This window comes from Nostoc sp. (genome assembly GCF_036916975.1).
In the GTDB taxonomy this organism is placed as follows: domain Bacteria; phylum Cyanobacteriota; class Cyanobacteriia; order Cyanobacteriales; family Nostocaceae; genus Nostoc.
Genome location: NZ_JBALFF010000079.1, coordinates 1 through 115,343, shown reverse-complemented (window position 1 = coordinate 115,343; position 115,343 = coordinate 1). Strand labels below are relative to the sequence as shown.

98 protein-coding genes and 4 pseudogenes (1 of these 102 running past the window's edge) are annotated in these 115,343 nt (G+C 41.4%); 45 read left to right on the top strand and 57 right to left on the bottom strand.

Annotated features, from left to right (window positions below; translation table 11 throughout):
• Together V7K73_RS19620 and V7K73_RS19615 are read right to left on the bottom strand one after the other, a co-directional pair.
• Positions 1 to 398, bottom strand: partial view of an ABC transporter ATP-binding protein gene (locus V7K73_RS19620; protein WP_334882233.1) — the beginning only. It extends 1,486 nt beyond the left edge of the window; only the first 398 of its 1,884 coding nucleotides appear in the window; its start codon is at positions 396 to 398; the stop codon falls past the left edge of the window.
• 29 nt (positions 399 to 427) lie between these two features.
• The gene (locus tag V7K73_RS19615; RefSeq protein ID WP_334882232.1) at positions 428 to 565 is read right to left on the bottom strand and encodes a hypothetical protein; all 138 of its coding nucleotides are present in this window, start codon (positions 563 to 565) and stop codon (positions 428 to 430) included.
• Between the two features lie 507 nt (positions 566 to 1,072).
• Between V7K73_RS19615 and V7K73_RS19610 the strand changes: the two genes are divergently transcribed.
• Positions 1,073 to 1,534: a hypothetical protein gene (locus tag V7K73_RS19610; protein ID WP_334882231.1), complete on the top strand. Its 462-nt coding sequence runs from the start codon at positions 1,073 to 1,075 to the stop codon at positions 1,532 to 1,534.
• Between the two features lie 226 nt (positions 1,535 to 1,760).
• Here V7K73_RS19610 and V7K73_RS19605 read toward each other — a convergent pair whose 3' ends face one another.
• Both V7K73_RS19605 and V7K73_RS19600 read right to left on the bottom strand, forming a co-directional pair.
• Positions 1,761 to 2,333, bottom strand: coding sequence for a single-stranded DNA-binding protein (locus tag V7K73_RS19605; protein ID WP_334882230.1), 573 nt, complete (start codon positions 2,331 to 2,333; stop codon positions 1,761 to 1,763).
• 281 nt (positions 2,334 to 2,614) lie between these two features.
• Positions 2,615 to 3,871, bottom strand: coding sequence for an FAD-dependent oxidoreductase (locus V7K73_RS19600; RefSeq protein ID WP_334882229.1), 1,257 nt, complete (start codon positions 3,869 to 3,871; stop codon positions 2,615 to 2,617).
• A gap of 218 nt (positions 3,872 to 4,089) precedes the next feature.
• On the opposite strand from V7K73_RS19600, the gene V7K73_RS19595 reads away from it, so the two are divergent.
• Both V7K73_RS19595 and V7K73_RS19590 read left to right on the top strand, forming a co-directional pair.
• Positions 4,090 to 5,403, top strand: a complete 1,314-nt coding sequence (locus V7K73_RS19595) for an ABC transporter ATP-binding protein (protein ID WP_334882228.1) — start codon at positions 4,090 to 4,092, stop codon at positions 5,401 to 5,403.
• 393 nt (positions 5,404 to 5,796) lie between these two features.
• Positions 5,797 to 6,189 (top strand): hypothetical protein, encoded by a 393-nt coding sequence (locus V7K73_RS19590; protein WP_334882227.1) that lies wholly within the window; start codon positions 5,797 to 5,799, stop codon positions 6,187 to 6,189.
• A 69-nt stretch (positions 6,190 to 6,258) separates the two neighbouring features.
• Here the strand turns inward: V7K73_RS19590 and guaA are convergent, their stop codons facing one another.
• The 11 genes and pseudogenes from guaA to V7K73_RS19535 form a co-directional block, all read right to left on the bottom strand.
• The gene (guaA, locus tag V7K73_RS19585; protein WP_334882226.1) at positions 6,259 to 7,878 is read right to left on the bottom strand and encodes a glutamine-hydrolyzing GMP synthase; all 1,620 of its coding nucleotides are present in this window, start codon (positions 7,876 to 7,878) and stop codon (positions 6,259 to 6,261) included.
• Between the two features lie 224 nt (positions 7,879 to 8,102).
• The gene (gene cbiD, locus V7K73_RS19580) at positions 8,103 to 9,218 is read right to left on the bottom strand and encodes a cobalt-precorrin-5B (C(1))-methyltransferase CbiD (protein ID WP_334882225.1); all 1,116 of its coding nucleotides are present in this window, start codon (positions 9,216 to 9,218) and stop codon (positions 8,103 to 8,105) included.
• A 168-nt stretch (positions 9,219 to 9,386) separates the two neighbouring features.
• Positions 9,387 to 9,632 (bottom strand): hypothetical protein, encoded by a 246-nt coding sequence (locus V7K73_RS19575; protein WP_334882224.1) that lies wholly within the window; start codon positions 9,630 to 9,632, stop codon positions 9,387 to 9,389.
• Positions 9,613 to 9,891: a BrnT family toxin gene (locus tag V7K73_RS19570; RefSeq protein WP_334882238.1), complete on the bottom strand. Its 279-nt coding sequence runs from the start codon at positions 9,889 to 9,891 to the stop codon at positions 9,613 to 9,615. Before V7K73_RS19570 ends, V7K73_RS19575 begins: the two co-directional genes overlap by 20 nt.
• 292 nt (positions 9,892 to 10,183) lie before the next feature.
• On the bottom strand, positions 10,184 to 10,516 hold the full coding sequence (locus tag V7K73_RS19565) for a DUF5615 family PIN-like protein (protein ID WP_334882223.1): 333 nt from the start codon (positions 10,514 to 10,516) through the stop codon (positions 10,184 to 10,186).
• Positions 10,513 to 10,737, bottom strand: coding sequence for a DUF433 domain-containing protein (locus V7K73_RS19560; RefSeq protein ID WP_334882222.1), 225 nt, complete (start codon positions 10,735 to 10,737; stop codon positions 10,513 to 10,515). The genes V7K73_RS19565 and V7K73_RS19560 overlap by 4 nt, the downstream gene beginning before the upstream one ends.
• Positions 10,738 to 10,795: 58 nt before the next feature.
• Positions 10,796 to 11,047, bottom strand: a complete 252-nt coding sequence (locus tag V7K73_RS19555; protein WP_334882221.1) for a DUF6887 family protein — start codon at positions 11,045 to 11,047, stop codon at positions 10,796 to 10,798.
• Positions 11,034 to 11,204: pseudogene (locus tag V7K73_RS19550) on the bottom strand (DUF6888 family protein); the annotation flags it as partial. The pseudogene V7K73_RS19550 and the gene V7K73_RS19555, both read right to left, overlap by 14 nt.
• 192 nt (positions 11,205 to 11,396) lie before the next feature.
• Positions 11,397 to 11,693: a DUF7734 family protein gene (locus V7K73_RS19545; RefSeq protein ID WP_334882219.1), complete on the bottom strand. Its 297-nt coding sequence runs from the start codon at positions 11,691 to 11,693 to the stop codon at positions 11,397 to 11,399.
• Between the two features lie 17 nt (positions 11,694 to 11,710).
• Complete coding sequence (locus V7K73_RS19540) at positions 11,711 to 12,307, bottom strand: DUF3177 family protein (protein WP_334882218.1); 597 nt, start codon at positions 12,305 to 12,307, stop codon at positions 11,711 to 11,713.
• 982 nt (positions 12,308 to 13,289) lie between these two features.
• Positions 13,290 to 13,535 carry a Calvin cycle protein CP12 gene (locus V7K73_RS19535; protein WP_334882217.1) on the bottom strand — a complete coding sequence of 82 codons (246 nt, stop codon included), beginning with the start codon at positions 13,533 to 13,535 and terminating at the stop codon, positions 13,290 to 13,292.
• Positions 13,536 to 13,906: 371 nt separating this feature from the next.
• Here V7K73_RS19535 and V7K73_RS19530 point away from each other — a divergent pair, with 371 nt between their 5' ends.
• The 10 genes from V7K73_RS19530 (at position 13,907) to V7K73_RS19485 (ending at position 25,301) form a co-directional block, all read left to right on the top strand.
• Entirely contained in the window at positions 13,907 to 15,139 is a 1,233-nt protein-coding gene (locus V7K73_RS19530) for an FIST signal transduction protein (protein ID WP_334882216.1), read from the top strand.
• Positions 15,140 to 16,096: 957 nt separating this feature from the next.
• Positions 16,097 to 17,842 carry a potassium-transporting ATPase subunit KdpA gene (gene kdpA, locus V7K73_RS19525; RefSeq protein WP_334882215.1) on the top strand — a complete coding sequence of 582 codons (1,746 nt, stop codon included), beginning with the start codon at positions 16,097 to 16,099 and terminating at the stop codon, positions 17,840 to 17,842.
• Positions 17,843 to 18,208: 366 nt separating this feature from the next.
• On the top strand, positions 18,209 to 20,350 hold the full coding sequence (gene kdpB / locus V7K73_RS19520) for a potassium-transporting ATPase subunit KdpB (RefSeq protein WP_334882214.1): 2,142 nt from the start codon (positions 18,209 to 18,211) through the stop codon (positions 20,348 to 20,350).
• Positions 20,351 to 20,356: 6 nt separating this feature from the next.
• Entirely contained in the window at positions 20,357 to 20,626 is a 270-nt protein-coding gene (locus tag V7K73_RS19515) for a potassium-transporting ATPase subunit F (protein ID WP_334882213.1), read from the top strand.
• On the top strand, positions 20,626 to 21,264 hold the full coding sequence (gene kdpC, locus V7K73_RS19510) for a K(+)-transporting ATPase subunit C (RefSeq protein WP_334882212.1): 639 nt from the start codon (positions 20,626 to 20,628) through the stop codon (positions 21,262 to 21,264). Before V7K73_RS19515 ends, kdpC begins: the two co-directional genes overlap by 1 nt.
• A gap of 809 nt (positions 21,265 to 22,073) precedes the next feature.
• Positions 22,074 to 22,439 (top strand): TrkA C-terminal domain-containing protein, encoded by a 366-nt coding sequence (locus tag V7K73_RS19505; RefSeq protein WP_334882211.1) that lies wholly within the window; start codon positions 22,074 to 22,076, stop codon positions 22,437 to 22,439.
• Entirely contained in the window at positions 22,405 to 22,743 is a 339-nt protein-coding gene (locus tag V7K73_RS19500; RefSeq protein WP_334882210.1) for a hypothetical protein, read from the top strand. The genes V7K73_RS19505 and V7K73_RS19500 overlap by 35 nt, the downstream gene beginning before the upstream one ends.
• A 51-nt stretch (positions 22,744 to 22,794) precedes the next feature.
• Positions 22,795 to 24,495 carry a potassium-transporting ATPase subunit KdpA gene (gene kdpA, locus V7K73_RS19495; protein WP_334882209.1) on the top strand — a complete coding sequence of 567 codons (1,701 nt, stop codon included), beginning with the start codon at positions 22,795 to 22,797 and terminating at the stop codon, positions 24,493 to 24,495.
• Between the two features lie 47 nt (positions 24,496 to 24,542).
• On the top strand, positions 24,543 to 25,064 hold the full coding sequence (locus tag V7K73_RS19490; RefSeq protein ID WP_334882208.1) for a pentapeptide repeat-containing protein: 522 nt from the start codon (positions 24,543 to 24,545) through the stop codon (positions 25,062 to 25,064).
• Positions 25,065 to 25,091: 27 nt separating this feature from the next.
• On the top strand, positions 25,092 to 25,301 hold the full coding sequence (locus tag V7K73_RS19485) for a DUF7219 family protein (RefSeq protein ID WP_334882207.1): 210 nt from the start codon (positions 25,092 to 25,094) through the stop codon (positions 25,299 to 25,301).
• 308 nt (positions 25,302 to 25,609) lie between these two features.
• Here the strand turns inward: V7K73_RS19485 and V7K73_RS19480 are convergent, their stop codons facing one another.
• The gene (locus V7K73_RS19480; protein ID WP_334882206.1) at positions 25,610 to 26,635 is read right to left on the bottom strand and encodes a phosphatase PAP2 family protein; all 1,026 of its coding nucleotides are present in this window, start codon (positions 26,633 to 26,635) and stop codon (positions 25,610 to 25,612) included.
• A gap of 655 nt (positions 26,636 to 27,290) precedes the next feature.
• On the opposite strand from V7K73_RS19480, the gene V7K73_RS19475 reads away from it, so the two are divergent.
• The gene (locus V7K73_RS19475) at positions 27,291 to 29,657 is read left to right on the top strand and encodes a WD40 repeat domain-containing protein (protein ID WP_334882205.1); all 2,367 of its coding nucleotides are present in this window, start codon (positions 27,291 to 27,293) and stop codon (positions 29,655 to 29,657) included.
• A 9-nt stretch (positions 29,658 to 29,666) separates the two neighbouring features.
• On the opposite strand, the gene V7K73_RS19470 is transcribed toward V7K73_RS19475, so the two are convergent.
• The 4 genes from V7K73_RS19470 to V7K73_RS19455 all read right to left on the bottom strand — a co-directional run bounded on the left by V7K73_RS19470 (position 29,667) and on the right by V7K73_RS19455 (position 34,912).
• Positions 29,667 to 30,212 (bottom strand): HMA2 domain-containing protein, encoded by a 546-nt coding sequence (locus tag V7K73_RS19470; protein ID WP_334882204.1) that lies wholly within the window; start codon positions 30,210 to 30,212, stop codon positions 29,667 to 29,669.
• Between the two features lie 729 nt (positions 30,213 to 30,941).
• Complete coding sequence (locus tag V7K73_RS19465; protein WP_334882203.1) at positions 30,942 to 31,250, bottom strand: DUF5132 domain-containing protein; 309 nt, start codon at positions 31,248 to 31,250, stop codon at positions 30,942 to 30,944.
• Between the two features lie 70 nt (positions 31,251 to 31,320).
• Positions 31,321 to 33,573: a heavy metal translocating P-type ATPase gene (locus V7K73_RS19460; RefSeq protein ID WP_334882202.1), complete on the bottom strand. Its 2,253-nt coding sequence runs from the start codon at positions 33,571 to 33,573 to the stop codon at positions 31,321 to 31,323.
• A 199-nt stretch (positions 33,574 to 33,772) separates the two neighbouring features.
• Positions 33,773 to 34,912, bottom strand: coding sequence for an HMA2 domain-containing protein (locus V7K73_RS19455; RefSeq protein WP_334882201.1), 1,140 nt, complete (start codon positions 34,910 to 34,912; stop codon positions 33,773 to 33,775).
• Between the two features lie 931 nt (positions 34,913 to 35,843).
• On the opposite strand from V7K73_RS19455, the gene V7K73_RS19450 reads away from it, so the two are divergent.
• The 4 genes from V7K73_RS19450 (at position 35,844) to pip (ending at position 41,134) form a co-directional block, all read left to right on the top strand.
• The gene (locus V7K73_RS19450; protein WP_334882200.1) at positions 35,844 to 36,242 is read left to right on the top strand and encodes a hypothetical protein; all 399 of its coding nucleotides are present in this window, start codon (positions 35,844 to 35,846) and stop codon (positions 36,240 to 36,242) included.
• 349 nt (positions 36,243 to 36,591) lie between these two features.
• Complete coding sequence (locus V7K73_RS19445) at positions 36,592 to 38,052, top strand: hypothetical protein (RefSeq protein WP_334882199.1); 1,461 nt, start codon at positions 36,592 to 36,594, stop codon at positions 38,050 to 38,052.
• Between the two features lie 191 nt (positions 38,053 to 38,243).
• The gene (locus tag V7K73_RS19440; RefSeq protein ID WP_334882198.1) at positions 38,244 to 39,977 is read left to right on the top strand and encodes an iron uptake porin; all 1,734 of its coding nucleotides are present in this window, start codon (positions 38,244 to 38,246) and stop codon (positions 39,975 to 39,977) included.
• A 209-nt stretch (positions 39,978 to 40,186) separates the two neighbouring features.
• The gene (gene pip, locus V7K73_RS19435) at positions 40,187 to 41,134 is read left to right on the top strand and encodes a prolyl aminopeptidase (RefSeq protein ID WP_334882197.1); all 948 of its coding nucleotides are present in this window, start codon (positions 40,187 to 40,189) and stop codon (positions 41,132 to 41,134) included.
• Between the two features lie 373 nt (positions 41,135 to 41,507).
• Here the strand turns inward: pip and V7K73_RS19430 are convergent, their stop codons facing one another.
• The gene (locus V7K73_RS19430; protein WP_334882196.1) at positions 41,508 to 41,798 is read right to left on the bottom strand and encodes a pentapeptide repeat-containing protein; all 291 of its coding nucleotides are present in this window, start codon (positions 41,796 to 41,798) and stop codon (positions 41,508 to 41,510) included.
• A 380-nt stretch (positions 41,799 to 42,178) separates the two neighbouring features.
• On the opposite strand from V7K73_RS19430, the gene V7K73_RS19425 reads away from it, so the two are divergent.
• A complete protein-coding gene (locus V7K73_RS19425; protein WP_334882195.1) occupies positions 42,179 to 42,820 on the top strand; it encodes a DUF4232 domain-containing protein in 642 nt (213 codons plus the stop codon).
• Between the two features lie 19 nt (positions 42,821 to 42,839).
• Here the strand turns inward: V7K73_RS19425 and V7K73_RS19420 are convergent, their stop codons facing one another.
• The gene (locus tag V7K73_RS19420) at positions 42,840 to 43,211 is read right to left on the bottom strand and encodes an NUDIX hydrolase (protein ID WP_334882194.1); all 372 of its coding nucleotides are present in this window, start codon (positions 43,209 to 43,211) and stop codon (positions 42,840 to 42,842) included.
• A gap of 215 nt (positions 43,212 to 43,426) precedes the next feature.
• On the bottom strand, positions 43,427 to 44,392 hold the full coding sequence (locus tag V7K73_RS19415; RefSeq protein WP_334882193.1) for an RsmB/NOP family class I SAM-dependent RNA methyltransferase: 966 nt from the start codon (positions 44,390 to 44,392) through the stop codon (positions 43,427 to 43,429).
• Between the two features lie 175 nt (positions 44,393 to 44,567).
• Between V7K73_RS19415 and V7K73_RS19410 the strand changes: the two genes are divergently transcribed.
• From V7K73_RS19410 to V7K73_RS19390, 5 genes are all read left to right on the top strand, one after another.
• The gene (locus V7K73_RS19410; protein WP_334882237.1) at positions 44,568 to 45,986 is read left to right on the top strand and encodes a DUF2157 domain-containing protein; all 1,419 of its coding nucleotides are present in this window, start codon (positions 44,568 to 44,570) and stop codon (positions 45,984 to 45,986) included.
• A gap of 281 nt (positions 45,987 to 46,267) precedes the next feature.
• Positions 46,268 to 46,978: a GDYXXLXY domain-containing protein gene (locus V7K73_RS19405; protein WP_334882192.1), complete on the top strand. Its 711-nt coding sequence runs from the start codon at positions 46,268 to 46,270 to the stop codon at positions 46,976 to 46,978.
• 661 nt (positions 46,979 to 47,639) lie between these two features.
• Positions 47,640 to 49,130 (top strand): beta strand repeat-containing protein, encoded by a 1,491-nt coding sequence (locus V7K73_RS19400; protein WP_334882191.1) that lies wholly within the window; start codon positions 47,640 to 47,642, stop codon positions 49,128 to 49,130.
• A gap of 155 nt (positions 49,131 to 49,285) precedes the next feature.
• Positions 49,286 to 50,662 carry a cytochrome P450 gene (locus V7K73_RS19395; RefSeq protein WP_334882190.1) on the top strand — a complete coding sequence of 459 codons (1,377 nt, stop codon included), beginning with the start codon at positions 49,286 to 49,288 and terminating at the stop codon, positions 50,660 to 50,662.
• Positions 50,663 to 51,097: 435 nt separating this feature from the next.
• Complete coding sequence (locus V7K73_RS19390; protein ID WP_334882189.1) at positions 51,098 to 51,553, top strand: DUF1392 domain-containing protein; 456 nt, start codon at positions 51,098 to 51,100, stop codon at positions 51,551 to 51,553.
• Positions 51,554 to 52,187: 634 nt separating this feature from the next.
• On the opposite strand, the gene V7K73_RS19385 is transcribed toward V7K73_RS19390, so the two are convergent.
• Complete coding sequence (locus V7K73_RS19385; protein ID WP_334882236.1) at positions 52,188 to 52,598, bottom strand: universal stress protein; 411 nt, start codon at positions 52,596 to 52,598, stop codon at positions 52,188 to 52,190.
• 89 nt (positions 52,599 to 52,687) lie between these two features.
• Here V7K73_RS19385 and V7K73_RS19380 point away from each other — a divergent pair, with 89 nt between their 5' ends.
• Complete coding sequence (locus V7K73_RS19380) at positions 52,688 to 53,890, top strand: phosphoglycerate kinase (protein ID WP_334882188.1); 1,203 nt, start codon at positions 52,688 to 52,690, stop codon at positions 53,888 to 53,890.
• 267 nt (positions 53,891 to 54,157) lie between these two features.
• On the opposite strand, the gene V7K73_RS19375 is transcribed toward V7K73_RS19380, so the two are convergent.
• The 5 genes from V7K73_RS19375 to V7K73_RS19355 all read right to left on the bottom strand — a co-directional run bounded on the left by V7K73_RS19375 (position 54,158) and on the right by V7K73_RS19355 (position 59,866).
• Complete coding sequence (locus V7K73_RS19375; protein ID WP_334882187.1) at positions 54,158 to 55,534, bottom strand: calcium-binding protein; 1,377 nt, start codon at positions 55,532 to 55,534, stop codon at positions 54,158 to 54,160.
• 799 nt (positions 55,535 to 56,333) lie between these two features.
• Complete coding sequence (locus V7K73_RS19370) at positions 56,334 to 57,005, bottom strand: hypothetical protein (RefSeq protein ID WP_334882186.1); 672 nt, start codon at positions 57,003 to 57,005, stop codon at positions 56,334 to 56,336.
• A 58-nt stretch (positions 57,006 to 57,063) separates the two neighbouring features.
• Entirely contained in the window at positions 57,064 to 57,741 is a 678-nt protein-coding gene (locus V7K73_RS19365; RefSeq protein WP_334882185.1) for a DUF2834 domain-containing protein, read from the bottom strand.
• 105 nt (positions 57,742 to 57,846) lie between these two features.
• Positions 57,847 to 58,935 carry a heat-inducible transcriptional repressor HrcA gene (hrcA, locus tag V7K73_RS19360; protein ID WP_334882184.1) on the bottom strand — a complete coding sequence of 363 codons (1,089 nt, stop codon included), beginning with the start codon at positions 58,933 to 58,935 and terminating at the stop codon, positions 57,847 to 57,849.
• 598 nt (positions 58,936 to 59,533) lie between these two features.
• On the bottom strand, positions 59,534 to 59,866 hold the full coding sequence (locus V7K73_RS19355; RefSeq protein WP_334882183.1) for a rhodanese-like domain-containing protein: 333 nt from the start codon (positions 59,864 to 59,866) through the stop codon (positions 59,534 to 59,536).
• 285 nt (positions 59,867 to 60,151) lie between these two features.
• Here V7K73_RS19355 and V7K73_RS19350 point away from each other — a divergent pair, with 285 nt between their 5' ends.
• Entirely contained in the window at positions 60,152 to 61,846 is a 1,695-nt protein-coding gene (locus tag V7K73_RS19350) for a DUF3352 domain-containing protein (protein WP_334882182.1), read from the top strand.
• A gap of 58 nt (positions 61,847 to 61,904) precedes the next feature.
• Here V7K73_RS19350 and V7K73_RS19345 read toward each other — a convergent pair whose 3' ends face one another.
• Positions 61,905 to 63,026, bottom strand: coding sequence for an NAD(P)/FAD-dependent oxidoreductase (locus V7K73_RS19345; protein WP_334882181.1), 1,122 nt, complete (start codon positions 63,024 to 63,026; stop codon positions 61,905 to 61,907).
• 17 nt (positions 63,027 to 63,043) lie between these two features.
• Positions 63,044 to 63,934, bottom strand: coding sequence for an isopenicillin N synthase family dioxygenase (locus V7K73_RS19340; RefSeq protein ID WP_334882180.1), 891 nt, complete (start codon positions 63,932 to 63,934; stop codon positions 63,044 to 63,046).
• Between the two features lie 265 nt (positions 63,935 to 64,199).
• Here V7K73_RS19340 and V7K73_RS19335 point away from each other — a divergent pair, with 265 nt between their 5' ends.
• A complete protein-coding gene (locus V7K73_RS19335; RefSeq protein ID WP_334882179.1) occupies positions 64,200 to 64,784 on the top strand; it encodes an Npun_F5749 family FMN-dependent PPOX-type flavoprotein in 585 nt (194 codons plus the stop codon).
• A gap of 137 nt (positions 64,785 to 64,921) precedes the next feature.
• Here the strand turns inward: V7K73_RS19335 and cysE are convergent, their stop codons facing one another.
• The gene (cysE, locus tag V7K73_RS19330; protein ID WP_334882178.1) at positions 64,922 to 65,686 is read right to left on the bottom strand and encodes a serine O-acetyltransferase; all 765 of its coding nucleotides are present in this window, start codon (positions 65,684 to 65,686) and stop codon (positions 64,922 to 64,924) included.
• A gap of 382 nt (positions 65,687 to 66,068) precedes the next feature.
• Positions 66,069 to 66,560, bottom strand: coding sequence for a hypothetical protein (locus V7K73_RS19325; RefSeq protein WP_334882177.1), 492 nt, complete (start codon positions 66,558 to 66,560; stop codon positions 66,069 to 66,071).
• Between the two features lie 328 nt (positions 66,561 to 66,888).
• Here V7K73_RS19325 and V7K73_RS19320 point away from each other — a divergent pair.
• A pseudogene (locus tag V7K73_RS19320) lies at positions 66,889 to 66,978 on the top strand (ABC transporter ATP-binding protein); the annotation flags it as partial.
• On the opposite strand, the gene V7K73_RS19315 reads toward V7K73_RS19320, so the two are convergent.
• The gene (locus V7K73_RS19315) at positions 66,941 to 67,681 is read right to left on the bottom strand and encodes a hypothetical protein (protein WP_334882176.1); all 741 of its coding nucleotides are present in this window, start codon (positions 67,679 to 67,681) and stop codon (positions 66,941 to 66,943) included. The pseudogene V7K73_RS19320 and the gene V7K73_RS19315 overlap by 38 nt on opposite strands.
• Positions 67,682 to 68,251: 570 nt before the next feature.
• Entirely contained in the window at positions 68,252 to 70,894 is a 2,643-nt protein-coding gene (gene alaS, locus V7K73_RS19310; protein ID WP_334882175.1) for an alanine--tRNA ligase, read from the bottom strand.
• 479 nt (positions 70,895 to 71,373) lie between these two features.
• Between alaS and V7K73_RS19305 the strand changes: the two are divergent.
• Both V7K73_RS19305 and V7K73_RS19300 read left to right on the top strand, forming a co-directional pair.
• Positions 71,374 to 71,568, top strand: a pseudogene (locus tag V7K73_RS19305) (heavy-metal-associated domain-containing protein); the annotation flags it as partial.
• 734 nt (positions 71,569 to 72,302) lie between these two features.
• A complete protein-coding gene (locus tag V7K73_RS19300) occupies positions 72,303 to 73,325 on the top strand; it encodes a GGDEF domain-containing protein (protein WP_334882174.1) in 1,023 nt (340 codons plus the stop codon).
• A gap of 65 nt (positions 73,326 to 73,390) precedes the next feature.
• Here the strand turns inward: V7K73_RS19300 and V7K73_RS19295 are convergent, their stop codons facing one another.
• Positions 73,391 to 74,071: an ATP-dependent Zn protease gene (locus tag V7K73_RS19295; RefSeq protein ID WP_334882173.1), complete on the bottom strand. Its 681-nt coding sequence runs from the start codon at positions 74,069 to 74,071 to the stop codon at positions 73,391 to 73,393.
• 306 nt (positions 74,072 to 74,377) lie between these two features.
• Here V7K73_RS19295 and V7K73_RS19290 point away from each other — a divergent pair, with 306 nt between their 5' ends.
• On the top strand, positions 74,378 to 74,593 hold the full coding sequence (locus V7K73_RS19290) for a DUF2945 domain-containing protein (protein WP_334882172.1): 216 nt from the start codon (positions 74,378 to 74,380) through the stop codon (positions 74,591 to 74,593).
• A gap of 225 nt (positions 74,594 to 74,818) precedes the next feature.
• Here the strand turns inward: V7K73_RS19290 and V7K73_RS19285 are convergent, their stop codons facing one another.
• On the bottom strand, positions 74,819 to 75,661 hold the full coding sequence (locus tag V7K73_RS19285) for a CheR family methyltransferase (protein ID WP_334882171.1): 843 nt from the start codon (positions 75,659 to 75,661) through the stop codon (positions 74,819 to 74,821).
• Positions 75,662 to 75,672: 11 nt separating this feature from the next.
• Positions 75,673 to 76,734 carry a protein-glutamate methylesterase/protein-glutamine glutaminase gene (locus tag V7K73_RS19280; protein ID WP_334882170.1) on the bottom strand — a complete coding sequence of 354 codons (1,062 nt, stop codon included), beginning with the start codon at positions 76,732 to 76,734 and terminating at the stop codon, positions 75,673 to 75,675.
• A 34-nt stretch (positions 76,735 to 76,768) separates the two neighbouring features.
• On the opposite strand from V7K73_RS19280, the gene V7K73_RS19275 reads away from it, so the two are divergent.
• Entirely contained in the window at positions 76,769 to 77,104 is a 336-nt protein-coding gene (locus V7K73_RS19275) for a hypothetical protein (protein WP_334882169.1), read from the top strand.
• A 360-nt stretch (positions 77,105 to 77,464) separates the two neighbouring features.
• Here V7K73_RS19275 and V7K73_RS19270 read toward each other — a convergent pair whose 3' ends face one another.
• From V7K73_RS19270 to V7K73_RS19260, 3 genes are read right to left on the bottom strand one after another with little or no spacing between them, the layout of a single operon-like run.
• Positions 77,465 to 78,769: a methyl-accepting chemotaxis protein gene (locus tag V7K73_RS19270; RefSeq protein WP_334882168.1), complete on the bottom strand. Its 1,305-nt coding sequence runs from the start codon at positions 78,767 to 78,769 to the stop codon at positions 77,465 to 77,467.
• 17 nt (positions 78,770 to 78,786) lie between these two features.
• On the bottom strand, positions 78,787 to 79,257 hold the full coding sequence (locus V7K73_RS19265) for a chemotaxis protein CheW (RefSeq protein ID WP_334882167.1): 471 nt from the start codon (positions 79,255 to 79,257) through the stop codon (positions 78,787 to 78,789).
• Complete coding sequence (locus tag V7K73_RS19260; protein WP_334882166.1) at positions 79,250 to 81,448, bottom strand: chemotaxis protein CheA; 2,199 nt, start codon at positions 81,446 to 81,448, stop codon at positions 79,250 to 79,252. The genes V7K73_RS19265 and V7K73_RS19260 overlap by 8 nt, the downstream gene beginning before the upstream one ends.
• An 802-nt stretch (positions 81,449 to 82,250) precedes the next feature.
• Between V7K73_RS19260 and V7K73_RS19255 the strand changes: the two genes are divergently transcribed.
• Genes V7K73_RS19255 through V7K73_RS19245 form a run of 3 tightly spaced genes read left to right on the top strand, consistent with a single transcriptional unit; the run spans position 82,251 to position 84,895 of the window.
• On the top strand, positions 82,251 to 82,616 hold the full coding sequence (locus V7K73_RS19255) for a response regulator (RefSeq protein ID WP_334882165.1): 366 nt from the start codon (positions 82,251 to 82,253) through the stop codon (positions 82,614 to 82,616).
• Between the two features lie 6 nt (positions 82,617 to 82,622).
• Complete coding sequence (locus V7K73_RS19250; protein ID WP_334882164.1) at positions 82,623 to 83,231, top strand: chemotaxis protein CheC; 609 nt, start codon at positions 82,623 to 82,625, stop codon at positions 83,229 to 83,231.
• 50 nt (positions 83,232 to 83,281) lie between these two features.
• On the top strand, positions 83,282 to 84,895 hold the full coding sequence (locus V7K73_RS19245) for a hybrid sensor histidine kinase/response regulator (RefSeq protein WP_334882163.1): 1,614 nt from the start codon (positions 83,282 to 83,284) through the stop codon (positions 84,893 to 84,895).
• Positions 84,896 to 84,997: 102 nt separating this feature from the next.
• On the opposite strand, the gene V7K73_RS19240 is transcribed toward V7K73_RS19245, so the two are convergent.
• Complete coding sequence (locus tag V7K73_RS19240) at positions 84,998 to 85,843, bottom strand: GNAT family N-acetyltransferase (RefSeq protein WP_334882162.1); 846 nt, start codon at positions 85,841 to 85,843, stop codon at positions 84,998 to 85,000.
• Between the two features lie 739 nt (positions 85,844 to 86,582).
• Between V7K73_RS19240 and V7K73_RS19235 the strand changes: the two genes are divergently transcribed.
• A complete protein-coding gene (locus tag V7K73_RS19235; protein ID WP_334882161.1) occupies positions 86,583 to 86,981 on the top strand; it encodes a peptidoglycan-binding domain-containing protein in 399 nt (132 codons plus the stop codon).
• 126 nt (positions 86,982 to 87,107) lie between these two features.
• Here V7K73_RS19235 and V7K73_RS19230 read toward each other — a convergent pair whose 3' ends face one another.
• From V7K73_RS19230 to V7K73_RS19220, 3 genes are all read right to left on the bottom strand, one after another.
• Positions 87,108 to 89,396 carry an FUSC family protein gene (locus tag V7K73_RS19230; RefSeq protein WP_334882160.1) on the bottom strand — a complete coding sequence of 763 codons (2,289 nt, stop codon included), beginning with the start codon at positions 89,394 to 89,396 and terminating at the stop codon, positions 87,108 to 87,110.
• A gap of 92 nt (positions 89,397 to 89,488) precedes the next feature.
• Entirely contained in the window at positions 89,489 to 89,737 is a 249-nt protein-coding gene (locus V7K73_RS19225; protein ID WP_334882159.1) for a hypothetical protein, read from the bottom strand.
• A gap of 180 nt (positions 89,738 to 89,917) precedes the next feature.
• The gene (locus V7K73_RS19220; protein ID WP_334882158.1) at positions 89,918 to 91,006 is read right to left on the bottom strand and encodes a HoxN/HupN/NixA family nickel/cobalt transporter; all 1,089 of its coding nucleotides are present in this window, start codon (positions 91,004 to 91,006) and stop codon (positions 89,918 to 89,920) included.
• Positions 91,007 to 91,554: 548 nt separating this feature from the next.
• On the opposite strand from V7K73_RS19220, the gene V7K73_RS19215 reads away from it, so the two are divergent.
• Together V7K73_RS19215 and V7K73_RS19210 are read left to right on the top strand one after the other, a co-directional pair.
• Positions 91,555 to 91,899 (top strand): hypothetical protein, encoded by a 345-nt coding sequence (locus V7K73_RS19215; RefSeq protein WP_334882157.1) that lies wholly within the window; start codon positions 91,555 to 91,557, stop codon positions 91,897 to 91,899.
• Positions 91,896 to 92,192, top strand: a complete 297-nt coding sequence (locus V7K73_RS19210; RefSeq protein WP_334882156.1) for a PIN domain-containing protein — start codon at positions 91,896 to 91,898, stop codon at positions 92,190 to 92,192. The genes V7K73_RS19215 and V7K73_RS19210 overlap by 4 nt, the downstream gene beginning before the upstream one ends.
• 113 nt (positions 92,193 to 92,305) lie before the next feature.
• Here the strand turns inward: V7K73_RS19210 and purU are convergent, their stop codons facing one another.
• From purU to V7K73_RS19170, 8 genes are all read right to left on the bottom strand, one after another.
• Complete coding sequence (purU, locus tag V7K73_RS19205; protein ID WP_334882155.1) at positions 92,306 to 93,160, bottom strand: formyltetrahydrofolate deformylase; 855 nt, start codon at positions 93,158 to 93,160, stop codon at positions 92,306 to 92,308.
• Positions 93,161 to 93,186: 26 nt separating this feature from the next.
• Complete coding sequence (locus V7K73_RS19200) at positions 93,187 to 93,813, bottom strand: DUF4340 domain-containing protein (RefSeq protein WP_334882154.1); 627 nt, start codon at positions 93,811 to 93,813, stop codon at positions 93,187 to 93,189.
• Between the two features lie 171 nt (positions 93,814 to 93,984).
• Positions 93,985 to 95,718: a GldG family protein gene (locus V7K73_RS19195; protein ID WP_334882153.1), complete on the bottom strand. Its 1,734-nt coding sequence runs from the start codon at positions 95,716 to 95,718 to the stop codon at positions 93,985 to 93,987.
• 534 nt (positions 95,719 to 96,252) lie between these two features.
• Entirely contained in the window at positions 96,253 to 97,065 is an 813-nt protein-coding gene (locus tag V7K73_RS19190) for an ABC transporter permease (RefSeq protein ID WP_334882152.1), read from the bottom strand.
• Entirely contained in the window at positions 97,066 to 98,070 is a 1,005-nt protein-coding gene (locus tag V7K73_RS19185) for an ABC transporter ATP-binding protein (RefSeq protein ID WP_334882151.1), read from the bottom strand.
• Positions 98,071 to 98,531: 461 nt separating this feature from the next.
• Positions 98,532 to 100,268 carry a diflavin flavoprotein gene (locus V7K73_RS19180; RefSeq protein ID WP_334882235.1) on the bottom strand — a complete coding sequence of 579 codons (1,737 nt, stop codon included), beginning with the start codon at positions 100,266 to 100,268 and terminating at the stop codon, positions 98,532 to 98,534.
• A 175-nt stretch (positions 100,269 to 100,443) separates the two neighbouring features.
• Positions 100,444 to 100,956: a phosphate-starvation-inducible PsiE family protein gene (locus tag V7K73_RS19175; protein ID WP_334882150.1), complete on the bottom strand. Its 513-nt coding sequence runs from the start codon at positions 100,954 to 100,956 to the stop codon at positions 100,444 to 100,446.
• A 79-nt stretch (positions 100,957 to 101,035) separates the two neighbouring features.
• Positions 101,036 to 102,766 (bottom strand): diflavin flavoprotein, encoded by a 1,731-nt coding sequence (locus V7K73_RS19170; protein ID WP_334882149.1) that lies wholly within the window; start codon positions 102,764 to 102,766, stop codon positions 101,036 to 101,038.
• A 217-nt stretch (positions 102,767 to 102,983) separates the two neighbouring features.
• Here V7K73_RS19170 and V7K73_RS19165 point away from each other — a divergent pair, with 217 nt between their 5' ends.
• Both V7K73_RS19165 and V7K73_RS19160 read left to right on the top strand, forming a co-directional pair.
• On the top strand, positions 102,984 to 103,943 hold the full coding sequence (locus V7K73_RS19165; RefSeq protein WP_334882148.1) for a 1-aminocyclopropane-1-carboxylate deaminase/D-cysteine desulfhydrase: 960 nt from the start codon (positions 102,984 to 102,986) through the stop codon (positions 103,941 to 103,943).
• 108 nt (positions 103,944 to 104,051) lie between these two features.
• Positions 104,052 to 105,833, top strand: coding sequence for a GmrSD restriction endonuclease domain-containing protein (locus V7K73_RS19160; RefSeq protein WP_334882147.1), 1,782 nt, complete (start codon positions 104,052 to 104,054; stop codon positions 105,831 to 105,833).
• A 101-nt stretch (positions 105,834 to 105,934) separates the two neighbouring features.
• On the opposite strand, the gene V7K73_RS19155 is transcribed toward V7K73_RS19160, so the two are convergent.
• Complete coding sequence (locus tag V7K73_RS19155; protein WP_334882146.1) at positions 105,935 to 106,195, bottom strand: hypothetical protein; 261 nt, start codon at positions 106,193 to 106,195, stop codon at positions 105,935 to 105,937.
• A 435-nt stretch (positions 106,196 to 106,630) separates the two neighbouring features.
• Here V7K73_RS19155 and V7K73_RS19150 point away from each other — a divergent pair, with 435 nt between their 5' ends.
• Positions 106,631 to 108,754 (top strand): tetratricopeptide repeat protein, encoded by a 2,124-nt coding sequence (locus V7K73_RS19150; RefSeq protein WP_334882145.1) that lies wholly within the window; start codon positions 106,631 to 106,633, stop codon positions 108,752 to 108,754.
• 73 nt (positions 108,755 to 108,827) lie between these two features.
• Here the strand turns inward: V7K73_RS19150 and V7K73_RS19145 are convergent, their stop codons facing one another.
• Together V7K73_RS19145 and V7K73_RS19140 are read right to left on the bottom strand one after the other, a co-directional pair.
• On the bottom strand, positions 108,828 to 109,592 hold the full coding sequence (locus V7K73_RS19145; protein WP_334882144.1) for a hypothetical protein: 765 nt from the start codon (positions 109,590 to 109,592) through the stop codon (positions 108,828 to 108,830).
• Positions 109,593 to 110,050: 458 nt separating this feature from the next.
• Positions 110,051 to 110,581, bottom strand: coding sequence for a pentapeptide repeat-containing protein (locus V7K73_RS19140; protein ID WP_334882143.1), 531 nt, complete (start codon positions 110,579 to 110,581; stop codon positions 110,051 to 110,053).
• Between the two features lie 279 nt (positions 110,582 to 110,860).
• Between V7K73_RS19140 and V7K73_RS19135 the strand changes: the two genes are divergently transcribed.
• On the top strand, positions 110,861 to 111,751 hold the full coding sequence (locus tag V7K73_RS19135; RefSeq protein WP_334882142.1) for a hypothetical protein: 891 nt from the start codon (positions 110,861 to 110,863) through the stop codon (positions 111,749 to 111,751).
• 294 nt (positions 111,752 to 112,045) lie between these two features.
• Here V7K73_RS19135 and V7K73_RS19130 read toward each other — a convergent pair whose 3' ends face one another.
• Positions 112,046 to 113,440 (bottom strand): TldD/PmbA family protein, encoded by a 1,395-nt coding sequence (locus V7K73_RS19130; protein ID WP_334882141.1) that lies wholly within the window; start codon positions 113,438 to 113,440, stop codon positions 112,046 to 112,048.
• Between the two features lie 352 nt (positions 113,441 to 113,792).
• Here V7K73_RS19130 and V7K73_RS19125 point away from each other — a divergent pair, with 352 nt between their 5' ends.
• The 3 genes and pseudogenes from V7K73_RS19125 to V7K73_RS29915 all read left to right on the top strand — a co-directional run.
• Positions 113,793 to 114,116, top strand: coding sequence for an RNA recognition motif domain-containing protein (locus tag V7K73_RS19125; protein WP_334882140.1), 324 nt, complete (start codon positions 113,793 to 113,795; stop codon positions 114,114 to 114,116).
• A 120-nt stretch (positions 114,117 to 114,236) separates the two neighbouring features.
• Positions 114,237 to 114,428 (top strand): 30S ribosomal protein S21, encoded by a 192-nt coding sequence (gene rpsU / locus V7K73_RS19120; RefSeq protein WP_229457305.1) that lies wholly within the window; start codon positions 114,237 to 114,239, stop codon positions 114,426 to 114,428.
• Between the two features lie 451 nt (positions 114,429 to 114,879).
• Positions 114,880 to 114,985, top strand: a pseudogene (locus tag V7K73_RS29915) (ISKra4 family transposase); the annotation flags it as partial.
• Positions 114,986 to 115,343: the final 358 nt, after the last annotated feature.

Genomic DNA, 115,343 nt, shown 5'->3' with positions numbered 1-115,343 from the left:
GCTGCTGAGACATTTTGATGCCGCATAATCGCTTCTGTTAGCTGAAACCCGATGTTATAAACCGGATTAAGCGAACTCATCGGTTCTTGAAAAATCATGGCGATGTCGCCACCCCGGTGTAGCTGCATTTGCTCAGGAGGCAATTTTACCAAATCGATGGCATTGGCATTCTCTTGAGGACGAAACCAGATTTCACCGCCAGTCACTATCCCAGGACTTTGCAACAAACCCATCACAGCTAGGGCTGTCACTGATTTACCACTCCCCGATTCTCCTACTATTCCTAGAGTTTCACCTCGATGCAACCCAAAGGAAATACCATCCAAAGCTCTGACAGTATTGCCATCACCGGGAAATTCAACTTGGAGATTGCGAACCTCTAGGACAGTTTCTCTCATAGGAGTTGGGTAGAAATATTAACTTAAAATTATTTGGATTTTAACAGTTTTGATATATTATGTGGATAAATTCGGTTTTTACCCTCTTTGGCAATTTTTCTGACATCGCATACTTCCACAATATACATAGAACTGCTTGTGATTTGTGCAAATTGCGATCGGCTCATGGTATCCTCGCTTTTCAAAGTTCCAGTCTTTACATAACAGCATTACCCACAGAAAGTTGCCACCACGAACAAAACAAAGAAAATTTTCCCTCCCTGAAACCCTGTTTTATCGTTAAGCGGTTACTTGGCAAAAATCCTTATTTAATAAGACTTTTAAGCTAAACCCTGTTTTTTATTCCAATAATTCTTATACCCCGGCTTATAACTGCACTAATAAAAAAGATCGGGAGATTTGCATAAAAATACTTCATTCCGATGATGGAAATAAGGAGCAGTTCTAAAGATATTGGACTGCGTGACAAAAGTATTTTTAGAGAAGCAACTTTTCATGCAAACACGTAATTTCTTTGTTTCTATCACAATTGCTCTGCTTTCGGGCGTAATTTGTTTCAGAGCTACCTCTGAGTCAGCAGTTGCTAAACTAAACCACATCTATTTTGCATAATTTGAAATTGTACATTTCTTGTGGGGTGGGCGACACGAGCGCCCAGTATATGCAAGTTAAATGTGGAACAGCTTACCACTGCTCCAACTGTCAGCACCATTGCTCAAGCTATCGGCAACAATAATGCCAATAACTTAGACGGGACGTGGGATTACCAAGTCAGTCTTCCTGAGAGTCAATGCAGTGTACAAGGTGCTTGCTCGATTAAGATTGTAGGCAGTATCGGGCATTATGTGTTGCCTACTAACACCGATAATAAGAATGGTGTTTTTCTGGTCAATGTTTATCCAACTACTATCAACCGAGGACAGCCCGTCGTCACTATTACAGGAATTGGTTCAGGACTTACGCAAAAACTCTCTCAAACTCTTATTCCTCTGTGTCGCGCCAGTTGCTTCAAGTCGGGGAACCCGCCCAACGCACTGGCTTCTCTGCGTCCTCTGCGGTTCGTTTTTTGGTCATTTTGCGTAAGTCCTATGCTTTTTGCTAAGTATGTAAGCAAATTGAATACACACCAACTTTAGAGGATGAATGAACAAGTTTTGGGCGAATAAAATAGAGCCTCTGGCACGCTGACGCGGTAAGCGAAGCTATGCCGAAGGCTTTACGCTACTACACAAACTCTCGTCCACCTCCGTGGACTAATACACTCATCAAGGGTTTTTAACCTGGGTCGGCAGGTTTTGTCTGTGTAGCCGCGGTTTCTAACCGCCAAGGCTAGTAATAAATTAGACTTGTTCATTCAACCTCTTAGAACGGAATATCATCTGGATCTGGTTCTTCCGCTTTCACTGCTGGATAAGTGGTTCGCTCATAATTTGTGGGTTGGGGTACGGGTTCGTAACTTGTCGCTTGGGGAGCAACACCAACAGGATTTGTAGCCGGGGTAGGCGCTGGACGCGGTGACTCGTAACTAGGAACGTCTTTCTGTGGAGGACGAGATGCTGATGGCTGTCGTGGAGCAGTTTCAGTGAATGATGGAGTTACGATCGCAGATGGTAATGGATCGGTATTAAAACTACCTCCAACAGATTGAATTTGTTGGACTGTCAATTCAGCGCGTTTTTCTTTAAAACCTTCTTGACGTTCAACAGTATTCATGCTTAAACGTCCTACTATGATGACGCGATCGCCTTGGTGGTAGTTTTGCTGAATTTCTGTCGCTAAATTCCCCCAGCCGACAACCTTCAGCGTGGCTGGCGGATCTTCTGGTTTCTGGGAATTGGGAAACTGCACCAGCATTTCCGTAACTCCCAGATTATCGGCTGTATAGCGCAGTTGCGGCTCGTTAATAATTTCCGCCATCAAAACGCAGTTGTTCATTAAAATTACTCCTGACTGCAAAAAGTACTGATTCCAAAAGAAAAGGTTTTTCTATGTAGTGCCAATTAATATCTAGATAGGTTTAATCGGGGAGCATTTTTTAATAATGTTTGAACAAATTTTCTGCATCCATTTTTAATTTTTAGTTATTTCTAGCATAAAAGCCAAGCGATCGCTTTGAACAGCATTAAATATGCCGCCCGCCACCCTCGCCTGACTAAATGAGCATTGAATTCTGTCTGGAGTAGTATAATTGTACTACTAATTGATTAAATAGAAAATTAAGTCTTGACGTGAACTGGAAAAACACCCAAGGCGATCAACCTGGCTGGAAGGTCGCCCAAGATGGGTAAGCGCAAAAATGCAGGTGGTACAAAGGTGCGATTGGATGTGAGAACTGGGGCAAATACCCGCTTTTGGATAAAAGTTTGAAACGCCTGAATGATGCGTGTGGGTAACTCGCGTTGACGCTGTACTTTTGCTAGATGGCTAAGTTGTACTTGTCCGTTTTTAAGTGGTTTGCTGAGTACATTCGCTGCGACTACAGCATCTTGAATTGCGTAGTTAATGCCAACTCCACCGACGGGGGACATTATATGGGCAGCATCACCAATGAGTAACAAACCTTGACGATACCAGCGTTTGACGCGGCTGGACTCCACTGAGAGAAAAGCTATTTGTGACCAATCATGTAAATTTTGGATGCGTTGTTGGAATTCTGGCACTACTTCCACAACAGATTTTTTAAATTCCTCCAAACCAGCAGCCCGCAGTTGTTGATAGCCTCCCTTGGGGATGACATAGGCAACTTGCCACTCATCACCACGGTCAAGCATGGCAATGATTTTACCTTGACCAAAACGCGCCATTCCCCCTTCAGAGTCTTCTGGCTGACGCGGTAGGCGCAGCCAGAGGACATCCATTGGCGGCGAGGTTTCGATGGATTCAAACTCACCCAGGTGGCGTAAACGTGAGTGGCGACCATCTGCACCTACTGTCACTATTGCCCGGATTTCATGCCAACCACCGCCTCCCCGATAGCGGACACCTTGAATCACGCCATTTTCCGTAATTAATTCCTGCACATTCGCACCCATTACCAGATGGAAATTAGGATATTTTTGTGCTTCTTGGGTGATGAACTCCAGGAATTTTACCTGGGGAAGCATCGTAATGTAGGGGTAATGGGTTTTCAAATGACTAAAATCTGCCAACGTGACAGTATCTTGAGCAGTTTTAAACCTAATTTGGCGCATTTTGGCATGGGGGAGTTTTAGCAAGCGATCGCTAAGTCCCAATTCTTCCATAATTTCCATCACCGACGGATGAATTGTATCGCCACGAAAGTCGCGATCAAAGTCTTTGTGCGCTTCCAACAGCATCACCGAAATGCCTTGACGCGCTAACAACAGCGCCAAAACTGCTCCTGCTGGCCCCCCACCCACAATGCAACAATCTGTAGTTTGTTCGTCTACAATGTCATGGACAGGGTTAACGCTTGGATCTTGGGAAAGATTTTTAGGTACATCGGTAGTCATAACAATACCTCTTGATAATTCGTAATTCGTAATTCGTAATTCGTAATTATTTGTTGGCAGTCCTAAAATTTAGTGTAGTTTGCTTTTTATACTGCAAGCTGTTTTTTTAACTTTTCGTATTTAGATAGAACCTGTATTATGATGAGCGCTAAACTATCATTTGTCACTTGTCCCTTTTTCAATCCAATTCCCAATTCCCAATTCCCAAATAATTAATTGTGTCCCAAGTTATTTTAGAAAACGTTTATAAAAGTTTTTCCGCGCGGAAAGGGGAGGGTGTAAATTCACAAACCCAATCTTCCCTCATGTCTGAGGATAAAACTGATGTAGCGCAAGAACGTGCGGGAAGTGTTAATGTCTTGCGACGGATTAACCTGACGATCGCAGATGGCGAGTTTATGGTGCTGGTTGGCCCTTCTGGTTGTGGTAAAAGTACCCTGCTACGCTTAATCGCTGGTTTAGAAGTGATGACTGGCGGTAATATCTGGATAGGCGATCGCTTAATCAATGACCTACCACCCAAAGAACGCGACATCGCAATGGTATTTCAAAATTACGCCCTCTATCCCCACATGACGGTGTACGACAACATCGCCTTTGGGCTACGCCGCCGCTTTGGGAAAGCAGAGGAAAAAATTACTCCCTCATCCCCCTCATCCCCTCATCTTCCGACGTGGGCAGAAAATCTCTTCGTGGGTGCGACCAGAAATTTACCTAAAGGACTGCGCTACATTTCTGAGAAAGAACGCGCGGTGGATGAACAGGTGCGTAGTGTTGCCCAATTGTTGCAAATCGAAACATTGCTGAATCGCTTACCTAAACAGCTATCTGGAGGACAAAGACAACGGGTTGCATTGGGACGAGCGATCGCGCGTGACCCCCAAGTATTCTTAATGGATGAGCCGCTTTCTAACTTAGATGCCAAACTGCGGGCAGAAACCCGCGCTCAAATTGTCAAATTGCAGCGCCAACTGGGGACAACGACAATTTACGTTACTCACGATCAAACAGAAGCGATGACAATGGGCGATCGCATTGCGATTATGTCTGAGGGTAAAATTCAGCAAGTTGCTTCTCCCTTAGAACTTTACAACCGCCCTGCTAACCTTTTTGTCGCAGAGTTCATTGGTTCACCACCGATGAATTTTATTCCTGTAGAATTTCATGCCCCACAGTTGATTACTCATTCCCAGTTTCGTTTCACCCTCCCAGAAGTTTGGGGAAAAGCTCTACAAAAATACGATCGGAAAACTCTAATTTTAGGCATTCGCCCAGAACACTTGAATTTAAGTATGCCTGCTACGAAAAATCTACCAGTGCAAGTAGATTTGGTAGAAAATCTCGGCAACGATTCCTTTCTCGCTGTTAAAATTGCCGAACCGGAATCTCAAAAAGTCACTACCAATTACTTACAAGTGCGAATACCACCAGACCGATTTGTACAAGTTGGGGAGCAACTATGGTTATCTCTGACTACAGAGAAAATTCACTTTTTTGACCCCGAAACTGAGCTAGCAATATTTCCCTTTTGACCTCTCCCCGGCTTGCGTAGGTTGGGTTTAGTTCCTCAAACCGACCTACGATTCTCCTTAACCCAAGGGTATTGCAAACTGAATCATAATTGCGATCTCAAGCCAGAGATCACAGGTTTTATAATAAATTTAATTTATCCTTTTAACAAATAAGACTATTTGCTTTTATTGCATAAGCCGCTTTATGCTGAAATCAGCAGATATCTGTACTTTGAACAAATATCAACTTGGCTTGGGATTAATATAAGCCTTTGGCTGAGTAATTAACTTTGCAAATCTCTAGTAGAGCGATCGCTTAAATAAACATACCATTTTAAATGGCGCAAGAAGCAAACTAATGCTAACTAAATTACCCAAAGAAACTTTGATAAAACCAAGGAGAATAATAATTAAATGCTAGAACAGCAGATTGATTATCCTACCAGACCGAAGACAAGTGCAATGATCATGAAACTTTTTCAAATCAGTTTAGTGGTCTTAGTACTTTTGATCAACTTAGCAATTGCTTTCCCCTCTTGGGCAGAAAAAGCGCCTTCTTTAACTAGTAATGCTGACTACTTTCAAGTAGGGCAAAAAGTCATTTGGCTTTACAAGCCTCGTGCGGATTCTAGCGATGTCCAAAGAATTCCCGCCGAAGTAGTCAAGTTAAGTTCCAAGCAAGTGCAAATCAAGGTTTACAAACATAATCACGAATTTGTTAATCGTTGGGTGAATCCAAACAAGCTTGAGAATTCCCAAAAAGTTAAAGAGTCAATACTAGGACTTACGCAAAAAAAAAAGCACTGAAAGCCTTGATTTATCTTAGGGGCAATTCATGAATTGCCCCTACATTTCGTAAGTCAACTCAAAACTTGGTTACTCCCATTCAATGGTTCCAGGCGGCTTAGAGGTGATGTCATAAACCACCCGATTCACCCCTTTCACCTCATTCACAATCCGAGTAGAAATCACTTCCAGTACATCGTAAGGGACTCTTGCCCAATCAGCAGTCATGCCATCTTCACTAGTAACAATCCGCAAAACAATTGGGTAAGCGTAAGTGCGTTGATCCCCCATAACGCCAACACTACGAATTGGCAGCAATACAGCAAACGCTTGCCAAAAATCATGATACATGCCGCGTTGGTTAATTTCTTGCCGGACAATCAAATCTGCATCGCGCAAAATGTTTAACCGCTCAGATGTGACTTCTCCCAGAATGCGAATTGCCAAACCAGGACCAGGAAAAGGTTGTCGTTGGACAATTTCTTCTGGTAAACCAATAGAACGCCCTACTTTGCGGACTTCATCTTTAAATAGTTTCCGCAGTGGTTCCACCAATTTAAATCTTAGGTCTTTGGGCAAACCGCCAACATTGTGATGACTTTTAATTTTCACCGCTACCCGTTCACCAGTTTGGGTATCAACGTTGGTGTCAGCAGATTCGATCACATCTGGATAAAGAGTTCCTTGAGCCAGGTAGTCAAAGTGACCAAGGCGCTTGGATGTTTCCTCAAATACAGCAATAAATTCGTGTCCGATGCGGCGGCGTTTTTCTTCAGGATCTGTGATATCGGCAACTCTAGCTAAAAAGCGATCGCGGGCATTAACATACTCTACAGGAATGTGAAATTGCTCTTGAAACAGCTTTACTAATCGCTCTGGCTCATACTTTCGCATAAAGCCTTGATCAATAAATACACAAGTTAATTGGTCACCAATCGCTTTATACAGCAAGAAGGCCAAGGTAGAAGAATCCACCCCACCAGACAACGCCAACAGCACCCGCTTTTCACCAACTCTGGCGCGAATTTCCCGAATTGCCTCTTCGACAAAAGCTGCTGTTGTCCAAGTGGGTTCGCAATCGCAGATGTGGTAGACAAAATTACGGATTAATGCTATTCCACCAACAGAATGCACTACCTCTGGATGAAACTGAACGCCGTAAAGTTTCCTTTCGTGGTCAGCGATCGCAGCACAGGGAGTATTTTCTGTATGCGCCAGCAATTCAAACCCTGATGGCATTTGGGTAACTGAGTCTCCATGACTCATCCACATCGTAGTGCCATCTTCGACATTAGTGAGCAAATCTGTGGGATCATCAATATATAATGAGGCTTTGCCGTACTCACCTCGGTCAGCCTTTGCCACTTCCCCACCGAGTTGATTTACCATCAACTGCATTCCATAGCAAACACCCAAAACGGGTATTCCCAAATTCCAGATTTCTGGGTCACAATGGGGAGCCTTATCGCCATAAACCGAACTCGGCCCACCGGAGAGAATGATTCCTTTAGGATTGAGTTGGCGCAAATGTGCAGAAGTAGTGCGATAAGACAAAACTTCAGAGTATACTTGAGTCTCGCGGATGCGACGGGCAATCAACTCAGAATATTGAGAGCCGAAGTCTAGAATTACAATCAATTGGCGATCAAGTCTCCCAAAATTTTCTAATGTTTGGGGCGCTTGTTCTGTTGGTATCACCGCTGTATTCATGACGGGAGTGTTATGTCTGTTAAGGGTAGATGCTTTGTGGTCTATGGTGATGCTATTATTCAGCCTGGGTAGGCTGATAATGATATAGAGAACCTTTACAAAGGCAAGGTTATGTGCGTTTGTCGAGTTCCTGAGTCGGAGATGGTATTAAAACGATAAATGTACTCGAGAGTGGTTACTTAGAAGATTATTTATTTGAATTGTTTACGATTATTCATAATAAATTAACATAATTTTTCCATCAACAGACCAGCAGTTTTACTCTTCACGATAATTTTGCGATCGCGCTCAAAGAGAACAGAGCCAATTATTGTATTTCCTGTGCTGCTTTGCTTATGGTTTTGGATGTATTCTTGAGAACGTACATCGATAGTTTTGGCGATCGCACTGTAAACTTGATTTACCCAATCACTACCAGTTGCAGCATCTAGGAATTTTAGATATGTTAGTGCGGCTTCGGCGGTTGCACTGTTAAACACAGCTTGGATATCTGGTGATTTTAAACCTGCGATCGCACAGTGGGCTGCCAAAATTTCCCGCCGTCCATCAGCCAAGTAGTGATGCGTGTGAAAAATCCCTCCAGCCAGTTTCATCAGCTTACCGTGATAGCCAAATAATAAGATTTCTTTCACGCCCAGCACATCAGCTTCTACTAACATTGGGCCAAGCCAGTTAGCAGTTTTGACCAATTGTTCAGGATTAATCCCTAGTTTCCGCGCCAAATCTAGGCCATTTTCGCCGATACAGAATACTAAACTCTCAAAACGACTGGCTTTATTTTCTAACTGAGCCCGAAAAACTGCAAGTTGATCTGGTGTACTCAAGGGTTGAGAAATGCCAGTTGTCCCTAAAAGGGAAAGTCCTTCAACCACACCAAAAGCAGAATTTGAAGTCCGAACAGCAAGCGATCGCCCTTCGGGTAAAATAATCGTCACCGTGATTTTTTCCCCCGGTGCTAGCATGCGTTGCAAATTTTCTTTTAAGAGCCTTTGAGCATAAGCATAAATAGCCGGCTTGTCGTCAGCATTTAATTGCCTACCAATTCCTTCGCCACCTTTAATAATTACAGCATCATCACCCTCTTCTCGCCATTCTACCAATGCCCAAATCGGTGTATCTTTAGTCAGGTCGAGATTATCACCAGGATCGCTGCGGGCGATCGCTAAAGCTGTATTCTCAGATAATCCTGCTACTTGTTCAATGGGGATTTGTGCGATTTGAGCGGGTTCAATCAAATCTATAGATGCTAAAGTTAGGGGTTGGCGATCGCGTAACCAGTGTAAAGCTGCAACAGCAGCAGCGCAGGCAAAGACGGGAAGTGTGTATCCAGAACGGGACATTTTTTAAATTTAAAAGTTAAAATAATTCTTCAAAAAAAAGACAGTTTTAGATGGCAATTTAGACCTATCTGTAGCTTGCTTGCTTCAGGGTAACGTTCCTGTTCAGGGGATGTAAGCAAGCTTGAACTCAGCACCAGAGTCCTTCATCCGTCGGCTGCATTGGGGTTGTTAGGCTGTGTCGCCGTCTGTAACTTGTGGCATTGACTCAATTATTGCCCTTAGCACCTTATTGACTGATTCTGGTGTTGTAAAAACTTCAGCTACATCTTCATCTAGAACCACAACTTTTAGCAGTTGCTTTCTTCTACTTTGAGCGGCGAAGCGGTTGGACTTCGCCTTTTTATAATCAAAGTGGTACTCAGCTAGAAGCTCGTCATCTGAATTGTATGACTCTTCAAAAGGCGTTTTGTTCATAATCTTCACGCTCCCTTCGAGTGGCTAAACGGGCACTGATAATGCGAATGGCATTATCACGTTCGGTGAAAGAAATTAATAGCAAGCGATTGTTTCGGGAGTGTCCAATAATAATCTCTCGCTTCTCACCCACTGAGTGAGCTTCATCATCAAAAATAACTGCCAGTACATTATCAAAAACGGTCTTAGCTTCTTCAAAGCTGACACCGTGTTTTGTTAGGTTAGCTGTTGCTTTTGATTTATCCCACTCAAACTCCATGTCTAAATCATATCTGAGGTTCAAAATCCGCGTTGACGATTCCGGCGATCGTGCGGCTCTTTTCGTGCGTCCGCCGAATCGACGAACATAGCGAGAACCAATGCGGACAATCCAGATTTGAGCGTCTGGGTGACAGGCTTCGAGGCGATCGCAGGCAGTTTTCCGTGCTAACGCTTGATTCTACTTAAGTTTAATCGCCCAACCGAAGAATAACTATAACTGCCCAATTCGGCATAATATCCACAATAATAATACTCCCGGTGCGATCGCATTGTTCTGCCGTATTTTCAACCTACGCTAACACCAAAATACTTTCCACTTCGCTATCTGTAAACTTGCTGATTATACCAAAGTTATCACGCAGGATTTGGACAATTTTAGAAGTCGGGCTGTTGCCAATACGGAGATAGATAAATTTGGGTGGATGACCATAGAGAAGACTGCGCTGATGAAAATCAGAATCTTTGGAAGCAATTACAAAATCGTGTACTTTAGCGTACTCCCAGATAACCACATCGTCCGTGTTGATTAACCCTAAAGTTTTAACGTGTACTGAATCAGGATACAAATCTATAATCCGTAAAATAATCCGATCAGACAGATTTTCGTCTAGAAGCAGTTTCACAGGGATACCACAAATAACTTCTTCTCACGATCAGCAGCAAAAGCTAGACACGCTTTGATATCTTCAGAAGTTAATTCAGAAAAATCCTCTAGGATTTCTGCTTCAGTCATTCCAGCAGCAAGATACTCCAAAATATCATAAACAGTGATTCGCATTCCCCGGATACAGGGTTTACCACTGCGTTTTCCAGGTTCAATCGTAATAATGTTGTGGTAATTCATAAATTAGTCAAGATAATAGTTTCGACCACCTTCAAACATCGATTCTAGCTGTCACAGATCACTCTTGGTCAGTCGGCTCCAACGCAGTGTTAGTCTGCTGACTAATGCTTCTTGCTGCTTCTAGCTTTTGGCGAATCGCTGCTTGAACCTTCTCATCAAAATCGGGATCGTTGGGGCTTGCGACAATCCTACGCGGACGCTGATTAATCCTGTCCAAGTATGCTTGAAAAGCAGCTTGATCTCCCCGATGCTTGAGAAAATACTGTTTCAATTCAACATCAGACATTGAATCGTAATTAATTCGGCTCATCAGACAACTCTCTGTTGGGTAAAATTTGGAATTCAATCTCTTCGTCATACCCAGCAAGGATGTATATATTACGAGTCCGATTATCAACGCAAATGAGGTATATGGGCTGAAGCATGATATACGTCAATTGATAGCTAATACGATACAAACTTGCTACTTGAGCAGCAGTAAGGAACGTGGATTAAATAAAATGCAACACTTCATCAATTATCTAGCTTCCCTCTCCAATATATCGGAGAGGGATTGAGGGTGAGGTAAGCTAGGAACATAAATTGTATGTTATTTAATTCTTCTTCCTGAGCATTTTAGTTAATTACACCAAAATTACGAATTACGAATTAGTAATTAGTCAAACACCTACTTCTGATAATACAGCTTCCATAGCTTCGGAAGAAATTCCTTGTTGAATATAACGGGGTGCTTCAGGATTGTAAGGACTAGCTACTCGGTCAATGTTGAGGATGTTTGCCCCATCTGGTAAAACTGGTACATCTGCATCAAATGCTGTAGGACGCATCAAAGAACTGGAAAAGCCTTTGAAAATAGCAATTGTATCTTGCTCATCAGCAATTTCCACCGTTACAATTAGAACTTCTTGGGGACGTTTAGCGGTGTATTGTTCCAGTCGCTTGCCAATGGAATCCATTTTTTTAAGAGTAATGCTTACTGTGGTGTAGCCGAGCGTCCCTGCTTGCCCAGCTTAATCAAAACAAAGTAGCTTAAGTAAAGCACATAAATTACTAAACTAGCTATGCCGAGAAAACCTAAAAACTCAGCCTTGCTATTAGCATGAAAATATTCTTTGAATAGCAACGGAGCCTCAAACCAGACCCGACAATAGGAAGTTTTAAGCACATTGCTAGAAAAAGCACAACCCAAAAAAGGGATAAAAGCTACTGCACCCAAAATACAATAAACAGTTGTCGCCCAGCGCCAAGAAGTAAAAATAAATTTCAAAGCACCACTGCTTTGATACTCAATTTCATCGTTGATATCCACCCAGAACCACAGCGAAATCGGGATCAAAATCTCAGCTATCAACCCAGAGATAAAGCTAACTGGATACTGGGCAATCATTAAGTAAATCGTGATTGCTACCAGGCTTGATACTCGCCAGTATATAGCCAATAAGCGTTGTATGCTTTCTGCTTTTTGCACAAATGCCCAAATCAGAAGAATTAGCGGAATAATTACCAGGAATAATACTGCTAGTCGGTAATCCATCCAGATGAAAGGGCGAAACCAAACGTTATAGTCCATAATTTTTCTCAAACGATAAATAAAACATTTTTAACCAAAAACAAGTATCCATAACTAATAAACCTGTAAGCTAGGGCTATTTCGTTTTAGACATAAACTGCCCATAACTAAAGTTCTTTGGCTTTTAGCAAAAGTCTGTTAAAAGGGACTATAACATGAGTCTCAGTCGTCTTTAGACGAGTTTCGCTATACGCCTGGTGAATTCATTCTGAGGCGGACTAGATGAGAATGAAATAGCCCTGCCTGTAAGCTATTAAGTAAGTAGGCATAATTAAATATAAGATAAAACCTCACCCTCAATCCCTCTCCGTGAGTTCAGAGAGGGAAGCCGGATAGAGGGTGAGGTTTTATATTTAATTTGACCCACTTACTTAGCTAGCTAATAGTCTATCTATATTACATAACAGTTTAATCAAAGCACAAAGTCTAGCCTCAAGATTGCGCTCTAACTTCTTTGTACAAGCAAGTGGCTACCCAACTTATACCATTTCACCGAATTTATCCTATAAATACGTTTGTAGGGGCATACAGATGTACGCCCCTACGCTCAATTCATTTGTTGCAAAGATTTTTGGAAAAGGTATTAATTAAATGGTAAATTGTTTAATTAACTTTCCTCAATCTCTCTATTTGGCAAAAAACAAGCAACTCAAAGCTGCTAATCTCAGATTTTGCACCTATTTGTAAGTAGCGTCAGGAAGAGTTGTAAAATCCACCCACCGACTATATACTCAACACTCTCGGACAAAACCCCAATTTTTTGGGGTGTAAACAGTTTCCTCTTAGATAAAAAAACTCTCAAATTTTAACCCTGATATATCTGTAACTCCAGATATTTCACCAATTATTTGCCTGTTGGGGCAAATGATGAAAGAGGGAGAGGAAGATTTTACTCAGGAGTGAGGTGAGAGTGCAAGATTTGAGTAAGTAAATTTTGGTTGCTTGTTTACCAAACGAAGATAAAATTTACTTTTCTAAATTTCTAGTCGTCGTAAACCCGGCATTCAATTGCATCTGGGTTGTCATCACAATACTGTTCGAGAGAATTTTTTGGCTTGCTTTGGCGCTTGTGGGAAGCTTCGGCTTGCAATTCTTCTACTGCATCCCAAGCAGCAGCACACTCTGGTGAGGCGCTACCGCTAACGTCACAAACAGTACGCGCTTGCTCCACTTCTTCTTGGATTTTCTCTTGAATATCGCTTTTTGCTGTTTCTTGGATGTTGGTCATTGCTTTAGTCTCGTTGTGTGTTGTTAATACTAGTATAGAAAAACTTCAGAAATGGCAGATTTTAGCTTGATTACTAACCATTCTAACCATTCAGCTCATAAGTTAGTACTTTAGCCTATTGATTTATAATCCATACAGTAAACTGGCGCATTTATCAATGCATTCATCTTTATTTTTTAAGATTTTGTGGAATCAGTAGGATAGATAAACAATCATACAATATATTTAGATGCATCTATTAGGGAATGATTTCCCCAGCTTCTTGGGATGGAGGAGACAAAAGGCTGGCATTAATTTTTGTTGGATGCAATTCTTCCCAAAATCAAAAATCAAAACCTACTAGCCCAAAAAGAGAAAGAAGCTCAAAACTCATGGCAGACCAAATGCAGTGGGCAAACGCCCTATCAACCCGTCATTCTTTGGAAGCAGCTGTTACAGATGTGGTGGAACGAGCTGTCTCATCGTTAACAGCACCTGCGGATCTAGGACTGGTATTCATTTCGTCTGCTTTTACGAGTGAGTATTCCCGATTGTTACCTTTGTTAGCTGAGAAACTTTCTGTGCCTGTGCTAATTGGCTGTAGTGGTGGAGGTGTGATTGGGACGACTAACGGAGAAATCCAAGAATTAGAAGCTGAACCAGCTATTAGCTTGACTTTAGCACACCTTCCAGGGGTGAAAGTTCAAGTTTTTCATGTTGTTGCTGAAGAATTACCTGATTTAGACAGTTCACCAGATGCTTGGGTTGATTTGATCGGTGTGCCAACATCACCGACACCCCAGTTCATTTTGCTGTCTAGTTCTTTCGCTTCTGGAATCAACGATTTATTGCAGGGGTTGGATTTTGCTTATCCAGGATCGGTGATTGTGGGGGGACAGGCTAGCGGTGGGGGTATGGGTGGTCGTGTTGCCCTTTTTTGTAATGATACTGAGGGCGGGGAATGCCAAAATTTGTATCGTGAGGGAACTGTTGGTATAGCTTTGACTGGCAATATTGTTTTGGAAACGATTGTAGCCCAAGGATGCCGACCGATTGGCAAACCATTGCAAGTTACAAAAGCCGATCGCAATATTATTCTAGAGTTAGATGAGCAAGTGCCTTTAGTGGTGTTGCGAGATTTGATTGCTAGTCTGAGCGAACACGAACGGATTTTAGCACAGCACTCTCTGTTTGTTGGTGTGGCGATGGATGAATTTAAGCTGGCTTTGCAACAGGGAGACTTTTTAATTCGTGGTATTCTTGGGGTCGATCCAACAGCTGGGGCGATCGCAATAGGCGATCGCGTTCGTCCAGGACAAAGGCTGCAATTCCACCTCCGCGATGCCCAAGCCTCTGCTGAAGACCTAGAATTACTCCTGCAAAGTTATCAAACCCAACGAGACTCTGAACCCTCTGCTGTAGCTGCCTTAATGTTTGCCTGTCTGGGGCGAGGTGAAGGACTCTATGGTAAACCCAATTTCGATTCTGAATTATTTCGGCGCTACGTCAGCGATATTCCTGTAGGTGGTTTTTTCTGTGGTGGGGAAATCGGCCCTGTTGGCGGCAGAACTTTCTTACACGCCTACACTTCTGCATTTGGAATTTGTCGCCAAAATCAGTTATGAGTTATGAATTAAAGTTCTGACTCTATCCTATCTAATTTGTGAAAATTCGCGGTGTCTAGATCCCCGACTTCGTAAAAGTTGTCGGGGATCTAACTTTTTACGAATGATTAAGTAGGGCTATATAGCGGTTCCCATTCAGATGCGGTACAGCATTATATCGCCAGGTGTACGGGCAAGTCTTAGACAAGCCCTACCGATGTACCTCACATAAACGAGAACCGCTATAAGTAGGTTTTTGTAAATGTCTACGATGCTAGGCTTGTAGCCTCAATGTTAGTCTATAGGTTAACCCATTCTTAACTTTAAATCTTTTCCCTCACCCCCAGCCCCTCTCCCAAATTTGGGAGAGGGGAGACATAAACCTTATTTAAGTTGAGAACCGTAGTTTTCACCCTCTCCCTAAATCCCTCTCCCAAATGCTTGAGAGGGAGTTTGAAATTCTGGCTCCCCGAATCCCAGATTTGGGATTCGGGGTTAGGGGATAAGGGCTATCAAGGTTTTTGCACCTGACGGGATGCTCTTTTGTTTGTCACCCCTGTGAACCCAACTAGCTTTAGATCGCCCCATCCCTGAGAGCTAATGAGGTGTCACCTTGCACTCTTTTGTCATGAGGTGAAAAATCAGGTAGGCTATTGGGCAAAATGGGATGCTCCTGTTTGAGTGCTAAATAGCTGTTTGTTTAGGATTTAGCTGTCTTTCTATATTTGCAGATATATATCGATATAAACGCTGTGAATATTTTATATATATAAAAATATATTCCTAAGAGAGACAAGTTTAAATATTAATTTATACCTTGTGTTCTCTGACAAAAAGCTTCATGATTGATTGAGGAAGCAAATAATTATAGGTGAGTTCATCATAATGTCAATACCTTTCTATATTCTTTCTAATTCATAGCAAGAATATATTTTATACTAATCTGAAATTTATTTATGTCGGAGTTTAAATAATTCAATGCTAGAAGGATGGATTCAAATTGGATTAACGTTACTAATTGTAGTAGCAATTACTCCCTTTTTTGGGCGTTACATGGGGCGTGTATTCCTAGAGCAAAGAACTTTTCTAGACCCGATTTTGAATCCGGTTGAGCGAGTGCTTTACTCTTTGGTTGGCGTTCAAATCCAAGATAATATGACGGGTTGGCAGTATGCGCGAGCAATCCTGTACAGCAATGTAGTCATGGGGTTGCTGATTTTCTTGTTGATCGCCAATCAGGGATGGCTACCGCTTAACCCGACCAAGATAGCCGCCCCAACTTGGGACACGATAGTACACACGACGATTTCTTTCATTACCAATACCAACCAGCAGCATTATTCTGGTGAAACCTACTTAAGTTACGGTAGTCAAATGTTAGGGCTGGGCTACCACATGTTTACCTCAGCGGCAACGGGCATAGCAGTAGCGATCGCCTTTATTCGCGGGTTGACTGGTAGATCGTTAGGCAACTTCTACGTAGACTTGATTAGATCGATTACCCGAATTTTGCTGCCGATTAGTATTATCGGCGGCATTGTTTTTATTGCCCTTGGTGTGCCAGAAACCTTGGCCGGGCCAGCAGTGTTTCCCACCTTAGAAGACCCTAACATTAGTCAGGCGATCGCTCTTGGGCCGGTTGCCCACTTTGAAATCATCAAACAGCTAGGCGAGAATGGCGGCGGCTTTTTCGCCATCAACTCAGCCCACCCCTTTGAAAATCCCAACGCATTTTCTAACTTAATTCAGATCGTGGCAATGCTTTCAATTCCCACGTCTCTGATTTATACCTATGGGATGTTTGCAAATAACCTCAAACAAGCCTGGTTACTCTACGGCATGGTCGGTGTAATTTTTCTCGGATTTCTGATTGTCACCGCCATTGGGGAATACAACGGTAATCCGGCTGTAAACACGCTTTTGGGCAGTCAGCAAGCGAACCTAGAGGGTAAAGAAGTCAGATTTGGTTGGGCGCAATCGGCATTATTTGCGGTAAGTACAACCGGCACAATGTGCGGCGCTGTCAACAGTTTCCACGATTCCTTTATGCCCGCCGGCGGTTTTATTTTTCTGTCTAATATGTTTCTCCAAATCATGTGGGGTGGACAGGGTACGGGAACAGCTTACTTGTTCGCCTATAGTATCCTGGCGGTATTCGTCACAGGTTTGATGGTGGGACGCACCCCAGAATTTCTGGGACGCAAGATAGAAAAGCGGGAGGTTGTTCTTGCTAGCTTCCTGATTTTGCTGGTTCACCCGATCGCCATTTTGATTCCCGGGGCGATCGCTTTAGCTTTTCCTGACCAACTGGCAGGGATTAGCAATCCCGGCTTTCACGGCTTTTCTCAGGTGATCTACGAATATGCCTCAGCTGCTGCTAACAACGGTTCTGGGTTTGAAGGTTTAGGAGATTCACAACCTTCACCGTTAGCGATCGCTACAGGTACCAAAACTACCGCAACCGCCCTCTGGTGGAACCTGAGTACCTGCTTCAGCCTTTTAGCCGGACGCTATATCCCAATCATCGGTCTGCTGTTATTAGCGGATAGCATGTCCCGCAAGCAAGCTGTTCCTTACACGACTGGTACATTGCGAACTGATACCGGACTATTTACAGGTGTCACCGCAGGTGTAATTTTAATCTTAGGCGCACTCACATTCTTCCCAGTATTAGCATTAGGGCCTATCGGTGAAGCCTTTTTTATCTCCAAAGGCATCGGCTAGGGAGTGGGGAGTGGGGAGTGGGGGAGATGAGGAAAGAAAGACAGGACTTACGCAAAAACTCTCTCAAACTCTTATTCCTCTGTGTTCTCTGCGTCCTCTGCGGTTCGTTTTTTGGTAATTTTGCGTAAGTCCTAAAAGAATAACTAATGCCCCATGCCCCATGCCCCATGCCCAATATTTAACGAACTTTGGGGGTTTAAGTCCCCTGTCTCTACAGGCAGAGCGAATTGAATGCCTCAACTAAATCCCCCGAAGTTTTGTGGACGGAAACCGTCCCCACAAACTTCTCTTCGTCACAAAACGTAATTACGAATTACGAATTACGAATTACGAATTACGAATTACGAATTACGAATTATTTAATGTATGCCAACTAAAACTGATTCTCGTCCGCCCCGTATTCCATCTGGAACTCGTGACTCGCGCAAGCACACCCCCAAAGCTGATTTAAAGGGACTTTACCAGAGAGCAATTCGTGAGTCATTTGTCAAGCTCGATCCGCGAATTACTGTTAGAAACCCAGTTATGTTTGTTGTTTGGGTAGGGACAATTGTCACCTTCCTGGTTACCCTGAACCCAAATCTGTTTGGCACAATTCAGGCAGATATCAATCAACAACGCCTGTTAAACGGGTTGATTACCTTTATTCTCTTTTTTACACTCGTTTTTGCCAACTTTGCCGAAGCTGTGGCTGAGGGACGTGGTAAAGCCCAAGCTGATTCACTGCGCTCGACGCGATCGGATACGATCGCTAATAAAATCCTCCCTGATGGTTCGATACAACAAGTCAATTCTACGGAACTGCGCCGGGGCGATTTGGTTCAGGTAGTTGCAAATAATATGATTCCCGCCGATGGGGATGTAATTAAAGGCATCGGCTCGGTGGATGAGTCTGCAATCACTGGAGAATCTGCCCCGGTATTGAAGCAACCAGGTACAGATATTGCTAGTTCGGTAACAGGCGGTACACGCCTACTTTCAGACGAGTTGACAATTCGGATTAGTGCCGATCCGGGTCAAGGCTTTATCGATCGCATGATTGCCCTGGTAGAAGGCGCACAACGCACCAAGACTCCCAACGAGATTGCTTTGACGGTATTGTTGGCAGTGCTAACGCAAGTATTCCTGATTGTGGTGTCAACTCTGCCCCCATTTGTTGGCTACATCGCTAGTTTTATCAGCACAGCCTTTGGCGTTGAGGCGGCAAACAGTTTGCGGGCGGGTGCTAGTGTTGCGATTTTAATATCGCTACTGGTAGCTTTGATTCCCACAACTATCGGTGGTTTACTCAGTGCGATCGGTATTGCAGGGATGGATAGAGTTGCCCAGTTTAACGTCATTGCAACCTCTGGTAGAGCCGTAGAAGCTTGCGGCGACATCAACACCTTGGTGCTGGATAAGACAGGGACTATCACCTTGGGAAACCGGATGGCTGATGAGTTTATTCCTCTGGATAATCATTCAATAGAAGAGGTGGCGCAAGTCTCCCTAGCTGCTAGCTTGTTTGATGAAACACCAGAGGGTAAGTCAATTGTAGTTTTAGCAGAAAGGTCTCAGGCTGCGGTAGACTTCAGTATCGACAAAGCCGAGGGTGTGGAATTTACCGCCAAAACCCGGATGAGTGGCACGAATCTACCCGATGGCAAACAAATTCGTAAAGGAGCGGTAGAGGCCATTAAGGGATTTGTCCGTTCTCGTGGCGGCCAAGTTCCTGATGATATAGACGCAGCTTATGAGCGAGTTTCCCGGTTAGGCGGGACACCTTTAGCTGTTTGCCAAGATGACAAAATTTATGGTGTCATCTACCTCAAAGATATTGTCAAACCTGGTTTGCGAGAACGATTTGACCAACTCCGGCGGATGGGTGTTCGCACCGTTATGCTCACAGGTGACAACCGAATTACTGCTTCGGTAATTGCTGAAGAAGCTGGAGTGGATGATTTTATTGCCGAAGCGACTCCAGAAGACAAAATTGAGGTGATTCGCTCCGAACAATCTCAGGGTAAACTGGTGGCAATGACCGGAGATGGTACTAATGATGCACCTGCCTTGGCTCAAGCAAATGTGGGTGTGGCAATGAACTCTGGGACGCAAGCTGCCAAAGAAGCTGCTAACATGGTGGACTTAGACTCTGACCCCACGAAGCTAATTGACTTAGTAACCATAGGTAAACAGTTGCTAATTACTCGTGGAGCCTTGACAACATTTTCCATCGCTAACGATATTGCCAAGTATTTTGCGATCATTCCGACTATCTTTGCAGCTGCTGGAATCGGCGCACTTAATATTATGGGATTAAAGAGCGCCCAATCTGCGATTATCTCGGCGCTGATTTACAACGCCCTGATTATTCCGGCATTAATTCCGTTAGCACTCAAAGGGGTGAAGTTTTTACCTTTAACAGCAGATCAACTGCTACGTCGTAACATTTTAATCTATGGTCTTGGCGGCATCGTTGCTCCGTTCATTGCCATCAAACTGATAGATATTATCCTACCTTTGTCTTAATTTACTATGAAACCCGTTCAGATCCGACGCGCGTTAGCTCTATCCCAAGTATTAGAAGAAATAACTGAAATCTGGTGTCAATGGCGTAGACAAAAGCTGCCACTGTATTTATTTCTGGCGATGTGTTTCAATCTAGTGGTTGCACCTCTAGTCTATGCAGCTACTGGTGAACAACTTTCTCGCAGTCAATCTTGGGGATTGGGGCTGTTAGGACTAGTGACACTGGGGCTTTCTATCTATCTATTTTTTGTAATGTTTGTACCGGAGAAATTCTAATGAGTTTTGCACGCGAAGCCGGTAGAGCCGTTCGTTCTACCCTGGTACTCTGGGTTATTGGAGCGATTATTTATCCTTTTGCGATGATTGCTATTGGGCAGATTGTGTTTCCGTTTCAAGCAAACGGCAGTCTACTGAAAAATAGCGCAGGCCAAGTTGTGGGTTCTGCTTTGATTGGTCAACCTTTTACTAGCGATCGCTATTTTAACAGCCGTCCCAGTACCACCAGTTACAGCACCGCTGATCCCAAAAAAGATGATGGGGGAGTTTTGAAAACCGGAGTTTCTGGCGCTAGTAACTTGGCTCCCAGTAATCCCGCATTAATGGAACGCATCAAAGGTAAAGATGATCCAGACCCCACCAAAAAGATTGAAGGTGACTTCACTCGTCTGAAAAAAGCAGGTGTGGAGCCGACTGGTGATTTAGTCTACACCTCTGGTTCTAGCCTTGATCCTCACATTACTCCTGAAGCTGCGATCGCGCAAATTGGACGCGTAGCCAAGGCGCGAGGAGTTCAGCCGAATCAACTGCAACCTTTGATTTCTCAAAATACCGATGGTCGCTTTCTCGGCATCTTTGGTGAACCTGGAGTTAATGTGTTGAAGCTGAATTTAGCTCTGGATAAGATTAAGGCATAGGAAATAGCGAAAAAGGGATGTTCCTGATTATTGCTACGCCTCCGATTCAGAATTAATTTTTAATGATTACTTAAAATCAAAAGGCTTAGATTCCCGATTTATTTAATAAAGTCGGGAATTTTGTTATTTACGGGAGCATCTCAATTTTGGCTTAAATCTTTTCCCTCACCCCCAGCCCCTCTCCCGATTCCGGGAGAGGGGAGACATATAGCGTGTCCCAGGTGCATGAGGTACATCAATCAGATCAAAACCTCACCCCCAACCCCTCTCCGATGCTTTGGAGAGGGGAGACAAAGCGTAGCTTTGGCGGGGTAAGGTTAAGCTGTACCTTACTAAATTAGTAAATTATAAGTAGGTAGGCATAATTAAATATAAGATCAAACCTTACCCTCAATCCCAGGGCTATTTCATTCTAAAATGTGACGTTTTCAAAGTCCCTCTCAAAGATGTGGGAGAGGGATTTAGGGTGAGGGCAAAAACTACGGTTCTCAACTTAAATCGCGTTTAAATTCTTATTTTTCTGAAAAAGATTCCTAAAAACTGCCATAAAAATAGAATGAAATAGCCCTGCCCTCAATCCCTCTCCGATACTTTGGAGAGGCAAGCCGGAGGCAGGGTGAGGTTTTATATTTAATTACGTCTACCTACTTATATATCAAATCTATATCTCTAAATATATGCTTATTTAGCTAATAAATAAACACATGTTTTATCTACTTAATAAATCATATATATTCAAAATCTATCTAAAGAAATCTTATTTTGTCTGTAAAATACTGCACAATATTATTATAGTTAAAAAAAATTTTGTGTTAAAAAGCGAACAAGTTTTAGAACCAAGCCTATTTGGCGTTTTAATTCAAGCCAATAGCGTTTATTGCGGTATTCATTTAACTGAAATTAAATTACCCGATCAATGCATCTTTTTAGGTATTTTAAGAAACAATCAAGTAATTTCCGCAACAGATAATCCTAGTATTTTTTCTGAAGACTACATTTTAGCAATAGCAACCCATCCAATGATGGTTCCGGCTCTCAAAGTGACTCTGAAGAAAATTCATTCTGTTTACTATTCCCTCAACAGTTGCTTACTAGAAGCTAGATCAATAGCCAGCCAATCTGTTAATTCAGATGACTCAGATGCACCAACAAATTTTAATTCCACATATTATTAGACATGACACAAAACCACACGGAGGAGACATTCCTTTTGTAGCAGTGTTTTTGGCTCATATTTCCTTCATGATTGTTTGGGGAATTATCGTTTTTATCGTTTTATCTGTCTGCAAAGCAATAGAAGACCCCCCAGAAAATGCGACACAAGATAAAGACGAAATAGGAAGTATCAAAGATTTACACCAACACCCCTGTGAAAACTGCGAATTTTTTAACAATAATTATTTTCTAAAATGTGCAGTACATCCTACCACTGCCCTAACCATACAAGCACTCAATTGCTCTGACTACAGCCCTAAATAGGTGATTTTCTCGCTATCATAAAGCGATCGCTTTATCCCCCACTTTCCAATTATGATCCAAGGTTTTGTGCAAATCTTCCTCACCCTGTTCTTAGTGGTAATGTCAGTACCAACACTAGGACACTACCTAGCTGAAGTCTTCTTCATGCACAAAACCTGGCTCGATCCAGTGATGAACCCATTGGAGCGGTTAATTTATCTCCTCATGGATATTGAACCGGAAAATAACATGACTGGAAGAGAATATGCGATCGCTATTTTACTCAGCAATACAGCAATGGCAGTTTTAGCGCTACTACTGCTGATGTTTCAAAGCTTACTACCATTGAATCCCACCAATTTAGGAATACCCACTTGGGATACAGCATTACACACCACCATTTCTTTCTTAGTTGCTGCCGATTTGCAACATTATGTGCCAGAAAGCACAATGTCCTACCTGAGCCAGATAACAGCTTTAGGCTTCTTAATGTTTGTTGCGCCTGCTACCGGATTAGCGGTGGGAATTGCCTTCATTCGCGGCTTAACAGGTAGACCTTTGGGCAACTTTTATGTCGATTTGACTCGCTCGATTACGCGAGTATTATTACCCTTGGCTATTGTCAGTACGGTATTATTAATCCTGGGTGGTGTACCCCAAACCCTTGCCGGGCCTGTAAATCTTACCACCTTAGAGGGAGCAACTCAGGCGATCGCTCGTGGCCCGATTGCCCACTTTGAAAGCATGAAAATGCTGGGTGAGAACGGTGGAGCCTTCTTTGGTGGCAACTCTGCTCATCCTTTTGAAAATCCCAATGGCGGCACGAATTTGCTGGAAGTGGTGTTAATGTTGCTGATTCCCACGGCATTACTCCACACCTACGGTATCTTCATCGGTAAGTTAAAACAGACTCGCCTCCTGTTCTGGATGGTATTCGCCATTTTTGTAGTCTTAATTGGCGTAACTGCCGTCGGGGAGTATCAGGGTAATCCCGCCGTGAATCTCTTGTTGGGTAGTCAGCAGCCCAATTTGGAGGGTAAAGAAGTCCGGTTGGGCTGGGCGGAAACTGCCTTATTTGCCATCACCACAACAGCAACCATGACTGGTTCTGCTAACGGCATGTTCGACTCGCTGATGCCAACCGGGGGATTTTGTGCTTTGCTCAACCTGTTTTTGCAAGTAATCTGGGGAGCAATGGGTACTGGAGCCGCTTCTTTGGTAGTGTACATGTTTTTGGCAGTGTTCCTGACTGGCTTAATTGTGGGGCGAACGCCAGAGTTTTTGGGACGAAAAATCGAGAAACGGGAAATTACCCTGGCAAGTATAATTATTCTCATCCACCCGCTATTGATTTTCCTGCCAGGTGCTATTGCCATAGCTTTTCCAGAGCAACTTGCAGGTATGAGCAATCCTGGCTTTCATGGTTTTACGCAGGTGATTTATGAGTATGCATCGGCGGCGGCGGGTAACGGTTCCGGTTTTGAAGGTTTGGCAGACACCCAACCCGCCCCGACAGCTTTGTGGTGGAACCTGACAACAGCATTTACCCTTTGGATGGGACGGTTTATTCCCATCGTTGTTTTGTTGTTACTAGCAGATAGCCTGTCCTCCAAGCAACCTGTACCGCCTTCCAGCGCAACCCTAAATACAGATACTAAACTATTTACTGGTGTCACTGCTGCCACAATTTTGATTCTGGGAGCTTTGACATTTTTTCCTCTTTTAGTTCTGGGTCCTGTTGCCGAAGCCTTCCAAATCGCCATCAGAAAATAACAAATTTACATCATTTTGATAATCTTTTATTCCTCACTTATAGACTTATGAATTTCTTTTTACGACCCCTGATTACGATGGCATTTGTCCTTACTCCCTCATTGGTTAGCCAATGTAATAATTTGTTTCGACAGAGTATGATTCAACAGCTTCAAGAAACAAGAAAATGTTTTAGTTGTAATTTATCGAAAGTGAATTTCTCAGGGAAAAACTTACAAGGAATTGATTTGCAATCGGCAAATCTTCAGGGAGCTAACCTCAAAAATGCTAATCTCCGGTATGCAAATTTAGAGTGGGCAGATATTCGGGACGCAAATTTGCAAGGAGCCGATTTAACAGGAGCCAATCTCAAGAATACATTGCTAACTGATACTAATTTACAAAAAGCAAATTTAGAAGCATCTAACCTAGAAGGAACTGATTTGAGAAATGCCAATCTTAGTCATGCAAATCTCATCAAATCTTCAAAAAACAACAACATCCAGGGTCTTAATTCTGTGAATCTCTGCGAAACAGTATTACCAAATGGGATTATATCAGAACGTTGCAATCAACTACCTAATAGCTAATCAGGTTTTTTTGCTAGGAGTAAATTAATGGTACAGCCCAATTATGAAGATAAAAATAGCTTTCTTTATCCCCGCGATCGCTACCACGGTAAATTTCAGCCAAACAACATAGTATTTAATGCCAACCTGCAAGAATTTGCTCAAAAAATTAGCTACATCACTAGTTTAGAAACTGGCGGAAAAATATCTCCAGAAATAGCTTTTAGTCAAATAGAAGCACTCTGGAAACAGTTGTAAGATAGTAAAAATAAGTTGGGAATGTTTTGAAAACCGGAGTTTCTCTGGTTTAGCTGCTTATACTTATCCGTCATTATGCAACGCCGGGGAAGAACCTACAGATCAAGCTGCTGACAGTGAGCGATATTTTTGTTGCAATTCTAAGAGGATGTTTGAAAAGTCTAATTTATTACTAACCCTGGCGGTTGGAAACCGCGTCTACACGAGACTTAACCCACCTCCGTGGGTTAAGAATCCTTGATGAGTGTATTAGTCCACGGAGGTGGACAATGCTAGTGTAGTAGCGAATTCTATTCGCCCAATACTTTTCAAACATCCTCTAAGCTAATAATACAGGCAATCAACCACACTAAACCTGCCCCGTAGCCAGCTGTAACATCACTTAACCAATGTACACCAAGATAAAGCCGACTGAAACCGATCGCAGCAATTAAAACAATAGTCAAGCCATAAATCCAAAAGCGCGATTTAGGAAACTGCTTTGCGAGAATATAGCCCGTAAAACCGTAAATCACTATTGAAACCATTGCATGGCCACTAGGAAAACTGTGTTGACCTACTTTAATAATATGCTTCCACAGTGCCGGACGCGCTCTACCAAATAATAGTTTCATTAAACAATTTAGCAAGATTGCACCAACTCCAGCGATGCCCAAGATAGTTGCTTCTCGGCGACGATTATAAAATAACGGACTAATCGCCAGCCCCAAAGAATATAGCAGTATTACTAGTGGATCGCCCATAAAAGTGATACCAAGCATGATGCGATCGCGCAGTGGTGTATGCAACTTCTGGATCAATAGCAAAATGGCTTCGTCAAGATTATATGCGTACAACAGCCCAGTGGCGCATACCAGAACGCCAACAGCCCCCAATACCGGAATAAATTGACTACCTGTTTGGTGTAATTGTCGCTGCATAGATATTTGAGGCAGTACGGCTGAATCAGATATGTTTCGATTATTACCTCCAACCTCAGCAGTATTTTCTTTAGTATCAAACGAATGCAAGCTACTGTCTTTAATGACTGCGGTAGAAGCAAGTGATTTACTGCCTTTTTGCCGATAATCTAAGAGGATGTCTTGAATGAGGAGTGCGATGGTATTTAAACTCTTATCTGGCTGAAAGATAACAAGAACATTCCCTGTATAACTATTAGCACTAGCTCGTAATATTATTTCCTCCTTTAATAATCTCGACTCCAGATATTTTTTAAGAGCTTCTGAATGATAAAGTCCATTTACCTTATATCTAACTCTTCCTTTAACAGCAGTATGTATTGCTTGAACCCAATGGTTTTGATTAGTAAGTTTACGAAAGTGAGAATTACCCATTTGTTATTGATAATAAAATGCTTTGACTGAAAACTAGTAGTCTATTAAGTCAACAATGTTTAGTAAACCAAGTTTTAGAATCTTTCTCTCTGTGTTCTCTGGGGAGCATCCCAATGAGAGCTTAAATCTTTTCCCTCACCCCAGCCCCTCTCCCAAATATGGGAGAGAGGAGACATAATTCCAGTTCCCCTTCTCCCAAAGATGGGAGAAGGGGCTAGGGGATGAGGGCTATCAAGGTTTTTGCACCTGACGGGATGCTCCCCAGAGAAGTTCTCTGTGCCTCTGCGGTTCGTTATTTAATACAAGCATTGTTAGCTTCACACACTACTAAAGAAGAGATATCTTCATGACTTATGAGAAATCCGAGTTATTTCAGTGCTACTTATTTTTAACCAGGAATCATGACATAGACTTATTGACATATAAGCATTTTAGTGTATTACGATAAGAAAAAACCTCACCCTGCCTCCGGCTTCCCTCTTCTTAGTAAGGAGAGGGATTGAAGGTGAGGTTTTATATTTAATTTGACCCACTTACTTACTATATTCTCAAGTAGTAAGATCAAGAGTATGTATGAAATTACTAGATGGGAGTATCACCCTGATTTCATGCAAGCCTTGCTTATTTATTTTATTCACTTTCTAGGTATGTGTTTATGCAGCAAGGGTTAAGGTTACTAATTCAACTGGTACTAGAGTTTGCACCTGTAGTTGCAGAGCTAGTACAAAAGAGAAGTCAAGATTTAGCTCTGAGTAAATATGAACCGATTGAAGTAATTCCCGAAATACTCAAAGTTCTAAATCCTTCAAATAAAAAAAGCAGTTATGTTGAAGACTTTGAACAAGAAAGAATTTTCCAACAGCAATTAGTAGCCGACAATCAACAAACGCAATTAAGAATAGCCGCCCAAGAGCGAGAAACGGCGCTCAAGTTGCCAGAAGTCAATAAAATTCTTGATAGCTGGCCTTTAAGATTATATCCTTCACAAATTTTAGACTCCACCAACTATGGGCGCACTCCACTAAAAATTTTTATCGCTCCTCCTCAAGTACATTTTGACCAATTTAACGATAATAGAGATGAAACAATTCCCCAAATTGAGTTAATGTTGGCTGAAGGATTACGAGATTTTCTTAACAAGCATTACTCTTTACACAGTCAAATTAGACCAACAGAATTATTGGCAGGAGCTTGGGATAGTAAACGTTTTCACAGTGAATCAAGTATTAAGGCTCTGTTTGGAATGTTGAAAACAGAGCCTATTTTGATTTTAGAGTCAGAAAATGATGGCGATTATTTAAATTTTCGGATTGCTTACTGGGGTTTAGGACAAGGTAATTATTATTATAAAACAATTGCTCGTTTACCTTATCGAGAAATTCTCCAAGAGTCTGCTAAAAAACGGGCGTTAGAATGGAAAAAAATTAGAGATGAACTCCTGGCATTGGGAGAAGAAACCGAGGAAATTAATCACATTGGAAAAGAGAATGTTGTTAATTTGGCAATTTTAGAAAAGCTAGAAAAATGGAATGAGAAAGGAATTGATATTAGTAAGTTATCTTTACAATATCAAGTCAACCGTCAAGACTTTGAAAACCTCTGTCAGGTTTTGATTACTTATCACTGTTTGGTTGCAGGTTGGGTAGCCGATGTTTATCACCTGGTTAATCATGGTGTACCTCCACTACTACCAGAGTTGCTGCCGAGTTTGCTGTCAGATACTTTTGATTTACAATCAGTACAGGTTATCGCCTCCGGTTATAAACAAGTTTACCAAGCTCTAGAAAATGAGCGTTGTTACTGGATTCCAGAATTGGCTTTGCAATTAGCTCAGAGTTTATCTCATTTAAGCAATGCCTACGGTGGTAAACTACGCTCTTGGGCAAATGAACAGCTTGATTATTCTGTGAATACATGGTTGCAACTACGCCAAATATCACTACAACATTCTACTAACCCGCTTCAGGCAATGCAATCAGCCGTCAGCATCAAAGATGAGGAATATGTAAAAAACTTAAGAGAATATTTTGTTGCAGTTGGTGATACTCAAAGTCTTGCTGATGTTGAGGAAATTTTAAATTGCGTCGCCAACCTCAAACACCAAGTTACACTACAACATATCGTTCTCAGTCATACCCTAACTGGACATTCAGAAAAAGTGACATCTGTTGTTATTAGTCCTGATTCTGAGAGTTTAGTTAGCGGGTGTGCAGATAAAACCATCAAAGTATGGAATCTTAAAACCGGTAAACTTATTCGCACTCTCATAGAAGATTTAGGCGAAATATCCTCTGTTGCAATTAGTCCTAATGAAGATTATCTCGCTGTTGGTAGTTGCCAACACCCTAAAAGTAATGTACGAGTATACAATCTCAATTCTGGCAAACTAATCCACACTCTGTTAGGACATCAAAAACCGGTTAACTGCATCGCCATCAGTCCTGATGGACAAATTCTTGCCAGTGGTAGCAATAAAATCAAAATTTGGAATTTGCATAAAGGCGATACCTGCGGCGGGCTATGCCAACGCATTTGTACCCTTTGGCATTCATCACCAGTTCATGCTGCTGCTATCAGCCCCGATGGTACAATCCTCGCTAGTGGTAGTTCTGACAACAAAATTAGGCTGTGGAATCCCCGCACAGGCGATCCATTACGCACTCTCAACGGACATTTAGGTGGGGTGAAATCAGTAATCATTAGTCCTGATGGAGAAATTCTCTTTAGCGGTAGCACAGACAAAACTATCAAAATTTGGCATCTAGTTACAGGTAAAGTCCTACACACCTTGACTGGACATTTAGAAGAGGTAAAATCCTTAGCTGTTAGTCCTGATGGAGAAATTCTCTTTAGCGGTAGTGCAGACAAAACTATCAAAATTTGGCATTTGCAAACGGGAGAATTACTGCAAACTATCACAGAACACTCAGAGGCAGTAAATTCTATTGCGATTAGCCGGAATGGTCAATTTCTTGCTAGCGGTAGTTCTGATAAAACTATCAAGATTTGGCAGATTAATTAAGCTTTTTAGTTACTCGTTTGGTGATTGTTTTTGGCTAGTTCCATGCAATTTAATAAAGCTATCAAAAGCATACCATGCTAAAACATACCAAGGAATAATTTCTAACTGCAATCCTTTATTAAGTAATTGCCGCAGTGAAAGACTAGCTAATCCCAAAGGGAAAAGAATCCGCAGATCAAAAGCACCATGTGTTGACTGTTTGACGCGCTGGTTTAAGTCAATAACCGCAGATGATACTCCGGCTGCTGCTTCGGTGTTCCCTTCGGTAACATCGGCAAAAATTATCCCTAAATCTTTAAGTGTTGCTAGCACATTTTCTAGACTGCCATCTTTACCATCGTGATTGATAACAATACTACCATGATGGACATTTGTCTTAACTTGATTAATGTGAGAATTTGCTGACAAAGCTTTGGCGATGCGTTGCATCTTTTCTGGTTGACGATGGGAATGAGCTACTCTCAACCGCAATCTACCGGGGGTCGAACTTACAACTTTTGTAGATATCGGTTTTGGTGATGTTTTGAAAGTGGGTTTGTCTATAATTTCCGGCATTTTATTGTAAGTCCTATAACCATTTGTCAACATGCAACCACCTTTTTGATTTGTGTGATAAGTAGGTAGGCAAGATAAAACCAAACTATGTAACGAAAAGTAAAATCTCTGTATTTGGCTCGTAGCATCCGGATAAAGATGCGCTAAAGCGCAACTACGAGCCAATGATGATTATTTGCGCCCACTTACTTAGTGGATTATTTGTTGTGGGTTTGTTGTCTACAGGAATGAGTGCAAAATTAATGAAAAACGAACCGCAGAGATCACAGAGGAGCGACAAAGTTTTGCGCTATCTTGCATTAGGCAGTTCCAAAATATAAATTATATTATGTCGGCTTGATTATTTATTAAACCCGGAGAACCCCCACCCCCCCTGCGGGGATACCGTGTACATACAAGTTATCTGATTACCCAAAAGTCCTTCAAAACCTCAAAGAGTCCTATCGGACATCCCTCTCGTTAGTAAGGAGAGGGACAGATTTTACGTAGTAAAACCAGGGTGAGGTATCTCAGGGGTTATGATATTTAAGCGTAAATTGCACTTGTGTGTACACTGTAGACCTCCGGGGAGGGGTTCTTTTATTATGGGTAATTTGGCGAACATAATATTGTTCTATTTTCGTATGGTGCGTTACGGTGTTCTACCTAACGCACCTTACTAAATTTGAGATTTTGGTAATTGGAAGTCGCCGATGAGGAAGAATTTAACTTGCAAATAGGCAGATGAAATTACACACCATTATCGGCGATATTATCCGCATTGGTGGCAGTGGCTTCAAACACGGGGGTTTCTTTTTCTTCAGCAAGTTCTGCTCTGGCTTCGGCTACCATGTCTTCCCAGGTTTCGCCCATTTCTGCAATTGTTCCTTTGCTTCTTTCATAAAGACCAATTCCGCCTTTGATGACTGACTTGACTAAGGGTTTACCAACTCCAGCAAAAATAGGCAATAAAACAGGTGCTAAGAGGACTGCACCAATTCCGGCTATAATACCGGGAGCGCCTGCATCTTCAACAAAATCACTAATTTTAGGTGCCATGTTCAATTTTCTCCTATTAATTAAGAAATCTGGGAAAGCTTTTTAAGATACTCTTGGCGGCATAGTTGGATCATCTTGCCGATGGTAGAGCTTTATGTTGACGATTTTTCAGAATTGGACGCAAACCGTTGACTCCAGCAACTACGGTTGAGCCATTGTTGACTACTGTTGCGGCTAAGGGGTTAAGACCAAAGATAACGGCGATCGCCATTGCTGCTAAATTAGGAAGGGCAACAAGTGCTGTGTTTTGTCGAATCAATTGCTTGGCTTGACGAGCGATCGCGATCGCTTCTAATAAACCATGCAAGTCATTCTGCATCAACACTAAGTCTGCTGTCTCGCGGGCTATCTCAGAACTGTTGGCAAAGGATACGGAAACATCAGCGTAGGCTAAAGCTGGCGAATCGTTGATCCCATCACCTACAAATGCAACTGTCTTACCTTGTTCGTGCAGTTGGCGGACAACTGTTGCCTTTTGTTCTGGAAAAGCTTCGGCGTGAGTATGCGTTGGCAAAATACCAAGTTCAGCAGCTACAGCTGTAGCAGTTCGCTTATTATCGCCGGTTAGCATGTGAATTTCTACACCTTCGACTGTCGAAAGTGCTTTAATGACTTCCCGGCTTTCGGGACGGAGAAGGTCACTATATTTAATAATACCTTGAAGTTGACCGTTGCTAGCTACATAAATCGCTGAATCTGCTGATTTTTGCTGACCATTTAACGCTGCCATATCAACGCCACTGGAGCGCAAAAAGCGATCGCTCCCCACATAAACTGTCTCTCCATCAATCAGAGCTTGCACACCCAAACCTAGTTGATAATCCCACTTGCTACGCGGCAAAATTTCCACTTGCTCTGCTTGGGCATAGCGCACAATTGCCTCTGCGACTGGATGAGTTAAACGTTGTTCGGCGGCTGCTGCCAATTCCAACACTCGCAATTTTGAGGTTGCGGGATTGAGACTTTCCACACTGACAACATCGACTTCTCCCTTAGTCAGCGTCCCGGTTTTATCAAAAACTATGGTATCAACTTCTGCTAGTTGTTCTAACGCCCGACCGCTACGGATAAGAATCCCCCGTCGTGCAGCATAAGTTAATGCTGCCAAAACTGTTGTTGGGACTGATACTCGAATCCCTGTAGCAAAGTCTAGAGTTAAAACACTGGCTGCCCGTGAAGGGTTGCGGGTTGCGGCAAATACTGCCCCACCAAGTAGCAAAGTTGGCACAACAGCTTTTTGAGCAAATTTCGTGGCAGAATTCTCTATCCGGGTATCGTGGACGGGTGCTTCTTGCATTAACTTAATGCTCTGTCCGGCGCGGGTATCATTCCCTATGCGTTCTGTGAGAATATAAATTCGTCCTTCCCGTACCAGCGTTGAAGCAAAAACTGGTTGTCCCGTTTTTTTCAGCACCGGCATCGATTCGCCAGTTAGTTTCTGCTCATCTAGCAGGGCTTTACCTCGCAAAATGCTGCCATCAACTGGCACTTGTTCGCCAGGGTAAACAATCACTGTATCCCCACGCTGCACATCTTGAATGGGAATTTGTTGTTTGTCGCCATTGCGTTCTACCCAGACAAATTGTCCTAGAGAACTAAGTAAATCTAGAGTTTGTTGAGCAGAAGAACGAGCCGTGCGATCGCGGATATTTTCACCCACTTCAATTAAACCGAGCATCAGCGATGGTGTGAGAAATTGCCCTTGGAAGGTAGTAATAGCGATCGCCATCAAATCCAAAAAGTCAATATTCAATTTTCGCTCTACCCTAATACCTGACCAGGCTCGTTGGATAACGGGTAAAGTAGCAATGGCGATCGGAAGCGCTACTATCAAAGGTGGGATCGGTAATCCTAACGGCCCCGCCAACACTGCTAAAGTAGTCGCAACGGCAGAGAGTTGTAAACCTGGCCAAGATACCTCTTTTTCGGTTTCTGTTAAAGATGAAGAGTTTTTGAGAACGACTACAACACTTGCAGCCTGAATCAAATCGTCAAGGTGCGATCGCATCTTCGCATCGGAAATTTTATCAGATTTATAAGTAACTGCAACTGACATTGCCGCAGGCTTGACACGGACATTCTTCACCAGCGCATCTGCTGTTAACAATACTTCCAGACGCTTGGTATAATCTGCATCGCAGCGTAAGCGAGGTACGCGAAACCGCAGTCTTCCCGGAGTTGTATGCACAACGCTGTAGGTAACGTTGGGTAACCCTCCTTGAGAGTGTCCATTAGTGTCAATTAAAGAAGCTTTTCCATTCCCTTCCAAGACAGTAAATTGAGATTTTGGGGGTGATGGTAGTTGCAGTGCTACTTTTGCCATTACTTTTCTTTAATCCAAAATTGTTACACTTCGATGAAAATCAGGCTCTTTGCTGGGGTAAAGAGAGCAAATTAGCCACCAATCCTGCGAGATTGATTAGCTATCAAAAGTTTGCTTATTTGCGATCTTCTGGACTCGTTGGCTAACTTATCGCTGTAGATAAGCTAAGTTTGTCAGCCAGCGACTTTCAGAATTACGTTTATAAAGGGAAGTTTGCCATAAACCCTAACGATAAACACATCGCAGGCGATTTTAGGTTAGTCCACAGACTCGATAACTCTGGAGTAGGATGATTTGCCGTTGTTGCGTCTGTAATTTCATTCGTCTGAGCAACCTGAGTAGGATGATTTACCGTTGTCGCGTCTGTAATTTCATTCGTCTGACTAACTTCTTCTAGGGGTTGGTTAGCCGTTGCGATCCCTACTGTTGGTGGATTTATCTCCAACGCTAATTCCATCAAACTCACCCAATAAGATAATGGAATTTCACGAGACTGATAAGCGATCGCCATCGATGCTGCATCCAAATTCACACGTACACTTGTAACTTGAGCATCAGTTTTCACTATTCTCTCAAGCCGCCGCCCATAAGCTCGATCTTGGGCAATTTTTGGTACATTCAACCGAATCCGTCCCGGAATTTGATGAACTACACTGTAGTCAATCTTTGCAGGTGCTACCACCTTGCTATTTTCTTGTTGGATAGTAGATTCGGATATCTCGCTTTTTATCGCCGAACTGGTATAATTATCTTCGTTTTTTTCTGATGTCGGAACTTGAGAGCCAAGATAACCAATGACACCACGGGTTGCATCTGCCGCAATCATATAAACTGGAATCGATACCCAGCCATGAATTCCTAACCCTCCTGTTACCGCCAAACCTGTCATCATCGGAATTAAGGAAATACCCTGCTCTTTCCAAAATGAAGCAGATTTCCAAGCTGCAAAGGGATCGGTCTTGCTAGGTGAATCAGACGAAGCCTGCGGTTGGATCTCAATATCAGATTTTAGCGCCAAAATTTGCCCTAATGAGAGCTTATCTTCATCAAAATTAACTACCAAACTACCCGTTTGTTCATTCACCGCAACTTCCCTGACTCCTTCTATAGACCGTAAATCTTGGGCTATGTTGTCTAGGAGCGAGTTAAGACTACTGTCAGTGGTACGGAGTCGCACGCGCCCGGTAGTTAGATGAACTATTTGCAAAGCACCTGATGGCTGTGCGATCGCTTTACTTGTACTCTGATTAACAGCGTTGCTTTGTTGTGTAGAGATTAAATTAGAAGATATTTTCGCAAAAATATTTAATTTTTCACGATTACTGAGATTTTTAGTCATTTACCCAATTAGCCAATAGCTACATCAAGTCAAAGATTAACAATAGATTAAATGTAACTTAAGCCTGCGAGTTAAATATGTGTCTTCCGAATTATTTTTAATAACGTTTTGTTATGACAATGATTATTATAATCAAAGGCAACTATACAAAATTTTCAGTGGTTCTCAGTTGAGTAGGTACAGAACCCCACCCCCAACCTTTGTTAAAGACGGGGTTTATTGTAAATCTCGCATTGCGTTTCTATCCCGCCTCGGAATGAATTCCGAGGCGGGATAGCTGAAGTCCACTCAAGTGGACTGAATTGATTATTTAGTCCACTTGAGTAGACTTCAGCTATCAGCCCTGAACTTTAGTTCCGGGCGGGATGTCGGTGAGTATAACAGTTTCAGTCTGACAAAAATGTGTGTGGGTAGAGGGTGCGCGAGTGGGGTATTTTTATACCTCAGATGAAATCTGCTGTAAATCCTAAATAATTTGTGAATAATAAGATTACTGACTTCTCTAATAAGTCGGTAATTTGAGTATTTCAAAATTAAATATGATTGCTATAGCGTTTCTGTGTCGAATCAGGTACACGGATAAGACTGATAAGCTTGTCAATTAAGGAATTTAGTGTATTTTACGCGAGTAGTAACCGTTATATATATATCAAAAATATATCTCTAAATATATGGAAATTTAGCTAGTAAATAAATATATGCTTTTTACCTAAACAATTTGTATATATGAAAAGTATATTTTTAATATATATGTTTTTCGTGTAATTTATTGCACAATAACATTAGAGTTAAAAAATCTTTTATGTTAAAAAACAAAAAAGCTTTAAAACCAAGTCTGATTGGTGTTTTAATCCCAATTAATAGCAGTTAAAAACGTTTAATTTAGATGTCCTTTGCTGAATCTGAGTTCGACTAAATAAAGGTTTTTAATATGGATAATTGGGAGTTATTACGATTTTATGTATCCGCCCAAAAGAGTGTTAATCAATCCACTCTTATTGAAGCTAAACTGGCGAATACAACAGATCATTACATAAAACCACACCACGGAGATATCCCCTTTTTAGCAGTAGTTTTGGCTCATATTTCCTTCATGATTGTTTGGGCAACTTTCGTGTTTTTCATTTCATCCGCCTCCAAAGCGTTACAAGATGCGGTACAAAAGACGACACAAGATAAAGGCGAAATAGTAGGCATTAAACATTTAGAGCAACATCCCTGTAAAAGCTGCCATTTTTTTAACAACAACCATTATCTAAAATGTGCAGTACAGCCTTTTGCTCCTTTAACTAAAGAAGCACTCAATTGCTCTGACTACAAGCCTAAATAGCTTTTTCTACCTTCAGAGTAGCTTACTACAGTCATTTTAACTTCTTTCTTTGTGTCCTTTGCGGTAGCCTGCGGCAAGCCGATGCAGCGTCTACGTTTTTCTTCCTTGTACTTAAAATATGGTTTAGTGGATCTCCATACATAATTGGTATAAGTCGGCGGGAAACTATCTAATGAATAAGTTTTCGGTCAACTTCAGGCACTCTGAAACAAGTTAAAAAGGAGTACAAATTAAGCTAAAAATTGGTAGTAAACTATCAACTTAAGTTGTTTAACTGATAACGAAATAACAACAATGCAGCTATTGGTAATTTGAACTTTTGAAACTTCGAGAAACCTAAACAAATTTTATGAAACAAAAAGAGACGATATTTGTTATTCCCACTCATCGACTGAGAGATGTAGCACAGACCATAGAAAAGTATGATGAGAATTTCTGGGCAAATGGTCATGCTTTAAAAATTATCGTTTTTGATGATTCTAGCATTGTCAACCACGAAAAATATTACCCACTTTTAGAGCAGACTAAGACAGTCAATGACGTGTTTTATGTTGGACCCCAACAGAAAGAGCAATTTATTACATTTTTAAACGAAAGACTGCGCGATCGCAAGCTAGAATCACTAGTAAAAAACTTATTTAGACCTAGTTATGGCGGAAATCGCAACTTCACACTAATGTATACCCTTGGACATTTAATGGTTAGTGCAGATGACGATATGCGACCAGATGCATTAATTGAAACTAGTCCAGAATCTTTGTCAGGCGATGAAATATGTCGAGGAAAATTAATCAAGTCCAACCAACAAGGCGGCTACATCCATAAATCTTTTGACTTACTCACAGCTTTTAGTGATGTTCTAGGTCAAAAAGCTAGCCATGTACCAGAAAACTTCGAGGCTGGAGAATTGGTTCTTGATACAGCAATGGACTTAGAAACTAATACAACCAAGGGTTACTTTCGGGAAAACAGCCTCGTATTACAACAGGGGAGAGTATTGAATAATGCCATAGTTAAGATAGCCCAGACTTTTCGCACCGGAACTAATGATATCGATACACTTGATTTTATTCACATGTATCTCAATGATGAAAACCAAATAAGTCCAAATGACCTAAATGATTTTTATATTCTTACCAACTTTAGACCTGTTATTACTAACAAAAACTGGAGAATGGATTGTGGAGTCGCTGGATATGATAATCAGCTAGGTTTACCACCATTTTTTCCAACTCGCCTCAGATTTGAAGATTATATCTACAGAATTTGGATACAGCAAGAGGGAATTGTGGCTGCACACGTTGATGCTGTCCAGAACCATATTAGAAATAACTACATGCGTAATCCTCTGGCTAGTGAACTCTTTAATGAGGAAATATGCAGCCTGTTGAAAAAGAAAATTAAAAACAGTGTTTATCATCTTGATGACCTGGGAATCAAGTTTGATTATTCTGGGGAAGTTACGTTGCAAGACTCTGAGGAAATCTTAGAAAAAATCTCTGCTATCCACAAGCAGGTAGTCAAAGCCTCAATGTCTACCCAGAATGAAGAACGTAAGCAGTCACTCCAATTGTTTGCTGAGAACTTATCGAGAGTATTTTATGGATTTGAACCCGACTTTTTTCAGCAAAACGTTTCCAGAATTATCGATGATGTGATTAGCCAATTTCACGGTTCTCTAGAAATCTGGCCAACTCTAGTTGAAATCTGTTATTTTTACAAAGATAAAAAGGATTTACCACAAATCAGAGTCAAAAACAAGAAGCTAAAATCCAGAAATGGCAATAATTTGAGCCAGATTCAACCATAAACTCTTGACTAGATTTACCCAGGGCTTCAAGCTGTGGCATTAGTTAAGATTCTTTATCCGTAACAATTTTATCAGGCATATCTTAAAGTTACTGCAATCTGATAAAATTTCCAACAAGTAGAATAACTGCTTGTTCTCTTTTTCTTGAAGCCAATCATTTCGGGCCTTTTTTGGGAAAGGAAAATAAAAAAATGTCTAATTTATTGTGGAAAACTCTGGTACTAAGTCCAGTAGTTTTAGGAGTGACGGTGTTAGTTTCCGCTAAGGCTATGGCTACTAAAGTACCAGCCTCTTATGAAGGTATAAAGGCAAAAGTTGCTCAGACAGAAACGCCACTAGCTTCTAGTGCTTCAATATTCATCCAAACAAAGCAACCAAAAAATCAGCAATTGCTTGCTCAGGCAAAGACTGATGATAATAAGGTTTTAGAAGAGGTTAACGGCTACAGTAGCGAAGGCAATAACCAGAATTCACTGTCTCAAGTCACATCAGTTTCTCAGTTTTCTGATGTACAACCTACTGACTGGGCATTCCAAGCTTTACAATCCCTAGTTGAACGCTACGGTTGTATTGCTGGATACCCAAACAGCACTTACCGTGGTAACCGAGCATTGACTCGTTATGAATTTGCCGCAGGTTTGAATTCTTGTTTAGATAGGGTTAATGAACTGATTGCCACAGCAACGGCTGATTTGGTGAGAAAACAGGATTTAGCAACCCTCCAACGTTTGCAAGAGGAATTTTCGACAGAACTAACAACTCTGCGTGGCCGAGTAGATGCTGTAGAAGCACGGACTGCTGAACTAGAAGCACATCAGTTTTCTACTACTACAAAATTGGTGGGTGAAGCTATTTTTGCTGTCACCGATAACTTTGGCAAGAACGACAACAACAATACTGTTTTCCAAGACAGGGTGCGTTTAGACTTGCAAACCAGCTTCACAGGTCAAGATACTTTACATACTAGGCTTGCAGCTGGTAATGCAAATCCCTTAGCTTTACGAAATGGCACATTTGAAGGGACTCAAACCTTTAACGTGTCCCCTTCCACCAACAACAGTGTTTATATAGACTGGCTAGCATATTACTTCCCTGTTGGCAACTCCCAAATTTACATAGCTGGTAGTGGAGGTATTCAGAGCGATTACGTTCCTACCGTCAACCCATACTTTGAGGATTATGATGGCGGTAACGGTGCTTTGTCTACCTTTGCCTCCGAAAGCCCAATCTATCGGATTGGTGGCGGTGCTGGTGCGGGGGTTAACTTAGCCTTTGGTAATGGTGGCGGTGGCTTCCAGCCTTCATTAACCTTGGGTTACTTGGCATCTCAAGCAAATAACCCTGGACTAAATACGGGTTTATTGGACGGTAACTATGCTGCTCTTGGACAGTTGAACTTAAAAGTAGGCGATCGCGTCACCTTAGCTGCAACTTACGTCCACGGTTATCATAATGGTGGCACTGTTTTATTCGATGCCGGCTCTGCGAGTACAACAACTGGTATAGACGGTACTGCACAAGCTAACTTGGTAGCTGCTGGCAACGCATATTCAAGTAATTCCTACGGTTTAGAGGCTGCTTTCAAACCGAGTGACAAACTGTCGATTAGTGGCTTTGCACTTTATACCGACATCAGAGGCTCTGGTGCTAATGATGATAGTCAAGTTTGGAGTTATGGAGCTGGAATAGCTCTGCCAGACTTAGGTAAGAAGGGCAACGTTTTAGGAATTTTCGCAGGTATTGAACCTTATGTTGGAGGTAATACTGGTGATAAACCATATCACTTTGAAGGTTTCTATAAGTATCGTGTGAGTGACAACATTTCTATTACTCCTGGGGTAATTTGGTTAACCAATCCTGGCCAACTTCCTGGCAACAACGATGATGCAATCATTGGTACACTGAGAACTACCTTCACCTTCTAAAGGTTTACGCAAATTGTAGGATGCACAGCTAGTACAGGGGGCGCGGAAATAAACCTACTATTTCATTACAGCCAGAAAAGCCGAAATCTTGCGGATGAGAAACTCCCAGGCTTCATTTATCGGTTTTTCTGGCGGTTCATTTAGTCTGTCTCCGCCTGACTTCTTGCCATAGCGATCGCAATCACAACATTAGTGATAAAATATCCAAAATGCGAGAACTTTACCCAGCGATCGAGCCTTACTTAGAAGGTAGTTTAAAGGTTTCTGACCTTCATACCATTCATTTTGAAGAGTCAGGGAACCCCCAAGGTCAACCCATCGTTTTGCTGCATGGGGGGCCTGGTGGTGGATGTCCAGCTTTTTATCGGCAATATTTCCATCCAGAAAAATGGCGGTTAGTCATGTTTGACCAGCGCGGTTGTGGTCAAAGTACGCCCCATGCAGAATTACGAGAAAACACCACTTGGGATTTAGTCAGTGATATCGAAAAACTGCGCCAACATTTAGGTATACAAAAGTGGGTGGTCTTCGGTGGTAGTTGGGGTAGCACTTTATCATTAGCCTACAGTCAAACCCATCCCTCTCGCTGCGCGGGATTAATTCTGCGTGGTATCTTTATGCTGAGGCAAAAAGAGTTGCGATGGTTTTACCAAGAGGGTGCTAGCTATATTTTTCCTGATGCTTGGGAAGAATATCTCAAACCAATTCCCATAGATGAACGTGACGATCTAATTGCAGCATATTACAAACGCTTGACCAATCCAGATTTAGAAATTCAATTAACAGCAGCGCGTGCTTGGTCAATTTGGGAAGGTAGTACCAGTAGACTTTTCTTAGACCCAGAACTCATGCAAAAGTTTGGCGAGAGTGAATTTGCTTCCGCTTTCGCACGGATTGAATGCCATTACTTTATGAATAAGGGATTTTTGGAAACTGAAGATCAATTACTTATAAATGTAGACCGTATCCGCCATATTCCAGCTGTAATTGTTCAGGGACGCTATGATGTAGTCTGTCCAATGATATCAGCTTGGGAATTACATCGAGCTTGGCCAGAAGCACAATTTATAGTAGTTCCTGATGCCGGACATTCGATGAGTGAACCAGGAATTTGCAGTGCTTTGATTGAAGCAACAGATAATATTAAATTCGGTTGAATATTTAGATTTCTATAGCGTTTCTCAATTATATAAAGTACATGATAGCCCCCTGTCGAAGATCCTACGGTGTATACACAAGTCTTACCCCAGCGATATCTTTATTAATAATCTCGCACTGTATTTCTATTCCGCCTCGGAATGAATTCCGAGTCTCATAGCTGAAGTCCACTCAAGTGGACTAATACCAATTCTGTATGAAGATGCGCTAAACCATATTTAAGTACAAGAAAGAAAAACGAACCGCAAAGTCCGCAAAGAACACAAAGAAAGAAAGAAAGAAAGAAAGAAGAAGTTAAGAGGGTTTGGCGCAGCCTCACAAAGAAATGGTATAAATTGATCGATTCAGTCCACGCTTAGTGGACTTCAGCTATCAGCCCTGAACTTCAGTTCTGGGCGGGATATCGGTAAGTGTGACAGTTTCACTCTGACAAAAATATGGGTAGAGGACGACTTGTGTATACACGGTAGCTCGAAAAGCGGGGAGGGGGTTGGAGCCACTCAAATCAACACCTATCAAATCGGCTCCGCTCAAGTCAATTTCCCGTAAATCTTCTCCATCCAGCCCCGACGAACTGATTCTAATCCCAGCAAAGTCTCTCTCGCCATCTGCGTATCTCTTAAGCAACTTTCGACGATTGATAAACTTTATTGAATCTTCCATAATTTGCCTCTTGCATCTTGCAATACATACCCAGCAATCCAGACAGGCTCCATCATTATTAATAGTGATCCCAGCATACTTAACCCCACTCACACCTACACTAAACATGCTGTATACACAGCAATGTTAACCCAGGGCTATTTCATTCTATTTTTACGGCAGTTTTTAGGAATCTTTTTCAGAAAAATAAGAATTTAAACGCGATTTAAGTTGAGAACCGTAGTTTTTGCCCTCACCCTAAATCCCTCTCCCAAGTCTGGGAGAGGGATTTTGAAAACTTCACATTTTAGAATGAAATAGCCCTGATGTTAACCCTTGTGAATTTGGAAACTTACACTGTAAATAAAGCATCAGTATAAGTAGTTCACTACAAAAAAAATATGCGAATTTCAATTGTGGAAAGCAGTATGTTATTGCTCCTAACTGCGGTGACAACTGGCTGTATCGGTTCTTCCTCTGTTACAAAACAGCCGCAAGCCTTGTCAGCAAGCACTGAGCAAGCAACGAAAGCAACTGTGTTGACTTCAACACCTACACCGACTGAAAAAACTACAGACAATTCTACCCCTGAAGCCACTATTGCTACAAATCCGACGCGCTGTGAAACTAGCCAATTGTCAGTGCGCCGAGTCTCAGAAGATGCTGGCGTTGGGAATGTTGCACTTACCTACGCCTTCACCAATAACGCCTCATCCCCTTGCACCCTCAACGGTTATCCGGGATTGGCACTACTGGATGCAAAAGATCAGCCTTTACAGGAAATTAAAGTTATTCGCTCCAGGGACAATTATTTTTCGAGTAAGCAACCTCGACAACAAGTAACTCTAGTTCCTGGAAAACAAGCCTCATTTCAGATAGCATATAACCATGTCAGTTCCCCAAAGGAACAATGCCCAATATCTAGTAAAATTGAAATCACGCCTCCTAATGCTTACGAGCATTTTACACTGACAGAACAAATCAAGCCTTGTACAAGCAAAGTTAGAGTTACTCCAGTGCGATCTGTTGACACTCAACCCTAGTAAATATTTTGTAATTTACTCAAAGACCCAGAAAAAGCATAAATTGAATCAAAGCCTCTGATAGGTTCACTATTGTACTAATCAAAGGATAATCTTCACTTAGCATCTCAACTGGTAACAAATACATCTTGACTCGGTAAACTTTACCTCCTTTGCGGTACTTGTAACTACCGAGTTCCTTGGTATCTACCTGTCCAATCACCCCTGCTTCTTCCCAAGCCTCTTTAGCTGCTGAAGCGGGCGGACTCATGCCATTAGGAATATCTCCTTTCGGAATTACCCAGTGTTGAAAGTTACGGGTTGTGATTAGCAATATCTCAATTTTGCCATTGTTCACTCTATAAGGAATCACCCCAGACTGTTTAAAGACTTTGCTGATTTTTCGACTCATGTAATTTGCATCCTTTACGGCCTAACTTTTTTGTACAATGTTTATTTTAAAAAGTCGGTAGCTGATACCGCATAGATTTTAGTTAACTTCAGATTATGAAAATATTAAATATAAGATCAAACCTCACCCTCAATCCCTCTCCTTACTAAGGAGAGGGAAGCCGGAGGCAGGGTGAGGTTTTATATTTAATTTGACCCACTTACTTGTAACTAACTTTACTTTTTCAAGTTTTGGTAGATATACAGCGAAGCTATTGTATTTAAATCTACTTCTTTACCCTCGTTTTCATCCTCGTTAGTATTTTTAAACAGTATTGTAAACGCACCAGCACCTAACATATCCTGAGGAAATATCCGATAACAAGGCATTTTAGTTAAATGTGACTGATATTTAGCTAAATCACTAATTTCTATTGCCTGAAACTCGGTAAAGCGTTCCAAAAACCATTCACAAACTTGCTCATTTTCTTCGGGTGAATATGTGCAAGTCATATAAGCAAGATAGCCTTGTGGTGAAACAAGTTTAGCAGAGTTGGCTATAATACGTTTTTGTCTATTTGCACTCTTATTAATAGCAGTTGGGTGAAAACATCCGGGAGCTTTTTCACCTTTAGCTAGTAAAGATTGGCCAGTACAAGGAGCATCTACTATTACTAGATTGCTAGAGCAGGGAAACATTTCGGCAAATATACTCGAATCTCTATTAACTACTGCACTAGGGCTAATCTGGCAACGCTTCAAATTAGAAATTAGCATTCCCAGACGTTTGCTAATGACTTCATTACTGATGAGTAAATCAGGTTGTAAAGCTTTCCAAGCGAAAATACTTTTACCTCCTGGTGCGGCACACATATCAAATACTAAACTTATTGGTTGAGGAATAGCTAACAAAGTAGTAGCTGCAAACACCGAAGAGAAATCTAAACAATAGAAATATCCTTGTTGATGCAAGGGATGCTGACCGGGTTTTTCTCCCAAACATAAACGGTCTATAAATTGTGGTTGCCAATAAGTTGGTGTTTCCACTGCCAAAGGCGAAAATTCTGGCTTTTCTTTACACCAGAGAATACTCGGTAAAAAAGGCTGAGGATTCATTAAAGCCTCAATGAATTTTTCTTGTTCATCTAGATTAGTGAACAAACGCCGCGAGACTTTAAGTAATAAATTAGAAGGTTTTTCCATGTAGATTATTAATTACAAATTACAAATTACGAATTATAAATTAGCTTGTATGCAAATCAAAATAAAACTGTTACACAAGAACAATGTAATTAAGGGTTTTGGCTTCATACTCAAAATATAATGACCGCCATTGGGAATGCAATGGCCAAGCTACCCCACTGCACCGGAGAAGGTCATGTTATTAGATAGTTTTCCGCATAAATTACGCAAAGAAGCACAATTATGGAGGGATGAAGGATTAATTAGTTCTTCGCTGTATGAGCAGATAGCAGAACGTTATCAATTTAAGAACCTGGAAGCTACTGCACGCGATCGCAATAAAGCGATCGCAATTGGTATAGGGGGCATACTTTTATGCTTAGGCATAATTACCTTTGTAGCAGGAAACTGGCAGGGAGGATCGCGAGAAGTCAAGTTTATTTTACTGATAAGTTTGTTTTTTGCGATCGCAATCACTGGTTTTTACAATTGGATAACACCTGAAGGAAAGAAGCCACAAAAAAGCAAACGTTTACTGGGAGAGGCGTTGCTAATTTTAAGCGCCTTTATTTTCGGTGCAAATTTACTGCTGATGGGCCAGATGTTCAATATTGCCGGTTCAGCTTCCCAACTGTTTCTCGCTTGGGGGTTGGGTGTTGTGGTGATGGCCTTCAGTTTGTGCTTAAATTCTTTAGGAATTCTGTCAATTATCCTGGTGGAAATCGGCTATTGGACGGGACTAGAAGACTTGTGGTATGCTTCAGGCGATCCCACTTGGTCGCGCCTAGTGGTGCAGCACATGCCTTTGTTGGCATGGCTAGTATTTGTACCCTTAGCCTACTTCTGTCGATCGCGTTGGATTTTTGGTCTAGCAGCCTTTCTCTTTGCTAGTTCCTTACAAGCCAACCTTAATCCTCTGCCACTGCTGAATTATGCTGATATAGCCCCTTGGGTGGCATCTTTTGCCTTTGCACTCCCACCTGCATTATTCTGGAGTTATGATGACTTGCTATTTCCAAGCATAAATTACAGGTTGTTTCAATATCTAGCCCGTAATTTAGCGTTGGTAAGCTTCGGCATTGTGTTTTATATCTTGTCTTTTCGTTGGGTCTGGGAATCTCCAAATTATAGTTATAATCAGCCTACGAATGTGACAAACTTATTCCAGTCTCTGCCGATTATCGATTTGGGGATTCTCAGTGGCTTGGCGGTATTGCAATGGTTGTTTCTACTGCGTCAAAGAAATAACCCACCGCGCCGCGAAGTAATTTTCACGACTGCTGTCATTAGTACCTTTCTTGCCTTTATTACCCTAGTACCTTTTTGGCATCAAACTATCAGTCGCATTGATGAACTTGGTGTTTTTATTTTCAATGTACTTCTAGCAACATTAGCCTGGGGACTAATTCAAGAAGGATTGAAATTAAACAACAGAAGATCCTTTTGGGGCGGTATGTTGTTAGTAACACTGCAAATTATCAGTCGCGTGCAAGAGTACGATACCGATTTACTTTTCAAATCGCTAGTCTTTGTTTTGTGCGGTTCTGCTTTAATAAGCGCTGGACTCTGGTTTGAACGCCGCCTACCTGGTGGCTCTAGTGCAAGTAAAAAGTAGTGTAAAGGATGAAAGAATTCAGGAGTCAGAATTCCGAAGTTAGGAAAAGCCCAATCATAAAGTGATGGAGTTTAAAAATGGATGATTTTTTCTTGTACTCCTAACTCCTAACTCCTAACTCCTAACTCCTAACTCCTAACTCCTAACTCCTAACTCCTAACTCCTAACTCCTAACTTATTCTAAAATCTCTGTGCGTCAAAGTTTTTAAAGTTTCTCTGCGTCAGTCCTAATCTCGTTACTTTTGACCTCTTCAATTCCTCTGCTTTTTAGGACTACGCTCATGACTAATAGTTCTTCTGAATCTAAAAATAAAACCTTGTCTCCCGAAGCCGAGTTCTCTAATAAGGTGACTTTTCGGGATTACTTGATTGCTAGTGAACAAAAATCGAATAAGCCCTTACCTTTTTGGCGGTTACTAGCTCCCCTGGCGCTGCAAACAGGGCTAATTATGGCAGTACCAGCCCAAGCGCTTTATACAGATGTGACAGGTAAGACGGTGATTTTGCAAACCGTACCTGTAGACCCTAACAATGTGCTAGAAGGTAACACTTTAGACTTAGATTACAACATATCCCGCACCGCAAATTTGAGCAGATTACCTGGTTGGCAAACATTAGTTAGCAAAGGTCGTGGAAGTGGCAGAAGATTGCCTGAAGGAACCAACATCTACGTGACTTTGCAAGAGCAACTATCTTCTGGTCGCGGTGTTCCTAGAGCTTGGAGGCCGTTGCGAGTGAGTAGCGATCGCCCCACAACTCTAAGAGCCAACCAAGTCGCCTTAAAAGGTGTTTATCAAGATGGTTCTGTCAACTACGGCTTAGAAACATATTACATCAAAGAAAACCAACGGCAGCAGATTACCAACGATTTGCAAGCCCAACGCGCCCGTAGAGGACAAGTACCGCCCATTGTGGTGAAGGCGAAAGTTGATCCACAGGGTAAGGCAGTCCCCCTTAGTATGTGGGTGCGCGATCGCAACTATCGCTTTTAAGTAGGCAAATAAACATTGCATATTTACACGCAACGTTTGTCTTTAAAGTTCTGAGCATCGACTTCCGGCGCTCAGACTTCTTTATTTGTCATTTTAAATACAAATGAGAGCAAAATATAAAGAATAAACAAAGTTCAGTATTTATAAACCACGTCTATCTTGAAACCTGTAGTTCAACTCTTTTCAAAAGGATTTGCCCTCATCCCCCAACCTATCCCCCATATATGCGAGAAGAGAAGCCAGAATTTCAAAGTCCCTCTCCCATATATGGGAGAGGGATTTAGGGTGAGGGCAAAAACTACGGTTCTCAACTTAGATCAGGTTTATATACATTTATCAGCAAATAATATGAAGATTATGCAAAGATATTTTTGAAAGATAGACATCTAAGTAAATTTTCGCTACGTAAGTAATATCAGGTTGTCAGATGTTCCCTATTTTCAAGTGTTGAATAACAGATTATTTCTCGTCATTAACACTCTTAGAGGTTGTTGGGGCCATAACAAATAATTCGTTAACCAACACTTGAAAATAGGAAACTTTCTAGTTATGACTTTCTGATCGAATAAAGCCTAATCTTAGAGTTCTCTGTGAATTCTGAGTGAAAGCAAGACTTTCAGGGTTTAAAGCTCTATCACACTCAATTGAGGAAAGTTATATTATGCCCAGACTAATTGTTTCTTCTCCTGCGATCGTAGGCACTTCTGGTTCGGATCTAGTGGTAGGCCAAGAAGATAATGCATTCCCAGCAATTGGAATTGAGGTTCTAAAAAACGGAGTCATTGATACTCAAGGAGGTAACGACACTACCCTGGGTAGTGGCACAGGCGGCGACGACTTTAATATTACCGGCACAGGCATTGCTAATAGTGGCATCATCAATGCAGGGACGGGAGACGATACTATCTCTGGCACTGGGACTGGTGGGACTGGCGGAAATGATTACTCCACATCTGGCGGCACAGGCACAGGCATTGCTAATAGTGGCATCATCAATGCAGGGACGGGAGACGATACTATCTCTGGCACTGGGACTGGCGGTACGGGCTATCGAGGTTACACTCGACCTGGTATAGGTATCTCTAACACTCAGGGCGGCTACATTAATGGAGGAGATGGAAAAGATTCGATCTTCGCAACCGGAAAGGGAGGCGATGATTTGAATGAAGACTTTAACTCTGCTACAGGCATCAATAATACTCAGCATAGCCGCATTGATGGAGGATTTGGGGACGACGAAATCAGTGGAACTGGAATTGGAGTTCGTTACGGGCCTAGTACAGGAATCTCTAACACTAAAGGTAGCAATATTAATGGAGGAGAAGGGAACGATTCTATCTCCGGGACTGCAACTGGTGGATTTGCTTATACAGGAGAAGGTACAGGCATCTTTAACAGTGGTGGTAGCGTGATTAGTGGAGGGAAAGGAAACGATTTTATTACTGGTATCGGCAAGGGCAATGATGCACATCTAGACCCTGCTAACTCAGTCAATGCAAATAGGGGTATAGGCATCTCCAACAGCGAGGGTAGCACGATCAGCGGAGGGCAAGGAAACGACTTCATCTCTGGCACAGGCACTGGCGGTAAAGGAACTGGCAAGATTCTTTATGGGGAGCTTGGCCCCGGTGTAGGTATAGGCATTATTAACAGTGGCACCATCAGTTTAGGCGATGGCAACGATACCATCATCGGTACTGGTATTAGTCTAGGCACAGGTATTCTTAATACTAATGGCATTATCTGTGGAGGGGCAGGAGATGATACCCTTACTGGGTATGGCGCTAAGATTGGTATTCAAGGTGGCACAATTGATGGCGGAAATGGTAACGATTACTTCAAAGCCCGTCGAATTGATGATAACGGTAATCCCATTTCAGACCAGGGGGGCGCGATTGCCGATGTTGTGATTAAGGGTGGATCTGGAGCCGACACATTTGATGTTGGTTACGGTAATGCCACGATTGATGGTGGCAGCGGATGGGACAAGCTAATTCTGCCTGATATCAAAAGTGATTACACCATTCTAGGTAGCTCCAACAATTACACCATTAAACGTGATGAGTTCACCCTTAATGTCTTAAATGTTGAGGATATCGTCTTCTTGGGCGCTGCTCCCCAGTCAACTGTGCTTGGGATTCCTCATCAGTAGACTGTGCTTTGGGTTCTTCATGGAATCAGGAAGAGGTGTATATCCTTTCACCTCTTTTTTAATTGGCGATCGCTTCGATTATTGGATGCAATAAGCTACTATCTAGCAAGAATACAGACAAATCTTGTAGATGCCAAGGCTGGATGGTTAAACCCATGAAAATCCAAAAAAAACAATCAGAAAACCAAGATATTCTGACTCAAAATCAACTCCCTTTGCCTCCGGGAAGCTTAGGCTTACCGTTGATTGGGGAGACAATTAGCTTTTTGCGTGACCCTGATTTTGCGACCAAACGACAACAGAAGTACGGCAACATTTTTAAAACTAATCTATTTGGTTCGCCAACTATTATGATGGTGGGAGCAGAAGCTAATCATTATTTATTTAGCCAAGAAAACCAGAATTTTGCAATTAAATGGCCAGATAGCGTTGCAATATTACTCGGCTCTGCTTCTTTATCAACACAAACAGGGAGCATCCATCAAACAAGACGCAAATTATTATCACAAGCATTTCAACCGAGAGCTTTGGCAAGTTATCTACCAGCGATGTCAGAAATTAGCGATCGCTACTTCCAAAAATGGGAAAAATTAAATCAATTGACTTGGTATCCTGAGCTAAGACAATATACTTTTGATATAGCTTGTAAATTATTAGTAGGAACAGACACTACTAATGATACCCATTTTACTGAAGTATTTGAAGAATGGTGTGCCGGATTATTTACTCTCCCTATTCAGTTACCTTGGACTAAATTTGGAAAAGCATTAACATGCCGAGAAAAGTTATTAGCAAAAATTGAAGAGATTATTTTACAGCGTCAAAAACAAGGAAATAATCATCAAGATGCGTTAGGTTTATTGCTAGATTCCAGAGATGAAGAGGATAATAATTTAAGTATAGAAGAAATAAAAGACCAAATTCTGACTTTATTATTTGCTGGGCATGAAACCTTAACTTCTGCACTATCTTCTCTATGTTTGCTGTTAGCGCAAAATCCAGAAATTTTAGCAGCCGCTAAAAGAGAACAACAACAAATAAGTTGTGCAGGTGAGCTAAAATCTGAACATCTTAAACAAATGACTTACCTAGACCAAATACTCAAAGAAGTTTTGCGAATTATTCCCCCAGTTGGTGGCGGTTTTCGTTCGGTTATCCAAACTTGTGATTTTAATGGATATCGTATTCCCCAAGGTTGGTCTGTATTGTATCAGATAGGTAAAACCCATCAAGATCAGAGTATATATAAAAATCCTGAGATTTTTGAGCCGCAAAGGTTTGCTATAGAGAGGGCTGAGGATAAATCTAAACCTTTTGGTTACGTTCCTTTTGGGGGTGGGATAAGAGAATGTTTAGGTAAGGAATTTGCTAAATTAGAGATGAAAATATTTGCTGCTCTGCTATTGCGTGGTTATGAATGGGAACTTGTACCAGGGCAAGATTTGGATTTAGTAATGATACCCACACCCCGGCCTCGTGATTCTTTAAAAGTAGTTTTCCGTTCCATAAAGGGGGTAAAAGAGTCACGTTAAATAATTCGTAATTCGTAATTCGTAATTCGTAATTCATCAATTTTGTTTTATAATGGGCATTTAACCCCAATCGCATTACTTGCTTATTTTTAGAACCGGGGGACTTAAACCCACGGAACTAGTTAAAAAAGACCCTCTATTATAAACCTATCGAGCCAGAACATTTGCTTTGGGTAATCATGGGAGCAAAGCGCTGCGATCGCTAGACTAGTCAAGCACGCGATCGCCCATACCCAGAGAAGTGCAGCAAAAGCTGCCAACCAGGTAAAGATCCGCTCAAAGCAAGCTGCAAAAAGGGTTTCAGAGCCAATAAATTTATTTATGGGTATTTCCGCCCTCCCCCTGCCCCTTTTCCTCTTCTTGACTAGATTTTGAAATTATATCCGGATTACACAAGTGCAAAGTAGTTTATGTATAAAAAAGAGATTACTTTGCATGATTAATCAAATTGTCACTTTAGAATCTTGTTGGCATAGTTCTGTACCGTGGGGAAAAGACATGCCACCATTAGCAGTTCAAATCCTAGAAAAAGTTTTCTTATCAAACTCTGATATATCAGGCTACTGCTGTGGTGTCCAATGGGAGAGAGAGGAATGGATTTATGCCATTGTCTGCTGTCGTGAAATACTCTACTTGCCTCAAGAAGAATTTTATGGAACAAACTTAGTAGAAAAAACCACAGTTCCTACACCAGCTTTTCATTTGGGGGATGTGGTGGAAGTTGATTTTAGTGAAGAACCATCACGTCGGATTATTCAAGGGATTTTTAGCCTGAAAAACAATTGGCTTTATGCAGTAGAATGGCGTTCCCCAACTTTGTCAGAAATGGCATCCGCTCAAAGTAGAATTATCTGGCTTGCGGATGTGGATTTAGTAAAAGTGAATGTATGACTGTATTTCGTCTCCACACCCGTCACAATAATTCGTAATTGATAATAGAGCCTCCGGCACGCTTTGTGCCTTCGTAATTCGTAATTATTCTATGCCGAAATAGCTTGCTCGCTTAGTAAAGATGCTTCACTTTTTTTCTTTTTCATAAATTTTAATTAGTTGCTCTGTACCCTCAATGAATTAATTATTAATTAATTTACGAATTACGAATTACGAATTATTCTGTCACAAGTCGCGTGCCGTTCAAAACACTCAGCATTTACACTGTGGTATAAAGATTTACTCTCGAATAAAATAGTGCTTAGAGGCATAAGATACATATACATTTATATACTCTACTGAGGGAAATAAATCAGTAGAGTATTTTTATAGGAATCCGATGTCTGACAACTTAACGTAAAGTCATGTCCTGCATGGAACTGAAGTGGCTTGCTAATAGCAAAAGTCATCTCTTGATGACTAAATAGACCTAAAAATCATTAGTCTACTTCAGTAGACTTGAGCTAAAAGCCAAAGAACTTTAGTTCTAGGCGGGTGAGGAAGCAAACAGTTAAGCTATTAGCGCAAGAACTCGGAATAGAATTATGCCTGAATGCGTGCCTTGCGGTACTAGCTTCTGGGCATTTAGCACTGGCTAGGGTACAATCAGCACTGGGCAAGGGGAAAGATTAATCACGCGAGTAGTAACACTATCATCCGCTCCCTCTTCAGTCAAGCCTAGCCCCCGACAGCCCATAATGATTAAATCAGCCCCGATTTCATCAGCGACATCGCAGATAGTAAAAGCTGGTTTACCTCGCCTTTCCAGGATTTCGGATTGAATTCCTTGCCCAGAAAATAAAGATTGAGCGTTTTCTAGCAGCTTGGCAACTACCTCTGGTGACACCATCGGATCATCTGTACTGGGCGCATCTTTTGGCGGTTCTTCTACCACAGACAGCAGCACCAAGCGACTGCTGTACTTTTTGACTACATTGGTAACTACATCAGCAGCTTCCCGCGTTTCCCGGCTTTGATCGATAGGAAATAGTACTGTCTTAAATATCTCTGTCACTTGGGTACCCCTGACTCCGGTAAAATCTTGATGGTTCTACTTTCAAAACAATAACAAAAAGGCAATCAGGAGAGTTTGGTGTGTCCAAAAAAAGTTTAGCAAGTTTATCTTCGGCTGATATTTCTGGGAAACGTGCTTTAGTGCGGGTTGACTTTAACGTGCCTGTGGACGATCAAGGCAACATTACCGACGATACTCGTATTCGTGCAGCTTTGCCAACCATCAGAGATTTGACGCAGAAGGGTGCTAAGGTCATTCTCGCCAGCCATTTTGGCCGTCCTAAAGGTGTTGATGACAAATTACGCCTAACTCCCGTTGCCAAGCGTCTGTCGGAGTTACTGGGGCAAGAAGTCGTTAAAACTGATGACTCCATTGGCGATGAAGTTGCAGCTAAAGTTGGTGCGCTGCAAAATGGCCAAGTGCTGTTGTTAGAGAATGTCCGTTTTTACCCAGAAGAAGAGAAAAACGACTCAGAATTTGCGAAAAAATTAGCAGCTAATGCTGATTTTTATGTAAATGATGCTTTTGGTACTGCACACCGCGCCCATGCTTCTACTGAAGGTGTGACTAAATTTCTGAGTCCTTCTGTGGCTGGATATTTGGTTGAGAAGGAATTGCAATATCTGCAAAATGCGATTGAAAATCCCCAACGTCCTTTGGCAGCAATTATTGGCGGTTCCAAAGTTTCTAGCAAAATTGGCGTGATTGAAACGTTGCTGGAGAAGTGCGACAAACTGATCATCGGTGGTGGGATGATTTTCACCTTCTACAAAGCCCGTGGTTTAAATGTCGGTAAGTCTTTGGTAGAAGAAGATAAGCTAGAACTAGCGAAGTCTTTGGAAGCTAAGGCTAAAGAACGGGGCGTTGCTTTATTACTTCCTACAGATGTGGTATTAGCAGATAACTTTGCCCCTGATGCCAATTCTCAAACCGTTAGCATTGAGAATATCCCCGATGGTTGGATGGGTTTGGATATTGGGCCAGACTCAGTGAAATTTTTCCAAGAGAGCCTTGCAGATACCAAAACGGTAATTTGGAACGGGCCAATGGGTGTGTTTGAGTTTGATAAGTTTGCTCAAGGTACCGAAGCGATCGCTCATACCCTTGCCGAAATTGGTAAAACTGGCACAACCACCATTATCGGCGGCGGTGACTCAGTAGCGGCTGTAGAAAAGGTTGGTTTAGCCGACCAAATGAGCCACATCTCTACCGGCGGCGGCGCTAGCTTAGAGTTGCTTGAAGGCAAGGTATTGCCTGGAATTGCAGCTTTAGATGATGCCTAACTAGCAACTGGGGACTGGGGACTGGTGACTGGGTACAAATTATTCCCTATCACCTGTCACCTTTCCCCTAACTGCAATACTCAATACCTAATACCCTAGCCCCAAGCCACTACATGATATAAATATGCAACGTGAACTACCTACACTGATCCGAGTACAGGTGATAGGTCTTTTTGACATCGAACGCTAGAAACAATTACGAGCGTAGATGCGTTGACGTTCGCGTAACCTCTCCTACAGAAGCAGCTTGCTCTAGCATTTTCTTGCTCATAGAAAAGTGAAGCTGTTACTATCAAGTGTCAGACCTACTACACCTTGCAGAATACCTATGATTTCATTTTGCTCTCCTGGCGGTTTGTCTAAGAAGATTCGTGTGTTGCTTCCAACAGATTGCAAAGTGTAGTCCTCTGGACTTCCGTTGAGTTGAATTATATCTTCACTAGGGTTGAAGTCAGTAATAGTAGCCAAGTCTCCAAAACCAGGACTCGTGGTGTTGTTATCGTCGTAGAAAACATTTGCAGCGTCACCAAGGATAAATATATCTGCCCCAGGCCCACCTGTGAAGTTATCAGTTTCCCCTATTCCAGGTGGAAGCGGACTATCAGGGAAAACACCGATGAGGATGTCGTCTCCAGACCCGCCATTAAGTACCTCATTGCCGGGTCCCCCCTGTAGACTATCATTGCCGTCGCCACCATTGAGGATATCATTGCCATTATTACCATCTAGAGTATCATCGCCTGCTCCGCCATTCAAAATGTTGTTAGAAGTATTACCAAAAATGAAGTTGCTAAGACTATTACCTGTCCCGCTGATGTCGCCACCTTCCCTCAGCCTCAGGTTTTCCACATTGGCGCCTAGTGTGTAGGAGACAGAAGACCGAACGGTATCTGTGCCTGAATTAGCAGCCTCTATAATGGTATCAAGAGTAGTGTCAACGGCGTAAGTGTCGTCGCCTGCTCCCCCATTCAAAGTATCAATACCCAAGCCCCCCTCAAGTGTGTCATTGCCATTATTACCGGATAATCGGTTATTTTGGCTGTCACCAAAAATGTTGTCATTTGCATTTGTGCCGATGACATTATCAAAGTTGACTGCTGTAAATGACAATGTTCCCAATCCAGGAACGTTATTGGCAGCTAAATTTTGAGTTTGCAGGTTAACAGTGATAAATACCCCAGGCAAAGATTTGGATGCATCTATGGTGTTGTTGGCAACATTAGGATTAGCAATAACTTTTTCTACTCTAAAGAGTTGGTCTTGCCCAATTCCGCCAGGTTTTTCAATAGTTCCAACACCTGATAAAATAATGACTTGATCTAATTGACTGTAATCTGCGATATCAAAGCCATCTCCGCCATTAATGCTATCGTTCCCCTGACTGCCTATAAAGGTGTCATTGCCATTTCCACCTATTAGAATGTCGTTTCCTGTGCCACCATCAAGTGTGTCATTACCATTTCCACCACTTAGACTGTCGTTTGCCGTCCCACCTGCGAGGGAATCATTACCATTTGCACCATTCAAAGTGTCGTTACCGGAGGTACTATTGGCATTACCACCACTAGCCCAACCAACTATCGTGTCATTTCCTGAAGTCCCAAAGAGATTGTCAGCAGTTGCTTTGCCGAAAATAAATGCCATGTGATTTCTCCTGAATTTCTCACTAATACGTAAGTTCAGCGTTAGTTAAAGAACTATTGATCAGTTCAATGTAGATTACTTACCATTTGGGTAATCTAAATTAAAAACCACTAATTATTTGGTCAATAACTTTTAAAGAAAAAAATATCCAGCTATTTATTGTGATCCGACCCGAAAAGCCCGCCTTTGCTTGCGGGTGAGCGAGACGCCTTGTCTAAAAAATTAGATAATTTCTTTTTTGAAAATCCTTTAATTGATGACCCAAATGGTAAATAATTAGGTCAAATATTTTGGTTCTTTTTCCAAACTTTTTTGACCCAACGCTGTAATTATTTAATTATAATGAAGTACGACATTACATTAACTACTTTATCGAAACTTTAAATTTTCAATCAGTGTGGTTGATAATATATTCAAAGAATTATGTAAATTTTAATTAATTATTGTTTTAACATACTGATTTTTTGGTATATTCTGTGAGATTTTTTTAGTTAAGTTTTTATATCAGATTTTTTGGCAAAAAATATCTTTTTTAATAAAGAAATAGATTGTCGGATAGATAAGTTTCATTAATATATTAATCCAGAAATTTTTGCGCTTAATAACACTTAAACTTTACATAAATTTTATATAAACCTTATCTAAGTTGAGAACCGTAGTTTTCACCCTCTCCCTAAATCCCTCTCCCAAATGCTTGAGAGGGAGTTTGAAATTCTGGCTCCCCGAATCCCAAATCTGGGATTCGGGGTTGGGGGATGAGGGTAAATCCTTTTAGGATCTGAGTGCGTAAGTCCTGCTATTATCGATTAGGTATCAACGATTCTTCACGAATAGTTGATGGTAGGGGCGGGCGCAAGCAAAGATAAACAAGTGGCCCTAGTAGCAAGCCAAACCCCACCGCCCAAAACACTTGGGGATTATTCCAGTGGCGACGAGCGATATCATCACCAAGGATCGTGGGGAATAAAAGACAAAAAAGGCAAAATGCCAAGCTCATGCCATTAATAAAGCGATCGCCTTGAAACTGCTGCACAAAATCTCCCCAGTCACCTAAGATAAATGCATAGGCAAGTAAGCCAACGGTGCTTAAACTCAAAATAATCCCAAAAAAACGAGAATCCAGCAGCCGTAATAAAGCATCCTTTTGTCCAGAAAATTCTTGATTTGGTTCACGAAAAGCCAAATATGGTAATAGGCCAAGCACTCCTGAACCTACTGATGCTAAGGCAAAAGGCCAAAAATGAATCCGTTGCATTCTGCCATCAATGAACAACAAAGCACTGTAAATTAGTAGCCAGATGCCCACTAGAGAAAACAAAGAAAGGATAATTGGATTTATGGCAACCCACTGAAGAGTAAATATATTTTTTAGCAGGATTAGGGTTTCCTGTAAATGCAGTGGCGGTGCTAACAGTAAAATATAAACGATAAATCCAACCCATAGTAACCACAATGCAACTTTTCTATTCATGATTTTTAGATAATGTGCATTTAATATAATTACTAATTTATAATTCGTATTTTTTGCTTTAATTTGCAGCTGGTTGCTGACTGGGTATTGCCTCTACATCCACTTCTGGTAAAGGTGGACGCACACACAAATAAATCAATGGCCCGAATAGCGGTATCAACGCTATGAACCAGAACATCTGTGGATTTTTCCAACCACGACGCGCCATATCATTCCCTAGCAAAGCTGGAAATAATAGGGAAAGTAAATAGAAATCTAAACTCATTACATTGATGAAGCGGTTAGTTTGCCACTGTTGCACAAAATTGCTCCAATCTCCTTCTTTTAAACCATAGGCAACTAGAATAACCGTGGCTACAGTTAAGACAACCCCAGTCACACGAGAATCTAGCAGTTTGAGCAAGGCATTCTTTTTACCGACAAACTTCTTATTTGGTTCCCTAAAGGCTAAGTAGGGTAACAAGGCAAAGGCCCCGACTCCGAAAGAGGCAGTAGCAAATAGCCAAGCAGGTATTTTTTGCCCTCTACCATCAATAAATATTACTGCGCTGTAAATAATAGGCCAGATGCCCATCAGGTTGAATAGTGCTATAACTAACGGGTTAATTCCTTGCCACTGGCCAGTAGAAAGGTTTTTAATTAACTCGAATGTACCAGGTTGCTCAGGAGGAGCGAGGAAAAAAGCATAGGTAGTGAATCCCAGCCACAGCAGGCCAAAGGCAATTTTTCTAACCATGAAAGAGTTAAAAAGTATTAATTATTGATTTTGCCACTATCAATTCAGGTTATCTACCTGCTATGGTATGGTTCTTTTGTCTAAACCTGTAGCAGGTTGTCTCTGTTAAGGATTGAAATAACTGAAAGATTCTGAGAGATAATCAGCAGCAGATGCTACTACTGCGATCGCACTTTCATAATCTAGACGCGTTGGCCCTAAAACTCCCACACTTCCTACTGGTATTGAACCTCGGCGATAGGTAGAAGAAATCAAGGTGCAGGTGCGTATCGGTTCTAGAAGGTTTTCTGCGCCAATACGAACTGTTACCTTTGACTTACCCACATCCTCAAGCTCTGGTTCTTCAAATATTAATCGCCATAGTTGGTCTTGTTCTTCTTCCAGCAGGTGGATAATTGTTTGTACCTGCTGTAATTGAGAAAATTCTGGCTGGCGCAAAACTTCTGACACACCCCGAACCATAATTTGGGTTGCAGTCGGCGCATGAGTGCGACGAGTCAATTCGGCAACTGAATGTTTCAAAAAATCCCCATAGCGTTGGAATTCTTGATCTAATTCGCTCCAGTTGAGGTTGGCTAATTCCAACAGGCTTCGCCCCCGCAAGTGGGTATTCAAAAAGTTAGAAACAATTTGTAACTCGCGATCGATTACCTCTGAATCTCGTTGTGTTTCCTCTGGTATTGGTGACAAATCCATCAACTTGGAATGTGTCTCATAACTATCGGTAACAACAATTAACATGATCCGTCCCGCTTCAATTTGCACTAATTGCAGATGTCGCAATAGTGCTGTGGTAGTTTGCGGCATAGTAATCAAGCTAATGCAACCACTTAAGGTTGCTAAAATTTGTGCGGCTCCTTGTAGTAGAGTTTCTAAACTCCAATCTTCCCACTGGAGGCGCTTTTGCAATGCCACTTCTACTTCTCGTCCTAAAGTTTCGGAAGGTGTAATTAGCTGGTCAACATAAATGCGATAGCCTGAATCTGAAGGTACACGTCCAGCAGAGGCGTGTGGTTGGTAGAGTAACCCGGACTTTTCTAAAACGCCCATCACATTGCGAATTGTGGCTGAACTTACACCCAGGTCGTACTCCTCGACCAAAGCTTTTGAACCAACAGGCTCTGCCGTAGCAATGTAGTGACGTACCGTTGCCCAAAGTATATGCTGTTGTCGATTTGTTAACTGGACTTCCATAGGGTATGTAATGCTTGGCGGCAAATTTTAATCAATGTCTGGAAAAATTTCTGGATTTGATTGAAAACTAAGAATATTAATAATTTATTAAGATAACAAATTATACTATAATATTGCGATCGTTAATATTAAGGTTTACGGAGATCATTCTTTTAACGGATCTTTACAGCTAAAGCTGAAAGTTTGAATTTAGAACATCCTTTTCTGGTTTATTTTTGCATAATTCTACACTTATAAAAGTATTGTTGTATACGTATTTTTGCGGCGATCGCAGCTAAAATTGGGGTGGAAAAGTTTCGCAAATATTAGCTAGTAAAGAAAGTTACAAGCTTTCCTAGCAAGCGGCTAAATTTATATGTTGCTATTTTCAGCATAGCAAAAGCAAGATGGAAGAATAACTTCCATCTGAGTAATGCACCTAAACACAAGCTAATAGGACTTACGCAAAATGACCAAAAAACGAACCGCAGAGGACGCAGAGAAGCCAGTGCGCCCTTGCGGGTTAAGAGACTTGTCCCTTGCGCGTCTCCCCTTGGGAGAAGCAACTGGCGTGACACAGAGGAATAAGAGTTTGAGAGAGTTTTTGCGTAAGTCCTGGCTAATACTGGGGAATTGAATGGTCTACTAAGACGGAATAAGCATCAATACCACCGGAAATATTTTGCACATTTGTAAAACCTTGAGCAATTAACCACTGGCACATTTGGGCAGAGCGGATGCCATGGTGGCATAATACAAGGGTTTCAGCTTGGGGATTGAAGAGGTTAGGAACTTTATCTCCCCATTCGACAAATTGACTTAAGGGTAGGTTGACAAAGCCCTCAATGCTAGCAATTTCCAATTCTTGTGGTTCGCGTACATCTACTAGCTGAATACTTACATCACCAGAAGAAAGACGTTGTGCCAGTTCTTGTACACTAATCTGGTTCATGGGTTAACTAAAAAATTCCCTATAAACAGTCCTAATCTTATTTATGGTGACAGAAAATCTCTGCCTTTGCATGAGTATCCATTCTGCTACATAAAGTCCAGACAAAGCTAGACATTACTTGACGTTTCAACGGGAGCATGGGAGCAATTATCCCTTAACGTCCAGACACGGTTTAGCCATCCGTGCATATTTTTCGAGATTTTGAGATGCATTTAAATCTCGGCTGATAGATTCTGGTAGGCTTTCTGCTTAAATGGCTGTAAACCGTCTTTTTAAAGGTTTAATGTGAATAGGCAACGCTCATTTATTAGTTTTATCGTAGCTGGTGCGATCGCACTGCTAGTAATTGCGATCGCTAGCTTTTACTGGTTTTTCGCCAAAAGTCCGGCGAACCTAATTGCTTCTACCCGACAGCCTAGTGCAGCCATATTCGTGTCGAAACTTTCCCCAGCAATGGTTTCATTACTGGTGAATCCTGACCGTTTGCAGGCGTTGGAGGGTGAAGGAGAACTATCTAAACTCAAAACCAGTTTATTTGCCAAAAGTGGCATAGATTACAAACAAGACGTTCAACCCTGGTTAGGTGACGAAATTACACTAGCTATCACCACCTTAGATATCGATCGCGACCGAGAAAACGGACAGCAGCTAGGGTATCTATTGGCACTAGCAACCAAGCAACCACAGAAAAGCCGCGAGTTTGTCGAGTTGTTGTTTTCTAAACGAGCCTTAGCTGGAGCAAACTTAGCTGTTGAACAATACAAAGGTGTAAAACTGATTTCTGACAATGAAGTAAGTACAGAAGAGAAAATCCAAAATCCAAAATCCAAAATCCAAAATTATCTAGCTGGTGCTGTTGTCGGCGAAGGCTTCGTATTGTTTGCAAACGATCCGAAAGTGTTGCGAGATGCTATCAATAATGTTCAAGCGCCCGATCTAAATTTGACTAGCTCCCCCGAATATCAAAAAGCGACAAAACAACTTCCTAAAAAGGGTTTAGCTGTAGCTTTCTTGAATCTTCCCATCGTAGCAAAATGGCAAGGTTTAGAATTGCCAGAACAAACCTACGACAGCGAAATTATTTCCCTGGCGTTGAACCCCAAAGGTTTGCTAGCAGAAACCTCTTTTTTAACTTCATCGGAAATTGTTTCCCCATCTTCACCACTATCTAAACCTGTAGGAGCATTGCAATATGTTCCAGCGTCCGCAGGTTTGGCAATTGCTGGCTCAAATTTAAGTAATTTGGCTAACAGTGATTTAGCCAAACTCTGGAGACAAGCAACAGCTACTATATATGGTTCTGAAGAAGATGTGGTTTCTCGGTTAGCAAAACCTTTTACGGATGTTCAAAAAAGCTGGGGTATAAACTTACCAGAGGATATTTTTAGCTGGGTACAAGGAGAATATGCCATAGCATTGTTACCTACGAAAGAGCAAACAATCCCTCATTGGATTTTTGCGGTGGAAAAATCTGAGAGTGTGGATAAAGGTGTTGCTCGATTAGATGCGATCGCCTCATCAAATGGACTCAGCATTAATCCCCTAACTCTGTCTAAGCAAAAAATCTCTGCTTGGACAGAGTTAACTACGGCTACAAAAAAAAGCGATGTTAAAGAGGGAACATCTTTTAGTATTGAAACAAAAGTGCGAGGATTGCATACAACTTTAGGAAATTACGAAATTTTCACATCTGACTTAGAAACGATGGATGAAATTCTCACAACCAAGGATAATTCTTTAATTGACAATCGCAATTTCAAAGATAGTATTGCTGCGATTCCCTTACCAAATCAAGGCTATATATATCTTGATTGGACAAAGAGCCAAAATTTCTTAGAGCGTCAAGTACCGGTTCTCAAGCTAGTAGAAGTTTTAGGGAAACCGTTTTTTAATAATCTGCGATCGCTCACAGTCAGTAGTTATGGAACTGAGGCGCGATCGCTCAAAGGTGGCGTTTTCTTCAAACTCAATAATTCGTGAGATTTTCATAAAAGCTCAAGTGCAGAAGGTTAAAAATTATTTGACATTCTGCACTTTCTTAAATCTCATCTTTATTGCCAGATGCAAAATTAGCAAAACGCTTTGCCAAAGGTGGTATAATTACCAAAGGATTGCTAAAACCAGAAAATAAATGAATGCTCTCAAATCCTGGAATAGTACCAATCAAGGGGAGGCGATCGCTACTAAATGCCACCAAGCAATCATGCCAAGTTCCTAGTAAATTTTCCAAAGCTGGTAAAACTTCACCAACACTTTTTCGCAACCATTCTTCACTCGTCTTTGAGTTTACATTGGCATAAGGATCTGTGAGAACACGGCTAATTTGACCGATGCGAAAGCTACCATCTTGAAACTGAATCGCACCCGCATCTAAAATTGGCGCTACTGGCTCATTACCTGGTTGATTCCACAATTCATCAACTTGAGTAGATTCAGCTTCTAGTTGAAATCGTTGCAGATTAGCTGGCATAACTAAGGTGCGTAACTGCAAATCTACAGGTGGGGTTTCAATAATTTCTGCATGGGTAAAATACAGTTTGACGGGAATACCAGCAGATTTTAGTAGCTGGCGGCTGAGTCCACCCGCACAGATGACAACGTTCGCACTATGGAAAGTTCCAGTAGTTGTTTTTACACCATCTTGCAGTACTTGCAATACTTGGGTAATCTGCATTTCCCCCCCAGCCCGCAGAAAGGCTTTGATGTAGGCTTGTGCTGTTTTTTCTGGGTGAATATGACCGTGTTTGACAGTTAAAGCCCCAGATATCGCCTCTCGATTTAGCAGTGGTTCCAACTCACAAGCTTCTTGGACACTCAGTAAACGAGGTGGAATGGCAAAATGATTATATGATGCAGCCGTTGCTTCTGGGTCATTAGCGGCTGAAATAGTAAGTAATAAATCTAATTCCCGAAATTGGATATCAGCGTCTAACTCTTGAGATAGTATATGGTAACGCGCGATCGCTTCTTCGCACAATACACGAGTTAGTGGTGTAGTACCCGACCAATAAGCAAGTCCACCATAACTATAACGAGTTGCATTCTGTGGTGTTTCATATTGCTCCACCAAAAGTACAGCAAAACCTGTTTTTACTAATTCGTATGCCAGTGCAGCACCCGCAATTCCACCGCCAACCACAATCCAGTCATAGGTTTTCATATTTTACGAATTACGAATTACGAATTACCATAAGTTGCTTGTAAACGACTTAAAAGATATTCTTTTGCCAGGATAGGCGGATAAATAGGCGATTGTTCTTTCTGGCAACTTTGCAGACAAGCTATTTCTGTATGATCATTAGGATGACAGAAAAAAGCGATAGAATAACGGGACTGGTTCAGACTGCGATCGCTCTTAATCGTTACTCGATGCTTAGTTGAGCAAAACATATCATTTGTCCACCGTTGCATCAAATCGCCAGTATTAACTACCACAGTATCAGCGATCGCAGGCGCGGCAATCCAATTTCCAGATGTCGTCTGTACTTCCAACCCGCCCATGTCATCTTGGAAAAGTAAAGTAATACTGCCATAATCGGAATGCTCACCAGCCCGCACCTGTCCGGGTTTGGGTGGTGTCTGCAATGGGGGATAATGGAGTAAGCGCAAGGTATGATTTTGTTGATTGTGTCTTGTGATAAAAAAATCTTCTGGCAATTCCAACGCCAAAGCATAAGCTTGTAACACTGTGTTAGCAAGTTCTGTGCAACTATCATAAAAGGCAAGAATAGAAGCATCTATCCTTATAGCCGCTTGTTTGTTTACATTAAACGCCTCTTTCAAATCGCCTGGTTTGTTGGGATCAAGACGTTCTCTCTCAAGACTGACGTATCCTGTATTATTAAACTCATCACTCCAAGCTTGGTTTTGCTTAACTTCTAAGGGTAAATTGAAGAAAGATTTACTGTAACTGAATACTTGCCTTATTAAGTCTTTTGATATTCCTGCATTCTGTAAATACATGAAGCCAATTTCATGGCAAGCTTGATGGATTTTGATAATAGTTTGCCGATTTATTGTGTTGCCATTGGTAAAGGCAGTTAAATCTATTATTGGAATTGTAACCATTTATTAAATATTATATTATATAGAAAAATTGTGTTTTTGTTTTCTTAAACCTCATCTAAGTTGAGAACCGTAGTTTTTGCCCTCACCCTAAATCCCTCTCCCATATCTGGGAGAGGGACTTTGAAATTCTGGCTCCCCGAATCCCAGATTTTGGGGATAGGTTGGGGGATGAGGGCAAATCCTTTTCATCACCGAAGAACTACAGGTTTCAAGATAGAAGCGGTTTAACAGTAGTATACTCAATACTTAGGTACGGAACTTTATAATGACTCTTGCTCCTTGGCGAAGTGCGATCGCTCATGCACTCGATGGAAACCGCAGCCTTGTTTATGCCCGTTACCTCCAACTAGCAACAGTACAGGCAAACGGTCGCCCCGCTAATCGTACCCTAGTCTTTCGCGGTTTTTTGGAAGATACAAACCAGCTAAAATTTATTACAGATACTCGTAGCGCTAAAGCCGACCAGATACAGCAACAACCTTGGGCAGAAGTTTGCTGGTACTTTCCCAATACACGCGAACAATTCCGCATCTCTGGCTGTTTGACTCTCGTCAGCAGTGATGATTCTCACCAGGATTTACAGCCAGCCCGCATTACCATTTGGCAAGAACTCAGTGATGCTGCACGTTTACAGTTTGCTTGGCCCCATCCTGGTAAACCTAGAGTTGAAAACCCAGAAGATTTTGCACCAGCAGCACCCGACCCAATGCAGCCATTGCCTAATTTTTGCCTACTGCTACTCGACCCAGTGCAACTAGACCACTTAGAATTACGCGGTGAACCACAAAATAGAAGGTTTTATCGCCGCGATGAGAATCAAGAATGGTTTTGTGAAGAAATTAACCCTTAATTTTTTGAAAAGCGAGTGGGGGCAGGGGGCAGGGGGATGAGGAAGAAAGCTAGGTAAACTTCCGCCACAGGATAACTCCTAACTCCAAACTCCAAACTCCAAACTCCTCACTCCTAACTCCTAACTCCTAACTTAATTTAAATACCCGCACCATCTAGAAACTGCTGTATTGACTTATCTTTAAGACTACACACAGGAGCATTTTGTGAAAAATCCGCTTGGTTAAAAGCTACACAACCTACCAATACAGGAGTTTTTTCAGAAGACTTGGTGCGCCCAAAAGTTTGTATTTGTTCTTCCAGCGCCTCAATCCGGTCTACTAAAGCACGAATCACTTCGGCTTCCGAATCTGGTAAATTATTGTGTTCAAGAGGTGCAACCCGGACTCCAGAACGATATATAATACGCCCAGGTATACCCACTACTGTACAGTCAGAAGGAACATCCCTTAAAACAACAGACCCAGCGCCAATACGGACATTATTTCCAACTTGGATATTGCCCAGCACCTTCGCTCCAGCTCCAAGTACGACATTTTCACCCACAGTGGGATGGCGCTTGCCACATTCTTTACCAGTACCTCCAAGGGTGACACCTTGATAAATTAGGGCATAGTCTCCCACGATCGCAGTTTCACCAATTACCACACCCATCCCGTGGTCAATAAACACACTTTTTCCAATTACTGCACCAGGGTGGATTTCAATTCCAGTCAAAAACCGAGCCAAGTGAGAAATCAGACGGGGAATAAAGGGAAGACCAACAGTATACAGCCAGTGAGCCAGCCTATGGAATAGCAAGGCTTGCAAACCAGGGTAACAAAATAAAACTTCCAACCAGTTACGAGCAGCTGGGTCACGTTCAAATATGATATGAAAGTCAGCACGCAGTATAGATAGCACGAGATAGCACCCTCGGAAAGCACAACAAGCTACTCTCCCATATTATCCTCTCAGACGTTATACCTCAAAATTGGGAATTGGGCGTTGGGCAAAACAGTGGTGAGTTAGGAGTTGGAAGTTGGAAGTTGGAAGTTGGAAGTTGGAAGTTAGGAGTTAGGAGTTTGGAGTTAGGAGTTAGGAGTTTGGAGTTAGGAGTTTGGAGTTAGGAGTTAGGAGTTTGGAGTTTGGAGTTAGGAGTTTGGAGTTTGGAGTTTGGAGTTAGGAGTTTGGAGTTAGGAGTTTGGAGTTAGGAGTTTGGAGTTAGGAGTTTGGAGTTAGGAGTTTGGAGTTTGGAGTTAGGAGTTTGGAGTTTTTACTCTTCCCCTGCCCTCTGCTCCCCACTTCACTGCTGCTCTACTTTCAGAGTGTAATCGCGCTTGACCCCAGGATTAAATGTACCTACCCAAATCCTATAGGTGCCACTTTTCCAGTTGCGATCGCTAACGCTAGCATCTTTACTTTTACCAGTATCATCGCCGCAACGAATCGTAGTTTGGTCTGGCCCTTGGATCAGTAAAGTGGTATCGTTGCCGTTGCTATCAACTTGTATTGTCATCTGGGGAAAGTCCTTTTTCAAAACCATAATATGATCTGGATTGGGATCGGCAAAACCGATACAGGCTTTTTGATCGCGATCACGGTTACTTATGGCAGACAATGAGTAAGAACCACCTGTAAACCCCTGCACTATTCCTTGTGCTAAATCGGAGTTGTTTGACAGGGTGAAAGTACCAAAATTTGCTGTCTGTGCTATTACAGGTGTAGCTGTGATGGCGGTAAATATAGCCAACAACCAGCCACTGCTAAACTTAAGTCGGGGGCGACAGTATTTCATAGTAGCCCTCCAACAGGCTGTTACATTAGTAATGATATATACATATTCTAATGAAAAAATTACAGTGAAATTTCAGTTGCTTGTGCCACATTCAAATGTGCCACAATAATAGACTATATGTGATGTATCTACAATTCGAGAATTGGGTTAAAGAAACTGCATCAATTTACGCATTCACGCATTCAAACATTTTAGACATTTTTAGACGGGGATTTAAACCCCGACTCAAACTTATGCTACGTATAGACGTAGTGGCTCGTAGTTGCGCTTTAGCGCTAAAGCGCAACTACGAGCCAAATACAGAGATTTTACTTTTCGTTACATTACTTATTACGCTATGCAAAAAGGTGGCATTGTCGCCTCCGATTTTACAGCCGAACTCAGCCAAGATGTGATTCAACGCTTTTTAGCTGTTTGATTTTTGATATTTCTATATCAACTGTGTCGGAAGCAATCAAATCTGCGGCTTCTTGTAAAAGCTCATGTTGTTCTTTTTGAATTACTTCTAATCGATAAGATATTTCTGCTAATCTTTGTTGCTTACTTGGTTGAAAATTTTCAGGTAACAAAGCTGGCAGATTATCAATTGTTTTAGTAGCTGTCATTCGTTGAACAGCAAAACTCCCAACTTTAGTTAAGGATAGAAAGCTAACTTTAATTAAAGCCTGAAACAATTTTAACGGAACTTGCAGTATTGACCAACTAGCTGTTTCTATCAAGCGGACAATTGTTTTGATGATGCTCCAGATGAGAGCGATCGCAAACAGCAAAATCACTATACTAATAATTGGATGATTAGCGGCCCAACCGAGTATTTGAACTAACCTAAAAAATATCGGGTGTTGTGTCAGCCAATCACTTACAGAAGATGTCATCGCATCTTTAACTGCGCCTGATGTTGTACTTTTAAATTTTTCAGCAGATTGCCAAGTTTCCTCTAAACTTGTTGTAACTGTATCAATTGCTTTATCAGTCGTTGTAGTTGCTGTTGCTTTCAAAGACTCCTCAACTTGTTGTGCTGAGTTACTTAAAGAGTTAAGATTTTCACCGACAAAATTTTTCATATTTTGTAAGCGTTGCAAAACTCCGTTAGCTAAATGTATGTCTATTTGGGAAGCCATAAAATATTTCACCGAGGTTGAAATCTAACCCGCAACCCATCTTTAGGGCGATTAGTGGTAACCACAACTACCTCTATTTGGTTGGGTAATATCTCCTAATGATAACTACGTAGAAGATGAGCAACAATAATCTTCATAACCTAAAATTTAGGGTGTGTTAGCCGAAGCCGTAACCATTGGTGTCAACTGAAGCTAGAAATAGTAAAACTTTCGGCTTGACTCACCCGCCTGGAACTAAAGTTCTTTGGCTAATAGCTAAAGTCTACTAAAGTAGACTAATACCATTTCTTTGTGAGGCTGCGCTAAATTTTATTGACTTCTTATTTGTTTCTTTCTTTGTGTCCTTTGCGACCTTTGCGGTTCGTTCCTCATATATGGCGCATCTTCATACAGAATTGGTATAAAGATTTTTTGGATTATTTAGTCATCTTTAGATGACTTTAGCTATAAGAGAAGGAACTTCAGTTCCTTGTGGGACATGAGTTTTGCGTTAAGTTGACACGGATGAGGCGTAACGCATCAATTCGCTTGGTGCGCTACACTTGTCTCTCTCGTTGAAGCAGAAGATAGTTAACCCAACGCGGACTTTAACTCACTTTCGGCTTGTTCCAAGGCTTCTGGTAATTTACTCGCATCCCGTCCGCCTGCTTGGGCTAAGTTCGGTCTTCCACCGCCACCGCCACCGCAAATTTTAGCGATCGCACCTACAAATTTACCAGCTTGCAAACCTTTTTTGTTCACTTCTGCACTAAAAGCTGCAACTATACTAACTTTCCCTTCTTCGGGAACAGAACCTAGCACCACTGCACCGTTACCGATTTTTTGCAGTAAGCGTTCGGCTGCGGTTTTCAAAGATTCTGGATCAACATCTTCTAATTGAGCGACAATAATTTTAGAATCGCCTACAGTTTCGGCTGTTTGCAGCAAGCTGTCAGATTTTGCGATCGCTAACTGTCCTTTCAAGGTTTCCAATTCTTTTTGGCTATTTCTCAGTTCGCTTTGCAGACTTGTGATTCTCTCTGGTACTTCTTCGGGTTTCACTTTAAAGCGATCGCTCAAATCTTTAACTACTTTATCCCGCAGATTGAGATAATCTAGTATTGCAGGCCCTGAAACAGCTTCAATCCGCCGCACCCCAGAAGCCACGCCAGCTTCAGAAATAATTTTAAATACGCCAATTTCAGCCGTATTACTCACATGAGTCCCACCGCATAGTTCCATTGATACGCTAGGAAAGTCAATTACACGCACTTCCTCGCCGTATTTTTCGCCGAACATAGCAACAGCACCCCTAGCTTTTGCCTCGGCTAAAGGTAATACTTCTATCTTCGCTGCATGTGCTTCGGCAATCCAAGTGTTCACCTGTTCTTCAATTTGTTGCACTTCTTCTGCTGTCAACGCGCGGGGACAGTTGAAGTCAAAGCGCAACCTGTCAAATGACACTAAAGAACCAGCTTGAGATATGCTATCGTCAACAATTTTTTTCAAAGCCGCTTGCAACAGGTGCGTTGCGGTATGGTTAGCTTGGGCGCGACGGCGACAAGCCGGATCAATTTGGGCTGTAACATTATCGCCTACGCGTAGTGTACCACGTTCAATGCGTCCGAAGTGAACAAAGAAATCAGATTCTTTCTTCACATCTTCCACCCGAACTACAATACCATCACCAGAGATATAACCGCGATCGCCAATTTGTCCCCCAGATTCAGCATAAAATGGCGTTTTGTCAAGAACAATTTGCACTTCTGTTCCCGCTTCTGCTTCCTCTTGAGAAACACGTTCTACTAATATCGCTTCGACTTTCGCCGTCGTTGCAGGTTGGGTATAGCCTAAAAATTCGGTGACTTGGATGTGTTCTGCTAATTTGTCGAGGGAACCTTGTACAGTTAAATCGATGCTTTGATATGCGCCTCTACTTCCTTCTTGTTGGATTTCCATTTCCTTCTGGAATCCATCAACATCAACCGTCAGGTTATTTTCCTCAGCAATTTCTTGAGTAAGTTCAAGGGGGAAACCGTGCGTATCGTAAAGAGTAAATGCACTTTCACCGCTAATTTGAGTTTCCCCTCGCTGTTTCACCTCTTGGATAATTTCTTCTAGGAGTTTTTCGCCTCTATCCAGAGTTCTGAGGAAATTCGATTCTTCCCGTTCCAACTCAGCTTTAATTGCTGCTTCCCGTTGGCGCACATTGGGGTAAGCTGATTCAGAAAGAGCGATCGCAGTTTCGGCAACTTGGGTAGTAAATTCTCCAGAAATCCCAATTAATCGCCCATGACGTACCACCCGCCGAATTAACCGCCGCAGCACATAACCCCGTCCCACGTTGGAAGCGCGAATTTCATCAGCAATCATGTGGACAACAGAACGAACGTGATCGCCAATAACTTTTAAGGAAACTTTGGTTTTTTCATCACTTTTGTGGTAATCAATGCCAGCAATTTCGGCTGCTGTTTGAATAATTGGGAAAATCAGGTCAGTTTCGTAGTTATTGGGGACTTTTTGGAGAATTTGCGCCATTCTCTCCAAACCCATGCCGGTGTCGATGTTCTTGTTTTGCAGTGGCGTTAAATTGCCGGAAGCATCCCGGTTATATTGCATGAACACCAGGTTGTAAAACTCGATGAACCGGGAATCATCTTCTAAATCTATATTTTCGTCACCGCGTTCTGGGTGGAAGTCGTAATAAATTTCTGAACAAGGGCCACAAGGGCCAGTAGGCCCAGATACCCAAAAGTTATCGTCTTCGCCCAAGCGTTTAATTCTCGCTACCGGCACACCGATTTGATCGCGCCAAATTCCAAAGGCTTCATCATCATCTTCAAAAACGCTGACGACAAGATTTTCAGGGGAAAAGCCAAAGACTTGTGTAGAGATTTCCCAACCCCAAGCGATCGCTTGTTCTTTAAAATAATCACCAAAGCTGAAATTACCCAGCATCTCAAAAAACGTGTGATGCCGTTTAGTGCGTCCGACATTTTCGATATCGTTGGTACGGATACACTTTTGCGAAGTTGTAGCCCGTTTAAATTCTGGTGTGCGCTGCCCCAAGAATATCGGCTTAAATGGTAGCATCCCCGCGATCGTCAGCAGCACGGTTGGGTCTTCTGGCACGAGGGAGGCACTTGGGAGAATTTGGTGATTCCGTTGGGCAAAGAAGTCGAGAAATATGTTGCGAATTTCGTTACCGCTTAGGGACTGGGGATTTGAAGACATAGGTATTTTTAACTTTAGACTTTAGACTTGGGCGTAGCGGCACTAGTGCATCAGGGGGGAAATAAGCCACCCCTTCGGGTATCTCCTTCAAAAACGCTACGCGAACGCAGTCGCTCATGGGGGAAACCCCCTGTTCCCGCGCTGTCTCACCATTTTAAATGTCTGAAACCCTCGCAAACAGGTAATTACGAATTACGAATTACGAATTACGAATTACGAATTACGAATTACGAATTATGCATAGCGGCACTAGGTAAGTGTATTTTCATAAATAGCTTTATATATTCTTGCATTTTGTTTCATATTACTGCCAGCCAATTGTGCCAATCGGTGAGCAAAATGCAGTGATTAGGACACTTTTACAACATAACCCGACTCTAGCAGGATGTGCCGCAGCTACACCCGTGGTAAATAGCGCATTTTAATCTTAAAAATTAATCTTTAAGAAATACTTTAAAAATCCTATACCAGGGTAGTAAATGCAACTAAAACTGAAAGTATCAAATATTGCTTGTGAGGGATGTACAGAAATAATTACTAAATCCATCCCCGTTATGGAATCTAAAGCGAAGGTGGATATCGATGTTAATGCTAAAATTACGGTAGAATCCGCAGTTTCTGAAGAGTCGATCAAACAGGTAATTGTTACTGCTGGTTATGGTCTTGAGGGTTATAGCTTTTCGGTAACTTTTGCCGTCTATTTGATTCACGTTTTTTTGCAATTCAATCTCTACCTTGATACTTAATAAAAGCCTATTTTTTAAATAAAAATGCTTAATCTCTGTTTGGTTAATAACATTTTTCATTGAATTTAAAAGTTTTGGCTTTTATCAATACGGTTCACTTAAGAAAATTGTAGGTTGGGTAGAACATTGGTGTTAAACATCACGGAAGTGTTGGGTTACCCTGCCTTAAACCCCTTTGGGTTTACGTTCCTCGATTCAACCTACGTAGAAGTTGAGTTTTAGGCTTAACTGAACTGTGTTGTTCTATAACTAAATGAAAATTTTTATTACTTAGTTATTTTTCTCCTTAGGAAAAAATTTCGCTGCCTAATGTGACAGTTCTTACCAACTTTTTATTTGGGTAATTAAAGGAAAATAACACTTAGGATATTACAGAAATATTTTTTACACGCCCAATTAATATTCAGTATTTTTACTGTTTAAAAAATATTCTGTAAAGAAGACATTAGTTGTCAGCAGAGGAGGTTTCAGAAACGGTAGTAGTAAAAATAAAGTCTGAAAAGGAGATTAAAATTGTAAAAATCTATATTCGGCGACAAAATAGTTAATATATTAGCAAATAGAACTCAAGATAAAAAATCATATTTGGTATTAGCTAAAAATAGCAGTAAGTATTAAAAAGTTAATCTGTTTAAAAGTTAAATAAGGCAAAAAATAAAGCAATGAATATGTCTATTATGATCTTTGGAAAAAATAACTTTATTGCTACGCTTCCAGATCAAATCCGTTATGCGACTGCTTTTAGTGTAGAAATTATAGACAATCTTAATCAAGCAGTGTCGCGGATTCAAATGATGCTCCCCGATATAATACTTGTGCAGGCTAGTCTGGATGGCAGTATAGAACTTTGCAGTTGGTTGAATGATCAGACAAAACTATCCTGGATATACTGTATTCTCTTCGAGGATCGTCGCCAGCAGCTTACTGATAGAAATAAGGGTTGGCACAGGGAATTAGAGATGAGTGCTACGGCATTAAAACAAGGAGCCGATGCTTATATTTGGTATTTTATTGCTGAAAAAAGAGATTATAGCTTTACAGAATTGACTGCCAATCATGGACTAATACTTGCTCAATTGACTGTTGGCTTCCGAAAAACACAAAAATACCGAGAATTGATTCGGAGAAATGATATGTTATCAGCGATCGCCTTAGCTGATTCCTTGACAGAATTAAATAATCGTCGTGCTTTAGAATGGGACTTACCCAGGCAAATTAAAAAAGCTAGAAGTCAAAAAACTTGCATGAGTTTGATTATTCTGGATGTAGATCATTTCAAAAAAGTTAACGATACTCACGGGCATTTAGTTGGCGATCGCATCTTGCAGCTACTATGTAAGCGTCTGCAACACAATCTGCGCTCTCAAGACACAGCATTTCGCTATGGTGGCGAAGAATTTGTGATTCTTCTGGCTAACAGCAACGATGAGGAAGCAGTAGTCGTCGCCCGTCGTCTCAATCGGGTAGTCAGCGACGAACCATTTTCACTCAGCAATAAACTGACAATTAATATCACCATTAGTCTAGGCACAGCCTCTTTGGAAGCTGAGGATGATGATGAAGGAGTAAGTCTGTTGCACCGTGCGGATCAATGCTTGCTACAAGCTAAAACTGCTGGACGTAATCGAGTTATTGCCTCGAACTATTTATGTCATGTCCCACATCTAAAAGCTGTTTCTTCTTAAAATTATTCATTAATCATTATTCATTAGGCATAGGTTATTTTCCTTGTCCCCCTGCCCTTTGCTCCCTACTCCCCTCTTACTCCTAACTCAGCATGACAATCTTCTACCGAAGTGCGTTGTCGCATGGCATTAACTAAAGTCTCGTAGCGAGACTGATTTTCTTCCAGTAGGGTTTTTGCTTGGAGGGTATGAAACCGCAATTTTTGCTGATAAACTGATTCAGGAAATCCCAAAATTGTCAAGACTCCTATCAGCTTGTTTTTATCATCAGATCCCCCCTCAGCATGATTAAAAACTAGGGTTTCAGCAGCAATACCCGCCATCCAAACAGTGCAGTAGCGGTCTAGCATTTGAGAACTGATTTTACCCACTTCTAGTTGAGATGCTAATTCGCCATCATCAAAGCTAACGCCGCCTTGCCCAGGTTGACCCTGTTTCCAGGCTTCCCAAGCGCTGAGGGTGTAGCCGGTAACGGGAATACCTAACAAGTAAGCAACCAAAAAATGCCCTGCTTCGTGATGGATGATGCGATCGCGGTGTTCACTTGAAAATCCAGCAATCCAATCTAAAAAGATAGTACCACCCTTGCCTTGCAAACTAAAGCTGTCAAAAGTGGCTATTCCCAAAATAGCGAAGGTAGCAAGCGCCGGTACTGCGGGCGATAAATTCAAGAATGGCCCCAGCAGTACCGATAGGGTCATCAGAAAAATAGATATTGCAACTAAATTTAGGTTAGTCTGGCTCATTGAGAGTTTTTTGATAATCTGCTTAATCTCTCTTCATTATCAGGCGATTGCAGAGCTTTTGTATCAATGTGGTTGTAGCGATCGCCTAATTTCATCTCACACCTAATTAAATTACTGGCTTAATAAGGGATGTTTTCTCTATCACTAGAATGATGGCTGTTTTTCCAGTCGCAGACATAATGTGACGTTATAGCGGTTCTCGTTTATGTGAGGTACATCGGTAGGGGCATGGCACTGCTATGCCCCTACACCTGGCGATATTGGGAACCGCTTTAGTAGGTATAAAACATTAAGTAGGAGATGAATGTGGCTGAACAATTCAAAAATGGCGATCGGGTTGAATGGAACACTTCACAAGGTAAGACAACTGGCAAGGTAATAAAGAAACTCACTTCACCTACAGATATTAAAGAACACCATATTGCTGCAAGTGAAGATAAACCTGAGTACTTAGTTGAAAGCGATCGCACAGGAAAACAAGCTGCTCACAAGCCTGATGCTCTGAAGAAATTAGAGGAATAATGTTAGGAAAAATATAGGATAAAAAGTAAGAAAGGTGGGAAAAGTAGGAGGTTTTTTATTCCCCTTGATTATCAGGTTATTACACGCTATTTTGATATTTAAGTACAGTTGTTGAAAGGAGAGTTTGGGGATATGTAAAAATGCTGCTGAAATTTTTAGATGAAAAACCTAAAAGTAAATAGGGAACTGGAGTTAAATAAAGTATATTTTTTAACTCCTTTTATCTCAATCGGCAATTTTAACTTCAGGATTGTCTAATCGATAGCAGATAGCCTTGTCAAATAAAACCCGCTTGAATGATTCATCTAGGCTAATAGTCGTTTCACCACTACCCAGAAACAAGTAGCCATCTGGCCTTAATTGCTGCTTGATGTTTTTTAGCAAGGTTTTTTTGGTAACAACATCAAAGTAGATTAAAACATTGCGTAAAAATATAACGTCAAATTGCGGCAGAGATGACCAAGATTGCAAAAGATTTAACTGACGAAAATCAACCATCTGGCGGATTTGTTGATTTATTTGCCAGTCAGTATCTAGCTTTTGAAAGTAGCGATCGCGTATATTTTTAGATAGTCCACGATTCATTTCAAGGTGGTTATAATGCCCTTCGCAAGCACGCGCTAAAACCTTAGTAGAAAAATCAGTTGCAATTAATTTTACAGCCCAATTACTAAGCATGGGAAAATGTTCATTAATTAATATGGCGATACTATAAGGTTCTTGTCCATTAGAGCAGGCTGCACACCAAATATTGAGCGATCGCTCAATTGATCGTTGTTTAATTAACTCTGGTAGCACGTATTCTTTCAGTGCTTTAAAAGGGTGGCTATCACGGAAGAATGAGGTTTCGTTAGTAACTAGCGCCTCGATTGTCTGGACGTGAAGACTATTAAAGGGGTGAGTTCGCAAGTAAGTAACCAAATCAGGGATAGAAGCGAATCCTGCCGATTCGATAATTGGCTGCAAATGTAACTCTGCTAAATAGCTTTTATCACCAAACAACACAACGGCTGAATGATGATTAACTAATTCCCGAAGATACTCAAAATCAATGGTGCTTATACCCATAATCTGTGTAATTACAGGTCATAAAGAGGAACTTGATTGAAACGAATTCTGTGCATAATTTCATTTGCGATCTCATTAAGTGGAAGAATTTTATTGGCCAGTCCAGCATTAACGACAAAACTAGGCATTCCCCACACTACGCTAGTAGCTTTATCTTGTGCAAGTACCTGTCCACCCGCCTCGTGTATGCAATGACAACCATGTAACCCATCTTGCCCCATACCTGTGAGGATAACTGCGATCGCCCCAGCCCCATAAACCTGTGCAACCGATCGCAACAACACATCGACTGAAGGACGACAAGAATTTTCGGGAGATGCTTGATGGGTAAGAAGTCGAACCTCAGTATTGTCGCGCTGCACAATTAGATGGAAATCTCCTGGCGCAATCCACGCATGTCCCGGTTTTAGTATCTGTCCAGAAACCGCTTCGTCTACTGGGATTTGACACTTGGAAGCTAATTGTTCAGCTAGTAGTTTCGTAAACATTGGCGGCATGTGTTGCACAATCAAAATCGGCACTGATAAATCTGCTGGAAACTCCTTAAGCACTACAGCCAGAGCATTTGGCCCTCCGGTAGAAACCCCAATTGCCACAACCTCCACCTGCTGTAAGCTGCTACGAACAGGAAAAATAACTGGATGGGTAATTATGCTGGGTGTGAAAAATGTACCAAATACCTTAATTTTAGGAATTAAATCATCCCGAATATGTTGGGTTGCTGCCTCTACATTTCCTAAGTTACTAGGTTTTGTGGCATAGTCTGAAGCACCTAAAGAAAGAGCTTCCAGCGTTGCGATCGCTCCACTGCGTGTGAAGCTACTATACATAATCACTGGTAAGCGTGGATATATTTGTCGAATAGCGGACAGGGTTTGCAAACCATCCATCACCGGCATCTCAATATCCAGGATAATCACATCGGGATTAACATGAGAAATTTTGGCAAGGGCAATGCGGCCATTAGCCGCGACTCCTACCACCTCCAGTTCGGGATCGCTAGACAAAATTTTACTTAATCGACTCCGCACTACTACAGCGTCATCAACAATTAGTACCCGGATTTTGGGCATTGGGAAATGGGGGCAGGGGATTGGGGAAGTTTTTATGCTTGTTTACAAGTATCAGAGGTTCATTAATGGAGTTCAGAGGTTCATTAATGGAGTTCAGAGGTTCATTAACGGAGTTCAGAGGTTCATTAACGGAGTTCAGAGGTTCATTAATGGAGTTCAGAGGTTGATTAACGGAGTTCAGAGGTTCATTAATGGAGTTCAGAGGTTGATTAACGGAGTTCAGAGGTTGATTAACGGAGTTCAGAGGTTCATTAATGGAGTTCAGAGGTTCATTAATGGAGTTCAGAGGTTCATTAATGGAGTTCAGAGGTTCATTAAGGGAGTTCAGAGGTTCATTAACGGAGTTCAGAGGTTCATTGTTGCATTCTAAAATATATCTCCTCTCTTCCCCTGCCACTTCTTCGGACTACTGGTGTCAACAAAAGCCTAGAAATAACTTTAGGACTTACGCATCAAGTACGAAATGTAGGGGCAATTCATGAATTGCCCCTACGGTAAATCAAGGCTTTCACTGCTTTTTGCGTAAGTCCTAAACTTAACTTTGGCTGACTCACCCGCCTGGAACTAAAATTCTTTGGCTTTCAGCTAAAGTCTACTAAAGTAGACTAAAGATTTTTAGGTATATTTAGTCATCTTAAGATGACTTTTGCTATTAGCAAGGAACTTCAGTTCCTTGTGGGACATGACTTTTACGTTAAGTTGACACCTGTGCTTCAAGACTGCCTCCTACTTAATACTTAAACTGATTAACGACTTTCTGCAAATCTACTGCCATTCGAGATAGTTCTGTAGCTGCCTCTAATGTATTACTAGTTCCAGTAGTCGTACTTTGAGTATTGAGTGCGACAATTCCAATATTTTTGGCAATATCTAATGTACCTTTGGCTGCCTCAGCCATATTTCGACCAATTTCATTTGTAGTTGCGGTTTGTTGCTCAATAGCACTGGCGATCGTGCTTTGGAAGTCGTTGATTTGATTGATAATATTAGTAATTTGAGTGATGGCTTGAACGGCGCTTTTTGTATCTGTCTGAATTGCTTCAATTCGCAAGCTTATATCTTCAGTCGCATTTGCCGTTTGTTTGGCTAATTCTTTCACCTCGTTGGCGACTACGGCAAATCCTCTACCGGCATCCCCGGCTCTCGCTGCCTCAATGGTAGCATTGAGTGCTAGCAGATTTGTTTGCCCTGCGATCGCGGTAATCACTTTAATAACTTTGCCAATTTCGATACTGCTTTGACCGAGTTTGTTAATTGTCTCGTTCGTGCGTTCAGCCGTTTTAACTGCCTCACTCGTCACCTTAGCTCCTTCGGTAACAGTCTTAGCAATTTCTCGAATGCTAGCATTCATCTCTTCCACGGCAGTCACAACTGTATTGGTATTCTGACTTACTTGTTCAGCTGAGGCAGATGCAGAAATGGCCTGTTCGGCTGTTTGTTCGGCATTCTCACTCATTTCTTTACTGACTGTGGTTAGTTCTTCTGCGGAAGAGGCAACTGCTGTTGCCACCTCTGTCATCTGTCTAATTGAAGACTTTAGGCTGCTAATCATCTGATTTGCATTATCCGTAAGCTCCTTAAACTCTCCTGCATTACTTGCCTCGATTTGCTTGGATAAATTTCCTTGAGCGACGGCAAGGCTGACCTCATTAATACCTTTTATCTGCTCTCTTAAATTTGTAGACATCTGATTCAAGTTTTCGAGCGATTCTTTCCAACTCCCACCTGCTCCTTTGACAACGCCTTGAGAACCAAGCTTCCCTTCGATACCAATCTCGGATGCCAAGCGATTAACTTCACTAGCAAAATTTTGATTTAAACTCACCAATTCATTAAATACTGAGGTAATTTCACCCAGTTCATTATTTTCATCAGTTAAACGAACGGTAAAATCACCGTTTTTTGCTGCCTTAAGTGCTATTAGTAACGCTTGCAATTGCACTTTTATTACACTTTCATCAGTTGGTTGAGAATCTGCACTATCCACCGAGGTAGATTTTGAATTGGCTGTTTTTCCAGCCCGATTTGTAGTCATTGCAAAGCGCTCCTGAATTATTTGATAATCTGGTTTGTTAAATTAACATCTAGAATTTTCTCGGCATCTAGAACTAACAGAAATCCCTCTGGGAGCGGGTAAGCTCCTGCTAGCATCTGACGCATTCTACCTTTTAACGTTGCAGGTGGGGGTTGAAAGGTGTTTTGTGCGAACTCTAAAACATCTCCCACATCATCAACGAGCAGACTGACTACTTCCCGATCGCAACACACAATGATATTAAATCCCTGCGGATCATCTCCAAGTTTTGTAGTTAATTGTGTCTGGGGTTCCTTCATCTCTAATCGACGCTGCAAATCGATAACAGTAATAATTTGTCCACGTAAATTAATCAACCCACAGATATCTGGTGCTGCCAAAGGTACACGAGTCGTTGCTTGTGGACGAATCACTTCTTGAACGTGTTGCACGTCAAAGCCAAAGTAAACTCCTTTGAGAAAAAATGTGCAAATTTGTTGTTCAGCCATGAGTCGCTAGTTGCAGCAAATGAGGGTTAGCAATCCGAATTACAGTCTCAATGTCAATAATTTCTGTGATTTTTCCTTGAATTACAGCACAGAAAAGCACACCAGGTCTACTACGAATACCTTTAATGGTTAGTGGTTCTTCCACAATATCAAGAATCCGATCGACCACTAGCCCAACATTGAGTTCTGAGTATGGAGAGACAATAATTATCTGGAGCGTTTCTGCAACTGTTGCTAAAGCCGGATCGTTAAAGCGATCGCCAAATATCTTATAAAGATCAATTAGCGGTAGAATTTGACCATTAAACTGTAAGACATCCTGATTACCCACTTTTTCCACCGCAGAAGCAAGAATTTCTTCGAGCCGAAATGCGATCGCCAGTGGAATACCCATGCGTGCGCCTTGGGGTCCCTCAAACAGTAAAATTGTTTGGCGTGAGTCTGGTTGCTCTTGGCTATTTGCAGCATTTTCGCTTAACAACTGCTTTTGTTTGGCGGTTATACCAGTTCGGTTTGCCAAAGCAACAACATCAATTATTAATGCTACTGTGCCATCCCCTAAAACGGTAGCTCCTGCAAATAGGGATAGCGCCTTTAACTGTCTTCCCAAAGGTTTAACTACAATATCTTGAATGTCTCCGATTGTGTCTACCACCAGTCCAAAGCGATAATTATCAACTTGCACAATTACCAGACTGAGTGTTTCTAAATTGCTGACACTATCCTGGTGCAATACTTCATTGAGGTAAATCAAGGGGACAAGATTACCCCGCAAGCGATACACAGGCACATCGTATAATATCTCAATACTATTGAATGTTTCTAGGCGTACTAGTTCTAGTAAACTCCCTTGGGGAATAGCATAGCGATCGCCCCCACTGCTGACAATCAATGCTGGAATAATTGCCAATGTCAACGGAATTTTGATTTTAAAAGTCGTTCCTTGTCCATGTTGGCTGTAAATTTCAACCGTTCCGTTAATTTTCTCAATATTACTCTTGACAATATCCATCCCAACCCCTCGCCCGGAAAGGTAAGTTACCTGTTCAGCTGTGGAGAAGCCGGATAAAAAAATTAAGTTCATCGCTTCTGACTCGCTCATGGTTGCAGCCTGCACAGCGTTTACTAAACCAAGTTGTTGCGATCGCCCTTTGATCTGTTCTAAATTTAGACCGCGACCATCATCGCCAATTTCAATATTGACTTTGCCGCTTTCGTGATAGGCTCTGAGAAATAGCCTTCCTACGCTTGGCTTTCCACAAGCAACCCGTTCGTCTGGTAATTCAATTCCATGATCGATGCAATTGCGTAATAAGTGCGTTAATGGGTCTTTAATTGTTTCAATAATACTTTTGTCTAGTTCGGTATCTGCTCCCTCCATCTCCACTTCAACTTCTTTACCGGAAGCGATCGCTAAATCACGGGTGACGCGAGGGAACTTTTGCCAAATAGAACTAATTGGTTGCAGCCGAGTTTTCATCACCCCTTCTTGCAACTCGGCTGTAAGTAAACTAAGGTGCTGACAGGTAGCAGCAAAACTATTATCTTTAAATTTTGTACTAAATCCGATTACCTGGTTCCGGGCTAAAACGAGTTCACCCACTAGGTTAATCATCTGATCTAGCAGATTAACGTTGACTCGGATATAAGCAGATTCTGATGTTATCGGAGTTGATATTTCTGTGAGTTCGTTATTGACAGATTGAACATCACTATATGCTGCATCTATTTGTGGCGTTTGTGTATTAATAGGCGATTGAGAGACTTTTGGAGTCTGTTTAGTTTTTGACAATTGGGTTAGAGCCACGATCAGTGCTGAATAATTGCGTAGGCGCAGCCCGTCGTAGACATCGCCCTCATCCTTTGTAGCTTGAATTTGAGACAGGATTTGCCGAATGCTATCAACTGTTTGGAGTAAAGTACTAATAATCTCAGGGGTGATTGCTAGTTGGCGATCGCGTAGACACGAGAGCAAATTCTCTCCAGCATGAGCAAGTGATTCCAAATTAGGAAACGGTAAAAAACCGCAATTCCCTTTAAGCGTATGCAGTGAGCGATAAATGCGAACTAATGCTTCTCCATTACCAGATGTTTTTTCTAGCTCAATAATATCGCCTTCAATTTGATTCAAGTTCTCATAGCTTTCAACGAGAAATGCTTCTATATCATCGTCTATTTCATTTAACTCCATTGGTTAATAAAGTAAAAATTTGTATCTTCTTATTTTAATACTATTTTAATATTTAACTTCAACAATCTCTATCTAAAGAGAGATGTTTCTATTTTCTCAGGCTGAAGACATAATTTTGCCTTAATGATATATTCAAAAGATAGGCAATGTTATCGTTGCTATTCAACTCAAAATTTCAATAAGGATGGTCGTCAATACAGACAATTTTAAGGGAGCATCCCGTCAGGTGCAAAAACTTTGTGTTTGCCCTCATCCCCTAACCCCTTCTCCCTTCATATGGGATTCGGGGAACTAGAATTCTGTCTCCCCTCTCCCACCTGAAGGGAGAGGGGCTGGGGGTGAGGGAAAAGATATTGGGATGCTCCCCAATTTTTTTACAAGGGCAAACAATCCGACGTGGGTTCCGCCCCGCTTGGCTAACGTCAGTTTATCGAATCCTAACAACCTTGGTGCTACTCAAACCATGTCAAGCAGCTATGCCTCAAGATGTATCTTAATGGCATAAGCTTGCGAAAAATTCAGCCTCTAACCTATATCTATCACACAACGATTTTGCATTGGCAACCGAAAGAAAAACTGAAATTAAATCGAATTTCAAATACTTAATAAATCTTCCAAGTTTCCATTAAAAAAATTAGCTTCACAGCATTATGATTTCTATCGATTTTGATAATTTTTCCGAAATTATTATTGATAATTGTAAAATCATATTTATTTTTTAATTTATCCATTTTAATTAATAATGTATGCTGATTAACCTAAATCAATAATTATTAAGCTAAAGCACAAAAGGACAAAGTTGATGGCAATGGTTTTGATTATCGATGATGCAGCTTTTTCTCGCAGAATGATTCGTAAGTTTCTGCAAATCGATGGTTATGAAATTATCGAAGCAACTAATGGGCGTGAGGGATTAGAAATGGTTTACAAGCATCAGCCAAATTGTGTGTTGGTGGATCTTCTCATGCCAGATATGAATGGCTTTGAATTTCTGAAAGCTATGCAAGATAAAGAATTAAAAATCCCGACCATTATCATTTCTGCGGATATCCAAGAAGGCGCACGCAATCAAAGCTATAACCTGGGGGCAGTTAACTTTATTAATAAACCGCCAAAAGAAACTGAATTGCGAAAGGCAGTCCAGGAAGTTCTTAATACCAAGGAATAAGTTTTCATGAATGTGACCGCAGAAGAACTGGATGCCCTGCAAGAGTTAATTAATATTGGAGTCGGTCGAGCAGCAAGTCTACTTAATGAAATGGTAGATTCTCACATTCGTCTGAAAATTCCGGTTGTTAAAATCTTAACTCCTAACGAAGCATATCAAGAATTAATAAAACGATTTCATGATGATAGTTTGGCATCTGTAAAACTACGCTTTACAGGCTCTTTTTATGGCACTGCTAGCTTAATTTTTCCAACTGATAGCGCATCAACATTGGTTGCAGTGCTTACAGGTGAAAAGCCAGGTTCGCCTGATCTAGATGCGGTGAAAATTGGCACCCTGAGCGAAATTGGTAACATTGTTATAAATGGCGTAATGGGTTCACTTAGTAATGTGCTAAAAAAGCATCTAAACTACACACTGCCGGTTTATTTAGAAGATACACTTGAAAATTTATTATTATCTGCATACGAGAGTGATTCAAAAATATTACTCGCACAAGCCAGTTTCACAATTGAACGCTTAGAAATTATTGGAGATATTATTTTAATCTTTCTGGTAGGGACTTTTGATGCGCTCATCAATGCAATTAAGGAGGAAATAGAAATAATAAAATAATAAAATAGTAGCTAAAATCGTTGACAAAAGTATTAAAATTTGATAATCCAATGAATATAATTGAACAAGCTCAGGAAAAATTTAGCCTTTTAGATAAAATTCCTTTGGGAGCTTTTGTTCTACAGTCAGATTATATTGTTATCTTTTGGAACTGCTGCTTAGAGGAATGGACAAAAATTCCGAGAAATAAGATGTTGGGAAATTCTATTCATGAATATTATCCTCATCTTAATCAACCTCGTTATGCTAACCGATTGCAGCAAATTTTTCAAGGCGGGCTTCCGACAATTTTTTCTTCTCAACTGCATAAATATATTATTCCAGTACCTATATCCAAAGATAAATACCGCATTCAGCACACAACTGTTACTGCTGTGTCTGCATTGGATGGAGATAAATTTTATGCTCTCTTTTCAATTGAAGATTTGACAGATTTAACCTTCCGAGTTCAGGAATATAAAATCCTGCGCGATCAGGCTTTAGAAATAGCAGAAGAACGCCAACAGGCGAAAGAAGCTGCTGAGACAGCAAACCGAATTAAAGATGAATTTTTAGCAATTGTTTCTCATGAACTTCGTTCTCCTCTTAATCCAATTTTGGGCTGGGCAAAGCTACTAAAGAATCGCTCATTAAACGAAGCTACTACTGTGCGTGCCATTGAGACAATCGAACGAAATGCTGAATTACAGGCTCAGTTGATTGAAGATTTGTTGGATATCTCTCGCATTCTGCAAGGCAAGCTAGCACTTAATTTAGAAATTGTTAATCTTGTTTTTACTATTGAAGCTGCCTTAGAGACAGTGCAATTGGCAGCAGAAGCAAAGGCCATTCAAATTAATCTTTATTTGGATAGAAAAATTGGATACGTAAAGGGTGATAGTAGTCGTATTCAACAAATTATTTGGAATTTGCTGTCTAACGCTGTTAAATTCACACCATCGGGTGGACAGGTTGAAGTCTACCTAGAAGAGATTAATTCTGAGGTACAACTGAGAGTTAGTGACACGGGTAAAGGTATTACTTCTGACTTTCTGCCACACGTATTTGAGTATTTTCGTCAGGCAGATAGTCGTACAACCCGAAGTTTTGGTGGACTAGGGCTTGGTTTAGCGATTGTGCGCCAACTTGTAGAGTTACATGGCGGTACAGTTTTGGCAGAAAGCGCTGGAGAAGGACTTGGTGCGACGTTTACAGTTTGCTTACCCATGTTTCAACATCTGGAGTTAGGAAGTGAAAATCACAATGTATCAGGCGATTCCGATCCATCTGGTATGCTTTATACTCCACTAGAAGGAATACGTTTGTTAGTTGTAGATGATAATGCTGATACCCGTGAGTTTCTGGCCTTTTTATTAGAACAGCAGGGAGCAATAGTGACGATCGCAGCATCAGCCAATGAAGCCCTGACTGCAATTATGGAGTCAAAGCCAGATTTGCTGTTAAGCGATTTAGGGATGCCAGATGTTGACGGTTACACTTTAATCAGAAAGTTACGCGCAATGCCCGCTAATTTAGGTGGGCAAATTCCAGCGATCGCTCTAAGTGCTTACGCCGCAGAAACGACACAAAAACAGGTTTTTACAGCCGGATTTCAACTCCATATCGCTAAACCAGCCGATCCTGTGAAATTGGTAGCTGCGATCGCAGCCCTTGTTAATAATTGAACTTTTAACTAATTTCAATATTTATGCCATCCTACTTAAGAGGGTTTTTGCGTAAGTCCTAAGTGGGATTGTATATTAGGTAAAGACGTTGTTTGTCCGTCTCTAACCTAGTTCTAAACTTGTCACAGCAAAGATGCGATAAATAGGTAAATTAGGAATTTCTTTAGTGTACATCCGAGCAGTTTGAGAGACTGGTTGCAATTGGTAACGTTGAACTAGGTTAATCGCTTGTAGATTTGTATCCGGCACATCAAAAAACACTGAAGCATGAGGATTTTGTGCAAGCAAGGCTTGAAATAATACTTCAGCAATCTGTTCATCATTAGCAAATAGTGGCCCAACCCTAAAACCTGTATGGGCAGGTCGGATAACTCCGTAACCCGCAAGAGATCCATTTTTGATAAACCCGAAAGCAGTACTTTCTGGTTGTTCAATCCAATGTCGCAGAAACAGCGATCGCTTAGAAGGAAAAAGTTGGCGATCGTAAGCCACCAACTCTTCAAAAGGCACTGTTTTCAAATCCACGATCCCAGCAGGTACAACACCGCCACCCACGCCTTCATAACGAATATGGTTATAAGCAATTTGGAAACCAGACTTTTTGTAGTTATCTTGTTGAGCTACTACACCATCCAAGCCAATGTTACGATCAGCACCCAGATAGTCTATTGCTGTCTTCCAAATTTTCATACCCAACCCCTGCCCACGAAACTGGGGTTTTACAATGTAAAAACCTAGAAAGCCAAAGTGTGCATCGTAAGCAACAGCAGAAATGCACCCCACCGGCTCACCATTCAACTCACCCAAGAAAAAACCGCTCTCGTCAGTTTGATAAAAAGATTGAGCATCATACTTTCCTGGATTCCAACCTTCGGTTGCTGCCCAAGTAATCGCCAAATCCATTTCCGACCTGTTCATTGGACGGATGATGAAATTCTCAGTGGTCATAATATCTTCTTACTACTAAGCTGTTAACTATTTAACTTCGCTTTCGCAAACTGAGCGATCGCTCTTAATAAGTAAGTGGGTCAAATTAAATATAAAACCTCACCCTGCCTCCAGCTTCCCCCGACAATAATAAGGAGAGGGATTGAGGGTGAGGTTTATTATATGTTTAATTACGTCTACCTACTTATTACTTTTTTGTATAGCTGCGACTTCCAGTCGCTTGAGCATTATTTACATACTACTGTTCTATTACCATATACTAATACACGATTTTGCAAGTGCGATCGCCATTTTTTTTAGCGGTGATTTAAAGATTTTAGGCAAATTCTCACAAATCAAGACTAAGACCTTATGCAACACAATTCTAAATAAATTAGTCATGCTTTTGTCACAATTTTGCAATAGCTCTGTCAATATAACGTGTGATGCTATAGCTCTGGGTTAAAAAATAGACTCCCTCTAGACTAAACCCACACACCAGAGTCTACCGAAGAGAATCAATATAAGGCACTAACTCACATCTTGCACCTAGCCCTGGCGATTAGAAATCGCGGCTATACAAACAAAGTCCACCTCCGTGGACAAGCGAGAAAATCAAAGGTTTTTAACCCACGGAGGTGGGTTTAGCCTGTGTAGCCGCGATTTCTAATCGCCTGGTGCAAGATATAAGCTAATCCTTATTTGGATGACTCTTCTAATCAAAATTGCCAGATTCTCATAGTTAGAAGGAACAAAACAGATGAATTGGAAAGTACTTGCTTTGCTCCCTGCCTTGGCTTTAGCTACTGCTGCGCCAGCTTATTCTTTAAACAATAATAAAACCCACAATACGGCTACTGCTACCCAGGTTGCTCAAAATACCCAGGCTGGCAGCACCATGAAAAAGGCTAATGCTGTCCACAGGGTTAATGCCAAGCATAATAGTATGGCAAACCGTAGTACTGTACTCACAGTAGGTAGCAGAGGAGAAGGAGTCAGAACTGCTCAGAATTTGTTAAAACAGCAAGGATTCTATACTGCAAGTGTGAATGGTGTTTTTGATAACAAGACACGTTCAGCGGTGATGAAATTTCAGAAGTCTAAAGGATTAAGAGCAGACGGAATAATTGGACACCGGACTTTGGCATCTCTTAAATAAAATGGTTTCAGCTTCCTAAACAAAATTATTCGGCGTTGCATATTTATGGGATGATTTGGCAACTTCTAAAATTCCGCCCTGCCTCAAGAGCTTGCCCCAAATCATCCCACTGTTTTGTAACACCAATTATTCTTGCAGACGAGCAATTACACAGTGCATAACTTTAATTTCATTAACAATTCGATCCAGTTCTGTGGAGAGCGGAGTTTGTTCTTGAACGGCTTGCAATGTGGGAGTTAAAGTGTTGAAATTGGTAGCAATTTCTGATAACCGGGCAGTATGTAACTGTTCAATTTGTTTGTGAATTGCTTCGAGATAGCTATCCAGGGCTGGTAATGGTTGAGGTGGCTGTCCCAGCCCTTGGGCATCTGCTAAGTTTTCCAAAACTTGGACAATGGTATCAGCAAGTCGCTTGAGTTCAGGAAATTGGTACTCCCCGCTAAATTCTCGCAGATGTTCTGCCAAAGTTGTTACCGAACTAAAAAAGCCACGAATGTATATCATCAGCGTCATTACAGGTTCGATTTCTCCCTGAATGTGACGAGGTTCGCTGAACAATCGTTGAGCTGCGGCGTTGGCGTTGGCGTTCTCTAGTGCTGCTTGGTGACGTAGCATGTTGATAGAATCAGCAAAGGCATTATGTTCTGGATGAAGATAGTTAGCTATTACTTGCTGAAAGTAAGCAAGATTAGCTCGAATTGTCTTTTCCAGTTGTGCAGGAAGTTGCTGTCGTTCCCAACGAGGGAAAAGCAAATAACTACCAAGCAGTGCTAAAACACCTCCAGCCAAGCTATCGAAGATCCGCAATATTCCAACCTTCCAGCCACCTGCACTAATAATATTGAGTAGCAAGATGATGGCGGGAGTCAGCAGTATGATAAATAAGCTGTAGCTTAACGATCGCACCGACATCGCCACAAATACCAGCAGCAGGAAACAAACTGCACTCGCTAATGAATTCTTAACTAGTAAAACCAGAGCAATACCGATAATTCCACCCAAAATAGTGCCAACAACTCTTTGTACTGTTGTCTGTGACGTTCCACCAAAGTTGGGTTTAAGTGCAACTAAAGCTGTTAGCGTTATCCAGTAGCCTCTAGGTAATTGCAATAGTGAGGCAAGTAATTCTGCAAGGGTTGTTATTAGTGCGAGGCGCAACGCATGACGAAACAGGACTGAATCAAAAGTGAAATTATTTCGCAGTGTATCAATAATTGTAGAACGCTCTGCTTGGGCTGGGGGAGAAATATCTCGCTGGGCATTGCTGTTGCCCTGTTTTCCCAGGCTTATATCTGTAACAATCTCTGCATCAGTATGAATTTGCTCTGCCAACTTTGTCAAACTGGCTGTAATCTTGCCAAGGTTGAGGAGAGCGGAATAGTTATCTGTCTGAGAATTGATGGTTTGATTGAGGATTTGAGAACGCAGAACTTGCCTTTGGTGTTCTAGTGCTTCAAGACTGCGATCGAGATCCCCCAGGTGAGGTGAGTTTTTTCCTTTGGCGATCGCTTGTGATAACATTTGCAGAGCAATTGCCGACTGTTGTATAACTTGCTGAATTTCTTTCTCTAACCGAGAAAATAGTTGATGTTCGGATGCGATCGCTAATAGTTCGATCAGTGCTATAACAGAATTGACAATTTGATTTATATCCTCGATTAATACCAGTAACTGATTTCCCCGCAGGTTCGCTCCTTTTTGCCTAGTCCAGATAGTTGTCCAGACGCTACGGGCAGATGTTAAGTTTTGAATAACTGTATCCTGAGCTTGCAAAAATCGCTGTTCCCACTGCTGATGATTTTTTGGATTTAATGCTCTCTGGCTTGCCAAGTCCACAAAATTGCTTAATGACAGATAACAGTTAGCGACTATCTGCATTGCAGGCACATCAGGACGCACCACCCACAGTCCTAATGACAATACAGTTGTCCATGTTCCACCAGCCAGACATAGCCCACAGTGTTGAATAAGAGTAGACAAATTAGAAAATGAAGCGAATTTAGCCAGCGCAATCACAAACATAATCGAAGTAATCAAGCTGACAGATGCAGCCACGTTGCCATAGAGGCTAGCTAAACCTGTGATAAATATTACCAAGAAGGTGGTTGGGATAGCTAACCAGAGATGACTGCTAACTAGACTTGCGATTAGGAACATTAAAGTTACCCCAATCGTAGCTGCGATCATCGCAGTCGCTCGCTGACGGTAGGCTCCGTCAACATTTACCATGCCAACGAACCAAGCTGCCATAGTGGCGATCGCACTTTCAGCAGCATGATTTGTAATGATTCCAATTCCAATCGGGACACCCAGTATAAAAAGGCTACGCAATCCAGAGGCAATGGCGGGCTTACCTGGCTGGAGTTGAAACTGCTGCAACAACCAACCCAGAGGACGTTTATCTGTAAATGACATTATTAAACTGGCGACTATAACAAACTGCGATCGTTTCTTACAGCATTTTAGCCATTCTTGAAATAACTATTTTTTTTCTGTAAGGAAGGGGATTAAAAAAGGGCGCATTTACTGAGAATGGTTTCCAGCCCATTCTGTACCTGTTCAAGTTCTTGGCGCTGTTGGTAAATCCACATCTTTTGGGCCTCACGTTGTTCTAGAGTTTCGTTGTGAGCTTTTTCCTGCTGTTCTAGGAGATTTTCGTAAAGTGCGATCGCTTGTGCCATTACAGCAGAGAATGATTTAATTTTGCTTTCAAAAATTGAACTAATATATTGGTTTATTTGCTCTATTATAAGCATTTATTCCTATAAAAGCTGTCATAATGCACAACTTTAATGTTGCACATAAGTAAGTCGGCGTTAAAAAATTAATCTATGTAACAAAATGTAAACCTAGCAAAGAGCTTATAAATTAATAGTTCCAGGGTTTTTAGAAAACTCAACATACCTTGGTTTTATCGTGCCGACTTACTTATAGGCTCAATGCCTATTCCTCTTGTTTTTAACGGTTGTAGCGCTAGTAACTTCCAACTCATCATATTTATTGACTTTATAAATGATGGTTGAAAGTAACCAACTTAATACAAAAATGGCAATGATTAAGTAACCAATTGTGCCAAAGTTATCACCTAGTTGACTAATGAAATCCCAAAACGGACTTTTCAGCTGTAACTGATCGCCAATAATGTTCAGAGCCTCAATTCCGCCAATGATTACAGCAACTAGTACAGAAACAAGGGTGATGGTCATGTTGTAGTAGAGCTTGCGGATTGGTTTGACGTAAGCCCAGCCATAAGCACCAAGCATTAAAATGCCGTCAGTGGTGTCAACTAGGGACATACCTGCGGTGAACAAAGCTGGAAATAATAGGATCGACCAGATAGGCAGACCTTTAGCTGCTTGATTCGCAGAAATCCCCAGCAGTGCTACCTCTGTGGCCGTGTCGAAGCCTAAGCCAAAAAGGAAACCTAAAGGAAACATTTGCCAGCTACTATCTATCAACCGAAATAAAGGACGGAAGATGCGACCAAGTAGCCCGCGTTGGTTCAAAAATTCATCTAAGGATTGCTCGTCATAGATTCCTCCTCGCTTGACGGTTTGGAAGGTCTTATAAACATCCCACAGCACCACGATATTGATTGCTGCAATTGCTAGTAGGAAAAGTGCAGAAACGGTACTGCTAATTAGCCCTCCAACCTTTTCAAAACTGGGAAAGTTATTATGGATGGTTGTAGTGGTTAAAGCGATCGCAACAGAGGCGACAATTACAACGGTGGAATGACCTAGAGAGAAGAAAAACCCAACAGAAACAGGTCGTTTGTTCTCCTGCATCAATTTACGGGTAACATTGTCAATCGCGGCGATGTGATCGGCATCTACAGCATGACGTAGACCAAAGCTATAAGCTAATACGGCAGTGCCAAGCAGAAGGGGGTAGCTGTGAAATGCAATGAGGGCAACTATCCAGACCAAAATATTCACGCTAATCAAGAACGCATAGATGTTGATAACTTTACGTCTAACGTTTCTGGGACTATCGTTGAAAACACGCGAAAATCTGGCTAGCATTTATCACTCCTTATAAAGGCATATTTCGACAAGGTGAAAAACGAATGAGACTCTCTATGAGCCGTACAAGCATACTGAGCCAGCCTATAGAGGTTTCATTCATCAAAATTACTTACATTAACATTGACGTAAGGTTAAGTAAAACCTATCTAAATGACAAAGATATTGCAAAGTTATGTCAAAAGTGTGATTAGTAGGTCATACTTCATGTGAGCAGCATTGGCAGGCTGAAATCTTTATAAATAAGACTAAAGAAGCTTCTCAATATATTTTGAGTTATTCTCAAAAATGGTTATTAGCAATATAGAAAACAATTTGATCTGAAGTATTACCACTTGTTAATAATTATCAAATGAACAACAAAAAATCGCCTCTATCCTTTCAAGAGCCGATTCTGAAATCTCAACCCTACAAAAACAACTCACAGGCTACAAACAACAAAAAGGCGGGTTAATGCAATAACTATTAACAGGTAAAAAACGAGTCAAACTAAATTAATCCCTGAAGAGTGAAAGTAAAATAAAATTATCCTCCACTTAAACCCCATCATGGCTATCCCAGAACTCGAACAACAACTCCTTCAGCTTTCCCCCAACGATAAACTGTATATTATCCAATTCCTTGCCCAAAGCGTGACCACACACAACACCCACCCAAACCAACCCACCAAACTCTCAGAATTCTTCCGTCAATCCTCCCTAGCTCAACTCACTGAAGAACTCGACCTTAGCCGAAGCTGGACATTACTAAAAACCCTCATTGAGTCCCTACAACCAGAAACCCAAATCGAAAGCCCAGAATATCCCCTGACTAAATTCTATGGATGTATCCAAGATGAAACATTCTTTCGCCATCCTCAAGGACAACAACAAGAACGCGAACCCATCCTGTGAAATTTCTGCTAGATACTAACACTTGCATTATCTATATGCGTGGTAAAAATTTCACCTTAAAACAGAAACTAGAAACCACTGCTACTAAAGATATTGCCGTTTGCTCAATCGTCAAAGCTGAACTATTTTATGGCGCAATCAAAAGTGCTAATCCAGAACGTAATCTTACCTTACAGCAAGAATTTTTAGCTCAATTTATATCATTACCGTTTGACGAGCTCGCAGCAATGACATTTGGAATGATTCCATCTCAGCTAGAAGCATTAGGCACTCCAATTGGAGCTTATGATTGACAAATTGCCGCGATCGCACTGACAAATAACTTAACCCTTGTTACCCATAACACCAGAGAATTTAAACGAGTTAATAACTTGCTGATTGAAGATTGGGAGATAGATAATTGACATCACTCAAAGACTACTGTTCTATTACCATATACTAATACACGATTTTGCAAGTGCGATCGCACCGCTCTTGCTAATACAACTCTCTCTAAATCCTTGCCTTTTCTCACCAAATCATCCACTTCATCACGGTGACTAACTCGCACCACATCCTGTTCAATAATTGGGCCTGCATCTAAATCAGCAGTGGCATAATGAGCCGTTGCACCAATAATTTTTACACCACGTTCAAAAGCTCGATGATAAGGGTTTGCTCCGATAAAAGCTGGTAAAAATGAATGATGTATATTAATAATTTGCGGAAATTGACTAATAAAATCTGCACTAACAATCTGCATATATTTCGCCAATACAACTAAATCTATTTTGTACTGGCGGAGTAATTCTAGTTGTTGAGCTTCTTGTTCTGATTTATTATCTTTATTAATGGGAATGTGCTGGAAGTCAATATTAAATTGCTCTGCAACTACCTTTAAATTAGAATGGTTACTAATAATTAAAGGAATTTCAGCAATAAATTCTTTAGCGCGTTGTCGCCAAATTAAGTCAAATAGACAATGGTCTTGGCGACTTACCCAAATAGCAATGCGTGGTACTGTATCAGAAAAACGTATTTCCCACTTAGCGCCTAAAGGTTGGGCGATCGCATTAAATGCAGGTGCAATAAACTCTCGCGGCAAATTGAACCCCTCTAATTGCCATTCAATGCGGGTAAGGAATAACCCAGCAGCAAAATCTGTATGTTGATCTGCATGGATAATATTACCACCATTAGAATAGATGAAATTGGCAAATTTCGCCACCAGTCCCCGTTGATCGGGGCAAGAAATCAGCAATGTTGCTGTCGGATTCGTCATAATAATATCGCCAGATTTTGAATTAATTATTTGCTGTTTATCGGAGTCGGTTTAGGAATGGTGAGCGGAGGAAGTTTCTGACTATTATCTACAGGTTGTTTCCACTCTGATAATTCTCGATTTACGGCATTTGCAAAATCTGTAGATACCAACAGCACATTTATATTTCCATCGGGTTTAGGAGCAGGGTCAGCTTCAGCATACAAGAAACGACCGTTAAAGTTAGATTTACCTAAAATTAACTGATGGCTTTGTCGGTTTTTCAGGGTAATATTGATAGTTGCTTGGGGTTCATCTAGGGCAAATTCTCCAAGCTCTTTTGCTGGAGTTGATAAAGTCTGCTCGCTATTACCTTTGACCAACAAATTCATTAAATAAGAAACAATAGCATCATTTGCTGGGCCAGATATCGGAGATTTGATTAACCACTTGGGGTTACTACTAGATTCAGGGTTCCGTTCCAGATTCAGAGTGAGCTTTTTTGTCGTGACTGTTAAAGATTGCACATCATCTTCTCCAAAAGAGAAAATTTTCTGCTTTTGCTCCTTGGTTTGTTCTCGCACAGTCGCACCCCGAATTTCATGGAAATAAACAAAACCACCTAAACCTAGCGCTAGCAGGATTAAAATTAAAGTTGTTCTGGGCAATTTCATTTTTTATTTGTCATTTGTCATTGGTAAAGAGTTAATATTTATAACTCCCAACTCCCAACTCCCAACTCCCAACTCCCAACTCCCAACTCCCAACTCCCAACTCCCAACTCTCAACTCTCAACTCCTAACTCCTAACTCCTAACTCCTAACTCCTAACTCCTAACTCACTTCTTACCGTCGTTTCCACCAAATAATAAGTGCGATCGCAAACCCAATTAAGGGTAAAAGTAACAGAGATGACAATATTAAAAGATTCCCTTGTGTGTTTGTCAGGGTTATCCGCCGGTTTTTTGGTTCTTTGGGGCGAATAGAAAGCGGTTGCTCCCCCTGTTGACTCAGCCAAGTAACTGAGTTGAGGAATACATCTCCATTTAATTGCTGTTGAAACAAACCATCGGTGGCGAAATTGGAATTTCCTAAAACCACTAACCGGGACTCGGTGGCTGTTTGAGATGAGGGAGATGAGGGAGATGAGGGAGATAAGGGAGTGGGGGAAGCCTTGCTTTGGGTGGTTGGTGATGGCAGGGGTAACGCTTGCGGAGTTTTGGGGGAGGGTGAAGGAGTGGGGGAAGTCTTGCTTTGAGTTGTTGGTGATGGTAGGGGTGAAGGTGTCGGTGCAGGTTGGGGGGTGGAAGCAGATTTGGGTGTTTGTTTTCTGGTTAAGGCAACGCCCAAGGTTAAAGGCCCTTTCATGTCTTTACCCTCATTAAACTCCAATTTTTCGCTTTGGAGGTCGCTTTCTGCCCAGCTTTTGGGATAGGGTTTGGTTCGTAGCAGTGGAGTAGCCTGAACACCAGGCACAGAGGTAATTTCCAGTGGTCGGGCAATCGGATAAAAAGAATTACCGTTACCGAAATCTTTAGTAATCGGATGTTCTCCGTATTCTGTGACTAAGGGCGCAGCAGGGCCAAGTCCCACGATGCTTTCGCCAGAGACATCGACTGCTAAACGATTATCCAGACGAACACCCCACTCTTGTAGCAAGCTGTTAAGTTTGGGATCGGTATTAGGATCAATCATCAGCAGTAAGTTACCACCGCGATTAAGATATTCTTGCAAAGCTTTGACTTCGCCTTCAAATAGCCCTCGCTTGGGGCCAGCTACTATCACTACAGCCGCATCTTGAGGAACTTTGGAAGTTTCTCCTAAATTCAAGGGTGATGTTATAAAATTTTTATCGCCTAATGCCTGAACTGCTTGTGATATTGCATCTTTACCGGGCGAAAGTTGGCGTTCGCCATGACCTTGCAGTAAGTAAGCTTTGGCTGTGGTTGAATTTGTTAGTTGTTGCAGGCGACTAGTTAATCTGATTTCTGACAATCGCTCATTTTCATTTATCGTCTGCACTAATTGCCGTTTATCGCCAGATTCTAAATAAACTTCCCCGTAATCTTTAACGCCAAACTTTTCTGCAAGTCCTGGTCTAGTTTGGGGGTCGATATACTCATATTTAAATTTTGAGCTTTGGCGTTGATAATTTTCTAGCAGTTCTTTGTCTTGGGGATTTTGGTTAATATCAAACACCCATACTTTAACCGGCTGTGGTAAAACCCTCACCAGTTCCCGTGATTGGGGCGCAAGGGTAAATAATTGAGTTTCTGTTAAGTCTGCCCGCAGGTGGTAGCGAGTTCCCAAAAAGTTAATCAATCCCAAAATTGCCAACACTGCCAGAGTTGCCACTAAAGCATTAGTACCAGCTTGGGTAGAACGACGCTTCCACCAGTTAGTCTCATAACTTTGCCATATTATCCCCAACCCACTGATGACAATTCCTGTAATCAGAAACACTAATGGGATTAGTCCCCACTGTTCAGAGATTAACCCAACCGTTAAGCCGACAGTAATTAGGAACGGCCCCAACCAAAACAGATATTTCCACAGTTTCTTTTTTGCAACTATCTTCATATTATTAGACTGAAGTGAGGAGTTAGGAGTTAGGAGTTGGGAGTTAGGAGTTGGGAGTTAGGAGTTTGGAGTTGGGAGTTTGGAGTTAGGAGTTTGGAGTTTGGAGTTGGGAGTTGGGAGTTGGGAGTTGGGAGTTGGGAGTTGGGAGTTGGGAGTTGGGAGTTGGGAGTTGGGAGTTGGGAGTTGGGAGTTGGGAGTTATGATAATACGGTTTGGATAAGGTTAATTATTGACATTATTATCAAAAATAGAACCTAATAATAATCAACTTTTTAGGATTAGAAAACTTGAGATTTTTGGTTAACCGAACCGTATTGGGAGTTATGACTAGGACTTACACATGACTCTGTGAAACTCTTATTTCTTTGCGTCCTTCTCTACGAGACGTTGCGCGTAGCTTGCTTGTCCGTAGGAGTATGCGTCCTTTGCAGTTCGTTTTTTCCTTATTTTGCGTCAGTCCTGATGACTTTTAACTCCTCATTACTAATAACTCCCAACTCCTAACTCCTAACTCCTAACTCCTAACTTATATAACTATTGCCTTTGAAAGCGCAGTGCATCAATTGATTGAGCTGTGAGAAAAATACCCAAAAAAATGTAACTGGCGAATAAAATTAAGGCGCTGGTATCAAAAATGCCTTGAATTAAGGTGTTGTAATGTTTCAGCAATGAGAGATAACCTAATGCTTCGCCCAACGGGCCAGGGACAATTTTGGCGATTAAATCAATCAATAACAATAATAAAATTACTGCAAAGGTGAAAACGGCAGACAAAATTGTGCTGTCTGTTAATGAAGAAATAAACATTCCTAAAGATAAAATTGCTGCTGCTAGCAAGATTAATCCAAAATGAGCCAGTAAGGGAATTGAGAGGGCCATTGGTGGATTCGATCCACTGATGGCGATCGCTTCAAACACTAGCATGGGTACAACCATTGTGGTAAAAAATGTTAGCACGCCTAATAACTTACCTAAAGCTACCGCCCAATTGGTAATTGGTGACGTGGCTAATAATTCTAAAGTGCCGCGTTTACGTTCTTCGGCATAGAGTCCCATCGAAAGTATTGGCAGGATAAACAACAATAGCCAGCCCATGCGATCTAAAAATGCCCGGATAAATTCATAGGGGACATCTATCGGCGGTACTGGCACTCCTTGTTGTTGTCCTTGTGCATCTATTGCCGCGACTCCTAGCAAAATGCCATCTGGCCCTAGCAAAATCATCACGAAGAATAACCCCGCGATGAACCAAAATATGCCTGCGATCGCATAAGCCAAAGGTGATACAAAATAACTCTGTAACTCTCGGCGATAAATGGCAATAATATTACTCAGCACTACACCCATTTACGCTGTCTCTCCTTCGTTGTCTGCTGCTAAGTCTACCTCAGTATCCAAATTTTTTTCTTCTGTGGTCAGTTGCAAGAATACATCTTCTAAGGTAGCGTTAACTCGCTTCAGTTCATGTAAACCAAATCCTGCCCGCACTAATGTTGTGACAATATCTTTTCCTGGTTCTTTTCCCGGTTGCGATATCACCCGCAAATAAGCGCGGTTTTCCTGGGATTGATGTCCTCCGGCTGTCGGAATTGATTCTATCAAACTCACACCCGCGACTTTTTGCAATACCTGTTTCGCTAGAGCAGCTTCTCCTTCTATTTCCAACTCATACCCTGAGCCACCTGTCAACTGAGTCATCAGGTTTTCTGGTGTATTAGTTGCCACGACTTTACCGCGATTGATGATGGCAACGCGGCTACAAGTCATGCTTACTTCTGGCAGAATGTGCGTGGAAAGAATAATTGTGTGAGTACCAGCGAGACTTTTAATTAAATTCCGCACCTCAATTATTTGTCGGGGATCGAGGCCAACGGTGGGTTCATCTAAAATGATCGCTGGTGGATCGTGGACGATCGCTTGAGCAATTCCTACCCTTTGGCGGTATCCTTTAGAGAGTTTGCGAATAATCACCCTAAGCTTATCTTCTAAGTTGCAGCGTTCGATAGCGGCTGTTACCTTATTGGGGCGATCGCCTGCTGATACTCCCTTAATTCGGGCGACAAAATGCAAAAATCCCTCCACCGTCATGTCTGGATATAACGGCGGTGTTTCCGGTAAATAACCAATGCGTTGGCGTACAGCCAGAGAATTTTCATGGACATCATAACCAGCAATTCGGGCATTTCCATTGGTTGCCGGTAAATAACCAGCTAAAATCCGCATGGTTGTAGTTTTACCAGCGCCATTGGGTCCCAACAACCCTAAAATTTCCCCAGGTTCGACGCTAAAAGTGACATCAGTAATCGCTGGGGTGGAACCGTATATTTTACTTAAATGCTCAACTTCGATCATCGGTATAGTGGCGATCGCAATTTTATAGAATACCCAATAATCTTAGATCACGATATTGGGTATGGGCGATTGGCACTAAGATTCGCCGACAATGGGTAAAGTTCCTGAAAAACCTAACTACCAAGCAAGCTTCTCTACAAGGGTTGGGGGAAAAATCAAAGCCTCTCTCTTTGTAAGGCTACGGTGTACGCACAAGTCGAAAAATCCTTTACCCACATCGCGCCCAGAACTGAAGTTCAGGGCTGATAGCTGAAGTCCACTCAAGTGGACTGAATTAATTATTTAGTCCACTTGAGTGGACTTCAGCTATGAGACTCGGAATTCATTCCGAGGCGGGATAGAAACGCAACTCGAGATTTATTAATAAGGATATGGCTGCGGCAAGACTTGTGTGTACACCGTAGTCTTAAGAGGAGAGACAAATCGAAGTAAGGTTTTTTAGATAAGAGTGAAAAGTCAGGTTAATAATAGCTGCCAGATTTCCGATGCTCTAAAGCAGTGACACCTTCATTTTCCAACACTTCACCGCCATCGATGGCAGCATAAATTAACCATCGATCGCCACATTCAAGCTGATTTTGCACCGTACATTCTAAATAGGCTAATGCCTCATTCAAAATCAAACAACCATTAAGAGCAGTTTTTGTGTCAAGATTTGCAAAGGGATTATCGCCTAAAGTGCTATGACGAGAGAAATAGCGTCGGACATTTCTTCCTTCTTTAAGGATATTCAGCACAAAATTATCACCAGGATGATGCATTAAATCTGCATTTTGCTCGTTAGCGATCGCAATCATAATTCCTGGTGGGTTAAAAGTTGCCTGCGATACCCAAGAAGTTAAAACCCCTTTGTGAGTTTCTTCATCACGAGTTGTCACAACACACAGAGAACCAATGATCCGCCCTACCGCTTGTTCGGTACGATCTACATGGGTTTCTGTCACAACCTGGCGAGAAGAACGCAGTTTTTTAGTTTTCTTCAAGTTTTGGGCAAAGAAAGCACCTGCTTCTTGACACTGCTGGAGAATCTCAGGAGTAGGGCTAAAACGCACCCGAATTGTTTCAAATCCTAGTTGATAATTAGCATCTTTGAGCTTGCTTTCGATTAAATCTATTGCCTCGCCACTCCAACCGTAGGAACCAAACACCCCTGCTAACTTAGTTTTAGCCGCCACCGAGAGAACTATTCCTAAAGCAGTTTGAATTTGAGTAGGTGCATGGCCGCCTAAAGTGGGTGAGCCGATAATCAAGCCATCGCAAGCTTCTACAATGCGGTTAATCTCCGCAGAATCGGCTAGTTCACAGTTGACTGATTCTACATTAATTCCATTTTGGATCAAACCTTGAGCGATCGCATTCGCCATAATTGCTGTATTTCCATAAGCAGAAGCATAGAGCAAAGCGACACTCAACTCTTGAGATTTTTGCCCTTGACACCATTGACGGTAATCATAGGTAAAACGACTCAGGCTGTAACGGACAACCGGGCCGTGTGCTGGCGCATAGCATCTGGCTCCCAAAAGCGATATTTTATCTAAGGCTACTTCAACTTGTTTGGCTTGGGGTGCATGAAGACATTCAAAATAGTAACGACGTTCCGCATCTAACGCCTTCCAATCTTCATCAAACAAAGTATCTTCGCAAATATGAGCGCCAAAAAGTTTGTCTGTGTAAAGAATTTTTGTGGCGGGATCGTAGGTACAAAGTCCATCCGCCCATCGAGGAGTGGGTACAGTGATAAATGATAGATGATGTCCTTGTCCTAAATCTAGAGTATCCTGCGATCGCATCGCTTGAATAGGTGACTCAAATTCGGGAAAGGCGGTTTTTAGAGCATTAGCAGCGGGGCGAGAACAAATTATAGTCGCTTGAGGAACTTGAGAGAGCAATACTTGCAGAGTTGCGCTGCGGTTTGGGTTGACATGACCGAGAACAATGTAATCTAAGGTGGTGAAGTCTAAATGTTGTGCAAGTTGCTGAAGGTAAATTTCGGTAAAAGATTCGCCGGGAGGGTCAATTAAAGCCTTTTTATCAGCTTGAATCAGGTAAGAATTCGCTGTAGTTCCCCGTTGGCGGGAATACTCCACCTCAAATTTTAGTCTGTCCCAAGTCCGCGATCGTAGAATCAGAGTATTTTTACCAATTTCAACAACTTGTACATCTTTGCTATGGTTGGGCGTTAATGTGACAGCAGACATAAAAACCTCTGTTAATAATGGCGAATTGGGAATTGGTAATTGGGCATTGGCAATTGGTAATTGGAAATTGGGCATTGGCAATTGGGCATTGGCAATTGGGCATTGGTTATTATCCTTGTCTCCCCTCATCTCCCTAATTCCTAACTCCTAACTCCTAACTCCTAACTCCCTATTTTTAATGAGTATTGTTTTCTATTAATTCAGATTTTGCTCGGATTCTATAGCGTTTAGATACTTCTTGCTCGGGATCGATACCTTCAAAGGTAGGGGGTAGCCAAACTCGGAGGAACAATAGTATTCCCAAGACTAATAAAAAGGCACAAGTTGCTAAAACTTGACTCCAACTTGTTTCTAGAACACCTTTAACAATGACTTCTCGCAAGGCGGAAACGATAGAAACTTCTACAGCTACCCCAATAGATACTCGATGTTCTTGTAGGTAAATAATCAGCAGTCGGAATAGCTCAACCAAGATAAGTAAAAAGAGAATATCGGCAGTAACAGCATGAAAATCTAAAGGTGGAAGTAAGGAGAGAAACATATCTCTCACCTGAAGCAACATGAAACTAAATAAACCGATACACAAAGAAATTACAATTATATCTTGGATAAATTCCAAGGTTCGCACAACGCGCCCACGATTGATTTCGTACATGGTAATCGGGGTTTCTTCAACAGATTTATACATGCTTTCCTGTGATTAGGGAGTGGAGAGTTAAGAATTAGGGAAAATAATTAATGACAAATGACAAATGACAAATGACAAATTAGTAATGATTGCCAATTTTGCGGTGATGGGCGGCTGTAAGTGCATGTAGTTTGGCAACTCTTCCAGTTTGGACTGTGCTATAAATTACCCAATGATCTCCACAATCCATGCGGCTAGTAATTTCACATTCCATGTAAGCTAAAGCTTCAGCTAAAACGGGCGATTCATTTTTGGCTGGATATGTTTTCACTCCAGCAAAGCGGTCTGCACCAGGAGCAAAACGTTTGAGAAAATGTTTCATTAATCCTTGATATTTGCCTTCTTCTAAAACGTTTAAAACGAAGCGATCGCCAACGTGCATCAAAGATTCAATTGCCCGGTCTTTGGATACTGCGATCGCTACTCCTAAAGGCTCAAGACTCGCTTGTGTCACCCAAGAAGCAAACATTGCACTCTGAATTTCTCCTTTTTTGGCGGTGATAATATACAATCCTGTGCTAATCCGCCCTAAAGCTTTTTCTAACTCGCTATTGATAGATTTGATTTGTTTTATGGTGCGATCGCGCGTCAACCATTGACCCATATCTGTCCCCGCTTCATCACAAAGTTGTTCCGTTGCTTGGGTAGGAATTTCTTTAACTAAGATAGGAGGAAAACCTTCAGTTAATCCCAGTTCTTGAAACTTATTACGTAAGGGGTAAATAGGTTCATCTTCTCCCCCTCCTGACTCTAATAAACCAATTGTCTGTTTCTTGTTAACAGCAGCTAAAATTGTACTTAAAGCAGCATGAGCCATCACCGAAGATTGGGCTGGCATTGCAATTACTAAACCAGAAGCTTGTGCAACTAATTCTCTAACTTCTTGAGGCTCGGCACTATTGAAGTCTACTAATTCTACTGCTACGCCTGTTTTCGCGCATCCATGCGCTATAGCCCGAACTAAATGCTCGCTATGCCCGTAATCTTCAACATAAAATAGAGCCACTAATGTCTCTGTTTTTGCTTGTTCTAAACTCCAGTTTTGATAGCGTCCGAGCCATTCGGAGATATAGTGTTGTAATAAAGGGCCATGTCCTGTGGCAACTGTGACTATTTCTAACTTTTCAATCCGCTTTAAAGCTGCCAAAACAGACCGGGCATTAGGCCCCATGAGACAATCATAGTAATAGTGAAAATCTTCTTCTATTGAAGTAATATTTTCATCATAAGTGTGGTCATCACAGTAGTGCATCCCAAACACATCGCAAGTGTAGAGAGTGCAAGTTTTGTGGTCATAAGTCAAGATTGTATCAGGCCAGTGTAAGTTAGGTGCAGAAATAAATTCTAATTCGTGTCCGTTGCCTAAATCTAATCGCTCTCCACTTTTCACCTGCATTGATTTAAAAGGCTGGTGAACCATATTTTCTAAAAATTGAATAGCTACCTTTGCACCGACAACAGTAATGGAAGGAGCTAATTGCAAAATATTTTTTACTAATCCACTGTGGTCTGGTTCCGTGTGGCTGATAATTAAGTAATCTATTTTAGCCGGATCAATTAATCCCACCAGTATCTCAAAATATAATTCCTCAAACTTGCCGTGAGATGTGTCAACTAAGGCAATTTTTTCTCCCTGAATTAAGAAAGAATTATAGGTTGTACCATTCCGTAAACCAAACTCGATATCAAAACGTTCTCGATCCCAGTCGAGACAACGTATAGCAGTCGTTTGAGGAGCAATTTCAACAGTTTGAATCGTCAAACGTCCTGGATTGGGAATAACTTGAGTAAGCTGTGTGAGTGCAACCATTTCTTTTCTCCAAAAAATATTATCTGGAGCGAGTGTTATGTTTCTATATTTACCTGAAATACTCAATTAGTAAAATGCCAATTTCTAAAGATAACCATCAGAAAGATTTATTACTCATTTTGAGTGACTTACCATTGAATTACTCAATGTTTATCATTACTTTTATGTTCAATAATAAACGTGAGAGAATGTATATTTTAAGTTAAAATGTTGACACATGTCGTTAACCTTTATTGCTCCTCCTCTACAACAAATCAACAGCGAAATCGCCCGTCGCGCAGGTGTTGATCTGTATGTGCTGCGCTTGGATCTCATGCACCCGTGGGTTAACGGCAATAAGTGGTTCAAGCTGAAATACAATCTTTTGGAGGCGAAGGAGAAAAATTTCACGACGCTGCTAACCTTTGGCGGCGCTTATTCCAATCACATCTATGCAACTGCGGCGGCTGGTAATCTTTTCGGTTTTCGTACCATTGGTGTAATTCGTGGCGAGGAGAGGCTACCGTTGAATCCTACGCTAAGTTTTGCTGTACAACAGGGTATGCAGCTTGTGTACCTGAACCGCGAGATGTATCGACAGCGCAACACACCAGCACTACAGGAATATCTGCGACAACGTTTCGGCGAGGTGTTTATCATTCCCGAAGGCGGGAGTAATTTAAATGGTGTGCGCGGCTGTACAGAGATAATTGATCGTGCGATGCCTACGGCTGGCGTAGATGCAGCATTTGATCGTATATGCGTAGCCTGCGGTACAGCTACCACAATAGCAGGTATTGCCCTTTCGTTGCATGAAGGACAAAGAGCGATCGCTTTTCCCGTTCTCAAAAATGGGGCATTTCTCGCCCAAGAAATCGAAAGTTTATTGACAAATTACCTCGCATCTGGTTTACCATCACCATATAGTTCTCCCGCTTCCTGGGAATTGGTGTGTGATTATCACTTCGGCGGCTATGCAAAGGTGAACGACAAGTTGCTAGTTTTCAGCCAACAGTTCACACAGGAACATGGCGTACCCCTTGATTACGTATATACCGCCAAAATGTTTTATGGAGTGATGGATTTACTACAGCAGGGATTTTTTTGTAGAGGCAATTCCTTACTACTGGTACACACAGGAGGCTTACAGGGCAACGTTGGCATGGAAGAAAGATTGCAGAGATTTTCTCAAATCTGAGTTGCCACTTAATAAAATATCAGTTAACCTTGTATGGAATTTTACTAAACTGAGTAAAATTCACACCCCAATCTTGATATTTACTCAAAGTTAGGTAAGGTTAATTCAATGTTTACATCTACTGAACGTATTAAACCGGATGCTCAAACTATTCCTCTCTATTTGGAAAATCTTCTCTCACATAAGTATCAAATTCCAACTTTTCAAAGAGATGTTGTCTGGGAGAAAGAGAATGTAAAAAAACTTTGGGATAGCATTTATAAGTTTTATCCTTTAGGAAGTATTCTAATTTGGAAAACTAATACAAAGCTAGAAAGTCATAGAGAAATAGGTGGTATAAAATTTGCTGAGAATTTTTACTCTAATGAATATCAGTACATTTTAGATGGACAACAAAGAACAACTTCTTTATTAACATCAATACATGGGGGTATGATTGCTAATAATGAAAATTTTGATCCAACACTATACATAGATTTGACTATTGAACTTACTGATGCAACTGATGACACAAGCTATCCAAAAAGGTTTTTGTTTTGGGACGAAATAGACGATAGAGATGGTCAGCTAAAAGCAAATATTGGAAAAAAGCAACGTTATCAAAATAAACTAATTGTCAGGTTAATAGATATAATTAAAGACCGTGGGGAAATAGAAAGAAATATTTATGTAAGTGTTAATGGAGAATTCGATCATCCTTACATGCAACAATTTAGGAGAATTAGGGAAGTTTTGGCTAGTTACAAAATTTCCTTTATTGAGTTAAGAGGTATTGAAGTTGCGGAAGTTTGTCAAATATTTGAGCGGATTAATCAAGCTGGCAAACCCTTGGATATCTTCGATATTGTAGTTGCTAAGACTTTTCGTTCTGAAAATAAGACAAATAATATCTCTGGTTTCTATCTTCGTGAATTATTTGATCAATTTAAAAAAAGTATTTTTAGTAGCCAATATGCCAATATTGATAATTGGACATTGCTACAGATGCTAGCTGTAGTGGTAAAACTTGAATTTCCCGAAGCTGGGATACAAAATATTACTGATATGTATCTTAATAAGCTAAAAACAGAACATATTGAAGCTGTATGGTCTAACTTTAAAATAGCCGTTGCTAAAACTTTTGATTTCTTTGATAATATTTTGCATATTAAAGGTGGAAGATTAATCCCTTACCGATATTTATACCTGACTATTACAGCATATTTTTATCGGAATGATAAACCAGATTATAGTTTTTTAAATAAATATTTCTGGTATTATAGTTTTCATAATGCAGATTTACTAACAAACACTACTCACCTCTGGGAACATATATACTTTGTTAATCAACAAAAGGCTAATAGTACTTACTCATTCAATCAATTTGATATTGATAAGAATTCGATAAGAAAATCTTTCTACAGTTATAGAGGTCGCTTATCCAGAGCAATACTATCACTTTATGCAAACCACAAGCCGCAAGATTGGGCAAAACCCCATAGAGATATTTTGTCTGATGTTTATTATCTGCTAACAGATAAGCCTAACCTGCATCATATATTTCCGGTTAACTTTATTAAGCAGAGTAGCATTGCGAGTCAAATACAATCTGATAGTTTGATGAATATTGCCTATCTGTCTCAAATAACTAATTTGAAAATTAGCGATAGAAATCCATTAGATTATCTCAAAGAATATGATGAGCCTGGTTTAGAGGCAGTCCTACGCTCTCATCTTATACCAACGATTATTCTTGAATGGTCAAGAGCAGATAAACTTCCTGAACACGCGCTGAATATTTTTATTGAAAAAAGAGTAAATCTTTTATTAGAGGCTTTGAGGCTGAAGTTAGAAGGGATTGAATTTAATGCTTTTGATACAGGCGATCGCACAGATAATATATATCCCTAAATAAAACATAACAAAGAACGTTCCCTAATTGGGAACGCTCTATTTTGGTAAATTCTGCTAAGATAATATGAATTTAAATTGAAACTTGCTAGTTATTAAAATCAGGCATGGAGATTTGCTTGTTCTTGCAACCAAGGATCGACAGCTTGCCCATCTTTGCGGCGTAATTCAATTTCCACTACCATAACTTCTTTAGAACCAGGAGGCGCAGGTTTTTTATGGAAAAGAATGTCATAATCTTCTGGATTGTGTTTGCGTTCTTTCAACCATTCCTGTACCTTGGTTGTGGCAAAAAATGATTGCCCTTGCTCAAACATTCTGGTAATCTGCAATTGCAGTGTATAAGGATTTAGCCGACCCATTTTTTACCGCCTTTGTTAAGTTAATTGTAGGATAAGTAATCTGCTTACCCTGGATAATCTAATGTTAGTGCGAAGTCCGCACATCTGACACTTTGCATACTGCTATCTGTACAAACAAAGCCCGAACCTAGTTCGATGAATGCTCTGAGAAAACGCCAATTCTCCTGCAATCTGTCTTCTAGAGGTTGAGAAATTATTATTTGTGCTGCTTAGTTTGAACCTAGTAATGTTATAATAGTATCTCCAAAAAAATGTTAAAAACTTGACTGCACTCCATCACTGAAGTTGTAGGTACAGTAAAGGCGAGGGAACGGATTAGTTAAGGATTGTTCAGCATTTCCCACTGCCTCTACAACATTTCACTACTTAATTCTGTTATAGATTGGAGAGAGGCACGCCGCTTCAAAAACTGACCAACAGACTGAGATGGTTGTTATGAAGAGCAAAAATCAAGCTGTTTTCGCTTTAATTGTAAAAAGCACCATTGTCTTTTTACCCTTACTGCTGTCCCCTGGAATTGCCAGTGGACAATCTGCATCATCACCTTCGCCAGCACTAACTCCTGCTTTGGTGTTATCAAATCAGGAACGGGAAGAATTAACGCGACTAAGAGCAGAAAAGCGAATTCAACAGCAAGTCCAATCTGATTTTAATAGCGCTTTTAGCCGGACAACTATCTTACTAAATGTCTGGCTAGTTATATTAAGTCTATTTCCAGTCGCAATCATTGTTTTATTTTGGCTTCTGCGACGGGTGGTAATCCGTGAAATTGTTGATAGAGCAATGCAACAACTACAGGGAATAGAAAAATTACAAAATCAGCTAGCCACCGTTAAACAAGAGGCTGAAAATATTATTAAAGAAGCTAAAAAAATAAATTATGAATTAGAAGAGGAAACGGCTAATTTACAACAACAGATTAAAAATGAACAAAAAAAATATTTATCTAACCTTACATCGGAACTAGATTTAGCTAAAGCACAGGTATTAAGTAGATTAGAAACTGAACTGAAAAAATCTCAAGATAATATACAAACTTTAGAGTCAGAATTTGCTTCTGGCCTATCTAAGTTAGAGTTTGATACTCAACAACAAAGAGATGTAGCACTGGATAATCTCGGAAAATTAGCATCTGTCATGGCAGAGGAACTGTCTAATTTAAAGTTAGGCGTGCAACAACAGCAAGAACTAGCCGTTGCTGATTTAGAAGTATCAAGGTCTGAGTTCACATCTCAACTTTCAAGATGGCAGTTTGATGCTCAAAAGCAAAAGGATATAGGTATTGAAAGTTTAATAAAATTGCAGTCACAATTTGCGGAAGAATTATCGAAATTACAGGTAGCGGCTCAGAGAGAAAAAGATATCACACTTGAGAAGTTAGGAAAATTAGATAAGGAATTGAAATTTGAATTATCTGAATTACAGGTAGATGCTCAGGAACAAAAGAATCAAATTGTTGAGAGTTTAGCAGTATTGCAGTCAGAATTCGCCGCTCAACTATCTGAATTACAATTAGATGCTCAAACACGCAAAGAGCTAATCATTGAAAATTTAGAAAAATCTAGTTCTGAGTTTACTTCGCAATTCTCCGAATTACAATTTAATGCTCAACAACAAAAGATTATAATTTTGGAGAAGTTAGAAAGATTAGAAACTGAGTTTGTCTCCCAACTTTCTGAGTTACAATTGGATGCCCAAGAAAGAAAGGATGAGATCCTTCAGGAACTAACTGAAATTACACCTGAATCTATCTTAGAGGCGGTGAATTCTGAAGTTTACGTTGAGATGACACCTGCATCCATCCCAGAGGTTGTGAATTCTGAAGTTGAGGAAGAAATACACCAACAGCCACAACAACCAGAATTTAGTGCTGATGAGTATGTAAAACAGGGAGATGAGCTATTTTCCCAAAGACGCTATGAAGATGCGATCGCAGCTTACAACCAAGCGGTTAAAATCCAAGCTGATGAACCTGTGACTTGGTTAAAACGAGGTCTAACTCTAGGGAGATTGAAACGCTACAAAGATGCGATCGCAGCATACAATAGAGCTATTGCGATTCAACCAGATTATCATCAAGCTTGGTGCGATCGCGGCGTTGCTTTTGGTAACTTACAACAGCATCAGCAAGCCTTTGACTCATTTGATAAAGCTACACAAATCAAGCCTGATGATGCAGTTGCTTGGTTGAATTGCGGTCTTTCCCTAGTAGCATTAGAACAATATGAAGAGGCAATAGCTTCTTTTGAGAAAGCGCTGGAATTCCAACCCAATTCTCCCAAAATCTGGGATAAACGCGGTTATACCTTGGTAAGATTGGGACGCGATGATGAAGCGATCGCTAGTTTTAACAAAGCCTTAGAAATTAACCCAGAGTATGCCAGTGCCTATTACAACAAAGCAGCCTGTTACGCACTGCAAAGACAAGTTGAACGATCTCTGTTAACTTTACAACAAGCAATTGAACTTAATCCCAGGTATAAAGAAGACGCAGTAACTGACCTAGATTTTGATGATATTGCCGATGATGAGCGCTTTAAGCAGTTAGTCGCACAGTAAAAATCTAGAAGGCATTGGGCATTGGACATTGGGCATTAGTTATTCCACTCTTGCTCCCCCTGCTCCCCACTCCCTACTCCCCACTCCCCCCAATTGGCGGATTCTGTTTCCCAGACATCGCTTTGAGTTTAGATGTAAAAGATTCAGAGCGATCGCTTTTTTCTGGCGTAAATTGCCCGATTGGGGCATGAATGGCAGCAGGTGGGAGCAGTTTTGGCTGTCCTTGATGAGGAATTGGTGATGGTGAAGGCGGTGGACTTTCTTGTGAAGTTTGCCTTTGGCTGACAGCAGACAATAACTGAAGGGTTCCCGAAGAGGCAAATTTCCTAGAAAGCGGAGACTTTAAGACAGTTTTATTATCTCCATCTTCCTGCTCTCCCTCTTCCTCACTCAAAGATGTCTTTGGTTCGGAACTTTTCAGTTGAAGAGTTGCAGTATTGCTGTGTTGATAGCCGTTGCGAATCTTAGCCGGTGGCAATTGAGGACTCGTCACTTTTTCTACTGTAGGGTTTTTCTTCGCTGGCGGTAGGGCTGGCGCAGGCGATGAGGTTAAACTTTGGGGAAATTTGCTACAAATCATCCGTTCAAATTCCATGTTGAAATGATATGTAGCCTGATCCCGGCGCTGCCAAAATACTAAAATTTGCTGCACGGAAACAGCTTTATAACGACCTTGATATAGTGCCTCAATCACTGCCAGGTGTAGCCAATTAAGCGGGTATTGCGTTTGCCAACGCTCAACTAGCTCATTGGCAGTATAGCCACTGAGATCGAAACTATAGTTAATTAATAAAGCGATCGCCAGGTTGGCAGAAGTATCTGGAAGTGTTGTTAACATGGGGCTATTAGCTTTAGGCAATAGGTCTAAGATTTTTCACCCATCGCATATTAGCCTAACGTGCTTTTAACTACATGGTTTTTTTTCCACGAGTACCAAGCCGATAAGCAGTGTTTCCTATTTTACTTGTCAACTTCTAGAATGCAACCCTACATAGACTGATTTAATCGCAGATGTTTGCCCTAATAGCTACTAATATCTAATAAACCATTGCTGCAACTTCGGTGCGTGTTGCCGGACATGAACCTGCAAGCAGTTTGGCATCTGGACTAGTTGACAAATCTTTTTTCTTGTGCATACGAATTTGGTTATACCAATTTGAAAAATGATTGTGATAGATGGACAAAGAAAATCCAGATACAGTAAGCGGTTTCCAATCCAAAATCGTTCGACTGAGCGACTTGTGCCGAGCAAAGCCGAGGTAAGCCGAAGTCTAAAATCTAAAATTCAAAATGGTATTACATATTCTCATCCAGGATTGTTCCTTCTATATTGGCTCCATCCAAATTTGCTCCGCTCAAATTTGTCTGATTCAAATCTGCTTGAGTGAGATTTGCCTGGGATAAGTCAGCTACAGTTAAGTCTGCACCACTCAAATCGGCTCCATCTAAATTCGCCGCTATCAAACTAGCTTCCTGCAAATCCGCTTCACTCAAGTTAGTTTCAATCAGTTTAGCAACCGTTAAATCAGCCTGACTCAAATTAGCTCCTTCCATTGCTGCTCCATCCAAAATAGCTCCATCCAAGATAGCTCCGCTTAAGTTGCTACGACTGAGGTCAGCATTGCTCAAATCTGCTCCATTTAAGTCTGCCTCAATCAAACTGGCTTGGGCTAAATTAGCGTGACTTAGATTAGCTCCATCTAAAATTGCTCTATCTAAAATTATGCCACTGAGATTGGCTTCCCTTAAGTTTGCCTCGCTCAAGTTGACACCAGTAAAGTCTCTGACACCTGCGGCATAGTTTTTCAGGAGTTGATCTGCTTTCATATCTGTCGCTGTGTTAAGGAACGTTTAATTGAAGCTATCTGGCTTACTCATACAGTCAGTAAATCCCCAGCACGCGCCACGGAGGATTGCTGTGGTGAATCAAACCGGAGTGAATATCGAATCACGTTTATCTAGATTAACTATCCTCAACTACTGGCGCTACTACCTAGAGTTGTGAGTTACTTTCATACTTGGGAGGGATGTTGAGGGATTTAAAAATTTAAGCATTAGTACAAAGCGATCGCTATACTCAATTGTGGTGTTCATCTGGCAGAGGTTATGACAAAACCAATTCGTATTCTTTTGCAGACTACGATTCCTACGACTGAAGATGACTGGAGCATTTTTCGTTTCTCGATGTTACAAGATTACTTAGCATCGATTAAAGACGAAGCAGGAAACTCCTTATTTGAAGTTACGGGACGCGATTACGAATCAGATGCAGTAGGCAGTGACCCAGTTTTAAGTAGTCTTGACAAATCAGATTTTGATGAACTTTGGCTATTTGGCTTAGAGGTAGATAAAGGTTTAACCGAAAAAGACATTGCCGGAATTAATGCTTTTCGGCAACGCGGCGGCGGTATTTTAACAACACGCGATCATCAGGATATGGGCTGTTCGATGTGTGGTTTACTTGACATTGGTGATGTCCACTATTTCAACACCAAAAATCCCGATCCCGATGAATCTCGCTGGAGCCGAGATGACTCATACACAACTACTATCTCCTGGCCTAACTATCATTCTGGAGCTAACGGCGATTATCAAAAAATTACCATTGTTGAACCCATTCACGAACTTTTAAAAAATCCCACTTCACCTTCGGGAAGTATTGAATTTTTCCCAACACATCCCCACGAAGGCGGTATTGGCGTACTTTTGGGCAATGCCAATGCGCGGGTAATTGCTTTGGGTAAAAGTTTAGTTACAGGTCGTCACTTCAATTTGGTTGTAGCGATCGAGCATCATCAAGATCAACAAGGGAATACACTAGGACGAGCAGTAGCTAACTCTAGCTTCCATCATTTAGTAGATTACAACTGGGATATTAACAAAGGCTGTCCTACTTTTGTAGATGAAGCACCGGGAGATGGCATGAAAAAAGAGCCACGCCCTTTAGAAGATATCAAAACCTATGTGTGTAACGTCGCTTTATGGCTAGCAAATTGATTAAGTAGTCATTAGTCATTGGTCATTAGTCATTGGTCATTGGATTTTGCTGGATACCCCACTCCCTCTCCGATGCTTTGGAGAGTGGAGTATTTGCACGCCTCAAATATGGGGTGAGGTTCAGACTGTATTGCACTAAAGTGAGAACTGCTATATCGGACTAATTCAAACCGCGTTAAAGAGTGGGCGTGGTATCCCAAGCGCTAATGACTCTCGCGTTGCGGTTTGATTTTTTTTACTAATTGCCGTAAGTCCGCCGCGATACCCAAAATACTGGGTATCGCGGCGGGTAGTTCACATTTCCCCACCAACCACTACATCTCGAATTCGGAGACTAGGGCCACCACAACCCACTGACAAACCGTTTTGCCCTCCCTTACCGCAACCACCCGATTCATCCCAGTAAAAATCATCACCAATTGCCTCAATATCCGCTAGAGTTTGGAATACATTACCCGAAAGCGTTACATCCCGCACAGGTTCAGCAATTTTGCCGTTTCTAATCATCCACGCTTCCCCAGCACTAAAGGTGAACATTTCCCCATTCGTCATCCCACCCAACCAATTACGGGCATAAACTCCTTCTTTGATATCGGTGAATAAGTCTTTGACTGGTGTTTTACCTCGTTCAATCCAGGTATTTGTCATCCGCACAATGGGAGCAAAGTGATAATTGAGACAGCGTGCGTTCCCCGTAGGCGCTTCCTCCAATTTGCCTGCGGTTTCACGAGAATGTAAACGTCCAAATAAAACTCCATCTTTAATTAGTTGAGTAGTAGTAGCAGGCGTGCCTTCATCATCGTAAAAATAGCTACCGCGATGTCCCTCTGGGGCAGCGCCATCAAAAATTTGCAGTTCTTCTGGGCCAAACCGCCGTCCAATGGTCATGACTTCCAACAGATCGGGGTTTTCATAAGCCATATCGGCCTCAGAAAGATGTCCAAAGGCTTCGTGGACAAACAAACCCGTGAGAATTGGGTCAATGACTACGGTATAAGTATTGCCTTTGACCGATGGCAGAGATAAAGCTGCGATCGCTCTTTGAGCTGCACTTTTTACCTGTTCATCCAAATCAGTTAAATCTTCATAAGCTTTGCGAGAACCAGTAGTTTCCCGTCCAGTTTGTACGGTTTCGCCATTTCTGGCGGTAGCTGCAAAGCGCATTTCCATATCCACCCAAGATTGCTCGATCAAAGTGCCTTCTGAGGTAGCTATGATCACTTTTTGGGCGCTGTCACCATAACGCACCGAGGTAGTGGTAATCCGGGGATCAACGCTTTTGAGCAATTCAGTATAACGATCGCACAATTGTTTTTTCTTCGAGAGTGGGATTTTTCGGGGATCAGTGCCTTTTAGGGGTAGAATGCATACTGCTTGCACCGGGTCAATAGGTGCAAGTAAAGTTTCTTCATCACCAACCATCCGGGCAGCAGCGATCGCTTCTTCTATCCGATCCGGAATTGTCGCCAGTTGGTTAAAGCAGCTCAAACCCCATCCACCTTTATAACAAGCGCGAATATGTCCACCAATGGAGATGCCAACGCTTAGGGTTTCTACCTTGTCGCCACGCAACAAGATATCAGTCCCTTCTGCTTCTTCAAGGCGAATCATCAGATAATCTACACGCTCACAGTAGCGGGCGATCAGGTCAGAAAGTAAATTTTGTGCGTCAGCAAGTGTAGTCGGCATTTCCAATTAGTAACAATGACTAACTGCATTTATTTTGCAATTAATTGGGGAATATCTGCTACTCAATATTATGACGTGACTGGGGACTAGGAATTGGGTACTTGTGACTGAGGACTTGTGACTGGGAACTGGGTAATAAATAAATTTTTCTCCAATCCCTAATCCCCAATCCCGAATCCCCAATCTTTAGTTACGGTGGGTAAGAACTCAATGATGTGCTAAGGTTATTAGGTGAGAATAAAATTCGGTTACAGCGTTTGTTTTTAGTATTGACAGGCTTTTCCCTTTTGGTCTTAACAAGCTTGTCTCCGAAATCTAAATCTCTACACACCTATGATTTTGGAGATAACGCATGTCAATTTATGTAGGTAATCTATCCTACGAGGTCACACAAGAAGACCTCACATCTGTTTTTGCCGAACATGGTTCTGTAAAACGGGTTCAGTTGCCTACCGACCGCGAAACAGGACGTCCACGCGGCTTTGCTTTCGTAGAGATGGGTACAGAAGCTGAAGAAACAGCTGCCATTGAAGCTCTTGATGGTGCTGAGTGGATGGGACGCGACCTGAAAGTGAATAAGGCTAAACCCAAGGAAGATAGAGGTGGTTCCTTTGGTGGCGATCGTCGCGGCGGCGGTGGTGGCGGTTACTCTCGAGGAGGAGGAGGACGCTACTAAGCTTTAAGATCAAAAATTAAGTTTTAACGTCTTCAGGGCAGAATCATTATCTGCCCTTTTTGCGCTACGGTCTACTGGATAGCTTAAAATTGCCCAGTACCAATTAAATAGGAGATGAAAATGACCCAAGTATTTGTGGGCGAAAATGAAGGAATTGAGTCAGCTTTACGTCGATTTAAGAGAGAAGTTTCCAAAGCAGGTATTTTTCCAGACATGAGAAAGCATCGTCACTTTGAAACGCCTTTGGAAAAACACAAGCGCAAAGAAGTTGCAAGGCACAAACAACGTAAGAGAAATTTCCGTCCCAATTGAAAACAACTGATACCTACGGTAAGCTACACTAACGCATTCTCTGATTAGATTCTTAGCTGTCGAAGAGGCGATCGCTTTACTCCTGCATGTAAATCTAAAGGTAGGTTTTGGCAAAGGCATTACTGATTATACGATGGGCATTTAAATAACGGTGTGTCCCCCAACTGCAAAAAACTTTTGATTGTTACTTCCAGAGTGGCGATCGCTACGCTGACTTTACTAATTAAAATTTAGGCTGAAAAATTTATTTTTGGCATTCCCTTAGTAGTCTACAAGACTTTTGAAGTTTCTCTCTTGGAAATTTGAGCCAGGACTTTGCGTAAGTAATACTCAAATTCTAACCCTTCTGCGTCAGGAGAAGGGTAGGAAGTAGCATGGAAAACCCCAATTAGTCGGACTGCTAAAATGGAGGTTGGGCATATATCCACTCCCAACAGCGCAGCGATCATATGCCAAAGATTTTATCTGGAAAGGAAAAGTTGATGATGCAATCGCCTGCTTTGCTGACTGCAAGCTCAAACAAGCTGATAATTTCTGTATGTTACCTTGAGAAACATACCGTATATAGCAATCCTGAATGATTCGTGAGAAAATACTTAAGAAGAATATAAGTAATATTTGCGACTATAAAGGGATTGTGGCAATGTGGATGCGTTAGCGAAGCTCACCGAAGGTATCGCTAACAGAGTTTATCGAAAATAGCCTAGACTTGCGTGAGGTCAAACGAGCGATCACAGTCAAGATGTTACAAAGAAGGGTATAGGGTGTGGGGTGTAGAAAAAGAAAAAGAAAAACTTTAGTTCTGGCTCTTTTGCCCAGTTTACAATTTTATTTTAGAGGCGATTTTCTATGCAGCTTCATATTAAATTGATATTACTTCATGATAAACAAAAACCTCCGAGCTGTGATGTGAGC

What these genes read in the sequence shown, in the direction of transcription:
- V7K73_RS19615 (WP_334882232.1), bottom strand. Translation starts at nt 565, where the DNA reads ATGAGCCGATCGCAATTTGCACAAATCACAAGCAGTTCTATGTATATT.
- V7K73_RS19605 (WP_334882230.1), bottom strand. Translation starts at nt 2,333, where the DNA reads ATGAACAACTGCGTTTTGATGGCGGAAATTATTAACGAGCCGCAACTG.
- V7K73_RS19600 (WP_334882229.1), bottom strand. Translation starts at nt 3,871, where the DNA reads ATGACTACCGATGTACCTAAAAATCTTTCCCAAGATCCAAGCGTTAAC.
- V7K73_RS19590 (WP_334882227.1), top strand. Translation starts at nt 5,797, where the DNA reads ATGCTAGAACAGCAGATTGATTATCCTACCAGACCGAAGACAAGTGCA.
- guaA (WP_334882226.1), bottom strand. Translation starts at nt 7,878, where the DNA reads ATGAATACAGCGGTGATACCAACAGAACAAGCGCCCCAAACATTAGAA.
- cbiD (WP_334882225.1), bottom strand. Translation starts at nt 9,218, where the DNA reads ATGTCCCGTTCTGGATACACACTTCCCGTCTTTGCCTGCGCTGCTGCT.
- V7K73_RS19575 (WP_334882224.1), bottom strand. Translation starts at nt 9,632, where the DNA reads ATGAACAAAACGCCTTTTGAAGAGTCATACAATTCAGATGACGAGCTT.
- V7K73_RS19570 (WP_334882238.1), bottom strand. Translation starts at nt 9,891, where the DNA reads ATGGAGTTTGAGTGGGATAAATCAAAAGCAACAGCTAACCTAACAAAA.
- V7K73_RS19560 (WP_334882222.1), bottom strand. Translation starts at nt 10,737, where the DNA reads ATGAATTACCACAACATTATTACGATTGAACCTGGAAAACGCAGTGGT.
- V7K73_RS19555 (WP_334882221.1), bottom strand. Translation starts at nt 11,047, where the DNA reads ATGAGCCGAATTAATTACGATTCAATGTCTGATGTTGAATTGAAACAG.
- V7K73_RS19545 (WP_334882219.1), bottom strand. Translation starts at nt 11,693, where the DNA reads ATGGATTCCATTGGCAAGCGACTGGAACAATACACCGCTAAACGTCCC.
- V7K73_RS19540 (WP_334882218.1), bottom strand. Translation starts at nt 12,307, where the DNA reads ATGGACTATAACGTTTGGTTTCGCCCTTTCATCTGGATGGATTACCGA.
- V7K73_RS19535 (WP_334882217.1), bottom strand. Translation starts at nt 13,535, where the DNA reads ATGACCAACATCCAAGAAACAGCAAAAAGCGATATTCAAGAGAAAATC.
- V7K73_RS19530 (WP_334882216.1), top strand. Translation starts at nt 13,907, where the DNA reads ATGGCAGACCAAATGCAGTGGGCAAACGCCCTATCAACCCGTCATTCT.
- kdpA (WP_334882215.1), top strand. Translation starts at nt 16,097, where the DNA reads ATGCTAGAAGGATGGATTCAAATTGGATTAACGTTACTAATTGTAGTA.
- kdpB (WP_334882214.1), top strand. Translation starts at nt 18,209, where the DNA reads ATGCCAACTAAAACTGATTCTCGTCCGCCCCGTATTCCATCTGGAACT.
- V7K73_RS19515 (WP_334882213.1), top strand. Translation starts at nt 20,357, where the DNA reads ATGAAACCCGTTCAGATCCGACGCGCGTTAGCTCTATCCCAAGTATTA.
- kdpC (WP_334882212.1), top strand. Translation starts at nt 20,626, where the DNA reads ATGAGTTTTGCACGCGAAGCCGGTAGAGCCGTTCGTTCTACCCTGGTA.
- V7K73_RS19500 (WP_334882210.1), top strand. Translation starts at nt 22,405, where the DNA reads ATGCACCAACAAATTTTAATTCCACATATTATTAGACATGACACAAAA.
- kdpA (WP_334882209.1), top strand. Translation starts at nt 22,795, where the DNA reads ATGATCCAAGGTTTTGTGCAAATCTTCCTCACCCTGTTCTTAGTGGTA.
- V7K73_RS19490 (WP_334882208.1), top strand. Translation starts at nt 24,543, where the DNA reads ATGAATTTCTTTTTACGACCCCTGATTACGATGGCATTTGTCCTTACT.
- V7K73_RS19485 (WP_334882207.1), top strand. Translation starts at nt 25,092, where the DNA reads ATGGTACAGCCCAATTATGAAGATAAAAATAGCTTTCTTTATCCCCGC.
- V7K73_RS19480 (WP_334882206.1), bottom strand. Translation starts at nt 26,635, where the DNA reads ATGGGTAATTCTCACTTTCGTAAACTTACTAATCAAAACCATTGGGTT.
- V7K73_RS19475 (WP_334882205.1), top strand. Translation starts at nt 27,291, where the DNA reads ATGCAGCAAGGGTTAAGGTTACTAATTCAACTGGTACTAGAGTTTGCA.
- V7K73_RS19470 (WP_334882204.1), bottom strand. Translation starts at nt 30,212, where the DNA reads ATGCCGGAAATTATAGACAAACCCACTTTCAAAACATCACCAAAACCG.
- V7K73_RS19465 (WP_334882203.1), bottom strand. Translation starts at nt 31,250, where the DNA reads ATGGCACCTAAAATTAGTGATTTTGTTGAAGATGCAGGCGCTCCCGGT.
- V7K73_RS19460 (WP_334882202.1), bottom strand. Translation starts at nt 33,573, where the DNA reads ATGGCAAAAGTAGCACTGCAACTACCATCACCCCCAAAATCTCAATTT.
- V7K73_RS19455 (WP_334882201.1), bottom strand. Translation starts at nt 34,912, where the DNA reads ATGACTAAAAATCTCAGTAATCGTGAAAAATTAAATATTTTTGCGAAA.
- V7K73_RS19450 (WP_334882200.1), top strand. Translation starts at nt 35,844, where the DNA reads ATGGATAATTGGGAGTTATTACGATTTTATGTATCCGCCCAAAAGAGT.
- V7K73_RS19445 (WP_334882199.1), top strand. Translation starts at nt 36,592, where the DNA reads ATGAAACAAAAAGAGACGATATTTGTTATTCCCACTCATCGACTGAGA.
- V7K73_RS19440 (WP_334882198.1), top strand. Translation starts at nt 38,244, where the DNA reads ATGTCTAATTTATTGTGGAAAACTCTGGTACTAAGTCCAGTAGTTTTA.
- pip (WP_334882197.1), top strand. Translation starts at nt 40,187, where the DNA reads ATGCGAGAACTTTACCCAGCGATCGAGCCTTACTTAGAAGGTAGTTTA.
- V7K73_RS19430 (WP_334882196.1), bottom strand. Translation starts at nt 41,798, where the DNA reads ATGGAAGATTCAATAAAGTTTATCAATCGTCGAAAGTTGCTTAAGAGA.
- V7K73_RS19425 (WP_334882195.1), top strand. Translation starts at nt 42,179, where the DNA reads ATGCGAATTTCAATTGTGGAAAGCAGTATGTTATTGCTCCTAACTGCG.
- V7K73_RS19420 (WP_334882194.1), bottom strand. Translation starts at nt 43,211, where the DNA reads ATGAGTCGAAAAATCAGCAAAGTCTTTAAACAGTCTGGGGTGATTCCT.
- V7K73_RS19415 (WP_334882193.1), bottom strand. Translation starts at nt 44,392, where the DNA reads ATGGAAAAACCTTCTAATTTATTACTTAAAGTCTCGCGGCGTTTGTTC.
- V7K73_RS19410 (WP_334882237.1), top strand. Translation starts at nt 44,568, where the DNA reads ATGTTATTAGATAGTTTTCCGCATAAATTACGCAAAGAAGCACAATTA.
- V7K73_RS19405 (WP_334882192.1), top strand. Translation starts at nt 46,268, where the DNA reads ATGACTAATAGTTCTTCTGAATCTAAAAATAAAACCTTGTCTCCCGAA.
- V7K73_RS19400 (WP_334882191.1), top strand. Translation starts at nt 47,640, where the DNA reads ATGCCCAGACTAATTGTTTCTTCTCCTGCGATCGTAGGCACTTCTGGT.
- V7K73_RS19395 (WP_334882190.1), top strand. Translation starts at nt 49,286, where the DNA reads ATGAAAATCCAAAAAAAACAATCAGAAAACCAAGATATTCTGACTCAA.
- V7K73_RS19390 (WP_334882189.1), top strand. Translation starts at nt 51,098, where the DNA reads ATGATTAATCAAATTGTCACTTTAGAATCTTGTTGGCATAGTTCTGTA.
- V7K73_RS19375 (WP_334882187.1), bottom strand. Translation starts at nt 55,534, where the DNA reads ATGGCATTTATTTTCGGCAAAGCAACTGCTGACAATCTCTTTGGGACT.
- V7K73_RS19370 (WP_334882186.1), bottom strand. Translation starts at nt 57,005, where the DNA reads ATGAATAGAAAAGTTGCATTGTGGTTACTATGGGTTGGATTTATCGTT.
- V7K73_RS19365 (WP_334882185.1), bottom strand. Translation starts at nt 57,741, where the DNA reads ATGGTTAGAAAAATTGCCTTTGGCCTGCTGTGGCTGGGATTCACTACC.
- hrcA (WP_334882184.1), bottom strand. Translation starts at nt 58,935, where the DNA reads ATGGAAGTCCAGTTAACAAATCGACAACAGCATATACTTTGGGCAACG.
- V7K73_RS19355 (WP_334882183.1), bottom strand. Translation starts at nt 59,866, where the DNA reads ATGAACCAGATTAGTGTACAAGAACTGGCACAACGTCTTTCTTCTGGT.
- V7K73_RS19345 (WP_334882181.1), bottom strand. Translation starts at nt 63,026, where the DNA reads ATGAAAACCTATGACTGGATTGTGGTTGGCGGTGGAATTGCGGGTGCT.
- V7K73_RS19340 (WP_334882180.1), bottom strand. Translation starts at nt 63,934, where the DNA reads ATGGTTACAATTCCAATAATAGATTTAACTGCCTTTACCAATGGCAAC.
- V7K73_RS19335 (WP_334882179.1), top strand. Translation starts at nt 64,200, where the DNA reads ATGACTCTTGCTCCTTGGCGAAGTGCGATCGCTCATGCACTCGATGGA.
- V7K73_RS19325 (WP_334882177.1), bottom strand. Translation starts at nt 66,560, where the DNA reads ATGAAATACTGTCGCCCCCGACTTAAGTTTAGCAGTGGCTGGTTGTTG.
- V7K73_RS19315 (WP_334882176.1), bottom strand. Translation starts at nt 67,681, where the DNA reads ATGGCTTCCCAAATAGACATACATTTAGCTAACGGAGTTTTGCAACGC.
- alaS (WP_334882175.1), bottom strand. Translation starts at nt 70,894, where the DNA reads ATGTCTTCAAATCCCCAGTCCCTAAGCGGTAACGAAATTCGCAACATA.
- V7K73_RS19300 (WP_334882174.1), top strand. Translation starts at nt 72,303, where the DNA reads ATGAATATGTCTATTATGATCTTTGGAAAAAATAACTTTATTGCTACG.
- V7K73_RS19295 (WP_334882173.1), bottom strand. Translation starts at nt 74,071, where the DNA reads ATGAGCCAGACTAACCTAAATTTAGTTGCAATATCTATTTTTCTGATG.
- V7K73_RS19285 (WP_334882171.1), bottom strand. Translation starts at nt 75,661, where the DNA reads ATGGGTATAAGCACCATTGATTTTGAGTATCTTCGGGAATTAGTTAAT.
- V7K73_RS19280 (WP_334882170.1), bottom strand. Translation starts at nt 76,734, where the DNA reads ATGCCCAAAATCCGGGTACTAATTGTTGATGACGCTGTAGTAGTGCGG.
- V7K73_RS19275 (WP_334882169.1), top strand. Translation starts at nt 76,769, where the DNA reads ATGCTTGTTTACAAGTATCAGAGGTTCATTAATGGAGTTCAGAGGTTC.
- V7K73_RS19270 (WP_334882168.1), bottom strand. Translation starts at nt 78,769, where the DNA reads ATGACTACAAATCGGGCTGGAAAAACAGCCAATTCAAAATCTACCTCG.
- V7K73_RS19265 (WP_334882167.1), bottom strand. Translation starts at nt 79,257, where the DNA reads ATGGCTGAACAACAAATTTGCACATTTTTTCTCAAAGGAGTTTACTTT.
- V7K73_RS19260 (WP_334882166.1), bottom strand. Translation starts at nt 81,448, where the DNA reads ATGGAGTTAAATGAAATAGACGATGATATAGAAGCATTTCTCGTTGAA.
- V7K73_RS19255 (WP_334882165.1), top strand. Translation starts at nt 82,251, where the DNA reads ATGGCAATGGTTTTGATTATCGATGATGCAGCTTTTTCTCGCAGAATG.
- V7K73_RS19250 (WP_334882164.1), top strand. Translation starts at nt 82,623, where the DNA reads ATGAATGTGACCGCAGAAGAACTGGATGCCCTGCAAGAGTTAATTAAT.
- V7K73_RS19245 (WP_334882163.1), top strand. Translation starts at nt 83,282, where the DNA reads ATGAATATAATTGAACAAGCTCAGGAAAAATTTAGCCTTTTAGATAAA.
- V7K73_RS19240 (WP_334882162.1), bottom strand. Translation starts at nt 85,843, where the DNA reads ATGACCACTGAGAATTTCATCATCCGTCCAATGAACAGGTCGGAAATG.
- V7K73_RS19235 (WP_334882161.1), top strand. Translation starts at nt 86,583, where the DNA reads ATGAATTGGAAAGTACTTGCTTTGCTCCCTGCCTTGGCTTTAGCTACT.
- V7K73_RS19230 (WP_334882160.1), bottom strand. Translation starts at nt 89,396, where the DNA reads ATGTCATTTACAGATAAACGTCCTCTGGGTTGGTTGTTGCAGCAGTTT.
- V7K73_RS19225 (WP_334882159.1), bottom strand. Translation starts at nt 89,737, where the DNA reads ATGCTTATAATAGAGCAAATAAACCAATATATTAGTTCAATTTTTGAA.
- V7K73_RS19220 (WP_334882158.1), bottom strand. Translation starts at nt 91,006, where the DNA reads ATGCTAGCCAGATTTTCGCGTGTTTTCAACGATAGTCCCAGAAACGTT.
- V7K73_RS19215 (WP_334882157.1), top strand. Translation starts at nt 91,555, where the DNA reads ATGGCTATCCCAGAACTCGAACAACAACTCCTTCAGCTTTCCCCCAAC.
- purU (WP_334882155.1), bottom strand. Translation starts at nt 93,160, where the DNA reads ATGACGAATCCGACAGCAACATTGCTGATTTCTTGCCCCGATCAACGG.
- V7K73_RS19200 (WP_334882154.1), bottom strand. Translation starts at nt 93,813, where the DNA reads ATGAAATTGCCCAGAACAACTTTAATTTTAATCCTGCTAGCGCTAGGT.
- V7K73_RS19195 (WP_334882153.1), bottom strand. Translation starts at nt 95,718, where the DNA reads ATGAAGATAGTTGCAAAAAAGAAACTGTGGAAATATCTGTTTTGGTTG.
- V7K73_RS19190 (WP_334882152.1), bottom strand. Translation starts at nt 97,065, where the DNA reads ATGGGTGTAGTGCTGAGTAATATTATTGCCATTTATCGCCGAGAGTTA.
- V7K73_RS19185 (WP_334882151.1), bottom strand. Translation starts at nt 98,070, where the DNA reads ATGATCGAAGTTGAGCATTTAAGTAAAATATACGGTTCCACCCCAGCG.
- V7K73_RS19180 (WP_334882235.1), bottom strand. Translation starts at nt 100,268, where the DNA reads ATGTCTGCTGTCACATTAACGCCCAACCATAGCAAAGATGTACAAGTT.
- V7K73_RS19175 (WP_334882150.1), bottom strand. Translation starts at nt 100,956, where the DNA reads ATGTATAAATCTGTTGAAGAAACCCCGATTACCATGTACGAAATCAAT.
- V7K73_RS19170 (WP_334882149.1), bottom strand. Translation starts at nt 102,766, where the DNA reads ATGGTTGCACTCACACAGCTTACTCAAGTTATTCCCAATCCAGGACGT.
- V7K73_RS19165 (WP_334882148.1), top strand. Translation starts at nt 102,984, where the DNA reads ATGTCGTTAACCTTTATTGCTCCTCCTCTACAACAAATCAACAGCGAA.
- V7K73_RS19160 (WP_334882147.1), top strand. Translation starts at nt 104,052, where the DNA reads ATGTTTACATCTACTGAACGTATTAAACCGGATGCTCAAACTATTCCT.
- V7K73_RS19155 (WP_334882146.1), bottom strand. Translation starts at nt 106,195, where the DNA reads ATGGGTCGGCTAAATCCTTATACACTGCAATTGCAGATTACCAGAATG.
- V7K73_RS19150 (WP_334882145.1), top strand. Translation starts at nt 106,631, where the DNA reads ATGAAGAGCAAAAATCAAGCTGTTTTCGCTTTAATTGTAAAAAGCACC.
- V7K73_RS19145 (WP_334882144.1), bottom strand. Translation starts at nt 109,592, where the DNA reads ATGTTAACAACACTTCCAGATACTTCTGCCAACCTGGCGATCGCTTTA.
- V7K73_RS19140 (WP_334882143.1), bottom strand. Translation starts at nt 110,581, where the DNA reads ATGAAAGCAGATCAACTCCTGAAAAACTATGCCGCAGGTGTCAGAGAC.
- V7K73_RS19135 (WP_334882142.1), top strand. Translation starts at nt 110,861, where the DNA reads ATGACAAAACCAATTCGTATTCTTTTGCAGACTACGATTCCTACGACT.
- V7K73_RS19130 (WP_334882141.1), bottom strand. Translation starts at nt 113,440, where the DNA reads ATGCCGACTACACTTGCTGACGCACAAAATTTACTTTCTGACCTGATC.
- V7K73_RS19125 (WP_334882140.1), top strand. Translation starts at nt 113,793, where the DNA reads ATGTCAATTTATGTAGGTAATCTATCCTACGAGGTCACACAAGAAGAC.
- rpsU (WP_229457305.1), top strand. Translation starts at nt 114,237, where the DNA reads ATGACCCAAGTATTTGTGGGCGAAAATGAAGGAATTGAGTCAGCTTTA.